Here is a 94,859-nt window from a genome sequence, read left to right as displayed (position 1 = left end):
CCGGATACAAAAAATGGTTTTGTTGGAAAAGTAAAAGCGCCGGCGTTGAATTCCGGAAAAATAAAAGTGGGGCAAACTGTAAATATCAGATTAGCAAATTTTCCTGATCGGGAGTTTGGTGTCCTGAAAGGAAAGATTCGAAATATTTCGTTAGTTCCGGATAAAGACGGAAATTTATTATTGGATGTAGCTCTTCCAAGCGGATTGCTGACTTCATATAAAAAGCAAATCGTTTTTCAGCAGGAAATGAAAGGAAGCGCTGAAATTGTAACCGAAGATTTACGATTGATAGAAAGGATTCTATATCAGTTCAAAAGTATTTTTGAGCAGGTTTAGAATTTTAAATAAAACTCTTTAGTCAATTCAATATATTCCGGAGTATAAACGTGCCTGTCTATTTCGATCGTTAACTCATCGATTTCGATTTCTGGATTCTCATTTCGGCTAAAAGCCAATAAACTGCGTTTTATTGGTGAAGTTGGAGTTCCTTTTACGCGGGTGATTTTTATTGGATATAATTCTGATTCTTTGGCTAAAGAAATAAAGCTCTCTTCTTCTTTGAATGGGAGAATAACGGCAAATATTCCATTTTCAGAAAGTAATAAATCAGCTGCTTCGACTAATTCTTCAAAAGGCATTGCATCTTGAAAACGGGCTAAATCGCGTTGTTCATTTTCGGTTTTATAATCTTCAGCATAAAAAGGAGGATTGGAAACAATTAAATCGTATTCATCTTCCGGCTCTTCAATAAATTCATCTAAACCGGCATGAAAACAAAATAAACGGTCGCCCCAAGGAGAGTTTTCGAAATTATCAACTGCTTGTTCATAAGCATCTTCATCAATTTCAAGTGCGTCAATTTGTTCAGCATGAGTTCGCTGAGCCAGTATCAAAGCAATGATTCCGGTTCCTGCGCCAATATCTAAAATACTAAACGGATTGTGATTTACAGGAGCCCATGCGCCTAATAAAACGCCATCTGTTCCTACTTTCATAGCGCATCGATCCTGTGCAACTGAAAATTGTTTGAATGAAAACATAGATAGTAAATTCCAATTTTTTTAAATTCCAAATTCCAAACTTAAAAAAGAAATTTCCAAGTCCAAGTGTAAAGCGGAATAAAATATTTTATTTAAGGTGTAAAAATAAGATTAAAATCCTAATTAATTATTTTGATGTTTTGGTAATAATTGCGGATAGTATTTTTCTTAATTCTTCTATTTCGAATAATAAAGATTCTGAAAAAATTATTTGTTCTGGATTTAAGTCGTGCAGTAATCTCAACCAAAATTTAGATTCTTTCGCTTCTTTTCTTGATATTTTAAGTTTAAAAATTAAATCTTTATCTCCCAGTTTTTCGTTTGCTTCAATGTAATTTGCTCCAACAGAACCAGAGGATCTTACTAACTGTTTGCCATCTTCAATATTTGATGTTGTTTTTGCTAAAGTTCTAATATAAATTCGACACTCTTTTGCAAATAAGAAAGTTCTTTCTTCTAAATCGTAGGGCTTAGGCATATAAAATCCAATTTTTAAATTCCAATATATAATGGAATTTAAAAGTAGTAAAATAGATTTAAATGAGGGTTTTTTCTTTCAAATATATTTAAGAAAACATCTTTTCTACTGAAATTTGGAATTTAAAAAAAAATGAAATTTACTTTTCAGATTGGAATTTGGAATTTTAAAACTTAAAGATACATCTCTACCAATCCTTCCGGAAGGTTCATGATCACTTTTTTATTCTCGCGGTCAATTTTTACAAGGAAATGATCAATCATAGGGATTAACATTTCGACTTCACCATTTAAAACTTCAAAAAGTGGTTGTGCCGTTGTATCATTTACAGCAGCAATTTTTCCAAAAACGCCTAAACGCTGGTCTTCGATTTCGAAACCGATAACCTCATGGAAATAAAATTTGTTGCCGGAAAGTTTTGGCAACATATTCAAAGGAAGATAAATGGCATTACCCATAATGGCATCTGCATCTTCTTCGGTATTCATGTCTTCAAAACGAATTCTAAGAAAATCGTTTTTGTGCAAAGAACTTTTTTCGATAAAAAAAGGAACCAAGTGTTTGTTGCATTCAACAAACACTGATTCCAGATTTTCGTATAACTCAGGTTCGTCCGTGTCTAAATAGGCAAGAACTTCACCTTTGAAACTAAATTTTTTAGCGATTTTACCTAAATAAAAACAATCTTCTTTACGCATTCCCGCTAAATATAATTATGCTTCAGTTGTTTCGTTATTTTCTTCAGCAGCAGGAGCTTCTTCAGTTGATTCTTCAACTTCAGCAACTTCTTCTTCAACTGCAGGAGTTGCAGCAGCGATAGCATCAGCTTCAGCTTGAGCTGCAGCAGCTAAACGTTTAGCATTAACTTCTTGTTCTGCTTTAAAAGCTTTAGATTTAGCATCAGCTTGCGCTTTTGTTAAACCGTCTTTTTTAGCATCAACTTTTCCAGCTTTAGCATCTAACCAAGCAGATAATTTAGCATCAGCTTGCTCTTGAGTCAAAGCACCTTTACGAATACCTCCATCAAGGTGGTGTTTCAATAAAGCTCCTTTGTAAGAAAGAATAGCTCTAGCTGTATCAGTTGGTTGTGCACCATTGTGTAACCATTTTACAGCACTATCAATGTTTAATTCGATAGTTGCAGGGTTTGTGTTTGGATTATAAGTACCGATTTTCTCTAAGTATTTACCATCTCTTTTTGAGCGTGCATCTGCAGCTACAACCCAGTAAAAAGGTTTTTGTTTTTTACCGTGTCTTTGTAATCTAATTTTTACTGACATAATCTTATGATTAAATTTTGAGGTACTCGACCTCTGTTAATTAAGGGCGCAAAGATATAGTTTTTTTATGAATTATGTGTTCCAAACTTTATTAAAAATATTTTAATCAGCTTTTTGTGATTTTTAGGCTGTTTTAGAGCTTAAATTTTCATTGTTTAAGTCAAATAAGGTATTTTTGCCACAAATTCATTGCTTTATGAAAAAATACATTTACCTGTTAATTACGATTTTGATGTTTGCATCTTGTACTGAAGATGTAAAATTTAATACTCCTGCCTTTCAGGGATTGAAAAATAATGTTTTTTGGAGAGCTCAAAGTTATAAAGCATATAAGGGAGTCAATACCAGTATGATTATTGAGGGTAATTTGGGCTATGAAAAAGTGATTCTACAAACGGCATCACCGGTAAAAGGAACTTATATTCTGGGTATTAATAAGGATTCAAAAGCATCTTATTCAAATACGCTTCCGTCTCAATCTGCTGTTTTTTCTACAGGTGCAGGAGTTGGGAGTGGTCAAATTGTTATTACAGAATACGATATAGAAAGTAATACTATTTCAGGGACATTTAAATTTAATGCAATAAATCAAAACACAAGTGATACTGAAAACCCAAAAATAACTTTTACAGAAGGTGTGTTTTATAAAGTACCGGCTACACTAGGCAATATTATACTTTATTAGTAAAATAATTTCTGACAGATTGGTTTTTGTTAGTTTTTTATTTTTTTAAATCAAAATAAAAACATAAATAAACTAATATATAGTAGATTACAGAAAAATAAGAGTACATTTGCTATATTATTATAAATAAGTACATATGAACATTTTTGTTGGAAGCCTTCCATTCAGTATTGAGGAAGCAGATTTAAGAGAGTCTTTCGAGGCTTACGGAGCAGTAGATTCAGTTAAAATCATTACTGATAAATTTACAGGAAGAAGCAAAGGTTTTGGTTTCGTAGAGATGCCAAACGATGCTGAAGCTCAAAAAGCAATTGATGAATTGAACGGAGCTACTGTTCAAGGTCGTGCAATTGTGGTTAATAAATCTGAACCGAAACCAGAAGGCGAAAGAAGAAGCTTCAACAATAACAGTCGTGGTGGAGATTCACGCGGTGGTTATGGTGGAGGAAACAGCCGTGGTGGAAATGACCGTGGTGGTAACAGAGGAGGATATTAATATTTTTTTCTAAATATATAAAAGGGATCAACGAAAGTTGATCCCTTTTTTTATGCGGTAAATTTTGTTTCTTCGTAGAGATGCACAGCAGTGCATCTAACACAAAGGAAAGACGCACTGCTGTGCGCCTCTACGTGAAACCTGAAACAAAATAAACTTTAAACTTTTTTATAGATTCGCTACAAGCCAGTCTCCAACTTCGCTGGTTTTGTATGCTTTAGTTCCTTTTGCAGCTAAATCTTCAGTAACAATTCCTTCTTCTAGTGATTTGTTTACAACTGCTCTAATTGCTTCGGCTTCATCTTTAAGACCAAATGCATCTTCAAACATCATGGCTGCAGATAAAATAGTAGCCAAAGGATTAGCAATATTCAATCCTGTTGCTTGCGGATAAGATCCGTGAATTGGTTCGTATAAAGAAGTATGTTCTCCAACAGAAGCAGAAGGCATTAATCCCATTGAACCTGAAATTACAGAAGCCTCGTCAGTTAAGATATCTCCAAATAGATTTTCAGTAATTAATACATCATAAGAATTTGGCCATTGTACTAAACGCATTGCAACAGCATCAACAAATTCATAAGAAACAGTAACTTCAGGATAATCTTTTTCCATTGCCTGAACAGTTTCTCTCCATAAACGTGAAGTTTCTAATACGTTTGCTTTATCAACGCAACATAATTTTTTGCTACGAGTCATCGCTAATTCGAAACCTTTTTTAGCTAAACGCTGAACTTCGGCTCTTGTGTAAACACAATTGTCAAATGCAGTTTCTCCGCCGTCTCTTCTTCCTTTTTCTCCAAAGTAAATACCTCCTGTTAATTCTCTTAAGAAAACTAAATCCGTTCCTTCGATTCTTTCTCTTTTTAAAGGAGAATTGTCGATTAAAGAAGGAAATGTAAAAGTAGGTCTCACGTTAGCAAACAAACCTAGTTTTTTACGCATCAATAATAATCCTTGCTCAGGGCGAACTGGTGCGCTTGGATCGTTATCGTATTTTGGGTGTCCAATAGCGCCAAACAAAACAGCATCGGCTGCCATGCAAATTTCGTGAGTTTCATCAGGATAAGGAACTCCAACGGCATCAATTGCGCAAGCTCCCGTAAGAGCTGGTGTCCATGTTATTTCGTGATTGAATTTTTTTGCAATTGCATCAGATACTTTTACTGCTTCATTAATTACCTCAGGACCAATTCCGTCTCCTGCTAAAAGGGCTATGTTAAAATTCATTTTTTTGAGTTTCTAAGATTCTGAGTTACTAAGTTTTTTTCTTAGCTGGTCAGAATTTTAATTTATAATTGTTTTTTATGTTTTCATAGTTTTGAGTTGCTGAGATCCTAATTTTTTTATCAGAACCTTAGAGTCTTAGCAACTTAGAACCTTACGGAATTACATTCAGCATCTTTTGAGTTGCTATAATTGCGGCAACTGTTTGATCTGAATCTAAACCACGGGTTTTAAATTCTTTTCCGTTGTTTACCCAGGTAATGATTGTTTCGCATAATGCGTCAGAGCTACTTCCTGGCGGGATTCGAACCGCATAATCGATCAGTTTTGGAAGTGTTAGTTTCTTGCTTTTATAGATTTTTGACAAAGCATTCATAAAAGCGTCAAACTGACCATCTCCTTGTGCGTTTTCCTCAATGATTTCATCATCAATTTTTAGGAGCAAAGTCGTTGAGGGACGCATTCCTTTTGAGTGCATTAATACATACGATTCTATTGTGATTTTATCTTCATAAGTATGACTGTCCAAAACATCTGAAATAATGTATGGAAGATCTTCCTTAGTAACAGTTTCCTTTTTATCTCCTAATTCAATGATTCTTTGTGTGACCAATTTTAAATCTTCGTTGTTTAGTTTTAAACCTAATTCCTGAAGATTCTTTTCGATATTGGCTTTTCCTGAAGTTTTGCCTAAGGCATATTTACGTTTTCTTCCAAAACGTTCCGGAAGCAAATCATTAAAATATAAATTGTTTTTGTTATCTCCATCCGCATGGATTCCGGCAGTTTGTGTAAAAACATTATCGCCAACAATTGGTTTATTGGCAGGAATTCTATATCCTGTAAAAGTCTCAACTAATTTACTGACCGTGTATAAAGATGTCTCTTTAATATTGATGCTAACTTCTGGCAGATAATCGTTTATAACGGCAACAGTGCTTTCAAGCGGTGCATTTCCGGCTCTTTCTCCCATTCCGTTTACAGTAACGTGAAGTCCGTTTATGCCTGCTTTTACAGCCTCCATAACATTGGCAATGCTTAAATCGTAATCATTATGTGCGTGAAAATCAAAATGAATTTGCGGATATTTTGTTCTGATTTTTGTGATGAATTCAAAAGTCAAAGACGGAATTAATACACCTAGAGTATCAGGAAGCAGAATTCTTTTGATGGGTTGAGTAGATAAAAAATCAAGAAACTGAAAAACATATTCAGGTGAATTTCTCATTCCGTTACTCCAGTCCTCAAGATAAACATTTGTTTCAATATTGTTTTCTTTTGCTAAAGCTATGATTTGAGCAATTTCTAAAAAATGCTGTTCGGGTGTTTTTTTTAATTGATGTGTCAGGTGATTCATTGAACCTTTGGTCAATAAATTCTGCACTTTGGCACCCGCTTTTTTCATCCATTCGATCGAAACGCCACCGTCTACAAACGAGAGTACTTCAATACGATTAATATATCCTTTTTCGGCTGCCCAGGATGTAATGCCTTTTACGGCCTGAAATTCGCCCTCGCTTACACGCGCCGAAGCAATTTCGATTCTATCAATATTTAATTCCTCCAACAACAATTGCGCAATGGTTAGTTTTTCTGCAGCAGAAAATGATACTCCAGATGTTTGTTCACCATCGCGGAGCGTCGTATCCATTATTTCAATTTTTCTTCTTTCCATATTGATATTCTAATTTCTAATGGCTGGATATTATTGATCCATATTTTAATTTCGACGCCGATTTTACTGATTCTCTTTACGAAGACTCGGATTACCACTGATTTTTACTTTAGCTAAAAATAAAATCTGTTTTTTTTAGCGTTTTTGCGATAGCAAATCAGTTGTATCCGCGTTCTGTGTTTTCTCATTTAATTTAGAAAAACCCGACAGGTTTTGAAAACCTGTCGGGTCTAAATAGATTGAACAAGATTTTTCTTAGTAAGGAAGTTTATCTGCGAAAGTCACGATATCTTCTTTAATATTTTGCAAATAATCAATGTCATCAAAGCCATTAACCATATTGTTCTTTTTGTAGCCGTTAATAGCAAAAGATTCTTGTTGACCAGTTGCTAACAAAGTAATCGTTTGGTTTGGTAAGTTGATTTCTAATTGTGTATTAGGATCAGCTTCAATTGCTTTAAAAATAATATCTGCAAATTCCGGGCTCACCTGAACAGGCAATACGCCAATGTTTAAACAGTTTCCTTTAAAGATATCTGCAAAGAAACTTGAAACTACAGCACGAAATCCGTAATCATAAACAGCCCAGGCTGCATGTTCTCTTGAAGATCCTGAACCGAAGTTTTTTCCTCCCACAAGGATTTTTCCGCTGTAAGTTGAATTGTTCAAAACGAAATCAGCTTTTGGGGAGTCGTCTCCGTTATATCTCCAGTCTCTAAAAAGATTGTCTCCAAAACCTTCACGTTTTGTAGCTTTCAGGAAACGAGCCGGAATGATTTGATCTGTATCTACGTTCTCAATAGGCAACGGCACTGCGCTGCTGGTAAGTATATTAAATTTATCGTATGCCATTTTTATTTTTAATTTTTGATTAACGATTTTTGATTTTTCTTCTCAGAAAAGAAAAATTGTAATCGTTAATATTTTGTAAAATGTAAATTGAAATTTTTTAAAGATTTTTTTAAAAGGATTAACGAAGAAATCTGAAATCAAAAATCGTTAATCTACATTCATAAATCTTTTAAAATAACTCCCTCGGATCCGTTAGTTTTCCTGTTACAGCAGCAGCGGCGGCCATAATTGGGCTTGCTAATAATGTTCTTGAACCAGGACCCTGACGACCTTCAAAGTTTCTGTTTGATGTACTTACTGCATATTTTCCTGCAGGAACTTTGTCATCGTTCATTGCTAAACAAGCCGAACAACCAGGCTGACGCAATACAAAACCAGCTTCGGTTAAAATATCCAATAAACCTTCTTCTTTAATTTGAGCTTCAACAACGTGAGAACCCGGAACTAACCAAGCGGTAACATTATCTGCTTTTTTTCTTCCTTTTACAATTTCAGTAAAAGCTCTAAAATCTTCAATACGTCCGTTTGTACAACTTCCTAAGAAAACATAATCAATTGGTTTTCCAATCATCACATCGTCTTCTTCAAAGCCCATATAGGCAAGAGATTTTTTGTAAGTTTCCGCACCGCCTTCAACTTGATTGGCGTTCGGAATATGTTTTGAGATACCAATTCCCATTCCCGGGTTAGTACCATAAGTAATCATTGGTTCAATATCTGAAGCTTTGATGTTTAATTCAGCATCAAAAACAGCATCATCATCGGTTTTAAGTGTTTTCCAATAAGCAACCGCTTTGTCCCAGGCTTCGCCTTTTGGAGCATATAATCTGCCTTCAAGGAAATCAAAAGTTTTTTGGTCAGGCGCAATCATTCCGCCACGAGCACCCATTTCGATACTTAGGTTACAAACCGTCATACGACCTTCCATTGTCATGTTTTCGAAAACATCACCGGCGTATTCAACAAAATAACCAGTACCTCCGGAAGTAGTCAATTGAGCAATAATATAAAGAGCAACGTCTTTTGGACCAACACCTTTGCTTAATTCACCATTTACGTTGATGCGCATTTTCTTTGGTTTTGGCTGCATGATACATTGAGTAGAAAGTACCATTTCGACCTCAGAAGTTCCAATACCAAAAGCAATCGCTCCAAAAGCACCGTGAGTAGATGTGTGAGAATCTCCACATACAATAGTAGCACCTGGCAAAGTAATTCCGTTTTCAGGACCAACTACGTGTACAATTCCATTTTTAATGTGACCTAAACCCCAGTGCGAAATTCCGTATTCGGCAGCATTATCTTCAAGCGCTTTAAGCTGATTGGCAGATAAAGCATCTTCAACTGGTAAATGTTGGTTTATGGTTGGTGTATTGTGATCTGCAGTTGCAAAAGTACGTTCAGGGTATAAAACCTTAACGCCTCTGGCTTTTAATCCTAAAAAAGCAACAGGACTCGTAACCTCATGAATGAAATGACGGTCAATAAAAAACACATCCGGTCCATCTTCAATTTTACGCACTACATGTGAATCCCATACTTTGTCAAATAATGTCTTACTCATTTTTTATTTTTTTTAATTGTAATTTCTAACCACAGCAATTTCCTGCTCATTATAATGGAAAAACAAAATTAGAAAAAGATATAAGGTCGTCAATTTCAATATTTCATTATATACGATACCCAAACCAAAATACAAATTGCGATTGGCTTTTTTGTAATCAGATTTGGTTGTAGAATGGATATAAATTGGTTTTACTTTTCTTTTTTACTTCAATTTTGATGGAATTGCTTTAATTTTAATAGTTGGCAAATTTATCTCAAAATCAATACAAAATATAGCTTTCTATTATAAAAAATGTAACAATATAAATAAAAATAGTAATAATTGTTAGTTTTGGATTCTTTTTAGAACATTGGAAATAAGAAATTAGTTCACTTTTGTCAGGTATTTAAAATCAGATTTTACATCATTTTTCTAATTAAAATAATACGACATCCAAGAATTGCATTTTTTTGTTTTTTAGAATGAAATTAAACGAATATTAAAAAATTTTGATTCTTAAAATTAATCGATTATGACAAGTAGCTGACATTTAATTCCTAAAAGAACGATTAATATTGATAATTCTAATTTAAAAAAAAAAGATATTATGAATTTAAATGAATTTGCATACAAGCTTGGTGTTTTAGGAACCGTAATTATTTTAATCTGGGTAGGGCTTTTTAAATTCACAGCTGTGGAAGCCGGCGCTATAAAAGATTTAGTTGAAAATCATTTTGCAATGAGTTGGATGTATAAAGTGATGTCTGTTCAGCAGGTTTCTAATTGTATTGGGATTTTTGAAGTTGTTACCGGAATTGGACTTTTGCTTTCTTTGTTTTTTAAGAAAATTGGTTTTTATGCAGGTTGTGCTTCTGCAATTATATTTGTCACAACGTTAAGTTTTTTAATTACAACTCCCGGAGTTTTTAAAAGTGTAGAGGGATTCCCGGTAACTGATTTTTTTATTTTAAAAGACATTCCTTATTTGGCAATTTCGTTAATGGTCTGTGTAAAAGGCAGGGAATAAAATAAGTACAATTCTTAACAAAAATCAGTAGTTAATTTGTCTAAAAAAAGACTAAATTTGAACTTCCTCCATTTTTATTTCGTAGATTTCTATTGATCATTAAATCAGTGATTTATGATGTGAAAATTTTGGGATTTGGAATTTTTTAATTTGCCTTTTTACAAAACCTATGTATTTAATATTCGATACTGAAACTACTGGATTACCAAAACGTTGGGACGCTCCAATAACTGATTCTGATAACTGGCCTCGCTGTATTCAGATCGCGTGGCAGCTTCACGACGAAATGGGAATTCTTATTGAACATCAGGATTATTTGGTAAAACCTGATGGATTCAACATTCCGTATGACGCAGAACGTATTCACGGAATTTCGACTGAATTGGCTGAAGCCGATGGAATTACTTTAGCAGAAGTTTTGGAGAAATTCAATATTGCATTAAGTAAAACCAAATTTATTGTCGGTCAGAATTTAGGTTTTGACGTTAATATTATGGGGGCTGAATTTCATAGAGCTGGAGTTGATTCTCCTATGGCTTCAATGCCGGTTTTGGATACTTGTACAGAGGTTACCGCTTCATTATTAAAACTTCCGGGAGGTCGTGGAGGAAGGTTTAAATTACCAACCTTAACAGAATTGCACAGTTATCTTTTTGATAAACCTTTTGCAGAAGCGCACAACGCAACTGCCGATGTTGAGGCAACCACGCGTTGTTTTCTTGAATTAATAAGAAGAGAGGTTTTTACCAAAGAAGAACTGGATGTTCCCAAGGATTACTTTAAGGAATTTCAAAATAGAAACCCTCAGGAATTTCCTTTAATAGGACTAAAACACATCAACTTAAAAGCGGCTTCTGATAAAATCAGAGAGCAATTAAGAGCTTTAGAATCTAATGACAAACAAACTACGGTTTCCGGTTCTGACAGAGAAGATTTTAAAGCAGCAAAATATGCGCATTTACACAATCATACACAGTTTTCGGTTTTACAATCCACAATAGGAATTGCAAATATTGTTGCGGCTACAGCCAAAAACGGAATGCCGGCTGTTGCAATGACAGATACCGGAAATATGATGGGGGCTTTTCACTTTGTGAGCGCTGTTATGAATCATAATAAAGCGGCATCCGGAAAAAATAAAGCCTTAGTTGAAGCTGGCGAAGAACCAACAGAAACTGAAATAAAACCAATCGTAGGCTGCGAATTTAATGTTTGCGACAATCACCTTGATAAAAGCAAAAAAGACAATGGAAATCAGATTGTTTTATTAGCCAAGAATAAAAAAGGATATCACAATCTGGCGAAAATGTCGTCGATTGCCTTTACGGAAGGATTTTATTATGTTCCAAGAATTGATCGAAAAATTGTCGAACAATACAAAGAAGATATCATGGTTTTGTCCGGGAATTTATACGGAGAAATCCAGAGTAAAATTCTGAATGTTGGTGAAAACCAAGCCGAAGAAGCTTTGATTTGGTGGAAACAACAATTTGGCGATGACTTTTATCTTGAAGTAATGCGCCACAATCAGGAAGACGAAAATCGTGTTAACAAAACCCTGATTGAGTTTTCTCAAAAACACAATGTCAAATTAATTGCGACAAACAATACCTATTATTTAAATAAAGAAGACGCCAATGCGCACGATATTTTATTGTGTGTAAAAGATGGTGAAAAACAGGCTACACCAATTGGTCGTGGACGAGGATATCGCTACGGATTACCTAATCAGGAATACTATTATAAGTCATCTGAAGAGATGAAAAAACTCTTCTCTGATTTACCTGATGCGATTATCAACATTCAGGAAATTGTTGATAAGGTCGAGATCTACTCACTTTATCGTGATGTATTGCTTCCTAAATTTGATATTCCGCAGGAGTTTGTAGTTATTGAAGATGAAGCGGATGGTGGAGTTAGGGGTGAGAATAAATATTTGCGTCACCTTACAATGGTGGGCGCAGAAAAGCGATATGGAGTAATTACCGAATCTATTCAGGAACGTTTGGATTTTGAATTATTAACGATTTCGAATTCCGGATATCCGGGTTACTTCCTGATTGTCCAGGATTTTATCGCCGAAGCCAGAAATATGGACGTTTCTGTTGGTCCCGGTCGTGGATCTGCAGCGGGTTCTGCCGTTGCTTATTGTTTAGGGATTACAAATATTGACCCTATTAAGTACGATTTGCTTTTTGAGCGTTTCCTGAATCCGGATCGTGTATCGATGCCCGATATTGATATTGACTTTGATGATGAGGGTCGTGGTCGTGTAATGGAGTATGTAATCAATAAATACGGTAAAAATCAGGTTGCGCAAATTATTACCTATGGTAAAATGGCAACCAAATCAGCGATTCGTGATACGGCGCGTGTATTGGATTTACCATTATTTGAAGCCGACAGAATTGCAAAACTGATTCCGGCGATGATGCCGTCAAAATGGAATTTGGCGCGTTTTATTTCTGAGAATGAAGATGAGGTTAAAAAAGCACTTCGTTCTGATGAGTTTGATAACGTAAAAGAATTAATCGCCATTGCCAATGAAAACGATTTGGCCGGAGAAACAATTCAGCAGGCAAAAATCCTTGAAGGATCAATGCGAAATACCGGAATTCATGCATGTGGGGTAATCATTACGCCATCGGATATTACGAATTTCGTTCCTGTTACAACTGCCAAAGATTCTGATTTATATGTAACCCAGTTTGATAACTCGGTTGCAGAAAGTGCAGGATTGCTGAAGATGGACTTCTTGGGTCTGAAGACCCTTACCTTAATAAAAGATACCGTTAAACTGGTAAAATATAGAAACAACATTGATCTTGATCCGGATACATTCCCAATTGATGATGTTGAAACATATGCACTTTTCCAGAGAGGAGAAACGGTTGGAATCTTTCAATACGAGTCACCCGGAATGCAGAAATATATGAAAGATCTGAAGCCAACGGTTTTTGGAGATTTAATTGCCATGAATGCCTTGTATCGTCCGGGACCTTTGGAATATATTCCGTCTTTCGTTCGAAGAAAAAATGGCGAAGAGGAAATCAAATACGATTTAGATGCTTGTGAGGAATATTTAGGAGAAACTTACGGAATTACCGTTTACCAGGAGCAGGTAATGCTTTTGTCGCAATCGCTGGCTGACTTTACAAAAGGTGAGGCCGACGTTTTGCGTAAGGCGATGGGTAAGAAACAAAAAGAAGTACTGGATAAAATGAAGCCTAAGTTTGTAGAACAAGCAGCAAAAAAAGGTCACGATGCAAAAGTTTTAGAGAAAATCTGGAAAGACTGGGAAGCATTTGCGAGTTACGCCTTCAACAAATCGCACTCGACTTGTTACGCCTGGATTGCATATCAAACAGCGTACTTAAAAGCACATTATCCTGCAGAATATATGGCAGCGGTTCTTTCGAATAACATGAATGATATTAAACAAGTATCATTTTTTATGGAAGAATGTAAGCGAATGGGATTGCAGGTTTTAGGACCGGATGTAAATGAGTCATTTTATAAATTTACTGTAAATGATGAGTATGCAGTACGTTTTGGGATGGGCGCCATTAAAGGAGTGGGTTCCGGAGCTGTGGCAACAATTGTAGAAAGTAGAAAAGATGGCAGGTACAAATCGATTTTTGATTTGGCTAAAAGAATAGATTTGCGTGCAGCTAACAAAAAAGCAATCGAAAACCTTGCTTTGGCAGGTGGTTTTGATTCGTTTGAAGGAACTACAAGAGCACAATATTTTCATGATGATGGCGACGGAATTACATTTTATGAAAAAGCGATTCGTTACGGTTCTAAATTTCAGGAAAACGAAAATTCATCGCAGGTAAGTTTGTTTGGGGAATCAAGTGAGGTTCAGATTGATGAGCCTATTGTGCCTCCGTGTGAAGACTGGAGCACGATGGAAAAATTAGCCAAAGAAAAGGAAGTAGTTGGAATTTATATTTCAGGACATCCTCTTGATGATTTTAGATTTGAGATGAAATACTTCTGCAATGCCAGATTAGAGGCTCTGAAAAGTATGAATGAATATGTAGGTAAAAATTTGAATTTTGCCGGAATCATTAATAATGTGCAGCACCGTGTAGCAAAAAACGGAAAAGGCTGGGCAGTATTTAATTTAGAAGGATATGATGAAAGTTATGAATTCAAGATTTTTGGCGAAGAATACCTAAAATTCCGTCACTTCCTGATTCAGAATAATTTTGCCTTCCTGAAAATTTTAATAAAAGATGGTTGGGTAAATCACGATACAGGTAAAAAATCTGATCCAAGATTGCAATTTGTTGAGATTAGGCAATTGCAGGATATTCTGGAAGCCTTTGCTAAAAAATTGATTTTATTACTGAATATTACAGACCTGCAAGCTGAATTTATTCATAATTTGAGTCAATTGTTCAATGAGAATAAAGGCGATAATTCTGTGACTTTTGAAATTATGGAGTTAGAAAAAATTAAACGTTTAGTTGAGGTAGAAACTCCAGCTGATTTTGAAGAAACAACTGATGCTGTTTTTGTAGATGAGAATGAAGATACAGATTCTGCCATTGAAGAAACTAAAATTCAGGAAGTAAATGAAGTTGAAGAAATAAAGGTAGTAACTAAGTTAACGATGCCAAGTCGCAGGGTAAAAGTTAAGATTTCTACCGAGCTATTGATAGAATTAGAGAAAATGCAGGTAAATTTTAAGCTAAACTAAAATTTAACAGTTAAAATTTGATATAATGCATTTTTTTTTAGTTAAAAATATGCATGCATAGTAGTTTTTTAGTACTTTAGATTAAAATTACAACGATTTCGTTCCAAGTCTAACATTACAAACTGTAAGAATATGTTAAAATAATCTATGTTTGTAAAAAATAATTAAAAAACAGAATTATGAAAAAGAACCTATTTTTACTCGGATTATTAGTTTGCTCTATGGCGACAATGGCGCAAACAGAAAAAGCAGATAAACCAGAATCATGGTATTTTAAATTAGGAGGATCTTATTTTATTCAGACTGCTGCTACTGAATTTCCAACTGTGGGAGGAAATCTTCCTTTAGACAGAACTTTTGTAGGAGGGAAATTAGTTTCTGAAGAAAGTGTTACAGGTTCTTTTGGTGAAGGTTTCAGAACTGGATTAACAGCCGGATATAGATTTAATGCCCGTTTAGGGGTTGAGTTAGGTGTTAATTATTATACTAGTAAAGATAAGACAATGGCACAAACCAGATCAGATGTGCCTATTACTCCAGCTGGTGTATATGCTTTTAAATCAGTAGGTCAGATTACTGCTTTTGATCTTGCCCCTGCATTGGTTTTGTTTTTAGGAGAACACAAAGGTTTTGAACCCTATACTAAGGTTGGTATTTTAGTTCCTATTCATGGAGATTTAGAAATCACTTCAGATGCTTACGCTCCAATTGCTTTTTCAAATACAGGAGTTCCAACTGCTTTTGGAAATGTTCATAGTGTTGATAAAGTAAAACCAAATCCAACAGTTGGATTTGTTGCTGCTTTAGGAACATCTTATAAATTAGGAAAAAATATTTCAGTTTTTGGTGAATTGGAATACCGTAACTTTACTGTACACGGAAAAACTAAAGAAACTACAGAATTTAATGTTAATGGTAATGATGCTTTGGCAACTAGATCTGCTTCTCAAATACATACAAATTACAGAGACAGATTAGACGTTAATTCTAATAATGCTTTAACAAATCCGAATGGTGTTGATAAAACAAAACCAATGGATGAATTAAGCTCGTATGTTGGGATCTCAGGTTTAGGTTTGACTTTAGGTCTTAAATACAGCTTGTAATTCTTAGAAAATTATACTTAATAAAAAAGAGGATATTCGTTTGAATATCCTCTTTTTTTTGTGCAATCTTGTCATTTCGAAGAATGAGAAATCACACCAGAAGCTCCGCAAAGAATATTACTAATCTTTGTCGATTAACAAGAGGGTAAAATGATGACAAGATTGTGCTGTTTTGCGTTTCAAGGGATTTTTAGCTGTCTTCGCAGTTTGCAATCAGCAATTGTGTCATTTCGACCAAAGGGAGAAATCACATCTAATATTAGACAAAGATTGACGACTTTCTATACAGAGTTTCTCATGTGATTTCTCATTGTTCGAAATGACAACATTGTGCTGAATTATTGTTGTTATTATTTTGAATTCCTAAACTCCTTCAAAACTTCATCAATCACCCAGGTTGTTCTTGCGGCTGATGTTCCTTTTGATGGATTTACGCCTTCGTTGCCCAAAATTTCTGCGACAACAGTTTCGATAAGTGGTTGCTGAATATGAAGCGGGTTTTCGATTGTGACGCTTTCTTTTTCGCCATTTGTATATTGAATGTGTATAGGATCATTGCCGAAAGTAGAGAAAGAGATTTTCCCTTTATCGCCTACAATGTCAGTATTGTCATAACGCTCAAAACTGGCGAAGTTCCAAAGACCTGTTCCGTGAATTCCGTTTTCAAATAAAAAGGACATTGAAACCGAATCTTCGGCAGGATATGCTTTAAGCTGAGAACTGGCATGTCCGCGAACTGATTGAATTGGTCCTAATACAAAATCAAGGAAATCTAACGTATGGCACGCTAAATCGACAAAGATTCCACCACCTGAAATGTGTGGTAAAACAGTCCATGGCAAATTGATTTCGTCGTTGTACCTTTCTTCAAACGGATGATATAAAACACAATTTACATGTTTTACCGTTCCTATTTTATTTTGATCGATTAATTCTTTTATTTTTAAAAATCTTGGCAAACTTCTTCTGTAATAGGCTACAAATAATGGAACATTATGTTCTTTGCAAACGCTGATCATTTCGTTGCATTCTTCAAAAGTTAACGCCATTGGTTTTTCTACATAAACCGGTTTTCCGGCTTTGGCACATAAAATAGTATATTCTTTATGAGACGATGGAGGAGTAGCAATATAAACAGCATCGACTTCCGGATCATTGATTAAATCAATAGCATTCGAATACCATTTAGATACGTTATGGCGTTTAGCATAATCTTCGGCGAGAGCAGCATCTCTTCGCATCACGGCAACTAAGGCTGAGTTGGGAGTTTTCTGAAAAGCCGGTCCGCTTTTTACTTCGGTTACATTTCCACAGCCTATAATTCCCCATTTTACAATTTTCATTTTCTGGTTTTTTTAGTTATTTCAAATTTAAGTTTTATTTAAAAAAAGCTTGCCACGAATTGCATGAATTTTCACGAATTATTTATATTGAAACTGTGTAAAAAAGTTCGCCACAAATTCACGAAGATTTAAAAGGATTTAAGCAGATGCACACAGATTTTATTTTACCGCAAAGCACGCAAAATTTTTGTATCAGACTGGTTCTGTAAAACACAAGTTCGCAAAGCTGGTTCAATACAAAGCTTTGCGAACTTTGCATTTTCTGAAGAATATTTTTATATGAAATCTTTGCGTGCTTTGTGGTAAAATTCTCAACACAAAACAAGCAAATTAAATTCGTGCTAATTAGTGAAATTCGTGGCAAAAAAAAGCCACGAACTCACAAAAATAATTCGTGAATTCGTGGCTAATAAAATTAAGAATAAGTTTTACTTTTTAGGCAAAGCTTTAAAACCCATATTATAAAGCGTGAAAGCTTGAATGTCTACGTTTTCCTGAATCGTTGCCGCAACAGATTTTCCTGCTCCGTGACCTGCTTTTACATCAATACGAATTAAAACAGGATTGTTCCCTGTTTGTTTTTCTTGTAATTCAGCCGCAAATTTAAAACTATGTGCAGGAACAACACGGTCATCGTGATCTCCTGTTGTAACCATAGTTGCAGGATATTGAACACCTTTTTTTACGTTTTGTACAGGAGAATAACCTTTTAGGTATTCAAACATTTCTTTATTATCCTGAGATGTTCCGTAATCGTAAGCCCAACCTGCACCAGCGGTAAAAGTATGGTAACGTAACATATCCATTACACCAACTGCTGGCAAAGCTACCTTCATTAAATCAGGACGCTGTGTCATTGTTGCACCAACTAATAAACCTCCGTTAGAACCTCCGCGAATCGCTAAGAAATCTGATGAAGTATATTTTTGAGCGATTAAGTATTCACCTGCAGCAATAAAATCGTCAAATACATTTTGTTTTTGCAATTTAGTTCCCGCATCATGCCATTTTTTACCATATTCACCACCACCTCTTAAATTGGCAACAGCATAAACTCCGCCGTTTTCCATCCAAACTGCATTTGCAATGCTGAAACTTGGAGTTAAACTAATGTTGAATCCACCGTAACCATAAAGAATTGTTGGATTTTTACCATCTAATTTTAATCCTTTTTTATACGTGATAATCATCGGGATTTTTGTCCCGTCTTTTGAAGTATAGAATACTTGTTTAGATTCGTAATCTTCACTTTTAAAATCAACTTTAGGTTTTTGATATACTTCAGATTTACCTGATTTTGGTTCTAATGAATATATCGTTCCCGGAGTTGTGTAATTTGTAAAGCTGTAATACAATGTTTTTTCGTGTTTCTTTCCTCCAAATCCACCTGCAGTTCCTACAGCAGGAAGTTTGATTTCACGCACTAATTTTCCTTTATAATCGTATTGTTGTACAAACGAAACAGCATCTTTTGTGTAATTAGCAAAAAAGTATCCGCCACCAGTTGATGGTGATAAAATATTTTGAGTTTCTTTGATAAAATCCTTCCAGTTTTCTGGTTTAGGATTATTTAAGTCAACAGTAACAACACGAGTATTTGGTGCGTTCAAGTCAGTTTCGATAAACAATTTAGTACCTTCATTCTCGATAATCTGATTGTTGCTGTTAAAATTATCTACAATCGTTACAATCGGGCTGTTCGCTTTCGTTAAATCTTTAATATACAATTCATTCCCGTAAGTAGAATTGGCAGCTGAGATTACCAGGTACTTGTCATCTTCAGTAACATAACCACCTATGTATCTGCGTTTTTGATCTGCGCCAAAAATAACTTTATCTTCTTTTTGAGAAGTTCCAAGTTTGTGAAAATATAATTTATGCTGATCTGTTTTAGCAGACAATTCACTTCCTTTAGGTTTCTCATAACTAGAGTAATAAAAACCTTCATTCCCGTGCCATGCAATTCCGCTAAATTTTACATCAACCAATGTGTCTTCTATTACTTTTTTAGACAAAGCATCAATAATGATTACTTTTCTCCAGTCGCTTCCACCTTCAGAAATGGCATAAGCAGCTTTGCTTCCGTCTTTAGAAAAATCTAAACCACCAAGAGAAGTTGTTCCGTCTTTCGAGAAAGTATTTGGATCTAAGAAAACTTCCTCTTTACCGTCTTGCCCTTTTCTATAATATACGGATTGATTCTGAAGTCCGTTGTTTTTTGAATAATAAGTGAATTTTCCTTCTACAAATGGAGCACTGATTTTCTCGTAGTTCCATAATTTCTCCATGCGTTTTTTAAGTTCGTCACGAAAAGGGATTTTATCTAAATAACCATAAGTAACCTCGTTTTGAGCTTTTACCCAAGCACCGGTTTCAGCTGATTTGTCGTCTTCAAGCCAACGATATGGATCGTTTACTTTTGTATCAAAATAGACGTCAACTGTTTCGCCTTTCTGGGTTTGTGGATATTGAATTTTATTTTGTGCAAATGAAATTCCTGCAGTTGTAATTGCCATTAATAGAAATGTTTTTTTCATTGTTTAAGTTTAACAGTTGTCACAAAAATAGCGTTTTTTGTTAGATCAGTACCTATTTAACCGCAAAGTCCGCAAAGATTTTATTTAATAATGCTTTTAAAAAATACAAAGTTCGCAAAGCTAAATTTACACAAAGCTTTGCGAACTTTTTGTTTTTATAAAACCAAGCATTTTTAAAAACTTTGCATTTTACCCACCAGCTTTAAAAAAAAGCGTTGTGTTATTTGCGGTAAAATCAGGTTGTATTAGTAAGAATCAACACAAAGCTTTGCGAACTTTGTGTTTTATCAAACAGCTTTACAAAAAAGACTTTGCGTGCTTTGCGGTAAAATTTTTCAGCAAAGTAATACAAAGCTAAACCACGTAAGAAATACAAGTTCAACCAAAAACAAAAATAAACTGATATTATACTTACATAGTTTAATTAAAAAGCTTATAAGTTGAAGTTGACTCCCAGAACAATATTTCGTCCAATGTTAGGGATTCCGTCTGTTTTTAATCTTGATAAGTGAGCAATATATTTTTTGTCGAATAAGTTGTTTCCGTTCAGGTTCACATCAAAAGCATGTTTCCCTAATTTTACCGTTCCGCCAAAGCCAAGATTCACCAAAGTATATCCGTTTGAAGCCGTTTCAAAACCACTAACATTATTTTGATTGAAAGTCGAAGAAACGTTTAAAGAAGCATATCCTTCTTCGAACCAGTTTTTAATTTTAAATTCAGTTCTAAGTGTATTGTTCCAGTTGTTTGCCGGAATTAATGGCAAATAATCACCATTTTGTTTTTTACCGGTTACGGTTTCAAAACTGGTTTCAAAATGTAACCAATCAAGTGGATGCGGATGAAAGTGGAAACCAACTTCACCACCGTACAATTTTGCATTATTCTGAGTATAAGCAAAAACATCATTGTCCTCGCGAGTTTCTCCAGTTGGCGAAGTGTAGATATAATTGTTGATATGATTATAGAATCCGTTAATAAAGAACTCAAAATGCGTGTTTTTATATTCCAGATTTAAATCAGTCTGAACATTTTGCTCTGTTTTCAAATCAGCATTTCCAATTTCATATCTATTGGTTCCTTCGTGAACCCCATTTGAAGTCAGTTCAGCTAAATTTGGAGCTCTAAACCCAGATGCTACATTCAGTCGAAGTGTTAATGGTTCTGCCAGTTTTGTTTTATATCCTAAAGAAGCATTAAAACTGTCAAATGACCTGTCTAAAGGTAAAAAGTAACCTTCTTCGCCTTCTGTTCCGTGTGCGATAGATGTAATATTTCGGTTATCAAAACGCAATCCGGCCTGAACAACACTATTGTTCCATTCGTAATTTGCCGTTCCAAAAACACCAAAATCATTTGTGGTAGCATCCGGAATCAAATATTCTTCGCCAGAATTTTTGTTTGTTTGATGCATTCCCTGAACACCCAAAATAGTTTCAATTTTTCCCAATTTCGGAAAATGGTACTTCGCATTATAATTAAAAGTATTCAGTTTCATATGAAGCGAAGCATCGTTACTATCTTCAAACTCACTTCTGTCATTGGCAATATATCCTAAATCAACATCTAATTTCGAGTTTTGAAAAAATATAACATTGTTTAAACTCAATAAATGATTGAAGATTCCTTGTCTCGGGAACTCTGTATTTTTGCTGGTAGATTGTTCTCCAATTCCGTTATCCGGCATTCCAAGATCCAGTTTGTTGTAGTTGTATCTTAAAACACTTGAGAAACTAGAGTTGCTGTATCCAATTCCGGTTTTAAAATCAGTTTCGTTATAACGGGTATTAGTTACACGTTCCCCATCAGCAATTTTATAATCAGAATGGGAGTTGAAACTTCCGCGAACTAAGAATTTCCAGTTATCAGTAGAGGTTTTTAAACCAAGCGAAGAATTGCTTCCTTGAGTATTAGTAAAGTATTTTTGGCTAAAATTTGCTTTGAAAGTATTTGCATCAGCAAATTTCTCTGGATTAAAATATAAAACTCCTCCCAGAGCATCAGAACCGTATAATAAAGAAGCTGGGCCTTTGATCACTTCAACACTTTCGATTCCGGCATCATTTAAACCTAAACCATGTTCGTCTCCAAACTGTTGATTTTCGATACGAACACCTTGAGAATATACTAGAACTCGATTTCCGCTTAATCCGCGAATAACCGGCTTACCAATAGAAGTTCCCGTAGAAATCTGAGAAACCCCCGGAATCGTTGCTAAACCTTCGATTAAAGTAGAAGTTCCTTTTTGCTGTAATGTTTTGATACTTTCGTGTTCAACCTTCATCACGTTTTGCGATTGTAGTTTGTTGAAAGGTGTTGAAACGACAACTTCGTCCATTTCAAAAACAGATTCAGTAAGTGTTATGTTTATTGTGTTTTCTTTTAAGAGTTTTGTAATTGATTTACTCTGAGTTGTAAATCCAACAAAAGTGAAAGAAAGTCGGAAACTTCCGTTTGGGAGATTCTTAAAATCATATTTTCCGTTCGCATCAGTCGTTGTTCCTTTGTGTAATTCAGGAGCATAAACAGACACGTTTGCCAATGGTTGGTTCTCAAGATTTGTTACTGTTCCTGAAACCGAATTTTGAGCAGAAAGAATGCTCGAAAACCCTAAAATAAGGGCTAATATTAGTTTTTTCATTTGAAAATGATGCTATAATTAATTTGATTTTTATCCTTTAAAGCACAATAACTAAAAATAATAGTAAGATTCGCCGATCCTGAAAGTTTCAGAATGGGGAAATCGACTAATTTTTTTGAAATTAGATTTAAAAGATCTTTGATTTTATTTCGAAAGTTTCGAAATTAAGAAACTATAGCTTCGGGAGGGCCACGTAATAAATACGGACTTTCTGAAAGTGAAAAAACTTTTTCAGGAAGAGAGAAAAAATAAGGGATTTCAGAATTGAAAGTATGAAATTGAAAAGCAAATTGTTCAGGTACTATATAACTTCCAAAAACAAAATGACAAACAAAACATACGTCATAATCATGATGTTGATGTGTTATTTCGCCATTAGGATCATTGTAATTATGATGGCATTGTTTCTCTGAAAGTTGTTTTACAATATGCTCATAACTGTGTATGGACTGAAACAATATTGAGAACAATACCGTTAGAGCCAAAGAAACACTTAATATGAGTTGTTTTCTTTTCATTCCCGACAAAGGTATAAAAGATCAAAGTAAAAAAGATTTATTTTTTAGATTCTGTTGCCTATTTCTTGAAAAAAGTGCAGGAAATGATTTTATTCTCGATCAAAAAGCGAATAATTACGATCTAATTGTATCCTGAACTAGCATTATATTATATTTGTAAGTAAAATAAATTTACACTAAAAAACGTTTACTTGAAAAACTCTTTAAAACCAAAATACGATATGCGATTACTTTTCAGTTGTTTGTTTTTAGTATCGTTTTTCAATTCTTTTGCTCAGGAAGTTAAACCGGAGATAAAGCCTATTGTAAAAATTGACTCATTATATCGTGAGGATCAGTTTTACTTTTCGGTTACCTACAATCTTTTGCTTAACGGACCTACGGGTTTAAAACAAAATAAATTTTCGGCTGGTGTTTCTGCCGGTTTCTTGCGGGATATGCCTATCAATAAAGACAGAACTATTGCAATTGCAGCAGGTTTTGGTTTGAGTTACCAAAATTTCTATCAAAATTTTACAGTTTCGAAAAGTGCAGACGGAACAAATGTTTACAATGTAAGTAGTTATAGCGACATTGGTTCGAATAGATATAAGCAATATTCTGTAGATGTGCCAATTGAGTTTAGATGGAGAAACTCAACTTACGAAAGTTATAAATTTTGGAGGATTTATAGCGGTGTAAAAATGAGTTATATATTCTCAGATAAATCAATTTTAAAAGACGGGGATGCCAGTTATAAAGTATCTAATAACAAAGATATCAATCAATTTCAGTACGGAGTTTATGTTTCGGCAGGTTATAATACCTGGAATGTATATTGCTATTATGGTTTGAATGGTTTATTTGATAAATCAGTTAAAACCGTTTCCGGCGAAAATGTCCAAATGAGCGCCATGAACATTGGTTTGATTTTTTACATTTTATAACCACAAATACAAAAACAGCAATTGCGGAAATATTCCGATAAATGTTCCAATTAATAATTCATTTGGCGAATGTGCTTCCATTTCTAATCGTGAAGAAGCTACAATACCAGTCATTAAAATCAAAAAAGCGGCCCAATAAGGATTTTGCATTTGAAGATGTATATTCAAACCAATTGCAAAAATTGTAAATCCGCTGATTGCCATCATATGCAAGCTTGCTTTTATCTTAAACAAAGAGCATACTAAAGCTAAAATAGTACTAAATAAGGCACCAAGAAAAAAGAAATGTAATTCAGGATATCGAGCAATGACAATACTTCTTTTTACCAATAAAATATACAAAAAACACTGTAAAATAAGAGGGATTCTGCGTTGAGATGTTTCATGAATCATCACCGATTTGACATGTCCGGTCGAACGAAGCAATAAGAAAAACAATACCGGTACCAAAATCGTAATAATCAGAATCTGAAATAAAACATAATACTTTTCCTGATTGGTAAAAGCATCATTTTTGCAAAAAAGATAAAATAAAGTAGCATACATCGAGATAAAAATCGGATGTAATATATAGGAAAATATAGGGAGTATTTTTTTCAAAACGTTGTGTTTAGTGGTGTTAGCAAATATAAACAAATAATGTTTTTTGCAATGAATTTCACTAATTTTTAAGGATTTTAATTTGCCGTAATTTTTTGCCACAGATTAAAAAGATTAAAAATGATTTGTTATGGGTGTAGTTTTTTTGCCACGAATTCACGAATTAGAATTGGTGTAGATTGGTGTAATTCGTGGCAAATTTTTTTCTAATCCGTGATAATCTGTTAATCTGTGGCAAAACGAATAATTAGTGAAAATTTGTGAAATTAGTGGCAAACCTTTTTTTAAATTTGACAAAAAGATTTTCTAAATGAGCATAAATTTAAAAAGCCTAATCCCGGTTCTTAATGCCGAATGGATGGGCTCAAACACTGATATTTTTATTGATCACATTTCAATCGATAGCCGTTCGTTACAAAACGGATCTGAAACGTTGTTTATTGCCTTATCTGGTGTTAATAATGACGCTCATTTGTATATTGCAGAATTGATCGAAAAAGGTGTTCAAAATTTTGTTGTTCAATATATTCCTGAAAACGCTTTAGGAAAAGCCAATTTTTTAGTAGTAAAAAACACGCTTAATGCACTGCATGAATTTGCCGCATATTATCGTAATCTTTTTCATTTTCCCATTATCGGATTGACCGGAAGCAATGGTAAAACGATAGTAAAAGAATGGCTTAATTTCTTGTTGAGCCCCGATTTTAATATAATTCGAAGTCCAAAAAGCTATAACTCGCAAGTTGGAGTTCCGTTATCCCTAATTGCTATTAATGAAAAACACAATTTAGGAATTTTTGAAGCCGGAATTTCGACGGTTAATGAAATGGTCAATCTCGAAAAAATCATTAAGCCTACCATTGGTGTTTTAACCAACATTGGTTCTGCGCATGATGAAGGTTTTGAAAACCAGCAGCAAAAAATCAATGAGAAATTGTTATTATTCAAAGAGTCAGCAGTAATAATTTATCAAAAGAATCTACTTGTAGATCAATGTCTGACTTTGTTTTGTACTAAATATCCATTACAAGAAAGGGATCTTTTTTCATGGAGTTTTACAGATGTTTCTGCGGACGTTTTTATTCTGAAAAGAGAGAATAAAAGCGATTCAACCAATATTAAATACCAATATAAAGGAGAAAACTTCGATTTAGAAATTCCGTTTAGTGACTCAGCTTCTATAGAAAATGCTGTTTCCTGTTTAGTCGTTTTGCTTTATTTTAAATATGATTCTGAAACTATTCAAAATAGGGTTCAGAATCTGTATCCGGTACAAATGCGCCTGGAAGTAAAAAACGGAATCAATAATTGCAGTATTATTGATGATAGTTACAGCTCTGATTTTGAATCGCTGAAAATTGCCCTCGATTTTTTAGAAAGCCAACAAAAAAAGAATGCTTCAAAAACTATTATTTTGTCAGATATTGTTCAAAGCGGATTCTCTAATAAAGAGCTGTATTCTAAAGTTGCGCAATTAATTACTGATAATAATATAAACAGAGTAATCGCTATTGGAGCAACCATCTCATCTTTTGCAGATCAATTTTCTAATTGTATTACCTTTCAAAATACAGCTGAATTTATTGCTCATATTGAAAGCCTGAATTTCGAAAATGAAACCATATTGATAAAAGGAGCAAGATCATTTCAGTTCGAAGAGATTGTTTCTTTATTAGAAGAAAAAACACATGAAACAATTCTCGAGATTAATCTGAATTCAATAAGTCATAACCTGAATTATTATAAATCAAAATTAGCCAATAACGTCAAATTGATGGTTATGGTAAAAGCATTTGGTTACGGAAACGGAGGATTGGAAATTGCTAAATTGCTTGAACATCATAAGGTAGATTATTTAGGTGTGGCTTTTGCCGATGAAGGAATCTCACTGAAAAATGGCGGAATAAAATTGCCAATTATGGTTTTGAATCCGGAATCGACCAGTTTTCCTTCGATTATTCAATACAACTTAGAACCTGAAATTTATAGCGTAAAAGGCTTGAAAGCTTTTCTTAAAATTGCCAAAGAAAAGAACTTAAAAGATTTTCCGATTCATATAAAATTAGACACAGGAATGCATCGTTTGGGTTTTGAGGAAAATACATTGGACGAATTGATTCAGACTTTAAAAGGAAATTCAACGGTGAAAGTAAAAAGTGTTTTATCTCATTTGGCAACAAGTGATGAAGTACGACATTTTGATTTTGTTCATTCGCAAATTAATTTATTCGAAAAATTATCGTCCCGATTAATTTCAGTATTAAATATTAATCCAATTCGCCATATTTTGAATACGTCCGGAATCAGCAATTTCCCGGATGCACAATATAATATGGTGCGATTAGGAATTGGTTTGTACGGAGTTTCAAACGATCCGGCAGAACAAAAATACCTGGAAAATGTAGGGACATTAAAATCCATTATTTCTCAGGTTCGAACGATTCCTGGCGGCGACAGCGTTGGTTATGGCCGACGTTTCATGGCTGAGAAAGAAACTAAAATTGCAACAATCCCAATAGGCTATGCTGACGGTATTTCTCGCTTATGGGGAAATTTGGTTGGATATGTTGTTATTAAAAATCAAAAAGCCCAAATTGTTGGCAATGTTTGTATGGATATGCTCATGGTAGATGTGACTCATATTGATTGTAAAGAAGGCGATCCTGTAATTATTTTTGGAGAAAATCCAACGGTCGTGGAGATGGCAGTAGCTTTAAAAACAATTCCTTATGAGATCATGACCAGTATTTCGCAACGCGTAAAAAGGGTATTTTTTAGATAGAATTATGAAATTATGCAGAAAATTACGTATTTTCGATATCAATTAATTATAAACTAAAATAAACAATTATGGGGATGTTTTCAGAATTTAAGGAATTTGCAATGAAAGGCAACGTAGTCGATCTGGCTGTGGGTGTGATCATTGGAGCTGCTTTTGGTAAAATTGTAAGCTCATTAATTGAAAATGTAATTACACCTTTAATACTAAAACCGGCATTAGATGCGGCTCATTTATCGACTATCGAGGAGCTGACCGCTTTTGGAGGCGTTAAGTACGGTTTGTTTCTTTCGGCAGTAATTAACTTTTTAATTGTTGCTTTTGTTTTGTTCTTAATCATTAAAGGAATAAACCATGCAAAAAAGAAAGATGTTGCTCCGCCACCGCCGGCAGGACCAACTCAGGAAGAATTACTTATTCAGATTAGAGATCTGTTAAAAAATAAATAATATACCGCTACACTAAGTCTAATTTAACCGTTCCTTAATTGGGACGGTTTTTTTGTTTTTGTTTGATTTGTAACATTTTGTTATTTTTTGTGAAGCACCTTGTTTTGTTTTTTATTATAGCTACTTTTGCAGAGTAAATTAGATTAATTCATACTAAAAATATAAAAATGAGAATAGCCGTTGTAGGTGCCACTGGTATGGTTGGCGAAATAATGCTTAAAGTTTTAGCAGAAAGAAATTTTCCAGTTACTGAGTTAATTCCTGTTGCTTCTGAAAAATCAGTAGGAAAAGAAATAGAATATAAAGGTCAAAAATATAAAGTTGTTGGGTTGCAAACAGCAGTTGATTTAAAAGCGGATATCGCTCTTTTCTCAGCTGGAGGTGATACTTCATTAGAGTGGGCACCAAAATTTGCAGCAGCAGGAACTACAGTTATTGATAATTCTTCGGCCTGGAGAATGGATCCGACAAAAAAGCTAATTGTTCCGGAAATCAATGCTGATACTTTAACAAAAGAAGATAAAATTATTGCAAACCCAAACTGCTCCACTATTCAGATGGTTTTGACTTTGGCACCATTGCATAGAAAATACAATATAAAAAGAATCATTGTTTCTACCTACCAATCCATTACCGGAACAGGTGTAAAAGCAGTGAGACAATTAGAGAACGAATACGCAGGAGTTCAGGGAGAAATGGCTTATAAATATCCAATTCATAGAAATGCAATTCCACATTGCGATAGTTTCGAAGAAAACGGATACACGAAAGAAGAAATGAAATTAGTTCGTGAAACTCAAAAAATCCTTGGGGATAACACGATTAGAGTTACGGCAACTGCTGTTCGTGTACCAGTTGTAGGTGGACATAGCGAAGCTGTAAATGTTGAGTTTACAAATGATTTTGATGTAAACGAAGTTCGTGAAATTTTGCATAACACGGATGGAATAGTGGTGCAGGATAATTTAGATACTTTTACCTACCCAATGCCACTATATGCCGAAGGTAAAAATGATGTTTTTGTTGGAAGAATCCGACGTGACGAAAGCCAGGAAAATACATTAAACATGTGGATTGTTGCTGATAACTTAAGAAAAGGTGCTGCAACAAACACAATTCAAATCGCTGAATATTTAATTGCAGCTGGTTTGGTATAATCAGAGATTAAAGAAAATTGTTATAAAGGAAAAGCCGTAATTGCAGTAATGTGATTGCGGTTTTTTTGTTGGAGTGTTTAAAAGTTTTTGAGTAAGAAATAATACTTTTGTTTTAATCATAAAAGAGTAAAGGCATGAGAACAGAAACTAGCCATTTTTGGTTTGGTAAATTTAGATCAGAAGCGGAATGTTTTAATTTTTTAGGTGAAAATGAAACGTATTATGAAGAAGATGATATAAAGGAAGAAGATAAATATATCTCTGAATTTGCAAGATCTCAAAGTGAGAATTTTTTAGATCATGACTTTATGGAAAGCGGTTTTGAAAATGAAAATGTTTCATTTGAAGAAAAATTCTCAAAATATTCTTATGCTGACCAATGGATTGTTGAAGCAAAAAGTTGATCAAAGAATCAAAATCTGGAGAGTATAAATACGATCGTGTTCATTTCGAAAGATCAGATAGAAAAACCAGTTTCAATAATTAATTCAAAATTTGAGTTACTTTATATTGGAGAAATTGAATATGAAATTTGATTAAAAAGTTTTAAAGAAATAATCTAAATCCTATCTTAGCTTATAAATACAAAAAAACTGATGAACTTCGATAACTATAAAATAATCCCCAACTATAAAACCAATAAAACAGATTTATTCCTTGCTGAGAAAGAAGAAATCCTGGCCTGCGAAAAAACCTTAAATATTGTTTTTGACGATGATTACAAACAATATGTTTTAACATACGGAAGCGGAATTCTCGGCGGAACCTATGTTAGAATTTATCTTCCGGAAAACATAATATTAACAGATACTGAATGGAAAGATCGTATAAGTGAATATTGGTTTTGGGATGAAGGAAAAGAAATATTGACAAAAGAAGAAGTATTAAACTCTGTTAGAATTGGTGATACTTTTGATGGAGATGAAATTATTCTTTACAAAGGAGAATATTTTATCTTGCCGCGAAATAGCGAAATGATCTACAAAACAGGAAAAACACTTGAAGAAACCATTACATGGTTGTGTTCATCCGGAATCCTGACCGAAGCATTTCCTGAAAGAGAATTTGAACCTTTTGATCCAGGTGAACTTATATAAATCCCAAAAAAAAATTCCAAATTCCAATTGCTATAATTGGAATTTGGAATTTTAAAAATATTGTAATTTATAGCTTAATATTCAGGTGCTAATTCTAATTCTAATCCTTCTAACTCGGTAGTAATTGGAATCTGACAACCTAAACGGCTATTTGATTTAACATAAAATGCTTCCGATAACATAGCTTCTTCTTCATCTCCCATTTCTGGTAATGCAACATCATTAAGAACATAACACTGGCAAGAAGCACACATGGCCATTCCGCCACAGGTTCCTTCAACAGGAAGTTCGTATGCTTTGCATAACTCCATTATATTCATTGCCATATCAGTTGGAGCTTGTAATTCGTGTATAACTCCTTCTCGATCTTTAATCTTTATTAATACATCCATTTTAATTATTTGGAATTTTACTGGTTAGGATTTTATAACGTGAAAAAATCCCTAATTACATTAACTATTTTTTATACTAAATGCGTATTCTTTTTTATTACCTTCTTTAAGACGCATTTTTACACCAAGGGTATTTCCGTTTTTTTCTAGTATCGTTACAAAAGCAATTACAGAATAATAATCTTTGTCTGCCTGAAAGATTAAAGTTCCTTCGTAAGTCGAATTCATTACACCTTGCTTGTCTGTTGTTACAGATACTTTTCTTGGATGACTAAATTCTGCAGTGCTATAAGTAGCTTTGTTTGCAAATTTGGCTTTTCCGTTGCAGAAATCGAATAAGAAGTCATAATTACCAATTCTCAGGGAGCCTTCTTCATCACTTGCATTAGTCGAAAATACTATTTGACCTGCGTATTTAAAATCTGACCATTCTTCTGCTTCATTTAGCCAGGCTTTGTCAACAATTAATGTTTGTGTGGTTTGCTGGGCATAACTTACAGAAACAAAAAACAACAATAAAAATAGAGCGTAATAGTTCTTCATAAATTTAAGGTTTTGGGGTTATGTGACAAATTTAAGTTAAATATGTAACAATTCCTTAACGGAAACTCTTAAATCTTTATGTTGTTTTTTATTAAATTCGTAATAAGTAACTTTAATTTTATTTTATTTTTGAATATTTAGAAATCAAACCCTTCAAAGAGCTATTATTCCTGTTAAATATTCAAATCTAAAAAATAGAAAAAATACTGTTTTTTATTACATTATATTAACCACAGTTTCAATTTGTGGTGCATATTTTTTTATTGTAGTTTCAACCCCTGCTTTCAAAGTCATTTGATTAACACTGCAGCTAATGCATGCTCCTTCAAGTCGAACTTTAACGTGTTTGTCGTCGTCTATAGAAATTAGAGTAATGTCTCCACCGTCAGAATTTAAAAAAGGTCTGATTTCTTCTAGAGCTAATAATACGTTGTTTGTTAATTCTTCTGTTGTCATAATTTTATCAATTAGGTAATTAGTCAAATTAGATAATTAGAAAATTCACTTTGAAGTAAAATTGTCTAATTATCTAATTTTCAAATCATCTCATTAGTTGTATCTCAATTATCTAATTATTTCTTAACTGCTGAGCAACCTGCCATAGTTGTAATTTTGATGGCTTCTGTTGCAGGTAAATTGTCATTTCTGTTTACTACTTCCTGAACAACATTTCTGGTTATTTCTTCAAAAACAGTTTCGATTGCTGATGCCGTTTGCATTGCTGCAGGGCGACCAAAATCTCCCGCTTCGCGAATAGATTGTACAATTGGTACTTCTCCTAAAAATGGAACATCAAGATCTTCGGCAAGGTTTTTTGCACCTTCCTGACCAAAGATATAGTATTTATTGTCAGGTAATTCTTCTGGTGTAAAGTACGCCATATTTTCGATAATTCCCAAAACAGGAACATTAATGTTGTCCTGCATAAACATAGCAACACCTTTTTTAGCATCGGCAAGAGCCACAGCCTGAGGTGTACTTACTACAACAGCACCGGTAATTGGTAATGATTGCATGATCGAAAGATGAATATCTCCCGTTCCTGGAGGTAAATCGATTAACATGAAATCTAATTCTCCCCAATCAGCATCAAAAATCATTTGGTTCAAAGCTTTTGCAGCCATTGGACCTCTCCAGATAACCGCCTGACTTGGAGCAGTGAAAAAACCAATAGAAAGTATTTTTATACCATAACTTTCAACAGGTTTCATTTTTGATTTTCCGTCAACAGTAATCGAAATTGGTTTTTCGTTTTCAACATCAAACATAATAGGCATCGAAGGCCCGTAGATATCTGCATCAAGAACACCAACATTAAAACCCATTTTAGCAAGTGTTACAGCAAGATTCGCAGTAACAGTCGATTTTCCAACTCCACCTTTACCAGAAGCAACGGCAATAATATTTTTGATTCCCGGAATAGCTTTTCCTTTTATTTCGTTAGGATTTTCTTTTGCCTCAACTTTAATGTTTACTTTGATTTTTGCCTCAGGAGATACCAATTCAAGAATTGTTTTTTTGATATCGTCTTCAGCTCTTTTTTTAATGTGCATTGCTGGCGTATGCAGAACTAAATCTACTACAACTTCATCACCAAAAGTTATTACATTGGCAACAGCACCACTTTCAACCATATTTTTTCCTTCGCCAGCTATAGTGATTGTCTCTAGAGCTTTAAGAATTTCTTTTCTATCTAATTTCATTTTAATCTACTGTTTTCTATTGAAAGAAATCGATTTAAGCATTGTGTTTATTTAAACTGATTTCAGACTACAAAGATAACAGATTATGTTCGGATTCAAACCCTTTTAAATTGTATTTATTGATATTGAGATTAGTCAAAATGATTCTTATTGTTTGTATTTACTTTCTTATATCAAAAAAATGTTGGCACCATTTCACCTGCTCCTCTATACAAAGAATTCTTTTTGAGCTAAAACATATGAATTTTACGATAAATTTTCAGAATAGGTTGACTAAAATTCCAATAATCTTCGCTATATTTGAGTACCCTAAATTTATAATTTCTACTGTTTTTTAAAAATATCTGAAAACTTGTTAATAGGTAAATTATGGTTTTTCGTTATTTTTTAATAAAATTTATTTGCTAAAATCTAAATCTAAAAAGTATGCGAAATTTTACTTCTTTACCTGTTATTGCGGCCGTTATATTTTTGATGTTTTCCTTTGAATCTTCAGGAAAGGAAATCGAAATAAAAAGTAAAATGACGGGGTCTGAAAATACTTTTTTAATCAAAAAGTACGTATCAAAAGTTACTGTTAATGCGGAATCGATTACTGAGTTTTACAAGAAATATCCCAAATTAAAAAAGTACCAAAGTGACGTTTTAGATCTGTATAAAAAGAAAGAATACAGTGCAATCTGGCATGATGATAAAAGAGTCAGCGAATTTGGTTCGTTACTCTATCATAAAGTACGTTTATTGGGTGACCAGGGTATCAAGGCTACTATGCCTTATATGGATTTGGTCGATGATGTTTTTAATGAAAACGTGTCCAATAAACTTCCTCAGATAGATACAGAACTTTTATTATCTAATATGTATGTCTTTTATGCCAGTAATGTATATTCTGGTGTTGATCCTGCAACCTTAAAGAAAATTGGTTGGTTTTTGCCGGCAAAAAGTATTTCGTATGCCAAGATATTAGATTCATTGATAGTTGATCCCGCAAGATTAAATAAAGATGAAAATCTTTTGTTTGGGCAATATTATAAGCTTAAAGCAATGTTGAAAAAATATCGAACTATTGAGCAAAATAAGCAATGGACAAAAATAGATATAGACAGCTTAAATTATAAGGATTTAAAGCCTTTTGATAGTGGAGTGGCTGTAAAACAAATAAGAGCACGATTGTTTGTAGTTGGAGATTTAGCACAAGATTCTAAAAGAGATGTCTACGATGAGGAGATGATGGCAGGTGTTTTAAAATATAAAAAGAGATACGGTCTTAAGTTAAATTATGCACTTACCAGAGATCATATCAACCAAATGAATGAGCCAGTTGGAAATCGTATTAAGACGATTATGCTTAATATGGAACGCTGCAGATGGATACCAACTAACTTGGCACAAGCTAGTGAATACATTATGATTAACATACCATCATTTAGATTGGTGTATGTGAAAAATGGTAAATATGAATTGGTTTCGGATGTTTTTGTTGGAACCAGGATGACTGAAACAGTGATTTTTAGCGGAATGATGGACAGAATCGTATTTAGTCCTTATTGGTATGTGCCGCAGAGTATTATTAAAAATGAATTAAAACTCAAAATGGCCGAAGATAAAAATTATCTGGCAGATCATAATATGGAATGGAATGGCGGAAATGTTCGTCAAAAACCCGGACCTAAAAATTCTCTGGGATTGGTTAAATTTATGTTCCCAAACCCAAATGATATTTATTTGCACGATACACCGGCTAAGAGTTTATTTGATTTTGAAAAACGTATTTTTAGTCATGGATGTATTAATGTTAAAGAAGCAAAAAATTTGGCTCTTGCTATTTTAAAAGACGATCCGGATTGGCCTGTTGATAAAATAGATCAGGCAATGAGTGGGGAGAAAGAGACAACTTGTAAGCTTAAAACTAAAATCCCAATCTATATTGGTTACTTTACAGCGTGGGTTAATGATGAAGGAGAAATTGGTTTTTATCCGGATGTGTATGACAGAGACGCGCAATTAGATAAATTGCTTTACTCAGATTCTGTTGCTATAAAATAAGTGCAAGCAAGATTCTGTTGTTTTAAGAATAAAAAAGAAACCCGCCAGATTAATGGATCTGGCGGGTTTTTTTAAAAAAAATGGTCTACAAGCTTATTCGTATTTTAAATATTTCAAGATGTCTATTTTAGTTACCTGATAGGCTTTTGTTAAAACAATTATTAAGGTCAGAGCCAACAAAGAAATCAGCGCAATACTAAACGGAATAACCGAAACATTGATTCTAAAAGCAAAATCCTCCAGCCACTTTTGCAATAAAATGTAAGCAGGTATGATGCCAATTACAAAACCTATTAGGCAAAAAACAACATATTGTTTTGAAAGATCTTTTAGCAGAGCATCAGTTTCGGCGCCCAATGTTTTTCTAATCGCAATTTCTTTCAATCGTCGCTCCATCGAAAAAGAAGCTAAAGCGAATAGTCCAAAAATGGCAATTATGATTACTACAAGATTCAGAATAAAAAATAAATCTTTCTGTTTTACCTGTTCCTGATAGGTTTTGGCAAATCCCTTATTTACAAATTCATATTGAAAAGGATAATCCTGATTGATGTTTTTCTCCCAGTATGTTTTTAGTTTATCTAAAGTTCCGGTTAAATTATTTGGAGAAACCTTTACATAAATATTGTCAAAATTATTCCATTTTAAGGTTTTTATGCTGATAAAGACCATAGGCGGAACTTTATTTTGAAATCCTGTAATGTGAAAGTCTTTAACAACTCCTACAATTTTAAATTTCAAGTTTCCTTTTTCATTTCCCCAACCGGAACTTATTATCGTGTTTATGGGGTTTTTAAGTCCCAGTGTTTTAGCGAGTGTCTCATTTATGAGCCAATTGCTAATTGTGTCCGAAGCATATTTTGGAGATAAATCGCGTCCTTTTACAATCTTAATTTTCATCATGTCCAGAAAACCAAAATCCATATCAACGTTTCTAGGCTGTACAAAAACACCATTGTATGTAAATCCGGAACTTGAATTGGTACTATTACCAAAAGAACCTGCAAAAGTAGATACGTCCTGAACACCGGATAGTTTAAGGAGTTCTTGTTTTATAGTCAGATATTGTTGTATTTTTTTATTGCGATCTGGAGATTTTAAAGGAATTTTGATTACCTGATCCCCGGTAAAACCAAGATCTTTATTCATCATATAATTTACCTGCGAGTTGACAATCAAGGCGCCAATGATAAAAAAGGCAGCAATACCAAATTGAAAAATCAACATTGAATTTCGAATCCAGATACCGCTTTTGCTTCTGGAGAAGTTGCCTTTTAAAACCTTTAAAGTTTCAAAATTTGAAATATAAACCGCCGGGAATATGCCTGCAAGAACAATTACTAATCCAAAGATAAAAATAAGCTGCAGGTAAAATTCGCTGCCATTCATGGTCAAAGATTTCCTTAGGAAGTTATTGTAGTATGGTAAAGAAAGTTCTACTATTGCCAGAGCAAAAAGAATAGCTAAAACAACAATAATAGCCGTTTCGAATATAAATTGGGCTATGATTTGCGTTTTGCTTGCCCCTACAATTTTACGGACACCTACTTCTTTAGCACGTTTAACAGCAGAAGCGGTTGCCAGATTAATATAGTTTACAAGTGATAAAATTAAAATCAATATAGATAAACCTACCATGATGTAGAGCAATTGCAGATTGCCTTTTCCTTCTGGAAAATTGACTCCTGCAGTAGATTTTGTACCATACAAGCGTGCCTTGTCTAAGGGATCGAGAATAACCTTAACCTCGCCATTTTCCTTCACATATTCTTCAGGTGTCTGACCATTTGCTTTAGCGTCTTTCATGGTTCTGTTAACAAAATTTACATTTTGCATCTTCTTCAAAAGTGATTCCTCACTAGTGCCTTTCCTCACTTTAATCATCAGGGTGTAATTAAAATTTCCCCAGTTGTTAGCGTCACCATCTTCTAATAAGCCTCCAAAAACATAATTTGGTTCAATAGAAGAAGGGCTCATAACTTTATAAACAGATTTTATAACATAAGATTTGTTATCATTTATAACGATTTTGCCAATAGGATCTTCATTTTTAAATATTTTTTTAGCCTCGTCTTCTGAAATGGCTACACTATTTTTTTCTTTAAGGATGTCTTTTTTTGCCCCTTTTACAATAGGAAAAGGAAAAGCATCAAAAAAGTCATAATCAGCGACTATAATTTTTTTACCCATCCATTTTTGATTCTGATATTTTATTATCTCCTCATAATACCAGCTATCAAAAAAGCAAATAGATTCGATTTCGGGAATTGTTGCTTTACAGGTAACTCCAAAAGGAATTGTACTTGATGGCCAGATATCTCCAGTTGCCCCAATTTTATTCAGTACCTGATACACGTTTTCTGTCTCAGGATTCCATTGGTCGTATGTATTTTCGTTATTCCAGTATAAAATGGCGAAAATCACTCCGGCGATTCCAATGCTTAGCCCTAGAACATTTAAAAATGAAAACAATTTGTTTTGTTTTAAATGATATATGAATATTTTAAACCAGTTAAAAATCATGTTGTATTTTTTATATTATTATAGTTGCTTTAAAAACCTGTTGGTTTTATATCGTTGCCAGTACTTTGCAAACAAATCCCACTAGAAATAAGATTGCGGTTACAATAAATTTTATCATTTTGTGATTATTTAGCGTCCATAAAAACATCAACATTTCTCTGATTTAATCGCTCAGAGAATATAACACCATCTTTCATATGAATCGTTCTTTGCGAAAACGAAGCATCATAATCAGAGTGCGTAACCATCAAAATTGTGGCACCTTTTGCATGCAAATCTGTCAAAAGTTCCATTACTTCATTACCATTTTTACTATCCAAATTTCCTGTAGGCTCATCGGCAAGAATGATTTTAGGATCGTTTACCAAAGCTCTTGCAACTGCAACCCTTTGTTGTTGTCCTCCTGAAAGTTGTTGTGGAAAGTGTTTTAATCGATGTGAGATATTAAGCTTCTCGGCAATCGCTTCAATTTTTTGTTTTCGATCCGATGCTTTTACATTGTTGTAAAGCAAAGGCAGCTCGATATTATCATAAACAGAAAGTTCATCGATTAAGTTGAAGTTTTGAAATATAAAACCAATATTTTCTTTACGAACAACAGCTCTTCCTTTCTCTTTCAAACCCACCATTTCCTGGTCTAATAGTTTGTAACTTCCACCAGTAGCACTGTCCAGAAGTCCGATGATGTTTAATAAAGTCGATTTCCCGCAACCCGAAGGTCCCATAATAGTAAGGAAATCTCCTTTTTTAATTTCTAAAGTAATCCCGCTTAAAGCTGCCGTTTCTACTTCTTCTGTTCTAAAAACTTTGGTTAAATTTTGAATTGTTATCATAGTTTTAAAATTTTAGTTGTTATTGATTGTATTTTTTGATTGATGATTGAAACTTTATTAATTGTGAATTATTAATTGTGAATTAAACCGCGACCGCGACCGCGACTGAAAACTGCGACTGAAAACTATTACTGAGAACTAATCGACAACTCCTCGATATCTTTGTAATCCGTATAAGATGAGGTAATCACAGATTCTCCTTCTTTCAAACCTTCCAGAACTTCGTAATACGAAGGATTTTCACGTCCTAGCTTTATATTTCTTCTTATAGCTTTGTTTCCTTTTACTACAAATATCCATTTTCCTGCTGTTTCCTGATTAAAACTTCCTTTTTGCACAACAAGAGTTTTATTTTTCTCTGATAAAATTAGTTTTACGCCAAAACTTAATCCGTCTTGTAATGCAATATCTTCTTTAGACGTAAAAGCCAATTCTACTATAAAATGTCCGCCTTTAACCTCTGGGATTACTTTGGTTACCAGAACTTCAAGATTTTTACCTTTAAATTCTACTTGACCTTTTAAGCCTTCGCGTATTTTTTCCAGATAAAATTCATCTACATCTGCTGTTAGCTTATAGCCCTGTTTAGAATCTATTCTTCCGATGCTCTCGCCAGCCTGAAATGTCTTTCCTAAAACCGGTTGAAACGATGTTAATCTACCGGATTCCGGCGCTATAATCAGGAAATTCTTTTTATTGTTTCTCAAAATATCTAAACTTTTTTCCATGGTTTGGATTGAATTATTGATTTGAGAAATCTGAACCTGATTCGTTTGTTTCTCTTTTTGAATACTTTGCTGAATCGTTCTTTTGCGTTCCTCCTGAAAACGTAAGCTTTCTTTGAAATTATTCCAGTCATTTCTCGAGATCACTTCTTTTTCATATAATCGTGCATTCATGTCGTACAACCTTTTAGCATCATTATAATCATGTTCGATCAAAACTAAATCTTTTGTCAAATTTAATTCCTGATTTCTAATGTTTAGTTTTCCGGTGTTCAAATTATTGATTTGCTCAATAATTGCTGTTTCCTGAGTTAGGTAATTCAATTCAGTATTTGGGTTGTATAAACGGGCCAATGATTGACCTTTGGTAACCATCGCACCATTTTCTACAAAAATCTCTTTTACAGATCCACCTTCAGTAACATTTACAAGCATTACATTCAAAGGTTCTACTTTGGCCTGAAAAACAACGAAATCTTCAAAAAAAGCTTTTTCAACTTTCTGAATACTTAGTTCTTCGGCTTTTACATTTAAACTTCTTTTGGTGTTAAACGAAAAAAAGATGATTGTTGCCAAAACTAAAAAAACTCCAATTGCTATTGTGAGATACCTAAATTTTCTATTTTTACGAGGAATTACTTTGTCCATTTCTTTAATAATTTACTGATAGTCAATAGGTAAATACTGTGCCATAAAATTTATTATTTGTAAAGTATTGATTTTAAAGAAGCTTTAGAAACCATTCAAAAAAAGGACTGTTCGATAATGAACAGTTGACCGTTCATTATCGAACAAAAAAAGATATCATGCGAAGAAAACTAGCCCAAATATTAATCGTTGACGATCAGGAAGAAATTCTTTTTTCGGCAAAAATGATTCTCAAAAAACATTTCGAGACGATTTTTACAGCAAATAATCCCAAAAAAATCATTTCTATTTTGAATGAAAATGAAATAAACGTGGTTTTATTAGACATGAATTATCGAATTGGTTTTGAAGATGGGCGAGAAGGCATTCATTGGCTCAAAGAAATTAAAACGCTTTCGCCACAAACAGTAGTGATTTTAATGACCGCTTTTGGTAAAATTGATACTGCCGTTGAAGGCATAAAAATTGGTGCTTTTGATTATGTTTTGAAGCCCTGGAATAACGAAAAGTTGCTCGAAATAATAGACAAGGCTGTCGCCGAAAGCAGAAAAAACAGCAAAAAGGTTGTAATAGAAAAAGTAGAGAAAAATTATTTCGTTGGCAGTTCTCTAAAAATAAAACAATCTTATTCGATTGCTGAAAAAGTTGCAAAAACAGATGCGAATGTCTTGATTTTAGGCGAAAACGGAACGGGAAAATATGTTTTTGCCGAATTTATTCACCAGAATTCAGAACGAAAAACACAGCCTTTTGTTCATGTTGATTTAGGCTCTTTGAGTGACAATTTATTCGAAAGTGAACTTTTTGGTTATGCCAAAGGAGCTTTTACAGATGCGAAATCAGATACGCCAGGAAGATTCGAAACCGCTTCAGGAGGAACTATTTTTTTGGATGAAATAGGTAATATTCCGCTTCATCTGCAATCCAAATTATTGCATGTTTTGCAAACCAAAACCGTTACGCGTTTGGGCGAAAGTAAAGCAAGACCTTTAAACGTTCGTATTATTGCAGCAACAAACAGTGATTTAAAAGCTGAGGTTAAAAACAAAACCTTTCGCGAAGATTTATTGTACCGAATAAATACGATGGAAATTTATTTGCCTTCGTTACGCGAACGAAAAGATGATATTGTACCAATGGCACACTTTATTCTGGATAAAATTGCAGAAAAATACAATCAGGAAAACTGGCATTTTGAAGAAAATGTTGGATCTTATTTAGAGAAATATCCTTGGAAAGGAAACATTCGTGAACTTGAAAATAAAATCGAACGCGCCTTAATCTTAGCAGATAATAATACAATTGCCGTAACCGATTTAGATATTCTTGATTTTGAGGAAATTCAGGAAAATGATGAAAACCCGTTATCTGAAATGGAAAAAAATGCGATCGAAAAAATACTTTTCAAACACAACGGAAATATCAGTAAAACAGCTGAAGAGCTTGGTTTGTCAAGAGCAGCTTTGTACAGAAGAATCGAGAAATACGATTTAAAGAATATTTAAACACAGTGTGATTTAACCGCAGAGCACGCAAAGTATTTTTTTTGCTGTGTTTGCAGTTGGCTTTATTAAGTTCGCAAAGCTGTTGTTGCGAACCTTGCGTAAATCCTTTGCGACCTTTGCGGTTAAATTTTTCAGCATTATTAAGTATAAAAAAATGAAACAATGAAAAACTGGAAATTCTATAATGCTTTGTTTGTAAGGGTTCTGTTTGTTATGATACCCTTTTTCTTTTGTGTTTTTTTGATTTACAAAGGATTGTATTACAATGCTGTTTTAGTTGGTTTCTTTGTTTTGCTAATGCTTTCTGAAATGTATTTTTATATCAAAAAGCAATCCTCGTTTTATGATAAAATTTTGCTTTCGATTTTGCAAAATGATTTTTCAACTAATTTTCCGGAACAACAAAAAAAGGAAAATTTTCAGAATTTATCTCTTTTATACAATAAGTTAAAATTTCAGCAACAAGAGCAAACTTCAAAACAGCTTATTTATCAATCGATTTTAAATAATATTGATACGGCAGCTTTAATTCTAGAGAAAGAAGATGACGATTGGAGTATTTTTTTAATGAATGATTGTTTTTCGAGTTTGTTTAAAGTTCCAAAAGTAAGTCATTGGAATTATCTTAAAAACTATTTGCCATCACTTTGCGATGAAATTGAAAATGTTGGTTTTACAGAGTTAAAATCAGCAATTTCGATTAAAATTGAAGATCAGGATTTGCAGACTTTTATGTTGCAGACTTCCTATACAAAAACATACGAAAAAGAATATTTTATCATTTTATTGGATAGTATTCAGCGTGTGATTGAGAAAAAGGAAAAAGAAGCCTGGATCAATTTAATGAAAATTATTTCGCATGAGCTAATGAATTCGTTGACGCCAATTCGTGCACTTTCGCAGAATCTTCTTCAAATTGTCGATCAGGAACAATTAGAAGAAGATGATTTTGATGACATAAAAAGCAGTATTTCGACCATTATAAATCGAAGTGATCACTTGCAGGTATTTGTAGAAAATTACCGAAAACTCGCCATGTTGCCAACGCCAACGAAACAAATGACGCCAATAAATGTACTTTTTGAAGATTGTATGCGAATCATGAGTCCAATTTTGAAAGCGGAAAATATCGAATTAGTAAATGATATTAATAGTTCAAGATCTATTTTGATTGACAAAAACCAAATGGAACAAGTGATTATTAATTTAATCACAAACAGTATATATGCCTTAAAAGAAAAGGCCGAAAAGAAAATGTTCTTATCAAGTTACACAGAAAATAATCGCTTTTTTATCACCATTTCAGACAACGGAAAAGGAATTGATCAGGAAATTCGAGACAAAGTATTCTTGCCCTTTTTTACCACCAGAAAAGATGGCGCCGGAATTGGTTTAACACTTTCTAAAAACATTATAGAAGCACACGGCGGTTACTTAAGCTACCAAACCGATGAAGATAAAACGAGCTTTGTGATTTGTTTGATTTAGGTTTTTGAACCATATAAGTGATATAGGTTCATATTAAGCATTGTACATAAATCTCTTGCAAAGTCGTGAAGTTATTTTATTAATCGCGCAAAGTCGCAGAGTCGCAAAGAAAAACTTAAAAAGAATAAAAAACTTTGCGGCTTCGCGACTTTGCGCGATTAAAAAGACAAAGTAAATCAAGCCATACTTTAAATGAACTTATATCACTTATATGGTGAAACTAACCCCATTAAAATTCAATTTCTGGCGCCCAAAAATGTTTTTCTAAATCTATAATCTGATTGTCTTTTATAACAATACCTTCACTTTCGAGAAGTTGCTGCATTAAATTAGTTCCGTCAAAATGGTGTTTTCCAGTCAAAAGCCCTTTTCTGTTTACGACCCTGTGAGCCGGAACATCGTCCATATTATGACAGGCATTCATTGCCCAACCCACCATTCGGGCAGAACGAGCCGTTCCTAAAGCTTTCGCAATAGCGCCATAAGAAGTTACTTTTCCGTACGGAATTTGTCTGGCGATCGTATAAACTCTTTCAAAAAAATTATCTTCAGCCATATGTTTAGATTATTTTACCATTAAGATATTAAGGTTCATTAAGGCAAAGTGTAACTTTTTATTGAAAAAACAATTAAGAAAGTGAAGTTTTATAAAGTCGGGCTTAATTTCTCTTAATCTCTTAATGGTTCAATATTATAAAATCTAAATTTTAATCTTTAGAAAATATTTTTACCCAAAGTAGTAACTCAAGATATTAAAAAGCGTTGCAATAGCAATTAATCCCGTGATGCTTCCTATTATAGTATTCATGTTTCGCATGAGGTAATCAGTTTTCTTTTCGATTCTTCCAAAGAAACCAATATAGCTGTACAAAGCAGCAAACGAACCCAAAACAGATCCGAATACAAAAGTGAAAATAATGTTGTTTTCGAATGCAAAAAGATGATAAGAAGCCAGCGTAACACTCACCACAACATAATAGGGAATCGGGAAAAAGTTCAGGCCTGAAAGTAACATTCCTAAAAAGAAACGGCTTTTTTTGCTGCTCTTTTTGATCTTCGATTTTTTAGCTTTAGGTTCCTTAGCGATAAACAAAAAGTAAATCGTTAGAATCGAAAAAATTGCAAACCCAACTTCGCGTAAAAGCGTTACCACATCCGGGCGATTGTCAATTACCTGAGCAAATAGAACCGCTAGGGAAACCTGAAAAAAGATGACTAAAATCGCACCGGCAACAAACCATAAAGCGTTCTTTTTTCCTTCTTTCATGTTCACTTTAGCTGCTGTCATGTTGATTAAACCTGGCGGAATAATCCCAATGAAAGCGGCAATAAAACCTGAAAGTAATGGGGTAAGTAATGCCATTCAGTTATTTAATGGGTTGGAAAAAACGTTCTTAAAATTAAATTAGTCTTTAATTTTAAAGCGAATATACGTAATTGCCTTGTTAATTTCTAAATATTGTTTCTCGTAAAAAGTCTGAAAAGCAGTAACTTCCTCAGGACTTCCTTCGTTTGTATACACGTTATGATTCGCGTATAAAACCTCATGTCCTTCACCGTGAAGCAATCCAAGAGTATAACCGTGCATGAATTCGCTGTCGGTTTTTAGGTTAACAACACCGTCTTTTTTAAGGATTTTTTTATACAATTTCAAAAACTCTGAGTTTGTCATTCTGTGTTTTGTTCTTTTGTATTTGATTTGTGGATCCGGAAAAGTAATCCAGATTTCATCCACTTCATTTTCATTAAAAATATGGTTGATCAATTCGATTTGAGTACGAATAAAAGCAACATTATGAAGTTCGTTTTCTACAGCAGTTTTAGCACCTCTCCAGAAACGCGCCCCTTTTATATCTATACCAATAAAATTTTTGTCAGGGTATCTTTCTGCTAATCCAACAGAATATTCACCTTTTCCACATCCTAATTCTAAAACTAATGGATTATCATTTTTAAAGAAATCAGAGTTCCATTTTCCTTTCAAAGGCATTAAATCGCCTACAACTTCTTCTCTGGTTGGTTGAAAAACGTTTTGAAATGTTTCGTTTTCTCTGAATCTTTTTAGTTTATTTTTACTTCCCACTTTTACAAAAATTTTCAGCAAAATTAAGGAATATAAACGAATGAAAATAGCGCAATTGGGTTTTAAAGTTTTTTGCCACGAATTTTAATGATGGATGTTCTTTTTTGCCACGAATTACACTAATTTTCGCGAATTCATTTTTGTATGTATTGTGGACAAAATATCGAAATTCCTGGCTGTTTTTTTTTGCCACAGATTTCACAGATTAAAATGATTTTTTAATTATAATTGTCTAATTAGTGTAGCCCCTACGGGACAAACTTACGGTCGTTTTTTTACCAATATTTAATCTCTACGAGATATACTCCGTTAGGAGTTAAATATTGGTAGAAAATAATAGTTACCACGCTAGACATGTCCCGTAGGGACTACACATTCATATTTACGATTAATCAAAAAAATCATTTTAATCTGTGAAATCTGTGGCAAACTTTTTTACCCGTAATGCGCCTCAGTAATAGGTTTTAATTTAGGATCAAGCGTTTCATCGTGTTGCGATAAATCAAGACCGATATGTTCATTTTCTTCAGAGACACGCAACGGAATAATAAAGTTGGTTACTTTAAACAAGAAATAAGCCCCGAAGAAAGTAAAGATAGAAACCAAAACCAATGCCATCATATGGTGTGCAAAAACATTCCAGCCTCCGTGCAATAAACTTGCATCTTCGCCATGAGCAAAGATTGCGGTTAGGATCATTCCCATAATTCCACCAACTCCGTGACAGGCAAAAACGTCGAGCGTATCATCAAATCTTTTAGAGAAACGACAATTTACAACCGAGTTAGAAACCAAAGCCGTAACAAACCCAAAAAACATACTTTCAGGAACTGATACAAATCCTGCAGCTGGCGTTATGGCAACCAAACCTACAACAGCCCCAATACAAGCACCAAGAGCAGAAACTTTTCTTCCGTTCATTCTGTCAAAGAAAACCCAGGTTAACATCGCAGCGGCAGATGAAGTTGTTGTCGTTGCAAAAGCCATTGCGGCAGTTCCGTTGGCAGCAAGAGCAGATCCAGCGTTGAACCCGAACCATCCAAACCATAACATTCCGGTTCCTAATAATACAAACGGAATATTGGTTGGGATATGAGCGCTATTTTTTCTTTTTCCTAAAACAATAACTCCCGCCAAAGCAGCAAATCCGGAACTCATATGTACTACAGTTCCTCCGGCAAAATCTTTCACGCCAAAATAACTTCCTAAAATTCCTGTAGGATACCAAACCGAATGGCACAAAGGAGCATAAATAAAAATGGTAAACAAACTGATGAAAAGTAAATACGATATAAATCGAACACGTTCTGCAAACGAACCCGTAATAATTGCCGGAGCAATAATCGCAAATTTCATTTGAAACAAAGCAAATAACATAAACGGAATTGTACTGGCTAATTTTTTATGAGGCAAAACGCCCACATAATCCATAAAAGCAAATGTTGTTGGATTTCCGAAAAAGCTGTAAAAGTGTTCGCCTGAACCAAATCCTACAGGATCTCCAAAAGCCAAACTAAAACCCACTACAACCCATAAAAGCGTTACAACGCCCAAACAAATAAAACTTTGCAACATGGTTGAGATCACATTTTTTCTGCCCACCATTCCGCCATAGAAAAAAGATAATCCCGGAGTCATGATCAAAACCAGACAACAGGAGGTTAACATCCAGGCAACATCGGCAGGAACAATATGATCTGTTGTTCCAAATTCAGATAATACGTAACTGTTTTGAGTAACAGTTGGCCAAAATGCACCGGTAATACAAACAATACTTATAATAATAAAGGAAATGACCCAGCGTTTTTCTATTTTCATTTTTCAGATACTTTATTGAACCCTATTTTTTTTGGGGTCAAAGTTAAAAAAAAATAAAGATTTTGATTTTCAGGGCTAATAAAATAGAGGTTGATCTTTTATTTTAGTCAATTTTGTAATATTCGATCCATTTTTTTGAGACTATCTTATTTTGAACTTCTAATTTACGGATAAAATTGCCAATTGTATTATAATTAATTTGATATCAGATGTTCTAAACCACTAGAAAAGTTAGGATTATAAAAACAAAACCCAAAATTGTTTATTTTTTCTGAAGCTTCGCAATCAAAACATCTTCGATAGGCGCTTTTATCTTAGTAACAGTGTCTGCTTCTGGATTAGGGATCGTCATCGATAAAACATAATGCTGAATTTTCCATTCTTTCCCCACTTTAACCAAGACACCAGAACCACGGCAAATTTTCATCTGAGTATTTAGCAATTCATCAAACCACGCAATTTTTCCTGATTTGTCAAAAAAGATATGACGTTCCAAAGCTGTAAAATTCCAGGTAGTTCCTTTGTCGAAAAAGGGTTTTGCCCAAACTTTAAAATCTTTTTTAGTCCAGTTTTCTGTAGCGTCAGTTCCTATGAAAATTCCGTCTTCGGCAATTAAATCAAAGTAAGCGTCGAATTTTACATCAGCAGCCGCTTTGTGCCAGGTATCAAGGGTTTGATTGACTTTGTCTTTTTCAGAAGTTTGTGCATTTGCAAAAGTCGCAACGAATAATAGGAGGAGAATTGATTTTTTCATGAGAGGTTTTATTTGGATTTAAAGTTAGCAAAAAATCTTTTGAAAGGAGCAAAGGGACGTAGGTTCAAAGATGCAGAGTTTTTTATTGGGATTCGTTTTAATCGCGCAAAGTCGCAGAGTCGCAAAGTTTTTTCCCTTGCCGATTTTAAAACTTAGCGCCTTTTCGCGAAATTCTAAAAGCAAAAATTTAAAAAACTTAAAATTTAAGTTAAGCCAAGTCTCAAAGAAAATAAAACTTTGCGACTCTGCGCCTTTGCGAGATTATATTACAAAGCAAAGCAAAACTTAAATTATCTTATATCACTTATATGGTGGAAAACTTTACAAAAACCAGTATATTTGAGAGCTTTAAAAATTTACATCATGAATCCAAAAATACTTATCACCTCAATATTTGTTACTTCCTTAGTTTTTACCTCTTGCAAGAAAGAACTGGAACCACAGGAAAATACACCAACATCTGAATTAGTCAAACTAGGATTAGCAAAAGACACCACAAAAATACAGCAACCGGTAGTTCAAAATCCTGCCACGAATCCCAATACCGTAATGGGAGCAACGCAAGGAATAAATCCTGCACACGGACAACCCGGACATCGTTGTGATATTGCCGTTGGTGCGCCATTAAATTCGGCTCCAACGCAAGGGCAAACGACTACGACTCAAACTGCGCAACCTGTACAAGTAAACGCAGGGCAACAAGTAACCACAACAACCGTAACGCCAGCCAAAGTTGCCAAAGGAATGAATCCTGCGCACGGACAACCCGGTCACAGATGCGATATTCCGGTTGGAGCACCTTTAAACTCTCCTGCAGCAAAACAACCTGTTGCTAATACGGCCCAAAGCGGAAGCACTTCGCAAAACTTTACCGTGACGCCACCTGCAAACAATGCGGTTCCGGCCTTATTAAGTACCGAAGAAGTAGCCACAGCAGACGGAATGAATCCTGCTCACGGAAAACCCGGACATCGTTGCGATATCGCCGTTGGAGCTCCGTTGCCAAAATCATAATATTACGTCAATAATAATCTGGGCGTGCCACCAATAAAAAAAGGGGCCAACTATGCAAATCGCTTAGTCGGCCCCTTTTTTTATTGCTGTCGGGCTATCCGCGCTACTTCGGTAGCCAGCTTCTATCCCTCACGCAAAAAACATCGATTGTGTTATAACAAATATACGTGTAGTCCCTTACGGGACATTAATACTTACTATATGTTTTTTTCTACCAATATTTAACTCCTAACGGAGTTATTATTTAAAATATCAATATTTTCAATTATTACCCACAATTTCAGGCGTGGGATAAGGATAGTGAAAAATATATTGTGTTCGAGCGATTGAAAACGTTGGCAATGTTTATAAAATGTGAAGTCTCTTCTATATAATATAGTCACTAAAAAAATATCTCGTAGAGATTACATGTTGGTAGAAAAACAATTTGCGAATCACAATTTTGTCCCGTAGGGACAACACAAAAACGTTCCCAAATTTATTCCCATTTGTAAACCAATAAACCCTTATTCAATTTCAAAAATCGCCTGAATTTCTAAAGCCGAATTGATTGGTAACGCAGTCGCACCAATAGTGGCGCTCTTGCATGTTTTATCCCTATGGGGAATGTCAGAGAGTTAAGCTTTTAAAAAATAAAATCATTGCAAATAAAATCCGTTTTTATCCGCGTTTTTACGAAGTAAATCTGTTTGATCTGCGTCAAAAATTAGACGCTGATTTTACTGATTCGCTAACGCGAAAACGCTGATAAAAACGGATTTTTTCTAATTACTTTGCGATCTCAAAGCAAAGCGTAATTCATAAAGCTTTGTGACCTTTGCGTAATCCTTTGCTCCCGATAGCTATCGGGATTGCGGTAAAATTTTCTTTTATTCAATCTCAAAAATCGCCTGAATTTCTACAGCCGAATTGATCGGCAACGAAGCTGCGCCAATCGTTGCTCTCGCATGTTTTCCTTTTTCTCCAAAAACCAAAGCCGTCAAATTCGAAGCCGAATTCATAAGTCCTGCATGTTGCGTATATTCAGGAGTGGTATTAAAATATCCTGTTAGTTGCACACATTGTTTTACTTTGTTCAAGTCGCCTCCGCAAGCTTCTTTTAGAACAGCAAATACATTCAGCATCGTTTGGTATGTTGCTTCCTTTGCCTGATCTTCTGTAACTGTTGCGCCAACTTTACCCGGATTTAGGATCTTTCCGTCTTTCAAAGCCACCTGATTAATATATACCTTATGATCCGAAATCGTAAACGGAACATAATTCCCTACTGGTTTTGGTGCTTCAGGAATAACAATATTATTGTCTTTTAATGTTTTGTTGATATCGCTTTTACTTTCAACCGAAGTTGTTTTTACGGATTTTATATTCTCTGTATTTCTCAATCCAGAAGCTACTCTTGCCAAAGCTTTTCCTTGTTCTTTAGCCAGATTCAATTCGCTTTGCGACGGGCGAATTCCTGTAGATCCGGCCAATGAAGTCGCTCCAAAAGGCGTATTTCCCTGAGGAACCGTTTTGTCTAAAGTAGCCGTTCCCATTATTCCGGTTGGTACGATCACCATTCCGTGGGAGGCAAGAATATTCCAGAAAGACAAAATCGCAGCTTCTTTTCCTGCCCCAGATCCTGCCGACATAAATACAGTTGCCGGTTTTCCTTCTAAAGTTCTCGAAGTCCAAAGCGGAATACTCTGGCTGAAAAAGTAATTCATATCAGCGCTAATATTCGCAAAATGCACCGGACTTCCAAAAGCGATTCCGTCATAATTGGCCAATTCTTCGATCGTTGCAACAGGTAATTTCTCTACATCAGCATTTAGTTTCTCTTTTGGATTTATAGATGGAACACGTTTTAAAGTCGCTTTTGTATTTGGATATTCCTGAACTCCATCGGCAATTGCTTTTGCCATTTTGTAAGTTCCGCCGTTTTGAGAATAAATCAAAACCAGCACATTTGTTTCCGATGATTTTGTTTGCGCATTGGAACCAAAACCTATAAATATTGCGATTAATAATACGAGTAGTTGCTTTTTCATAAGTGTAATTTTAAATAATTTGTAATGAATAATCTCAATTAAGAAGCTTGGTTTATCTCAAAAACCAAGTTGCTTTTTTGGGACTGCAAAATTACTTCTTACAATCCCGAAAAGCGTTATTATTATGTTAATCGTACTTTTATTTAAAAACAACAAGAGCATAGATTAGAAATTAAATCTTTTCAATATGCGGGAGAAATATTTAAACACATAGAGACATAGGATTTAGGAATGAACAAAAGAGAATTAAATACAAATCAAGATTTGACACATAGCTATGTGTGTTTAAGCAAATGAAATGTCTTTTCCTAAACTGCTAGAATCTATGTTTCTATGTGTTTAAAAAAAATAGACAATATAGATTAAAAATTAAAATCTGCTCAATCTGCGAGAGGAAAAAAAATAAACACATAGAGACATAGGATTTAGGAATGAACAAAAGAGAATTAAATACAAATCAAGATTTGACACATAGCTATGTGACTTTAAAATAAATGAAATGCCTTTTTTTAAGTTTACAAATCCTATGTTTCTATGTGTTTAAACAACTCAATCCAAAAAGTTAAGTTTTAATTTTCTAACTTCGAGGAAACAAATCGCCTTATTATGAAAAAAGCAATTGTATACGGAGCAAGCGGACTGGTAGGATCGTATATTCTCGAAACGTTGTTGAATAATGCCAATTACGAACAAGTAACAATCGTGGTCAGGGCAGCAATTAACATTCAGCATCCAAAACTAAAAACTCTGATAGGTGATTTTAATTCATTGCCCGAAGTTGTAAAAGGCATTCAAGTTGATGAAGTTTTTATAGCACTTGGAACCACGCAAAAGAAAACACCCGATAAAAAACTATATTATCAAATCGATCATGATTATCCGGTTTTGGCGGCGAAATTGGCCAAAGAAAACGGTGCCAAAGCAGTTTTTCTAGTTTCGGCAATTGGAGCAAACGCAAAGTCGTCGATATTTTACACCAAGATGAAAGGCGAAACCGAACAGGATATTATCAACTTGAATCTTGATCATACGCATATTTTTCGACCATCGATGATTTTAGGAGACAGAAAAGAAAGCAGACCTCTGGAAAAAGTATTTATTGGGATATTCAAATTCATCAATCCTTTGTTTGTGGGTGGAATGAAGAAATACAAAGGAATAGAGGCGAGCGATATCGCCAAAGCAATGGTCAATAGTGCGAACCAACTTAGCGAAAAAGTCAAAATATTGCATTGGGAAGAAATGAACGCTTTATTAAAATAAAAAATGGCATTATCTTAATTAGAGATAATGCCATTTGCATTTGTTTGTATATTGATTAAAACGCTTTCTGTTTTTCGAAAGTCGTCGTAAGAGATTTTTTTGCTTTGGCAAGAGCGCCGCTAAAAGCTTTTTCAAGCGTATCGGCGTGGTCTGTTACGGTTAAAGGTTGCAAATTGGCTACACGAACTTCAATCACGCATTTTTTATCGTTTAAGCTGAATTTTTCTCCGTTTTCATCGCCAAAATGTACTTCAATACGGGTTATTTTTTCCTCAAAACGAGCTAAACCTTTTTCTAATTCTTCAGAAAAATAAGTTGCTAATCTTTCGTGTCCTTCGATGTTCTTGTCGGTGTTGATTTGAATTTTCATAATCGGTTTATATTTAATGATTGTTTCTCAAAGCTATCTTTTTTAGAATGAAAAGCCAAGTGAGTTAATAAAACATTATGAAAAAATGTTGGAAAATTTTAAGCCTTTTTTTGTGAGACCTGGCGATTGTGAAATGTTATTATCGAACGCGGATTTAACGGATTCACTTCGTGAAAACGCGGATAAAAACAGATTTTTTTATTGTATTTTTTGTCATGCTGAGCAAAGTCGATATTTCATGCTGAGCTTAGTCGAAGCCCCGAAGCAACAAGCAAACTAAATTTAATCTTTTATATTCAGATAGAAAAACCATACAAATCCCAAGAGTTTTTTTGGTATCTTCGCAGTCCTAAATGCAAGAACTTATGATCTCAGAAAAACTTTGTGCCCGTGTGGTATGGTGGCGGTATTGGAAACAACTGCAACGCTCTTGCAGCGTAGGACACCTAACCTGCGCGGGTTTTATATTTCCTAAAATGCAAGATTATGAGTGTAAACACCCTTTCAAAAGAAACAGAATTGCGGTTAACCGAATTTTTCAACCAAGCGATTGATCCTGAAAATTTCGCAAAAGCAATTCGAAGAGTAAATTATCTTCTCGCCATGTCTTTAATGCGAGAATGCGAAACTCTGCAAATCGATACAAAATCAGTCGAAGACGGTTTTTATTGGTTGAATGAATTAGCAGAAATTCTAAATCCTTATTTGGATGTTGAATAAGTAAGAATGAGAAAAGCCACTGAAAAGTGGCTTTTTTTATTTTGTGGTTTACTTTGCTTTTTCCGCCTGTTTTGTCATTCCGAAGAATGAGGAATCTCCGCAAGTAACTCCGTTGCAATTGTAAAGTAATCTACATTTTTAGATTTTCTTAATTCTAAATTTGGTAATGTGTTCGCATCCATCACATTTAAGAAAGCTATTATCATCTACAAACATGTCTATCTCAATTTCGTAATCACAAACAGGACAATTGTAAATAATATCTATAAGTTTAATAGGCGGATTAATTACAGTTGGAGTTTCTAGGATTGAATGTTTTATCATGTTTTTACATTAACCTACCGACATTTTCGCAGACTCTTTCCATAGATAATTTGGCATTGGCTCATTTAACTCCCATTTAATGTTCATTGGTTTTTGGTCTTCATATTCTTTGAAATTGCCTTCTCCAATAAAAACATATCCCATTGTATTTCCCTTTTCATCATTTGCTTTTTCTCTGATGAAAAGTAAAATTTTCTTATCATTTTCTTGTTGTTTAATATAGGATAAACCTCTACCAATATCGGGTCTTGAAGAATTTTGACTTTGCCAATGAAATAAAGTTTCACTTATTGCATAATCGTCATACATTGTAGTCGGAGAAAAGTTTTCTTCTGATTTAATTAAGTTAATAAAAAGTAGTTCAGTGTTTAAATTAACATTCTCTGCCACACCTTCTCGACTGGAAGATTTTTTTTCAAAATTACTTAGTCCAAATGCAACTAAAATTTGATCTCTTGTGTATCTCGCATGTAATCTTAGTGGTTGATCATATGGTAATTTAATTTCTATTTCCTTGAAATCAATTCTATCAATTAATATTTCTAATACTTCAATAATTTCATCAACTAAAATTTTATTTTTCCCAATTGCTTTAATGCTCAATTCTAATGATTTAAATAAATCATGATTTTGCCATACATCATAATGCAACATAAGTAACATTGTTTTTTCGTTAGCACTAAAATCATCAAGATGAATATTAAATCCTTGCTTTGCTATTTTAAGAATAAAGTTGAAATAATTCGTTGAACTTGTAGAAAGCCATTTATTACTTATTGCAGAATAAATTTGTTTTTCATTTATGTTTTCAAAATCATCAGTTATTCCTGCTCGTTGACATAATCTTGACCAGCTATCTTTTTTATAAATCGTTTCAATAGGAATATGATATAATTCAATAAAATTATTTAAAGTTAATGGTAAATTAGTTTGATGTTGAAAATTTATAATTTTAGTAATTAATTGATTTACATTTAATGAAGTAGCTTTTTTAATGTTTTCAAGAATTGTTTCTTTTGTTTTTTTCTCCAAAACAATGGAGCAGCCTAAAGGTAAATGAGGAAAATCATCTTCAATTTCTTTTTGAACGGAAGTTGTTGTTTTGCCAATTAATGCTCTGAATTTACTTTCGAAATCATATTCTGGTCTCGAGTTTCCAACAAAATCTAAAACAGTTAAACAATCCTTTCCTTCTGCTAAACGCAAACCACGACCTAATTGTTGAAGGAAAACGGTTAAACTTTCTGTTGGTCTTAAAAACAAAACAGTATCAATTTCAGGAATATCTACACCTTCATTGAAAATGTCAACTACAAATAAATAATTGAATTCTTTTTTCTTGAATTCTTCTCTAATTCTGTCTCTTTCACTGGCATTTTTAGCGGTTAAATAATTTGCTTTTAATCCTGCCAAATTAAATTTTTCAGTCATAAAAATAGCGTGTTCAATGGTCACACAAAAACCGATCGCACGAATATCATTTATGTCATTTAGATATTTATTAAGATTTGTAATTATTTCCCCAACACGAATATTGTTTTTAGTATATAATGCTGTTAATTCGCTTGCTACATATCTACCTTTTTCCCATTTTACATTTGTCAAATCAATACTATCCGTAATTCCAAAATATTGAAAAGGACTTAACAGTTTTTTGTTTAATGCTTCAGGAAGTCTTATTTCTGCTGCAATACGATTACAGAAATCATCTAGGATATTTTCATTATCCATTCTTTCTGGAGTTGCAGTTAATCCTAATAAAACTTTAGGTTTAAAATAATTTAGAAAAGGTCTATAACTTGAAGCCGATCCGTGGTGCGCTTCATCAAGAATGATGAAGTCGTAATAATCTGGAGAAAGGTTTAGATCTTTTAATCTATTATTTAAAGTTTGTACTGAGACAAAAAGATATTCATTAGAATTCGGCTCAATTCCATCAACCCATAAATCACCAAAGTTATTATCTTTTAAAACTCCTTGAAAAGTTGCTTTTGCTTGTTGTAAAATTTCTTTTCTATGTGCTACGAAAAGCAATTTAGAGGATTTATTATTGTTCCTGAAATTCTTGTAATCAAATGCAGATATTACAGTTTTCCCTGTTCCCGTAGCAGCTACTAAAAGGTTTCTATATCTATTATGAACATTCCTTTCAACTTCTAGTTTTTCAAGAATTTCCTTTTGATAAGGAAAAGGTTTAATATCAAAATAAGCCGTGGTAAAAGTATATTCTTTTGAAAATCGACCTTGTTTGAGAGCATCAACTAATTTTTCAGAATGAATGCTTTCATCGTATAATTCAAAGTCTGCATTTTGCCAATACGCCTCAAATGTTTTTTTAAATTTATCAATGATATGACCAACTTCTTTAGTCGTAACTTTTAGATTCCATTCTAGTCCATCGGTTAAAGCTGAACGAGAAAAATTCGAGGAACCAATATAACCAGTATGAAATCCTGTATTTCTTTGAAATAAATAAGCTTTTGCATGTAAACGCTCATTTCCTGTATTATATGAAACTTTAACTTCTGTATTTTCTAATGATGCCAAGAATTCGACAGCTTTCGAATCTGTTGCACCAATATATGTAGTTGTAATTACTCTTAGTTTTCCTCCTCTTTCTGTAAATTCTCTTAATTCACGTTCAAGAATTCTAATACCTTTCCATTTAATAAATGAAACTAATAAATCAATTTTATCCGATGATAATATTTCTTTTCGTAATTCGCTTTCTAAAGTTGTTCCTGCATTTCCTCCAGTAAAAAGCTCGCTATGAATTAGCCTAGTGTAAGGTGTAATTTCTTTTAAATGTAGATCTAAGTCTTTAAAATGAGCATCGACTTTTGTAAAAACAGCGTTTAATATTTTTCCTTCTGTTTCAATTAAATCACCTTCAAATTCTGCTTTATCTAATTCATCTCTTAAAAATTGAATTATTTTATTCGAAATTTTTATTTGATTATCTATTAAGTCAATTTCTTTTTGTCTAGGTAGATTTTCTAATGCATATTTGATGACTTTGCCAATATGTTGTGATAATAATTGAGAGGCTTCGGCTTTGTCTATTGAAGTTTTTTTTATTTGAAATGTATCTTTATCTAATTCGTTTATTTTGTAGTTTATCAGTTTGGTAACTAATTCTTCATATAATCCTTGGTTCATATTTCAAGTTTTAAAAATTCTTCAACGATTGGTAAATCTGCTTCTGCCCAATCAAGTTTTAATAATTGTGATCTTTCTAGTAATCTGTAATCTTTATGTTCTGCTAATTTTATTTCACCAGAAATATACTGAACTAAGAATGGAATTAAATTGATTTTAAAAGTACCATAATCATGAATATTATTTGTCAATTTTTGTAATACTTCGATGTTGATATTTATTTCTTCTTTTATCTCTCTTTTTATACAGTCTATTTCACTCTCATTAATTTCTAATTTGCCGCCAGGAAATTCCCATTTTAAAGGTAATTTCATTTTTTCATTTCTTTGCGCAACGAGAATTTTTTCATCCTTTAAAATAATTGCACAAGTAACATTTATGATTTTAGACATTTTTTAATAATGCGATAAATGATTTATAAATTCTAATTTGGTAATGAAGCTTAATATTAGTGAAATATAATCACATTAACTATTCTTATTAATTTTTAAGAATTAAGATTTTCAGGATAAGCAATATTGAAATAGTTTTTTAAAGCCTTACAAAGTAATTCTTTATCTACTTCAAATAATTCGTTTCTAACATCCCAATCTTTAATATATTCTTCATCGCTTTCGCTAATTTCTTCTCCATAAAATTTTCGAGTTAAAATGTCACTTAACAAAACGCTGTTGCAATGAGAATACTTTGGATAATATTTCTCAATGAATGCCCAATAATCAAATTTATCATCATCTTCTTTTTCTTCTTTACCATCTTTCTCTTCGAATTCCTTGATTACTTCAAATTCAAGCCAGCCCATTGCTTCGCCAATTCCTTTATAAAATGCATTTCTTTCTACCCAAGTTTCGAAAGTATACTTTTTTAAGTTGATGATTTTTTCAAAATCATCTAAAGGTTCATTATTATGAAATTTCCTAACTTGATCTTTTCCGAAAATTATTTCTGCTAAATATTTCATTTCTTGATAATGGATTTTGTTACTAAAAAATATTTTAAAACATGCTTGATTCAAATGTAGTTTTTAGTCGAAAATTGAGCCGCTTACAATTGTCCTCATTAATAATAATTTAAAATCAATATTATTTTAGTTTTGACTTTCTTCCATAAAAAAAACACCAATTATTTCTGACTGGCGTTAATTAATATTTCTAAACTTCTTATGAAAACAAAAGCCCTAGCCCTGATGGGAACGGCATCCTTTTGTGGCGGGGTTCGCCACAAAAGATATAGTGGACAGCAGGAAATTGCTCCTGAAAATTGAAATTCCAATATTTAAAATTACAAATTCCAAAAAAGCAAATCTTTGGCGAGTTGCTTACGGAGATTCCTCGTTCCTCGGAATGACAAGATTGTGGAGAATTAGTGGTTGTTATCTTAGTTCGTGATAGACAAGATTGGTTGAGTTTTTAGTGTGATTCCTCGTTCCTCGGAATTGACAAAATTGAGTGAATTGACGATTGTTTGCTTGTTTATTTATAATGACAAGATTGTCGGGAAAGTGTTGCAAATAATATTACTTATCCTTCTTTCCCCATTTAATTTTCATTTTTCCATCATCACCATCAAGTGCAATTAAATGCAGAACAATTCCTCGGTCGCGAACGGCGTCGCGTTCGGCTTTGGTGGCGAGTTTGATGTCGTTTTTGGAGTTTCGGAGTGGGATGGTGAGGGCGAGATTGGTGCCTCGGCCAAAGGAATAAATACCTTCGGCATCGAGGTTTAAGACGCTGGAACTAATGGTGAAATTATTGACATCGATTTGTTCTCCGCGCAATTTAAGATTGCCGGATAAATCGCTAAACGTAATATTCTCGACATCGCGGAACGGAAAAGCAAACTTGCCAATTTTTACGATAGGTTCAAAGTTTAACAAAGCGCCCTGATTGACGTTGAACGTTAGATTGCCGTGCATAGAATTGGTGATGAGTTCGCCATTGCTATTGATGAATCCGGTTACATTGGCCTGACTGCTGAGTTTTCCTTTGATGTTTTTAGGGTTAAAAGACGTAACGCCAAAGTTGTTGAACGACTTTAAAAAACTCGCAATATCTACACGATTTACCTGCGCGTTGGAGCTAAAGGCAAAGTTTTTTCCGCTTGGTTTTACTTCGCTGTTAAACGTGATGCTTCCGCCGGAAGTTTGCAGCGAACCGTTTTTTATGACCAATCTCGAATCGATCATTTGCACGGTTGCGGTGGTATTGGTCGCGGTTAGTTTATTATAATTGATGTTATCGGCTTTGATGTCGATTATTACAGAACATTTGTCGATTACGGTTCTTAAATGGTTCGAAATCGTTGGTCTTTTGGCGGTTTTGGCAGTGACTTTTGTGGTTTGAGAAGTCGCCAAAACGCCCAGAAATTGTTTTAAGTCGATATTTGGGCAATAGATTTTCCAGTTTACGATCATTCTTTCGGGTGCATCATAATAGAGGTTCAGGAAATTGTCGATTTTTCCTTCGATGAAAATCGTGTTTTTATTGTGTTTATAAGTAATTTGTTTGATGAGCAAAGCTTTCTCTGTAAAATCAAGATGTATGTTGGTTTTTACGGCATGAACATTTTTTGGTATATAATGAAATGAGGCATCATCGACATCGATTTTACCAATAAAACGGGGTTTTGTAATGTACAAATCGACTATATCAAACTGAAATTTCAGGTTGGCTTTTGCATGACCGGCCGTAAACTGAATCCATTTGTCGTTGCTGATTTGGTTGAGTCTTTCGATATCGAACTCTGAACTTACGTTTCCGGTTGCCAATGGTTTTTCGAGATTGTTAATCGCTAATTGGGGAATCGTAAGCGGAATATTCTCGTATTCGCCCGCAAATCTCGTCAGGATAATAGCCGAATTGGCGTCGTTGTAACCGTCTTTTGGTTTAAAATTATTGGTAAAAATTCCTTTAAAATTACATTTTTTGATTAATCCGTCCGGAATACTCAATTCGTTGTCTTTTATGATCGCCTGAACGACAATTCTGGGATCTCCTTCGGCATTAAAATCGCCTTTTATATCGCAATTTACGTCGATAGGTTTACTTAAATTAAAGCGATTTAGCTTCGAGCTGATATTGGCAGACAGTACATTCGACGCATTTTGCCATAAAATAGAAGTCCCAATATTGATTCCGAAAAGGGCATTTCCTTTGGCAAGATTAAAAAATGCGATAATGTCAAACGAGTCTGTTCCTATTTTTAGATTTCGGGTTACGACATCAATTTTTTCTTTTTTGGAGGAATACGAAACATTAAAAGTTCCTTTGAGTTCTTTTTCTTTGGCAAAACTGCCGTGTACGGTATTAAACGCTAAACTCTTTATTTGCGTATCCAGAAAAACATCGGTTTGCCAATCGCTTCCGTCATAATTTACTTTTGTATTTAAACTCGCAACATCAAAATCAAACAATTTATGCCCAAGCCGATTGTCAAGAATAAAATGAACATCGTTGAGGTCGATTTCATCAATTGTCGTTTCTCGATCAGATTTATTTTCGGGCGTTTTTTTCTTTTTAGGTTTAAAGATATCGGCGTTCGAATAACCGTTTTCGGCTTTATAAACATAAATATCAGCGTCGTTGATGAGGATTTTATGTATGTTGATTTCGTTGTGCAATAAACTCCAAATGTTCAAACGCGCTTCGACTTCGTTAGCTTTCAGTAAAGTATGTTTGTGCGTTGCCCATTGATTGTCTTTGAGCTCGACATCTTTTAAGGCTAAAGTAAAGTTTGGGAAACCGGTTAGAAACTTATAATGAAAATCGCCAATGTGGAATTTTCCGTTGATGTTTTCGTTGATTTTTGTGTTGATCTTGGCGATGATTTCGGTTTTATTTCGGTTGAAATAAATGGATAATCCGCCACACGCAATTAATAGTAATGCAATAAGTCCTAATATAAAAAAGCCAAAACGCTTTGCATATTTTTTAAAGTGGACTGATTGAAAGAAGTTTTTTATATGAAGTAAAGTTGATGCCATCTCGAAGAAATTTTCTGGATCATTAAAGATAAGTTAAAAAACCGACGTTATTTTAAAAATATGGCCTTGGATATGTTGTAAGGTATAACTTATTTTTAAAAAATATGGGAATCGTATAATAAATGACAATACATTTATAATTAAAACTAATTTAATAATGGTGTTTCATTAGTATTTAATTTTTAAATTTGTACTCTAGTTTGAAAACGAAAACAATTCAGACAATAATTTTAAAAGATAAGAAATTATGGCATTAGCAATAACAGATGCTACTTTTGATGAAGTAGTTTTGAAATCAGATAAACCAGTAATGGTAGATTTTTGGGCAGCATGGTGCGGTCCTTGTAGAATGGTTGGTCCAATCATTGACCAAATCAGCGAAGAATACGCAGGTAAAGTAGTTGTTGGTAAAGTCGATGTAGATGCTAACCAGGAATTCGCTGCAAAATATGGTGTGCGTAACATACCTACCGTTTTGGTTTTTCATAACGGTGAAGTAGTAGGAAAACAAGTAGGAGTTGCTCCGAAACAAACCTACGCAGATAGTTTAGACGCTTTGTTGTAATCGTAAGATTATGATTTATATAAAAAAGGTTTGGCGAAAGTCAAGCCTTTTTTATTGGAATAAAATTGAATTGAGCATATTTTAAACACATAAGAACATAGCTTTTCTAATGTAATAAAAAGGCATTTCATTTGTGTGAACACACATAGCTATCTGAAAGAAAGGTGTTTCTTTGTGTATTCTTTTTTTCGGAATGTAAAGCTATGTCCCTATGTGTTTAAATAAATTGGCGTAAACAATAAACAAGAGAAAGTCAAGCCTTTTTTATTTTAAAGGTTTTTTTTTGCCACGAATTTCACGAATTAGCGCGAATTGCTTTGAGCTTAACATTCAATTTTACGAATTAAAATGTGGTATTTTTTTACCACAAATTTCACAAATTTTCGCAAATTATTTATTTGATACTGATGAAATTTTCACGCAGATTTGGCAGATTAAAGCAGATTTATTTTTGATATTAGTTATTAATAAATCTGTTTCCATCTGCTTAAATCTTTTAAAATGGGTGTAAAAAAAAATAATTCGTGAAAATTAGTGTAATTCGTGGCAAACTTTTATCGTAAATGTAGTTCCTGAATCTTGCTGAGAATTTACTTCTATTTTACAATTTATGGCGGTGGCGAGATCGCGAATAAGATGCAATCCCAGACCGGATTTGATACCTATAACTTCTGAGTCGTCGTATAAAGCTTTGAATTGTTCCTGAGTTCCTCCTTTGCCATTATCTGTGATTGAAAGATAAGTTTGGTTGTTTTCTTGCCAGGCTATCCAGATTATTTTTCCGTTTGGGGTTTTATCGAGTGCTTTTATGGCGTTTCCGGTTAGGTTTCTAATGATGGTTTTTAGGTAATTTTCATCGGTATTTAAGATGATGTTTTGAGGATCTTCAAATGAAATATGGATATTTTCTATTCCTGAGAAATGTTTCTGGGTTTCTTCGAATAAAATAGAAATTTGAACTTCTTTAAAATGAGGCTTGAAATTTTCCATTTGGCCTTTGCTCCATAATAAAATATCTTCCATTGAGGTTAATAGATTTTCGGCGCCGGTAATGACTTTGGTTTGCATTCGTAAAGCTGTGGCTTCGTCGATCAATTCCGGACTTTCTTTTTGAAGGTGTAAAAAGTGAATTAAATTTGAAACGGGGCTTCTTAAATCATGATTTAAGATACTAAAGAACCTTGCTTTTATTTTATTGGCTTCGTCAAGTTCCTGATTTAAAAGCTGTAATTTCTGATTGGTTTTTTTACGGTTTTGGTTTTGTCTGAACAATAATAATCCAATAATGCCAACGAGAATTAATCCTGAAATTAAGTAGAAACGCTGCTTTTTGGCTTGCTGAATCTGAATGTTTTTGATGGTATTTTGAGTCGAAAGGTTTTTGATTTTTTGTTGTTTGCTTTTGTTTTGATAATGTGCTTCGGCATTGGCAATACTTTGTTTTGCTGATTCCTGCATCATTTCGTCATTAGATTTGCTGTAGATTTCGTTATAATGAAAAGCCTCTTTCCAAAGCCCTAATGCGGCATAACTTTGAGATAGTTTTTTATTAATATTTACAAAGGATTCCTTATCGTAGGTCAGGGCATTTGTTGAAGCTTTTTTTAAGGTTTCGATAGCTTTTTTGTATTCTCCTTTTTCATACAAAACTGTTCCTAATACGGCATTGGCTTCCATCAAAATTTCTTCATCGTTTGATTTTTGTCCAAGCAAAACCGCTTTTTTAGCATAATTGTAGGCTGTGTTTGTTTTTCTTTCGTTTATGTAATGGTCAGACATACTTCGATTGGCAAAACTCAAATTAAGAAAAAGCGAATCTTTAGCGGTTGGATAAGTGTAAATTAAGTTGTAGTATTTTTGGATACTATCTGGTTTTTTTAATGCGACAAAACTCTGCAAGTAATAATTGCATAAAAAAGCATTTACATAAGGAGAATTTTTAACATAAGGTTTTGCTTCGTTTAAATATTCAATTGCCTTGCTGTACTGCTTCATTCTTGTATAGGAGCTCCCAATTTGCAAATAGGAAATTCCAATATTCTCTAAATTTATTTTGTCTTTTTTAAGGAGTTTTTTATAAGTTATGGCCTTTAATTGATATCCAATAAAAGTTTCATACTTAGAATTATTTTGGTAATATTCGGCTAAACTTCCATTTAACACAGCTTTTGAATAATTACTTTTGGTTGTGTCAAGAATTTGCTTAATGTAATTGATTAAGGCTTTTCCTTTTACAGTATCTCGAATGGAATAATAAATGTAATTAAGGCGCATTAAAGCCGATGTCTCATTTTTTAAATGATGGGATTTTTGAGCATATTTCCACGATTTTTCATAATTGATCAGTGCTTTTTCATATTGGTTATTACTGAATTCATAAGCTGTTCCAGTGTAAAGATAAAACCGACTAAGATAAGCAGGATTGTTTTTAGAAAGTGAAACTCCCTTTTGAGCAGCAGATATAAGTTTCGCATAATCTTCTTTTTCTAAAAGAGTGTCGGTATATTTTAACCATACTTTTAGTTTTTGATCGACAGTTTTATATCGTGCCAAATTAGGTTCTTCCTGCGCAAAAACAGTCAGGCTGATGAGGGACAAAAACAAGAACCCCATTTTTTTCATGAGAACAGGTTTAGGTTTTCCTTATAACTTCTTCCAACCGGAATGGCGACATTGTTGTTTAAAATAATTTCGGTTGAATTGATCTTCTGAATAAATTGTCTCTGAACGGCAAAACTTCTGTGAATTCTAATGAAGGATTGAAAATGGTCTTCTTTCAAAAGATTGCCAATACTCGATAAAACGCAATGTCTTTTTTTATCGGTGATAATCAAGGTATAATCTTTTAAGGCTTCGAGATACAAGATTTCATGCAATTTGACTTTCGTTTGTTCGTGTCCTTCTTTAATATAAATCGTATCACCGCCAATACTGGCTTCAAAAAGAGATGCTTTGAGTTTGATCTCCATAAACTCTTCAATCCTGCTTATGGTTTGTGCAAATCGATCGAGTTTTAATGGTTTTACGATAAAGTCTAATGTTTCGATTTCAAAACTTTCAACAGCGTGTTCAGGATGTGCAGTTATAAAAATACAAACCGGAATTTCGAGCGTTTTTTTTCTGAACTCAATTCCGCTTAAACCAGGCATATCAATATCCAGAAACAAGATGTCGACTTTTTGTTCTTCAATAAATGGAAGCGCATCTTCTGCCGATTCAAAAACACCCAGAATATCCAGAATAGGAAACTTTTTGGCAAACGATAACACCGTAAGTCTGTCTATTTCGTCATCGTCGATAATAATACAAGTGTATTTTTTGGTCATTTGGTTCGGGTTTTATGTCGTCTGTCTATTTAAAATGTTGTTGGTCTATTAGTGGTTTTTCGGTTGATTTTAATCCTGCAAATTTGTCTCGTAATTCAGTCATCATATAAAAAGAAGCTTCTTTAACTATCATTTGACTTTTACAAAAATAACGCTATTGAATTAAATAAGAACCATTTAATGAATTATTAAAACCAAAATTATTATGAAATTTTCAAAAACCATTTTCACACTTTTATTAGTCGCAATTTCTACAATCTCATGCAGCAGCGATGACGGAACAAACGGAATCGACGGAGTTGACGGACTAGCAGGAGCAGCAGGAGCAGCTGGGGCAACAGGAACAGCAAATGTTATTTATAGCGCATGGATAACTGCTCCGGTAGCAATTGCAGAAACTATAGACGGCGCGCCGGGAATGTCTACTTTTATTAATGCGCCACAATTATCAGAAGATATTCTTGCAAAAGGAACCATACTGGTGTATATGTCTTTTGGATCAGGAACTTTTACCTTGCCGTATACATCAAATGCCGGCGGAACTACCAATACTATTACGGCTATTTCTACTGCCAAGAAAATTAAATTGTTCAGATTTACACATAGTGGAGTAGGAACAGTGAATTTGCCAACAAGCCTTAGCTGGCGTTATATCCTAATTCCGGGAGGCGTTGCTGCTGCAACTGCAAAAACGGCAAAACTTGATTATTCTAAAATGAGTTATGAAGAAGTTTGTGCACATTTTAATATTCAACAATAATCTTCGAAACAAGATAAGTAATTCAATCTATTGAACTACAATAAAAACCAACCAAACCAGATTATTATGAAAACGTTAAAAATAATTTTCACACTTTTGACATTTGCAGTTTTAAGCATTTCCTGTAGTAGTGATGATGACAAAGCAGCACCAATTGTATATAATGCCGAAAATCCTCTTGATTTATATTTGTCAGGATCAGGATTTAGCCAAAAAGCAACAGATGTGAAAAACTCAGGAATCTACGAATATGGTTTCAGTTTTAAGCCAACGGTAACGGGTAAAATAACGTCATTTTTTGCAAAAATCCCAGACGCAAACATCAACTTAAGAATTACGTTATGGGATGTGGCGACCAAAACAGTTATAAAATCTGAAACTATGAATGTCTCGATAGCAAATATGCCTTTCGAAAAAACGATCGTTCCCATTCAGTTAGTTAAGGACAAAGAATATTTCTTAACAGTAAATAGTGATGACTGGATTAAAAGAACAAAAACGGACGGATCTGCAACAACTTACCCAATTGTGGCAGGAAATATTACAATAACGGGTTATGCTTATATCTCAAGTACAGCAACAGAAAGTCTTTTTCCTACGAATGCGAGTAATAATTATTATGCTGGAGACACGAGCTTTTCATTTCAACAAACTGAATAATTTTATTTTTGGATAGTTAGAATTAGTATGTTTGGAAAAAGTCTGGCGATGGTCAGACTTTTTTTATGCTTTTTTGCCACTAATTACGCGAATTATTTACTTTGATATTGTTTAAAAAGTTTGCCATAGATTAAATGATTTTCACAGATTTAAAAAAAATCATTTTAATCTGTGTAATCTGTGATAAAAAGAATTTTAATTCGTGCTAATTCGTGAAATTCGTGGCTAACTTTTTTTATTTTTACAAATCTAACATTCCTTTAAAAATGAAAATTTTCTACAGCCTTCTTTGTATTCTTATATTTACCACAATTGGTTTTTCTCAATCGAAACAAAAAGAAAATCTTGTTTTAGAGAACGGCGTTTCAGAACAATTGGCTATTTTCCGAAAACATCAAATCTCTAATGTAATTTATGGACTTTCGTTTGAAATTCCGCAGCAAAAACAGCAGGAAATCAAGTCAGATTTGACTTTGAATCTTACATTGTCTGATTTAAATGAACCTTTATATTTAGATTTTAAAGAAAAAACTTCAAATATAAAATCAATTCAGGGTAATGGCAAAAATATCGCTATTGTTCATGAGAAAGGACATATTGTTATTCCTGCTAAAGACTTGATTTTAGGAAAAAATACAGTTGTAATTTCTTTTATAGCGGGAAACTTATCTCTAAACCGAAATGATGATTTCTTGTACACATTATTAGTTCCGGATCGTGCGAGCACATTATTTCCATGTTTTGATCAGCCCGATATTAAAGCGACTTATAAACTGAGTTTAACGGTTCCTAAAGACTGGACGGTTTTGGCTGGTGCCGATGTGAAAAAGAAAGTTGAAAAAGGAGATTTTATAAGTTATACTTTTGGAGAATCAGATAAAATGAGCACATATTTGTTTTCGTTTGTTGCCGGAAAATTCAAAAGCGTAACTCAGAAACCTGGAAATCGTGAAATGACGATGTTGTATCGCGAAAACAATGCAGATAAATTTCGAGTAAGTGTGGATACTATTTTTAATTTACACCAACAATCAGTAGACTTTTTAGAAAAATATACCAATTATAAATTTCCTTTTCAAAAGTTAGATTTTGCTTCGATTCCGGTTTTTCAATATGGCGGAATGGAACATGTTGGTGCGATTCAGTACAGAGAATCTACCTTGTTTTTGGATAACAGCTCTACAGACAGCGAGAAACTGGATCGTGCAAAACTCATTGCGCATGAAACCTCGCACATGTGGTTTGGTGATTTAGTTACTATGAAATGGTTCGACGATGTCTGGATGAAAGAGGTCTTTGCCAATTTTATGGCAGACAAAATCATGAACCCGATTTTCCCGAAAGTCAATCATAATCTACAATTTTTAACAGCGCATTATCCCAACGCTTACGCGGAAGATCGTTCGTTAGGCACGCATCCTATAAAACAACATTTGGCGAATCTCAAAGATGCCGGATCACTTTATGGAGCTATTATTTATAATAAGGCTCCTATAATGATGCGTCAGTTAGAAGCTTCGATGGGAAAGGAAGCTTTTCAGAAAGGAATCGAAAAATACATTAAAAAATACGCCAACGATAATGCCGACTGGAATAATCTGGTTGAAATTCTGGATGCCGAAACGCCGCTTGATATGCAAAAATGGAGCGAAGTTTGGGTAAATAAATCAGGAAGAGCCATTTTTACCAATAAAATAGAATACGATGCTAAAAACAGAATTTCGAGCTTTGAGATAAATCAACAAGCCGAAGATAAATCAGCAAATGTGTGGCCTCAGATTTTTGATATTGGTTTAGTTTATAAAGATCAGGTAAAAGTGATCAATGTCAATATAAAAGATAAAAACCTGTTGCTAAAAGACGCTCTTGGACTTGAAAAACCGTTGAGTATCATTTATAATTATAATGGTTATGGTTATGGTGTTTTTCCGCTTGACGGAAATATAGAATCTGTTTTGAGTTTGAAAGATGAGGTAGCAAGAGCTTCAACATACATTAATATTTATGAAAATACCTTAACGGGAAATGTTGAGCCAAGTAAAGCTTTTGATTGTTTCTTAAAAGGAATTCAGCAGGAAGAAAACGAATTGGTTCTGAAAATAATTACCAGTCAAACGAGCAATGTCTTTTGGAAATTCCTGACCGAGAAGCAACAAAACAAAACACAAAAACAATTGGAAGACCTTTTATACGAACGTTTGCAGGCTAATTTGCCAAGTAATATCAAAAAGACGTTGTTTAATTTGTTTAGTTCGATTGCGTATTCAGATGCTGGTAAAGCCAAATTGTATGCGATCTGGAATAAAGAAAACGTGATTCAAAGTTTAAAGTTAAACGAAGACGATTACACCAATATGGCAATGAATTTGGCTATATTTAAACATGAAAAAGCAACAGAAATACTGAATAAAGCGAAAACTACAATCACAAATCCTGACAAACAAAAGCGATTTGAATTTTTACTCCCTTCTTTATTCAAAGATGAATTGGTTCGTGATGCTTTTGTGAAGTCATTAAAAGACGACGAAAATAGAGAGAAAGAATCTTGGGTTGCTGTAGGTTTGGCGAATATCAATCATCCTTTACGTCAGGAAAGTGCTCAAAAATATATCCGGTTTTCATTAGATTTGGTCGAAGAAATTCAGAGAACGGGAGATATTTTCTTCCCGAAAGATTGGTTGAATAATACTATTGGGAAATATTCGTCGAAATATGCTTTTGATGAAGTACAGCGATTCTTAAAAGAAAACCCTAATTTTAGTCCGATATTAAAACGAAAGCTGTTGCAGGCGACAGACGGTTTGTACCGCGCACAAAATATTAAAAAAGAAACCGAATGAAAATCGAATCGGAAATAGAGAAAGTATCCAGTTTTCAGCATCTCGAAATGCTGGCAAATCAGGTTGTAGAAGGTTTTATATCCGGAATGCACAAAAGTCCGTTTCATGGATTTTCGGCTGAATTTGCAGAGCATAAAGTCTATAATGCAGGAGAAAGTACCAAACATATCGATTGGAAATTATTTGCAAAAACCGATCGTTTGTACACCAAACGCTACGAAGAGGAAACGAATATGCGTTGTCATCTTATTGTCGATAATTCGTCATCAATGCATTATCCTGAACTAAAATCCGGTCAGCCTTTTTATGAAAAGAAGATTGGTTTTGCAGTTTTAGCGTCGGCAGTTTTAATGAATATCTTAAAGAAACAACGCGATGCCGTTGGTTTGAGTGTTTTCTCAGACAGTTACGAATATTATGCACCGGAAAAAGGAAGCGATCGCCATCATAGAATGCTGCTCAATAAACTGGAGCAATTATTAGAACAGCCAAAAGTCAAAAAAACTACCGATACGATTACGTATCTGCATCAGATTGCAGAGAAAATGCATCGCCGTTCGATGATCATTATATTTACAGATATGTTTCAGGCCGAAGATGATGAAAAGCTCTTTAATGCTTTGCAGCATCTTAAACACAACAAACACAAAGTAGTTTTATTTCATGTTGTAGATAATGAAACAGAGCTGAAATTTGACTTTGATAACACACCAAGAAAGTTCATCGACTTAGAATCTGGCGAAGAAGTATCGATTTTTGCCGATAATGTAAAAGCAGAATATGGAAAAAGGGCAGAGGAGTACTTTAAAAAACTGGCTTTGACTTGTGCAAAGAACCAAATTAAGTACGTTCCGGTCAATGTGGGCGATAATTTTGAAAAAATATTGACTACATATTTAGTTGAAAAACAAAACTTTGGCTAAAGATTTAAAAATATATTTAATTTTTTTTATCAAAACACTTGCAGAAATGAAATTCTGTACTATCTTTGCAACCGCAATAACGCAGAGGTTTGGTAGTTCAGTTGGTTAGAATACATGCCTGTCACGCATGGGGTCGCGGGTTCGAGTCCCGTCCAGACCGCAATATTGGGAAAAGCCTTTCTTAACAGAAAGGCTTTTTTGCCCAAATACGGTATCTAAGATTAGTTGTGTTGTTTTGCTACGACTTTGTAACTCGTAGCTGGTTTAGTAGTTAGACCAATGAAAAGCTTTCCACTTTTGTGGATGGCTTTTTTGATTTAAGACGTTTTTGTTTTTGAGGTTTAACCGCAAAGAGTGCTAAGATTTACGCAAAGTCCGCAAAGTTTTTTTAAAGCTTTGCGGACTTTTTGGTTTTGTGCTTTTGGTATTTTAGTCATTGCCCGAGTTTAACCGCAAAGAGCGCTAAGATTTACGCAAAGTCCGCAAAGTTTTTTAAAGCTTTGCGGATTTTTTGGTTTTGTGCTTTTTGGTATTTTAACAATTGCCCGAGTTTAACCGCAAGAGAGCGCTAAGATTTACGCAAAGTCCACAAAGTTTTTTTTAAGCTTTGCTTATTTTTTGGTTTTGTGCTTTTGGTATTTTAGTAATTGCCCGAGTTTAACCGCAAAGAGCGCTAAGATTTACGCAAAGTCCGCAAAGTTTTTTTTTAAGCTTTGCGGATTTTTTGGTTTTGTGCTTATTGGTATTTTAGCAATTGCCCAGGTTTAGCCGCAAAGAGCGCTAAGATTTACGCAAAGGCCGCAAAGTTTTTTTTTAAGCTTTGCGGATTTTTTGGTTTTGTGCTTTTGGTGTTTTAGTCATTGCCCGAGGTTTCAATTTGAATTTCTTCACAGTATTTCAAACATAGCCCAAGGTTTTAACCTTGGGAAACGAATTATTGAGATGGTAAATAATGTATCAAGTTTCAATTGTCGAAACCATTAGTAATGTTTAAAAAGAATATGGATAAATTGTGCGAAAAAACTTTACTAAAAATTCTAGGCTTTCCCAAATTCGTAGATATTCAATTGAAATTTGAAATTTATTAGATTGGAATTTATTTAAAATCAGTTCATTAAAAATATTTTAATTTTAATTCATAAAAACCCTTGTATAATCCAACTTCTGTTGTATTTTTGCACTCACAATAACGCAGTTGGTTTGGTAGTTCAGTTGGTTAGAATACATGCCTGTCACGCATGGGGTCGCGGGTTCGAGTCCCGTCCAGACCGCAATATTGGAAGAAGCCTTTCTTAACGGAAAGGCTTTTTTGTTTTTATAGCTTAACCGCAAAGTTCGCTAAGATTTAATTTTAGTTTACGTATAGAAAACACAAAGTTCGCAAAGCTAGATCAACACAAAGCTTTGCGAACTTTGTATTTTCTAAAAAGCATACTTTAAAAAACTTAGCGTTTTTTGCGGTTGAATCTCATCCAGCTTTGGAATTTTAAAATATTGGGATTTAATTTTTTTAATTTCCCTACATTTATATATCGCAAGAAAGATATTCAATTACTTCAATGGAACATTCCGGTCAGAAACTAGATAAGTATTACATCAAAAAAGTAGATGCCGATAAAAAAAGCATTTACTGCCATCATGATTTGATGGGAGAATTGCTTGTTCCCACACATAAACACGATAAAGCGCAAATGCTATATGCCGAAGGTGATGTCGTATTTGTAACTACAGAAACCAAAACCTATTTTTTGCCGGCAAGACATTTTATCTGGATTCCGGCGGGAGTTGAACATAGTATTCATCCCAAGTCAGAAAGTGTAACAATGCGTAACTTGTATTTTCCCGTTGAAAAAGACGAGGACGTATTTTATAAAAGTGAAGGTATTTATCCTGTGAATAATTTACTATTGCAAATGATGCTTTTTACAAATCGTTGGAATGGTGATCTTAAAAAAGGAACTCCAAACTTTGCCATTGCCAAAGCGATCAAGGCAATATTGCCTCAAATTTGCCTGACCAATTTACCTTTAGAATTACCACAGCCCAAAGATCCGCGTTTGAGTAAAATTTTAAGGCATATAGAGAATAATTTGGGAGAAACAATTTTGTTTGCTGAGGTTGCACATCAATTTGGATATAGCGAACGCTCTTTGTATCGCTTATTCCAGAAAGACCTTAATATGTCATTCATTCAATATTATACTATTCGAAGAATTCTAAAAGCGATCGAACTTTTACTTGACAGAAAACTTTCGGTTAAAGAAGTCGCTCAGGAAGTAGGTTATAGTAGCGTACCGACATTCAGTAATACTTTTTTTAAATTCCTCGGACAAAGACCTTCTGATTACTTTAACGGTGAGAATATTTTAAAAGACAAATAAAATTATTCTCTTGCAGATTTTTTTAATGTATTTTATCTGTTTGATCTGCTAAATCTGCGAGCTAAAAAAAATATTTCACGCAGATTTTGCTGATTTAAGCAGATTTACGCCGATTTACGCCGATTTATTTTTATAATTATCTGCTAGACTCTGCTTAAATCTTTTTTAAATCTGCGTAAAACCTTTAAATCATGCGATATTTTTAATGCGCTGCATTCCAGTGTTTTAATATAACGTTTTCGGAAATTAAAATTTTAACATTTGTCCGAAATGAATATGTTATTGACTTTTTAGAATTATCAGTCACCGAAAAAATGAAGGAACTTTGCAGTATTAAAATCTTAAAATATTCATGTTCCTTAAAACAACAAATTCCACAAAAGATTGTTTTCTCAAAATCGTGTTGATATTTCTAATTGTATTGACATTTAATGGTTTGCAAGCGCAGGAAATTCATTCGGTTTCGTTAAGTGAAGCGGTGAAACTGGCTAAAGAAAACAATAAAAAAATCCTTAGATCTCAATTAGAGACTACGCTTTCAGAGCAAAACATCAAAGAAAGAAAAGAACTTCGTTTACCGGATATCGAATTAAACGGCGAGTACTCCAGAATTACCAATATTACAGAATTCAAAGGAAGCGGTTTCCTGAATGGTAAAGAAGTAACGAAGGCAATTCCTGAAATTTATCAGGTCAATTCTACTTTCAAAATGCCAATTTATGCCGGTAATAAGATCAACAACGCGATTAAAATTGCCAATCAGGAAAACGAAATTGCCAAAATAAAAACCGAAAAGACTCAAAATGACATCGAGCTAGAAGTGGTAGCAAATTATCTGGCGATTTACAAAATGATGGAGCTTCAGAAGATTTTTGAAGAAAACATCAAAGAAGAAAAAAGCCGATTGAAAGAAGTTCAGTCCCTGCAAAAACACGGAACAGTAACTAAAAACGAAGTTATCAGAGCTGAATTACAACTTTCGGACCGTGAATTGAACTCGCTTACAAATTCTAAAAATATAAAGATCGCATTGCACGATTTAAAAACTTTGATTCAGATTCCTGAAAATGAAGAAGTGGCAATCGATACTACGGCTTCTATGGATAAAATGAATGGTATGGATCCGTATGATTTTTATTTAGAAAAAGCTTTTCAGAACGAAGAAATGCGAATCGCAAGTCAGGAATTAAATATCAAAAAAACGGAGCTGAAGTTGGTTAAAGGAAATTATCTGCCAACGGTAAATTTTTTCGGGAATTATGGTTTTTATTATCCTAACTACAAATTTTTTCCGCCAAATCCGTATTTGTACACTTTAGGACAAATTGGTATCGAGGCGCATTTTGATATTTCGGCTTTGTATAAAAACAAAACCAAAGTAGAACAGGCGACTACACAAATTGAATGGCAGAAAATGCAGACTGAAATTACAAAAGATGAAATTCAGGATAAGCTGTTTAAAGAACATACCCAATACCAGGAAATCCTCGAAAAATTTGTGGTGGTAGATAAAGCTTTGGATCTGGCAAATGAAAATTACCGAATCGTAAAACTAAAATACCTCAATCAACTGGTTTTAATAACTGAAATGGTTGATGCTGATAATGCTTTACTACAGGCAAAATACAACAAGATTTCGACCAGATTGGATGCTATTCTTAAACATTACGAATTGCTTCATACTGCGGGAATAATGCCGAATGAGATTTAGAGGTTTTAGAAGAAAGAGAATAGAAGCAAGAGAATAGAGTAAAAGAATAAAGAAAATAGATATTTAAAGTATATGGTTAAGATAAAAAATGAAACTAAGAGAAACAGAACGTTTCATATATTAATAACAATTATCGCCTGCATATTAGTTGCAAGTGGGATTATTTTAGGAATTTGGTTTTATGTATTCAACAGAAATCACGAAGAAACCAATGATGCTCAGGTCGAGCAATATGTAACGCCTATTATGTCCAGAATTACGGGGTATGTTCAGGAAGTTCGTTTTGATGAAAATCAGTTTGTGCATAAAGGAGATACTTTGGTAATCATCGACAACAGAGAATACAAATCAAAACTGAATGTGGCGCTGGCCGATGTTCAAAGCGCGAAACAAAGTAGTGTTGTGGCCGAAAAAAACGTAGCAACAACAGCAAGTTCAACCGCAATTGGAGAATCGCAATTGGCTGCAGCCAAAACCAATCTTTGGAAAACAAAATTAGAATATGAACGTTACCAGGCTTTGGTAAAAGACGAAGCAGCGACCTCGCAACAATTAGAGAAAGTCAAAGCAGATTATGAATCGGCGCAAGCCCATTTTCAGGAAATGCGAGACAGGATTCAGTCTTCTAATTTAAGCACTTCTCAGGCGCAGGCCAATGTTCCTACGATGCAAACCAATATTGCTTCGAAACAAGCTGTGGCAGATAATGCAGCATTGTTTCTTTCTTATACGATAATTACCGCGCCTTATGACGGTTGGGTTGGTAAGAGAACTTTACAGCCCGGACAAATGGTAAAAGAAGGTCAATCGTTGCTTTCGATAGTAAGCAAAGAAAAATGGATTACGGCCAATTTTAAAGAAACACAATTGCAATATTTAACTGTGGGTCAGGAAGTAAGAATTAAGGCCGATGCCTTAAATGATAAAGAATTTACAGGAATCATCACCTCGTTATCGCCTGCAAGTGGAGCGAGATTTTCGTTATTGCCTCCGGATAATGCAACAGGAAACTTCGTAAAAATCGAACAAAGAATTCCGGTTCGTATTCAATTGAAAGAGACTGATAAACACGCTGATTTTTTAAGAGCCGGAATGAATATTACCGTTATTGCTGAGCACAACTAAAATGGAAGATAAAAGTATTTTTAAATCCTGGGTTCCCAGATGGGCAATCATTATTATTTTGTTTGTCTGTTTGCTGCATTCCATGATTTTATTAGGAGTTTATACTTCAAACGTAACCTACGCAGCAAGTTTTCTTGACATTGAGCCTGAGGATTTGCAGTTTGCGATGTGCGTTACGTACGGAACTTTGCTGGCTACGATTTTGATCGAAAGTAGATTTTCGAGTTTTTTCCCTGCAAAAAATTACCTGATGGCGGTATATTCTGTCATTGGGATTACGATTGTTTCATCGGCCTATATTACCAATTTTTATGTATTTTTATTGCTCAGAGTTGCCGAGGGAATCCTTATGGCACTTCCGGTAATTACGATCAGACAGTTGCTAATCGAGCAGTTTCATTCTAAAAATGCCATTATAATAGGTTTCTCCTTTTATTACGGTTCGCTGTTATTGTCAACGCCCTTTATTATGAATATTGCCGTTTGGTTTCTGGATCATTACGACTGGAAATACATGTTGTATGTTTCAGGCGGACTTCAGGTTTTGAATGTCTTTTTGATCCTGGTGACTTTTCGCGGACACAGAATCACAAAGAAAATTCCGTTGTATCAAATCGACTGGATCAGTTATATTTTGGTTCTAACGGCGATTCTCTGTGGCGCTTACTTTTTTGTATATGCCGAAAAAAAATATTGGTTTGAGTCTTCACACATGGTTCTAATGCTCATGATTGCCTTGATAACAGGAGGATTATTTATTTTTAAAGAGCTTTTGGTAAAAAGACCCACTTTTGATTTTGAAGTCTTTAAATATGCCAATCTCCGAATTGGGTTTTTATTGTTCTTCCTCTTTTATATTAGTAGGGCAACGTTGAGTCTTTGTCATTCGGCAATGTTCTCGATCTGGAACTGGGATCCGTCCCGAGTTGCCGGCGTACAATACATCAACGGATTAGGAAATGTAATAGGGCTTATTCTGGCCGCTTATTTCCTAATGAAATCCGTTTCGACCAAGCTTATTTTTATAATGGGTTTTTCGCTTATTGCCATATTTCATTTTTGGTTTACATTTCTTTTTGTGCCAGATGTCGCGCTATCAGATATTATCATTCCGTATATTTTGCAAGGTATTGGGGTTGGTTTTTTGTTTGTACCGTTGATCTTGTTTACCACGTCATCTGTTCCTGCAAAAATGGCGGTTTCTTCGGGAATTGTCGGAGTTTCAGGACGTTTTTGGGGAAGCACGATTGGGTTTTGTGTCATGCAGAATGCCATGGTGTTTTTAAACAAAAAACACTTTCTCAAACTAAGCCAATTCGTAACAGGCGATAATCCGCAAGCTCAGGAAACAATCACCAAAACAGCGCAGACTTTCGCTGCAAAAGGATATTCGCTTGACGAGTCGAATGCCCTTGCCTTAAAAAAAGTCTTCGGAACCATCACCAAACAATCGACTTTACTAGCCGATATGGAAATTTATACCATCGTAGGTTACGGCCTTGTAGTTTTGATTATCCTTATAGCGTGCAATCAACATCTAAGACAAACAATGACATTGGTGAAAAGTAAGGTTTGGATAGGCTGATAAATTAATCGCGCAAATTTTTTTGTTTCACGCAGATTTAAAAAGATTTAAGCAGATATGCGCAGATAATTATTATAATTAATCAAATAATAAATCTGCTTCAATCTGCAGAATCTGCGTGAAAAATCCTTTTAATCTTTTAAATCTGTGGCTATAAATAAAACTTTGCGCCTCTGCGACTTTGCGCGATTTAAAAAAAACTCAGCGAATCTCTGCAAGAAACCTCCGCGAATCTCTGTGAAATAACCCTTTATTGCCCTATCTTGCAACCGTTAAAAAAATAAAATATACAATGAAGCAGCAATGTGTAATTTTTGATATGGATGGCGTGATTTGTCACACCAATCCGCATCATGCAAAAGCTTTCGAGGCATTTTTCGATAAATATCAAATTCCGCACTCAGAACAAGAGTTCGAAGAACATATGTACGGAAAACACAATAGTTATATCCTGTCGCACTTCTTTAAACGTCCTATTGCCGGAGAAGAACTTACAAAGCTTGAGGATGAAAAAGAAGGAATGTTTCGTGAGATTTATAAACACAAAGTCGAAACGATCCCGCATTATTTGGATTTTTTAGGCGAACTGAAATCTCGTGGTTTTAAAACCGCTGTTGCAACATCGGCACCGCGCGCCAATCTTGATTTGATTATGGGAGCACTGAAATTCGAAGGCAAAATGGATTCTATAATGTCAAGCGAAGACGTAAAGTTTCATAAACCAAATCCCGAAGTATATTTGCAATCTGCAAAACGTGTTGGAGTTGCACCGTCTGACTGTCTTGTTTTCGAAGATTCTTTTTCGGGCGTTACAGCGGGACTAAATGCAGGAATGAAAGTCGTTGGCGTTTTGAGTACACATACAAAAGAACAACTTCCGCCATGTAATTTTTATATTAATGATTATAGCGAAGTGAATGTTGATAAGGTAATTCAATTACTAACCGAAGAATAAAATTTCAACTTTTTTTCAGGAGCTAATCCCGCTATCCGTTACAATCTTTTGTGGCGAACCCCGCCACAAAAGGATTTCCACTTCTATCGGGGCTAGGCCAATCATTTCATAATAATATTTTCGTCTAATTTGTCATTTCAACAAAGGAGAGCCTAGCGATAGCGAACAGGCGAAGCAAATCTCCGCAAGTAATCTGCAACGAGAATCTAATCTTTGCCGAGCTTCTTGTCAAGATTTCTCATTCCTCTAAATGACAACATTGTGGTTACTTTACGCTCCAAGGGATTAAAATCCCTCGCTACAAAATAAATCATTCTTGCGGAATTTTATAAAGAGTTCCGGAGGAACGAAACATATTGTAGGGATGGATTTTAATCCATCTTTGCGGTTAGAAATGATAAATTAAATGAATAGCCTCCTGCTTTAGCTGGAGTTTTTTTTATGTTTTGTAGGGAAAGGCTTTAGCCGAAGATTAATCCTTGTCTAAAAATTGCAATTATTAAGGCAATTGCGACGTATAGAAAAACTGATAAGCTTAATAAAAACCATAAAAATTTTGGTAATAGCTTTATTTTTAAATCCCTAAGAACTAAAATAGAATTCGCAAAAGAAAAAAACACAAGAAAAATACATAAAATTAAAGTGCCAAAATTGCCATATTCATATACCCACCGAAATTCGGTAGAAAATCTAAATCGCTCAATATAACGTTTTGTTAAACAGCTTAAGATGAACAAAACAGGAATTGCTATGGCTAATTTTTGTGTTAGATCAAGATTTTTAAGTTTTTCTATTGTGAAGGTTCGTAACATTTCTTTACGGCTAATAAATTATGATGAATTTACGATTTTTGCCTATACAAAAATAATAATTAAAGTTGAAGGCATATATGAGTTCAAATGCAAATAAGTTTTGAAGAATTTTGCTTTTCAAACTTTAAAATTATGAACAAAAATCATCTGTCCAAAGAAGTTGAAACAAGACTAAAAGATTTTTTTATTGATGTTATGGATCCTCAAGATATGGCAAAAAAAATACGAGAAGTAAATTATGCTCTTTCGTTATGCGTAATGCGAGGATGCGAAACGATGGAATCTGAAATAAATAATATCGAAGATAATTTTTATTGGCTCAATAAATTAGCCGAAGCTTTAGATCCTTATTTAGATGTTGAGTGAAATCAGGTTTGTAAAGGCAAATATTAAATTATTATTGAAGAAATTTCTGCATTTAAAAGAATTTCAAAAATCTATGGAGTTAAAAATTAATACATTTGTAAATAATTACTTAAATAAATAATATAAAATTTATGAATAATAGTACTTTTAATACAAAAACTGATTTAGCTCCTTCAGAATATAAGAATTTATTTGGGGATCCTTTTTGGAATGAACAAGGGAGCTCAAAGGCGAGAAATTTCTATCTTGAACAGAATGATAGAGATAAAGCTTTGATGTTAAAAAAGAATTATCTTGAAATGATTGAAAAATCCAGACAAAGAAATTTTAACATGGCGGCAGATTGTTTGCAATGGTGGTTAGATGGTACGGGATTTACAAAAAATATTGATTTTAATTGGCTTAGAGGCAACAATGAAGTTATTGTTGCTGAGAATATAAATATTGAACGTTTTGAGGAAAGACTTGGACTTGAAAATTTTGATAAAAAATTAACAAAAGAAGGAGATTATGTAAAGTACACTAATGAATTGCAGCGTCAATTTACTGGAGGTATTTTTCGTGAATTGTATTATGTTTGTGGTACAAGTACAATAACCTCAAAAGGTAATTTTATAGTTACCAGAAAGAAAGATAATTTTGTATTATCAGGAACAATCATTCATTATTGGTGGGATAGGTACGACTGGCACAAAGGAGCAAATGCTTATATCAATGGTTTTGGATATGTTAACGATTCAGATGCTTTGTTGGTAGAAAAATATTGCGGGGCAAGACCTTATGAAATGAGAAGTCAATGGAAACAAAGTTTTAATAAAACTTTTCAATCTGGATTTTTTGGAGGGTTAAGTATAAAATTGAAATAGAAAAATGAAAAAAAAAATATACATAGGATTAGTAACTATAATTATTTTATGCTCAGCTTATTATTATTGGGAAAACAGGTATGTGGAACTTCGTCCGGTACTTGTAAATGACGATTTGCATGGGCCAGTACTGTTTTCAGAAACATTTCATAATCAATTATTTAAAATTGCAAAGCCAAATGAAATTCCACCAAATTTTTATAAAAATATAAAGTGGGTTTTAGAAAGACAACATCAAGAATATATTGTAAAAAACGGAGTGATTTATATTAGATATAAATACATGAATGATTACGAAATGATCTGGAACCATACCACTAAAACTAACGACCTCGAATGGTTTAAATCACAAAGAGAAATGGATATTTTTAATGGGAAACGCGAAAATAAAGAAGAATTAGATAATATTATTAAGGAGCTTCAACAGTAATTATTTTTTTATTAATAATATTGGCTCAATAAATTAGCCGAAGCTTTAGATTCTTAATTTAGATGTTGATTAGTAACACAGTTTGTCATTTCGAGGAACGAGAAATCACCGCAAGAAACTCGACAACAGTGCGTGCTCAGCGTGTGAAGATTCCTCATTCTTCAGAATGACAAATATTGGGGTTGCTTTGCGTTTCAAGGGATTGATCCCGACGCTTCGGGACCTCGCTACAAAATAAATCATTTATCCGGAATTTTTATAAAGAGTTCAAAGTGTTGGGTTTAATTGCGATCAGTTGCTAAATACAAAAAAGGAAAAGGAAGTTATTCTTCTTTAAAATTATCTTTCAAAAACAGAAACACAAAAATAGAAATATGATATTGTTGTAATCTGTTTATCAACAACTTTAGCAATAAAAAGATAAAAAGTATGTAAAACAAAAAAGCTTCTGATTTCTCAGAAGCTTTTTTTCAGTGCGGATAATAGGACTCGAACCTACACGCCTTGCGGCACCAGATCCTAAGTCTGGCATGTCTACCAATTTCACCATATCCGCTCAATTGTGGGTGCAAAGATAAACATAAGTTCTATATTTCAAAGCATTTTTGAAAAAAAATATTAATTCTCTTTTTTGTATTTTTGAAATTCTATAAAAATAATTGAAATGGAAAATATAAAGTCTTACGTTCAACAACATAAAGATCGGTTTATCAACGAATTGATCGAATTATTAAAAATTCCGTCGGTAAGTGCTGACACCGCTTACTCGCAAGATGTTATCGATACTGCCGAGGCAGTAAAGGAAAGTTTATCAAAAGCAGGTTGCGATTTAGTCGAAATTTGCGATACTCCTGGGTATCCAATTATATATGGAGAGAAAATAATCGACCCAAATCTACCTACAGTTCTAGTTTACGGACATTATGATGTTCAACCACCGGATCCTATCGAATTATGGACATCGCCACCATTCGAACCCGTAATCAAAAAAACCGAAATTCATCCGGAAGGCGCAATCTTTGCTCGTGGAGCTTGCGATGACAAAGGACAAATGTACATGCACGTAAAAGCCTTAGAGCTTATGGTGCAAACCAATACTTTGCCATGTAACGTAAAATTCATGATCGAAGGCGAAGAAGAAGTTGGTTCAGCAAGTTTGGCCTGGTTTGTAGAACGCAATCAGGAAAAACTAAAAAACGACGTAATTCTTATTTCAGATACCGGAATGATCTCGAACCAGCAACCGTCGATCACGACAGGTTTGCGTGGTTTAAGTTATGTAGAGGTTGAAGTTACAGGTCCTAACCGTGATTTACATTCAGGATTATACGGTGGAGCAGTGGCAAACCCAATCAATGTTTTGGCAAAAATGATCGCTTCTTTGCACGACGAAGACAATCATATTACAATTCCTGGTTTCTACGATAACGTACAGGAATTATCACTTGAAGAAAGAGCCGAAATGGCAAAAGCACCTTTCAGCCTGGAAAAATATAAAAAAGCCTTAGACCTAAACGATGTTTACGGCGAAAAAGGATATGTAACCAACGAACGCAACTCAATCCGTCCAACATTAGACGTAAACGGAATTTGGGGCGGATACCAAGGCGAAGGAGCAAAAACGGTGATTGCAAGCAAAGCTTTTGCTAAAATCTCCATGCGTTTGGTTCCAAATCAGGATTGGCATGAAATCACAGAATTGTTTACTAAACATTTCACGAGCATTGCGCCGGCCGGAGTTACCGTAAAAGTAACACCACATCACGGAGGGCAAGGTTATGTTACGCCAATTGACAGTATTGGATATCAAGCAGCAAACAAAGCGTATACAGAAACTTTTGGAGTTCCCGCAATTCCGGTTCGCTCCGGAGGAAGTATTCCTATCGTGGCGTTGTTTGAGAAAGAACTAAAAAGCAAAACCATTCTTATGGGCTTCGGTTTAGATTCTGATGCGATTCACTCGCCAAACGAGCACTTCGGGATCTTCAATTTCTTAAAAGGAATCGAAACTATTCCGTTGTTTTACAAATATTTCGTAGAGCTTTCTAAATAGTTTGCCACGAAGGCACTAAGACACAAAGTTTATTTTCCTAACAGGTTTTAGAAACCTGTTAGGTATCAAAATATAAATCCGTTTATTCTTTATGAGTAAGCGGATTTTTTTATGGGCGTTTCCCTCCGGGCCGGGCTATCCGCTATATCTTTTTGTTTTTAAAGAAAAAACAAAAAGGATATCGCTCCTATCCCTAACGCTTAGAGAGGTTCAAAGGTTTAAAAAAAAAAGGTACAAAGGTACAAAGGTTTTTTGTAGAGGCGCACAGCAGTGCGTCTAAAGTTGCAAAGGTTTTAGCATCGTAATTGAATAGGCTCCAAATTTAGCTGGAGTTTTTGTTTTATAAAGGAATTGGCTTTAGCCAAAATATTTTTAATATGTTAGAATTTATTCGGCTAAAGCCATTTTTCTCTATATTCATTCTAAACCCCAGCTAAATCTGGGGTCTATTCAATGTTCATCAAACTTGTAGGGAGATTGAAAGCTCAATTGGCAAGTAGCTTGAAACCTGAAACTTGAAACAAAAAAACTTTTTTTTGCGCATTAAAAATTAATCTCTACATTTGTAGAGCAATATACACATTTGTAGAGTTAATTGTAAAAACATGAAAAACCTTCTTTTATTATTTTTTTGCGGAATTATTCTTTACGGTTGCAAAAGCAAACCAGTAAATCAAAAAATTGACAAGAAAAAAGAAGGCACCTGGATTGATATTTATGAGCAGGATAGTATTACGTACAAATCATTCGAGTATTACAAACACGATGAACCAGTAAAAAAGTGGAAATCCTACATCAACGGGAAAATCTACAAGACAGAGAAATACAAAAACGGAATCTGTAAAGTAAAATATTACTATGAAAACGGAAAACTACAATCAAAAGGAAAAACAAAAATAGAAGTTAATGCCGTCGAAACACATTGGTTCTATTTTGGAGATTGGAAGTTTTATTCAGATAAAGGAAAACTAACCGAAATTAGAAACTATAATAACGGCAATTTGATTTCAGAACAAGAAATACAATAGCCCGCGGGTTTTGCGGATTAAGCGGATTGGCGCGGATTTTTTTTAAGAATAAAGAATATAGAATATAGAATATAGATTTGATCTTAATCATACAGGAAAAATTATTTTAATTATTCTAATCAGTGGCAAAAAAACTTAGCAACTTAGTAACTCAGAACCTTAGTGCCTTAAAAATAAAAAACATGCAATTATCAAACTCAGAAGAACAATTAATGGAGCATCTCTGGAAGCTTGAAAAAGCTTTTATGAAAGATTTGCTCGAAGCATATACCGAACCAAAGCCTGCAACAACAACCGTTGCAACGCTTTTGAAACGAATGATCGATAAGAAATTCGTAGCCTATAACGAATTCGGAAATTCGAGAGAATATTATCCTTTGGTCGAAAAGACCGTTTATTTCTCAAAGCATGTCAACGGATTAATCAGCAGTTTCTTTAATAATTCGGCATCGCAGTTTGCTTCTTTTTTTACGAAAGAAACCAATTTGTCGACTTCGGAATTAGAAGAACTTAGAAAAATAATCGATTCAGAAATTCAAAAAAAGAAAAAATGACAGACTTTTTTATAAAATCGACGATTGCTTTAAGCGTTTTCCTGATTTTTTATCATTTGATATTGGAGCGGGAAAAAATGCATCAATTTAATAGGTTCTTTTTACTTTTTTCGATTGTAGTTTCGTTCGTGGTTCCTTTTGTTTCATTCGAAATTATCAAAGAAGTTCCAATGAATTTATCAAGTCAAATCAGTATAGATGAAGCTGGGATTACTAAAATTCAAAGTGAAGAGAAGATTGATTATACAATGATTTTTTTATGGGGTTTGTATGGATTAGTCACATTTTTAATGACAATTAGATTTAGCAGTAATATTTGGAATATTTTGTCAAAATCGAACAGAAATCCAGTTGTAGATTTTAAGAATTCGAAATTGGTTTTGATTGATGAAAAAATCCTGCCGCATACTTTTTTAAATTACATTTTTGTCAATTCTGATGATTATAAAAACCGAAATATTGAAGAAGAATTGTACACACATGAATTGGTTCATGTAACTCAAAAACATACGCTGGATATTTTGTTTGTTGAGTTTTTAAAGATTATTTTTTGGTTTAACCCACTCTTTATCTTTTATAAAAAAGCAATCCAGCTTAATCACGAATTTCTTGCCGATCAGGAAATAGTGAAAGAATATAAGAATGTTTCATTTTATCAAAAACTACTTTTAGAAAAAGGAAATGGAAATCTAACTATTTATCTGGCAAGTAATTTAAATTATCTGGTAACTAAAAAAAGATTAATTATGATGACAAAAAGCACCTCAAAAAACAAGGCGTTCTTCAAAAAAATTGCTATTATTCCTGTATTTACAACTTTAATAGTTCTCTTATGTGTTAAAACTGTGGCACAGGAAGCTAAAACAGAAGTGAAAGCAGTCAGTTCTAATACTGAAACGAATCGTGCTAAAACTGCTGTTTTAAATGATGAAAAAAATGCGATTCCGCTAAATAAAAATCAGGGATCTATGGCGGGGCAAAATGAAAAAGTTTCTCCAAGATCTTCAGTTGATTCCATCAAAACATCGGACGATATAATAAGTGTGGATCCAATCCTGAAAAATCCTGAGTTTCCAGGAGGAATTTCGGAGTTTTATAAATTCATCGGAAAAAATTTTAAAATACCAGAAGAAGCCTCAAAGAATAAAATTGAGGGAAAAATAGTTATAGAATTTATGGTAGAAAAAGACGGTACCCTGTCTGAATTTAAAATTCTAAAAGATTTAGGCTACGGGATAGGAGACGAAGCGATAAAAATTCTAAAACTTTCTCCGGCATGGAATCCCGGCTCTGAAATGGGTAAGCCAGTTCGCGTTCTGTACACTTTGCCTATAACAATTCAAGATAACGAAACACCAAAAAAGTATAAGGTCGTAAAGGGAAGATATCAGAAAATGGATTTCCCGCCAACCATTTTTGGAAATTAAAAACCATCTAAATTGTCTTTTAAATAAAAAAATCCGCTTCTATGCGAGTAGAAGCGGATAAAATTAAAAACTAAAAAATTCTAAAAAAAAAAACAACAAAACCAGAGCTTAAAATAAGTCTGGATTATATCCAAAATAGGGCATATCCTGTTCATTAAAGATCACCCCATATTCTTCTAACTCTTTTAAAATTGGCTGATAAACTTCTTTTCGTATCGGAAGCTGTACGCCCGGAGTTGTAATCTTTCCATTCAAAATCAATAATGTTGCCATGGCTACCGGCAATCCAACGGTTTTTGCCATTGCAGTATAAGTTTGATCGTCGCCAATACAAACCATTTTTGAATCTATTTGCTTTTTTTTGCCGTTTAATATGTATCCAAATTTGTGATACATGACAATCATATCTTTGTCATTAGGTTCCAAAGTCCAACTGTCTGAAAGTATTTTCTCTAATATTTGGGCAGGAGTTGCATTGGGTAAATTCACTTTTTTGTCCGGATTGAACAAATCCAGTTCTAGAAGTTTATCCCACATAATATCGTCCTGATCAATTTTTAAGATCAAGCGCGTTTTAATTTCTACGGAATCTGTTGGGTGATACGGCAAAAATGAATTTACAAACTGGCGGTAACTCATGTTTTCAGAATCTTCCATGATATAACTGTCATCCGTCATCCCTAATTGCACAAACATATTCCATGCTTTCGAATATCCCACTCTTCTAATTGTTCCGCGATACAAAGTCAGGATATCGTCTAAGCCATAAATCGATCTGTATTTGAGGGAATCCCGATTCGAATAGGCTTCAAATTTTCCGTAACCTTCAACCTCGAGAAATTCAGTTCTGCGAAAAACAGTTCCGTATGGAATATATTTATAAGTACCTTCCTGAATAAATTTTGCTGCACCGCCTTGTCCGGCCAAAACTACATTTCTGGGTGCCCAGGTAAATTTATAATTCCAAAGATTGTTATCACATTCCGGAGCGACTAATCCTCCGCAAAAGGATTCAAAAAGCAGCATATTACCACCTTTAGATCTTATTTCATCAATAACCTTCATGGCGCTCATGTGATCGATTCCGGGATCAAGACCAATTTCGTTCATGAAAATAAGATTGCTTTTCTTTGCTTCTTCATCTAGTGCTTGCATGGCATCACTTATATAAGAAGCGGTTACAAGGTGTTTTTTAAACTCAAGACAATCTCTTGCGATTTCGATATGCAAATGAGCAGGCAACATTGATATAACTATTGATGCTTTTTCTATCGCTGATTTTCTTTCTTCGGTATCAAAAATATTCAAAGCAAGTGGAGTCGCATTGGGATGATGCTGTGTCTTTTTTTCGGCTAAGGCCAAAGACATATCCGCTACAACAATATGCAGGTTTTCGCTCTCTGATTTTGATAGTAAATAACGTATCAGCGAAGAGGCAGATCTACCGGCTCCAATAATTAAAATGCTTCTCATATTTTAAATTTATCACACAAATATATTAAATTGTTAAATATATAACAATTTTAATTTTACATAAATGTTGTATATTTTATTTTAAAGCCAAAATGTAATGAATTTCTTTTTCCTGAAAAGATTTTTGCTAACAAAAATGCTTTTTAAAATGTATTGAGGTATTTTTGTTAGAGAATAAAAAGTATAGAAATTATGAAAAGAAAAATTGTTTTAGCAGCAGCTTTCATGGGAATGTTATCAATCATTTTGGGCGCTTTTGGCGCGCATTTACTGAAAAAATATTTATCTATAGAAGAGTTAAATACTTTTGAAGTTGGAGTTCGCTACCAAATGTACCATGCTCTGTTTTTACTTTTTCTTTCTACAAGAAAAGATATTGCCGAAAAAACCTTAAAAACGATCTATAATTTAGTGGTTGCAGGAGTACTTCTTTTTAGTGGTTCTATCTATTTATTGGCAACAAAAAGTCTTACAGTCTTCGATTTTAAAATTATCGTATTTGCAACTCCTTTAGGAGGTTTTTTATTAATTATTGCTTGGGCGGTATTATTTATTGCGATTTTGAAGAGAAAATCATAAAATCCCGAATAAAAAATTCTATCTGAAAATTAATCTTTAATTTTGTCTCATAAATAACATATAATCTTATTTATGTGAATTTGTCTTGTTTTTTACTTTAATTCGTAAATAATATAACAAATTCATTTAATGGATTATAAGAAAACAAATTAGAGGCGGTTATTTTTTTGTTTAATTGATTTTAAAGATAAAATTTTGCTTTATTGATATAAATAAAAGTGAATTTTAAATATTTTTAGAGGATTGATAATAAATCTGTAATTTTGCTTCTTATAAATTATCACACACAACTAAAAATTTATGGACAGTCACACAGTTTTCTCGCAATCGATTTCGCTAAATGAGTTAGGGATTGAAAATGCAAAAGTTCGTTACCAATTATCTGCTGATGAATTGCATGCGATCACTTTGCAATCAGGTCAAGGTGTTGAGAATTCTACAGGCGCATTGGCAATTAATACAGGTGAATTTACAGGGCGTTCTCCTCAGGATCGCTATATTGTAAGAGATGGTATTACAGAGGATCAAGTTTGGTGGGGAAATGTAAATATTCCTTTTGAACCAGCTGCTTTTGAAAAATTATATAATAAGGTAACACAGTTTTTATCTAACAAAGAAGTCTTTGTTCGCGATTCTTATGTTTGTGCCGATCCTAATTATAGATTAAATGTTCGTGTTGTTACAGAAACGGCCTGGTCGAATTTGTTTTGTTACAATATGTTCTTAAGACCAGAAGATTCAGAGTTGGCTAATTTTACTCCGGAATGGACAGTAATTTGTGCTCCAAGTTTTATGGCAGATCCTGTTGTAGACGGAACACGTCAATCTAATTTTGCCATTTTAGATTTTACTAAAAAAGTAGCTCTTATTGGTGGAACAGGTTATACAGGAGAAATGAAAAAGGGAATTTTCTCTGCTTTAAATTTCATCTTGCCGGTTTTCAAAGATACTTTACCAATGCATTGTAGTGCCAATGTTGGAGAAGCTGGTGACACTGCAATTTTCTTTGGATTATCAGGAACCGGAAAAACAACTTTATCAGCAGATCCTGCACGTAAGTTAATTGGAGACGATGAGCACGGATGGACTGCAGAAAATACGGTTTTTAACTTTGAAGGTGGTTGTTATGCAAAAGTAATCAATCTGACAGAAGAGCATGAACCGGACATTTTTAGAGCGATCAAAAAAGGAGCACTTTTAGAAAATGTAGTTTTCAAACCGGGAACCAATGAAGTTGATTATGATGATGTTTCAATCACTCAGAATACACGTGTAAGTTACCCAATAACACATATCGATAATATTCAGCCTGGTTCTATCGGGCACAATCCTAAAAATATATTTTTCTTAACGGCTGATTCTTTTGGAATCTTGCCTCCAATCTCAAAACTGACTCCTGGACAAGCGGCTTACTATTTTATCTCAGGATATACGGCTAAAGTTGCCGGAACAGAGGCAGGAGTTACAGAACCACAGCCTAATTTTTCGGCTTGTTTTGGAGCGCCGTTTATGCCTTTGCATCCAACACGTTACGCAGAAATGCTAACCAAGAAAATGGAAGATGCTGATGTAAAAGTTTGGTTAATCAATACAGGATGGACAGGTGGTCCTTACGGAACAGGAAGCCGTATGAAACTAAAATATACCCGCGCCATGATTACTGCTGCATTAAACGGAGAACTGGATAATGTAGAATTTAAAAATCATAAAGTATTTGGAATTGCACAACCGGAAAGTTGTCCTAATGTTCCAAGTGAAATTTTAGATCCAAGAAATACTTGGGAAGATCCTGAGCTATACGATAAAAAAGCACTTGAATTGGCCCAGAAATTCAAAGCTAATTTCGCCAAATTTGAAGAGTTTGCCAACGCTGAAATTTTAGCTGGCGCACCGATTACAGAATAAGGAAGATTACTAATTCAAACTAAAAAAAGCTGTTCAGTGATGAACAGCTTTTTTGTTGGTTTCAAGTTTCAAGTTTCAAGTTTCAAGTTTCAAGTTTTAGGTTGAACCTGAAACTTGAAACCTGAAACAAAAAAAACTATTTCTTAGCGTCGTCGATACGTTTCTGGATCAAATCCCATGCGTAATAGTGAAACGTCATTCCGTTGCTCATGGCTACGAAAAGACCATTTTTAAAACTTCCGCCTAAATTGATATTTGTTACATCGGCACCATCGCATTCAATAGTCGATGTTGGAATTTCTGCTAATAAAGGATAATCGTTCGGATTGCCTTTTGCACCTTCTCTTGGATACACCATAAAAGTATTCGCCTGCTGATTTGATACTAAAATATATCCTGTAGAATCTGTTTTTTTGTAAATCGCAATACCTTCGTTATCTGCTTTGAATCCTGTTTTTCCAAAAAGTGCCAATTCTTTGTTGTCGTTTAAGGCGGGATCTGCTTTGTATTTTCTGATTCCGAATTGTTCGTCGCAATACAAAACAGTTCCTAATTCGTTATCAACGGCAATGGCTTCGATTTCTTTCTTTCCGCTGTAAGCGCCAAACTTACGAACCACTTTTGCCGTAGCAAATTTACCGTTTCCAGAAAGTTCATATTGCCATAAGTAACTTCCGGATGGTCCTGATTTTCTGCCTACAATAGCAAATATTTTGTGATCACTTGAACGTGTGTACAAAGCAATTCCCATTGGGTCGCGTAGTTCTTCGCCTTCAAAAACGGAAATTCCGCCATTGTCTATTGCTTTTAAATCAGGTAAACTGAAAACTCTTATTTTGTTTGATTCGCGTTCTGTAGTTACGGCAACGTCTGTTTTTTTTCCGTCGATTATTAAGCCGTAAGCGATATCAACATTGTTGGGACGCTTTAAAACTTCTGATTTTGCAATGATTTTTCCCTTTAAATCAAAAGCATACAAAGCACCATCTGTATCTTTATCAGTTCCAACAATAATACTTTTAGAAGCATCTGTTGGATGAATCCAAATTGCAGGATCATCAGTATCATGCGGCAAAGCTTCAGTAACAACAGTTGGTTTTACAGCATTTGCAGCAGCGGGAGCAAGTTTGTCGTCTTTGCAAGCGATGAATAAGGTACTTAAAAGTAAAAAGGAAAGAATTGATTTATTTTTCATTATGATTTTAGTTGAATGAAATTAGACAGAACCGTTAAGTTCTGCCTAATTTAAGAAATTTATAAATTGATTGTTACAAGTCGAGTTTCAAGCCAAAATTATATCTGGCCTGGTAATATTCTGCTTGTTTAGTGTGGTCTTTAACTCCTTGATAGTAGCGCAAAGGCTGATTGGTTAAATTGTTTGCTTCGGCAAAAAGTCTAAGTTTGCGAGTAATTTTGAAAGAAGCATTTGCATCCAGAAAAAATTGCTTATCGTAGTAACTGTCTTTATAAGATTCAGAACCTAATTCATCTAAATAATCTGAAGTAAAGTTGGTTGAAATTCTGGCAGAAAAACGTTTGTTTTCCCAGGACAATGATGCGTTGAACATGTGGGGAGTTGTTCCCGGAAGACTGATGTTATTTCTTTCGTTTCCGTCTTCATCCGCAATACCTTTTGCTTTCGATTTTGTGTACGTGTAATTCAAATAGATACCAAATCCTTTAAGAAATTTCCCCGGAAGGAAATCTAACTGACGCTGAAAAGCAAATTCAAAGCCATATACGTCAACAGTATCTCCGTTTCTTGATTGCAAGAATGACCAGTTTTCGCCAGCCGGAATTGGGTTGGACTGATTTGGGAAATCAGCAGCAAATTTTGCAGCATCATATTGATTGTCACTATAATTATATATGAAATTGTCTAATTTTTTGTAGAAAACACCTCCTGAAATTAAACCAACAGATTTGAAATAATTCTCGGCCATGAAGTCGTAATTGTATGAATATGTTGCATCAAGATCTGGATTTCCGGCTGTAATTGCTTTATCAGCAGCAATATTGTTTACATACGGAGCCAATGCATAATAATCAGGTCTTGCCAATGCCGTTGTAACAGCAGCTCTTAAGACTAAATCTTTAGTAGCATTATATTGCAAAGAGATACTAGGCAATAAATTAGTATACGAATTTTTAGTATTGATCTCGCTCTCTAATTCTTCTTCGTCTAATACCCGATTTCCGGTATAATCAATATGAGTGTTCTCTACTCTGAAACCTAAAACCATAGACAGTTTATCATTAAAATCCTGATCCCATCTTACATAAGCAGCATAAATACTTTCTTTTGCATTATAGTTTACGGCTAAAAATTCTGAAGGATCTGATGATTTTTTGAATAATGCTGCGTTGTTTAAATCAAGACTTCCTAAGAAACTTGCAGAAGCAAAACTTCCCGGAACATATTTGCTTCCCGGATTAAAGTTTGTACCATCGTAATAACTGGTTGGAACTTGTGATAATAATGCCATGTCACTATTGACTGGCTCGTAAGCATAAAAGTTATTTTCTCTTTCTTTTTCTTTCAATCGAAGTCTAAGTCCGGTTCTCAATCTTCCTTTTTCAGAAGGAATAATTGTAAAAGGAAAACGGATATTTAATTTTGCTCCAAATTCGCTTTCGCTGGTTTCATTTGTGTTTTCTGTAGCCGTTTGAAATTTGAACTTATCCAGAGATTCTCCAGTTGTTGTAATTAAAGGAAATCTGATATCTGATAAATCCTGAGTCATTTCTAATCCTTTTTGACGGTATTCGATATAACGTTCTCCAGGGCGATATTCCCTTGCTTTTGCATAATTGGCAGACCAGTCTAGATCAAGTTTAGAATTGATTAAATGTTCTCCGCGAATCGAGTAATTCTGAACGCGTTGATCTTCTAATCTTCTGTTTTTATCACGATCATTATCAATTCCTCCTTTTGTCTGACGTTTTACACGACCTTTAAATCCTGTAATTTCTTCACCATTATAAATAGGGGCAATATCATCATATGTAGTTCTGAAACGATTTTCTCTGTCGTCTCTCCAGTTGTAAATGGCATTAGCGAAAATAGTATTGTTTTCATCAAATTTATAGTCTAAAGCTACAGAACCGCTGCGGCGAATACGTTGTACATCATATTTTCTAATTTCTGAAGCTTGCAGATATTCATTACCAAATTTATCTTTTACCCATTCGTTTTCGATATTGTCAGATCCGTAATTTACGTTATTGTATGATCCGCTAAAAACAGCACCTAATTTATTGTCAAAAAAGCGATTTCCGTAAACTAAACCTGCTGTATAAGTCGCATGTTCGCGAATTGGCATATAACCTCCTGCAAGAGTTGCAGAGATTCTTTCGCCATTAGGAGTTGCTCTTGTTACGAGATTTACAGAACCACCAATTGCATCTGCATCCATGTCAGGAGTCAACGTTTTGTTGACTTCAATAGTCGAAATCATATCAGACGGAATTAAGTCCATTTGTACGTTTCTGTTATCGCCTTCTGCAGAAGGAATTCGGTCGCCATTTAAAGTTACTGAGTTCAGAGATGGAGCTAAACCTCTAATAATAATATTACGAGCTTCACCCTGATCATTTTGCATTGTGATACCCGGAACACGTTTTAAAGCATCTCCAACGTTGGCATCAGGAAAACGCCCCATTTGATCAGATGAAATGATATTTCCGATATTTTTACTGTTCTTTTGTTGGTTTAATGCTTTTGCCTGACCTTTTAAAATGTCTCCAACAACTACTTCGTTCAACTCTGTTCCTGAAGTTTTAAGCGCAAAATCAATCACATTATTTTTACCTTGTTCTACAATGATTTCGTGAGTTGTGGCATTATAACCAATGTATTTTACTTCTACTTTATATGTTCCAACATTAATGTTTAATAATTCGAAACGACCATTGTAATCTGAAACCGTGTATTTGTTTTCACCAACAATCTGGATCATTGCTCCCGGCAGAGGAAGTTTATCGTCAATATCTAATACTTTTCCTGAGATTATCGCTTTTTGAGCATAACCTGAAAAGGCCAATAGCATAAATATTACTACTAAATAAATTTTCTTCATTGTGTTTTAGTTTGTTTTTTGCGAAACTAGAACCTTAATGTTATTAAAGACGTTGAAAAAAATTAACATAATGTTATGGTTTTCTCTAACATTAGAAATAAATTAATGTTAAAATAACATTTAATAAAAAAGGATTTTTTATAGAGTCAAATAAAAAGAAATCAACTATTTAGCTCATTTTTAATTTTTTGGCTCTAAATTTGCCCTATCAATCACAATCAAAAATCATCAATCATGTTGAAACAATTTTTCATCCTATGTTCTGGGGCTGATCGAGACGTACTCGAAAGTTGCTCAGAAGGCGAACAAACCAAATATGTTGGTATTGGCGCCACCGTATTCTTTACAGCAGTTATGGCTTTCTTAGCCAGTGCCTACGCACTTTTTACGGTTTTTGACTCTGTTTATCCAGCTGTAGCTTTTGGGTTTGTATGGAGTTTGTTAATCTTTAATCTAGACCGATTTATCGTTTCGACTATCAAAAAAAGAGATCGCTTTTTTGATGAATTTCTACAAGCGACACCTCGAATTATGTTGGCTGTCATTATTGCCATTGTAATTTCTAAACCTTTGGAAATTAAAATTTTCGAAAAAGAAATCAATACCGTTTTATTAAAAGAGAAAAATGAAATGGAATTGGCGAACAAAAAGCAAGTAGGTAATTACTTCAAATCAGATTTAGATAAAAATAAAGGCGAGATTGCAGCTTTGAAAGGAGATATTCTGAATAAAGAAAAAGAAGTAAATGCACTTTATTCTACTTATATCACAGAAGCCGAAGGAACTACCGGAACTAAAAAACTGGGTAAAGGTCCGGTTTATAAAGAAAAGCGTGAGAAACACGATGCTGCATTAAAAGAATTTGCAACTCTAAAAACGGCTAATGAAGCTAAAATTGCTGAGAAAGAGAAAACAGGTACACAATTACAAGCCGATTTAGATAAAAAAGTATCTCAAACACAACCTATTATTGAAGGTTTTGATGGTTTAATGGCACGTATAAACGCTTTGGATAAATTACCATGGTTGCCGTCATTCTTTATCATGTTATTGTTTTTAGCAATCGAAACTTCTCCCATTATAGCAAAATTACTAGCGCCAAAAGGGGAATTCGATTTTAAACAGGAAGAAGCCGAAACTGCAATGAAAGCGACTTTGGCACAAAATAAATACCAACGTGAATTATTGGTAAAAACTAGTGCAGCGATGCACGATAAAGTATACGCTGATATCGCCGAAGATAAAAATCTGTACGATCTGCAACGAAAAAATGCAACAGAGTTATTAGAATTGCAATCGAATAGTTTTGTAGAAAAGCAGAAAGCAACTTTGTAGAGAGTTTAACCGCAAAGAACGCTAAGTTTTACGCAAAGCACGTGAAGAAAAGCATAAAAAAACCATCAGTACAACTGATGGTTTTTTTCTTTTATAATTTTGCGAACCTTGCGTAAAACTTTGCGTTCTTTGCGGTTAGAAAAATTTACATATAACTCAATATTTCTTTTTTGTAAACATCATATTCTCCTTGCATGATCAATCCATTATCAAGCAATTTTTTGTAATTCTGTAATTTATCAAAAAGTTCTTCTTTAGATAAATCACTTAATTTACGATCGCCTGTGGTAGGTTGAGCAGGTTGAATTGGCTCATATGTTTCCGTATACGATGGAGTAGTAGCTGGCATAATTTCAGCAAAATTTGTTACTTCCTCCGTGTCAACTTCTTCAACTTCCTCTTCAACTTCTTCAATATCATCTTCTTCTTCAATAACTTGTGCAGTTTCTACAACTGGTGTTTCGGCAACAATTGGATTTTTTATTAAATCTAACTGCTCTTTCGCGTAAGTATATATTTTTCTGGCCTGAATTTTCGGAATGTAATCAATCGAAATTGATAAATCAGTATTGGTATTAAATGAGAATTCTGAACCTAAAATGTTTTCTTTTACAAAAGCACCGGCAACATTGTCCCAGGTGTAATCTGTAAAATCCATTGAAAGACCTAAATTTTTAGGCTGGCAAATAATGATTCGTTTGTTTGTTAATACAATACTATCAGGAAAAACAGTAATTGCCGGTTTTTTTTGAACGGCGATATATCCAATTTCTTCACCTTTCATCAATAAATCATGGAGTTTCGAAGTGATTTTTTCAATCGCTTTTGGATCTTGTTCTTCGTTCAGAAATTTTTTAAATTGTTCTTTCATGTTCTATAAGTTGCTAAGTTGCAAATTAATTGAGTTGTTAAGTTTTTTATCTTACGATGCAAATGTAATGCCTAATTTTCTAATTCAATAATTTCATTCTGAATTTTCTTTGTCAAACTTTTGAAAACCAATTCATACGAATGATCGATCAATTCTTTGA

Annotated in this window: 75 protein-coding genes, 3 tRNA genes and 1 pseudogene (1 of these 79 only partly in view); 40 read left to right on the top strand and 39 right to left on the bottom strand. The window is 34.0% G+C overall.

Annotated features, from left to right (window positions below; all coding sequences use genetic code 11):
* Positions 1 to 336 (top strand): annotated as a pseudogene (locus ACQKCJ_RS12190) (HlyD family secretion protein); the annotation flags it as partial.
* Here ACQKCJ_RS12190 and ACQKCJ_RS12185 read toward each other — a convergent pair.
* The 4 genes from ACQKCJ_RS12185 to ACQKCJ_RS12170 form a co-directional block, all read right to left on the bottom strand.
* The gene (locus ACQKCJ_RS12185) at positions 333 to 1,040 is read right to left on the bottom strand and encodes a tRNA1(Val) (adenine(37)-N6)-methyltransferase (protein WP_271337449.1); all 708 of its coding nucleotides are present in this window, start codon (positions 1,038 to 1,040) and stop codon (positions 333 to 335) included. The pseudogene ACQKCJ_RS12190 and the gene ACQKCJ_RS12185 sit on opposite strands and share 4 nt — an antisense overlap.
* A gap of 127 nt (positions 1,041 to 1,167) precedes the next feature.
* Positions 1,168 to 1,518, bottom strand: a complete 351-nt coding sequence (locus ACQKCJ_RS12180) for a four helix bundle protein (RefSeq protein ID WP_427402093.1) — start codon at positions 1,516 to 1,518, stop codon at positions 1,168 to 1,170.
* A 173-nt stretch (positions 1,519 to 1,691) separates the two neighbouring features.
* Entirely contained in the window at positions 1,692 to 2,216 is a 525-nt protein-coding gene (rimM, locus tag ACQKCJ_RS12175) for a ribosome maturation factor RimM (RefSeq protein WP_089477692.1), read from the bottom strand.
* Positions 2,217 to 2,231: 15 nt separating this feature from the next.
* Entirely contained in the window at positions 2,232 to 2,798 is a 567-nt protein-coding gene (locus ACQKCJ_RS12170; protein ID WP_427402092.1) for a 30S ribosomal protein S16, read from the bottom strand.
* Positions 2,799 to 2,994: 196 nt separating this feature from the next.
* Between ACQKCJ_RS12170 and ACQKCJ_RS12165 the strand changes: the two genes are divergently transcribed.
* Both ACQKCJ_RS12165 and ACQKCJ_RS12160 read left to right on the top strand, forming a co-directional pair.
* Positions 2,995 to 3,483, top strand: a complete 489-nt coding sequence (locus tag ACQKCJ_RS12165) for a DUF6252 family protein (protein WP_271337452.1) — start codon at positions 2,995 to 2,997, stop codon at positions 3,481 to 3,483.
* Positions 3,484 to 3,619: 136 nt separating this feature from the next.
* A complete protein-coding gene (locus tag ACQKCJ_RS12160) occupies positions 3,620 to 3,979 on the top strand; it encodes an RNA recognition motif domain-containing protein (protein ID WP_026982652.1) in 360 nt (119 codons plus the stop codon).
* Between the two features lie 168 nt (positions 3,980 to 4,147).
* Here ACQKCJ_RS12160 and leuB read toward each other — a convergent pair whose 3' ends face one another.
* The 4 genes from leuB to leuC all read right to left on the bottom strand — a co-directional run bounded on the left by leuB (position 4,148) and on the right by leuC (position 9,297).
* A complete protein-coding gene (gene leuB / locus ACQKCJ_RS12155; RefSeq protein WP_271337453.1) occupies positions 4,148 to 5,209 on the bottom strand; it encodes a 3-isopropylmalate dehydrogenase in 1,062 nt (353 codons plus the stop codon).
* Positions 5,210 to 5,360: 151 nt separating this feature from the next.
* Positions 5,361 to 6,881: an alpha-isopropylmalate synthase regulatory domain-containing protein gene (locus ACQKCJ_RS12150; RefSeq protein WP_271337454.1), complete on the bottom strand. Its 1,521-nt coding sequence runs from the start codon at positions 6,879 to 6,881 to the stop codon at positions 5,361 to 5,363.
* A 255-nt stretch (positions 6,882 to 7,136) separates the two neighbouring features.
* Entirely contained in the window at positions 7,137 to 7,733 is a 597-nt protein-coding gene (gene leuD / locus ACQKCJ_RS12145; RefSeq protein ID WP_271337455.1) for a 3-isopropylmalate dehydratase small subunit, read from the bottom strand.
* A 169-nt stretch (positions 7,734 to 7,902) separates the two neighbouring features.
* Positions 7,903 to 9,297 carry a 3-isopropylmalate dehydratase large subunit gene (gene leuC, locus ACQKCJ_RS12140; RefSeq protein WP_271337456.1) on the bottom strand — a complete coding sequence of 465 codons (1,395 nt, stop codon included), beginning with the start codon at positions 9,295 to 9,297 and terminating at the stop codon, positions 7,903 to 7,905.
* Between the two features lie 589 nt (positions 9,298 to 9,886).
* On the opposite strand from leuC, the gene ACQKCJ_RS12135 reads away from it, so the two are divergent.
* The 3 genes from ACQKCJ_RS12135 (at position 9,887) to ACQKCJ_RS12125 (ending at position 16,120) form a co-directional block, all read left to right on the top strand.
* Entirely contained in the window at positions 9,887 to 10,306 is a 420-nt protein-coding gene (locus ACQKCJ_RS12135) for a DUF417 family protein (protein ID WP_271337457.1), read from the top strand.
* 169 nt (positions 10,307 to 10,475) lie between these two features.
* Positions 10,476 to 15,014 (top strand): DNA polymerase III subunit alpha, encoded by a 4,539-nt coding sequence (gene dnaE, locus ACQKCJ_RS12130; protein ID WP_271337458.1) that lies wholly within the window; start codon positions 10,476 to 10,478, stop codon positions 15,012 to 15,014.
* A gap of 179 nt (positions 15,015 to 15,193) precedes the next feature.
* Entirely contained in the window at positions 15,194 to 16,120 is a 927-nt protein-coding gene (locus ACQKCJ_RS12125) for an outer membrane beta-barrel protein (protein ID WP_271337459.1), read from the top strand.
* Between the two features lie 350 nt (positions 16,121 to 16,470).
* On the opposite strand, the gene ACQKCJ_RS12120 is transcribed toward ACQKCJ_RS12125, so the two are convergent.
* The 4 genes from ACQKCJ_RS12120 to ACQKCJ_RS12105 form a co-directional block, all read right to left on the bottom strand.
* Positions 16,471 to 17,463 carry a Gfo/Idh/MocA family protein gene (locus ACQKCJ_RS12120; protein WP_271337460.1) on the bottom strand — a complete coding sequence of 331 codons (993 nt, stop codon included), beginning with the start codon at positions 17,461 to 17,463 and terminating at the stop codon, positions 16,471 to 16,473.
* A gap of 428 nt (positions 17,464 to 17,891) precedes the next feature.
* Positions 17,892 to 20,000 (bottom strand): prolyl oligopeptidase family serine peptidase, encoded by a 2,109-nt coding sequence (locus tag ACQKCJ_RS12115; protein ID WP_427402091.1) that lies wholly within the window; start codon positions 19,998 to 20,000, stop codon positions 17,892 to 17,894.
* Between the two features lie 433 nt (positions 20,001 to 20,433).
* Entirely contained in the window at positions 20,434 to 22,641 is a 2,208-nt protein-coding gene (locus ACQKCJ_RS12110; RefSeq protein ID WP_271337462.1) for a TonB-dependent receptor, read from the bottom strand.
* Between the two features lie 164 nt (positions 22,642 to 22,805).
* Positions 22,806 to 23,159 carry a hypothetical protein gene (locus ACQKCJ_RS12105; protein WP_271337463.1) on the bottom strand — a complete coding sequence of 118 codons (354 nt, stop codon included), beginning with the start codon at positions 23,157 to 23,159 and terminating at the stop codon, positions 22,806 to 22,808.
* A gap of 191 nt (positions 23,160 to 23,350) precedes the next feature.
* On the opposite strand from ACQKCJ_RS12105, the gene ACQKCJ_RS12100 reads away from it, so the two are divergent.
* The gene (locus tag ACQKCJ_RS12100) at positions 23,351 to 24,085 is read left to right on the top strand and encodes a porin family protein (RefSeq protein WP_338083393.1); all 735 of its coding nucleotides are present in this window, start codon (positions 23,351 to 23,353) and stop codon (positions 24,083 to 24,085) included.
* On the opposite strand, the gene ACQKCJ_RS12095 is transcribed toward ACQKCJ_RS12100, so the two are convergent.
* Positions 24,080 to 24,685, bottom strand: a complete 606-nt coding sequence (locus ACQKCJ_RS12095; RefSeq protein WP_271337464.1) for a hypothetical protein — start codon at positions 24,683 to 24,685, stop codon at positions 24,080 to 24,082. The genes ACQKCJ_RS12100 and ACQKCJ_RS12095 overlap by 6 nt on opposite strands.
* Positions 24,686 to 24,995: 310 nt before the next feature.
* Between ACQKCJ_RS12095 and ACQKCJ_RS12090 the strand changes: the two genes are divergently transcribed.
* The 5 genes from ACQKCJ_RS12090 to ACQKCJ_RS12070 all read left to right on the top strand — a co-directional run bounded on the left by ACQKCJ_RS12090 (position 24,996) and on the right by ACQKCJ_RS12070 (position 30,167).
* On the top strand, positions 24,996 to 27,467 hold the full coding sequence (locus tag ACQKCJ_RS12090) for a bifunctional UDP-N-acetylmuramoyl-tripeptide:D-alanyl-D-alanine ligase/alanine racemase (RefSeq protein ID WP_271337465.1): 2,472 nt from the start codon (positions 24,996 to 24,998) through the stop codon (positions 27,465 to 27,467).
* Between the two features lie 68 nt (positions 27,468 to 27,535).
* Entirely contained in the window at positions 27,536 to 27,913 is a 378-nt protein-coding gene (gene mscL / locus ACQKCJ_RS12085) for a large conductance mechanosensitive channel protein MscL (protein ID WP_271337466.1), read from the top strand.
* A 167-nt stretch (positions 27,914 to 28,080) separates the two neighbouring features.
* Entirely contained in the window at positions 28,081 to 29,070 is a 990-nt protein-coding gene (locus ACQKCJ_RS12080) for an aspartate-semialdehyde dehydrogenase (RefSeq protein ID WP_271337467.1), read from the top strand.
* Between the two features lie 134 nt (positions 29,071 to 29,204).
* Positions 29,205 to 29,474 carry a hypothetical protein gene (locus tag ACQKCJ_RS12075; protein ID WP_427402090.1) on the top strand — a complete coding sequence of 90 codons (270 nt, stop codon included), beginning with the start codon at positions 29,205 to 29,207 and terminating at the stop codon, positions 29,472 to 29,474.
* Positions 29,475 to 29,666: 192 nt separating this feature from the next.
* Positions 29,667 to 30,167, top strand: a complete 501-nt coding sequence (locus ACQKCJ_RS12070) for an SMI1/KNR4 family protein (protein WP_271337469.1) — start codon at positions 29,667 to 29,669, stop codon at positions 30,165 to 30,167.
* Positions 30,168 to 30,241: 74 nt separating this feature from the next.
* Here the strand turns inward: ACQKCJ_RS12070 and ACQKCJ_RS12065 are convergent, their stop codons facing one another.
* From ACQKCJ_RS12065 to ACQKCJ_RS12050, 4 genes are all read right to left on the bottom strand, one after another.
* Positions 30,242 to 30,559, bottom strand: a complete 318-nt coding sequence (locus ACQKCJ_RS12065; RefSeq protein ID WP_026982672.1) for a 2Fe-2S iron-sulfur cluster-binding protein — start codon at positions 30,557 to 30,559, stop codon at positions 30,242 to 30,244.
* Between the two features lie 60 nt (positions 30,560 to 30,619).
* Positions 30,620 to 31,102, bottom strand: coding sequence for a hypothetical protein (locus ACQKCJ_RS12060; RefSeq protein ID WP_271337470.1), 483 nt, complete (start codon positions 31,100 to 31,102; stop codon positions 30,620 to 30,622).
* 216 nt (positions 31,103 to 31,318) lie between these two features.
* Positions 31,319 to 31,558: a NifU family protein gene (locus tag ACQKCJ_RS12055; RefSeq protein WP_213306350.1), complete on the bottom strand. Its 240-nt coding sequence runs from the start codon at positions 31,556 to 31,558 to the stop codon at positions 31,319 to 31,321.
* Between the two features lie 116 nt (positions 31,559 to 31,674).
* On the bottom strand, positions 31,675 to 32,805 hold the full coding sequence (locus ACQKCJ_RS12050; RefSeq protein ID WP_271337471.1) for an Mrp/NBP35 family ATP-binding protein: 1,131 nt from the start codon (positions 32,803 to 32,805) through the stop codon (positions 31,675 to 31,677).
* Between the two features lie 426 nt (positions 32,806 to 33,231).
* On the opposite strand from ACQKCJ_RS12050, the gene ACQKCJ_RS12045 reads away from it, so the two are divergent.
* Positions 33,232 to 34,851 (top strand): L,D-transpeptidase family protein, encoded by a 1,620-nt coding sequence (locus tag ACQKCJ_RS12045; protein WP_271337472.1) that lies wholly within the window; start codon positions 33,232 to 33,234, stop codon positions 34,849 to 34,851.
* A 93-nt stretch (positions 34,852 to 34,944) separates the two neighbouring features.
* Here the strand turns inward: ACQKCJ_RS12045 and ACQKCJ_RS12040 are convergent, their stop codons facing one another.
* The 3 genes from ACQKCJ_RS12040 to ACQKCJ_RS12030 form a co-directional block, all read right to left on the bottom strand.
* Positions 34,945 to 37,374 (bottom strand): ABC transporter permease, encoded by a 2,430-nt coding sequence (locus ACQKCJ_RS12040; RefSeq protein ID WP_427402089.1) that lies wholly within the window; start codon positions 37,372 to 37,374, stop codon positions 34,945 to 34,947.
* Positions 37,375 to 37,499: 125 nt separating this feature from the next.
* Positions 37,500 to 38,207, bottom strand: coding sequence for an ABC transporter ATP-binding protein (locus ACQKCJ_RS12035; RefSeq protein WP_271337474.1), 708 nt, complete (start codon positions 38,205 to 38,207; stop codon positions 37,500 to 37,502).
* A gap of 128 nt (positions 38,208 to 38,335) precedes the next feature.
* Positions 38,336 to 39,580 carry an efflux RND transporter periplasmic adaptor subunit gene (locus ACQKCJ_RS12030; protein WP_271337475.1) on the bottom strand — a complete coding sequence of 415 codons (1,245 nt, stop codon included), beginning with the start codon at positions 39,578 to 39,580 and terminating at the stop codon, positions 38,336 to 38,338.
* A 158-nt stretch (positions 39,581 to 39,738) separates the two neighbouring features.
* Between ACQKCJ_RS12030 and ACQKCJ_RS12025 the strand changes: the two genes are divergently transcribed.
* Together ACQKCJ_RS12025 and ACQKCJ_RS12020 are read left to right on the top strand one after the other, a co-directional pair.
* Positions 39,739 to 41,085, top strand: coding sequence for a sigma-54-dependent transcriptional regulator (locus ACQKCJ_RS12025; protein WP_271337476.1), 1,347 nt, complete (start codon positions 39,739 to 39,741; stop codon positions 41,083 to 41,085).
* 162 nt (positions 41,086 to 41,247) lie between these two features.
* On the top strand, positions 41,248 to 42,573 hold the full coding sequence (locus ACQKCJ_RS12020) for a sensor histidine kinase (protein WP_271337477.1): 1,326 nt from the start codon (positions 41,248 to 41,250) through the stop codon (positions 42,571 to 42,573).
* Positions 42,574 to 42,802: 229 nt separating this feature from the next.
* Here ACQKCJ_RS12020 and ACQKCJ_RS12015 read toward each other — a convergent pair whose 3' ends face one another.
* The 5 genes from ACQKCJ_RS12015 to ACQKCJ_RS11995 all read right to left on the bottom strand — a co-directional run bounded on the left by ACQKCJ_RS12015 (position 42,803) and on the right by ACQKCJ_RS11995 (position 47,228).
* Positions 42,803 to 43,129 (bottom strand): MGMT family protein, encoded by a 327-nt coding sequence (locus ACQKCJ_RS12015; protein ID WP_271337478.1) that lies wholly within the window; start codon positions 43,127 to 43,129, stop codon positions 42,803 to 42,805.
* A gap of 171 nt (positions 43,130 to 43,300) precedes the next feature.
* Positions 43,301 to 43,936 (bottom strand): LysE family transporter, encoded by a 636-nt coding sequence (locus tag ACQKCJ_RS12010; protein WP_271337479.1) that lies wholly within the window; start codon positions 43,934 to 43,936, stop codon positions 43,301 to 43,303.
* A gap of 42 nt (positions 43,937 to 43,978) precedes the next feature.
* Positions 43,979 to 44,656 (bottom strand): tRNA (guanosine(46)-N7)-methyltransferase TrmB, encoded by a 678-nt coding sequence (trmB, locus tag ACQKCJ_RS12005; protein ID WP_271337480.1) that lies wholly within the window; start codon positions 44,654 to 44,656, stop codon positions 43,979 to 43,981.
* A gap of 435 nt (positions 44,657 to 45,091) precedes the next feature.
* Entirely contained in the window at positions 45,092 to 46,474 is a 1,383-nt protein-coding gene (locus ACQKCJ_RS12000; RefSeq protein ID WP_271337481.1) for an ammonium transporter, read from the bottom strand.
* A gap of 262 nt (positions 46,475 to 46,736) precedes the next feature.
* On the bottom strand, positions 46,737 to 47,228 hold the full coding sequence (locus tag ACQKCJ_RS11995; protein WP_271337482.1) for a nuclear transport factor 2 family protein: 492 nt from the start codon (positions 47,226 to 47,228) through the stop codon (positions 46,737 to 46,739).
* Between the two features lie 363 nt (positions 47,229 to 47,591).
* On the opposite strand from ACQKCJ_RS11995, the gene ACQKCJ_RS11990 reads away from it, so the two are divergent.
* A complete protein-coding gene (locus tag ACQKCJ_RS11990) occupies positions 47,592 to 48,242 on the top strand; it encodes a hypothetical protein (protein WP_271337483.1) in 651 nt (216 codons plus the stop codon).
* A gap of 869 nt (positions 48,243 to 49,111) precedes the next feature.
* On the opposite strand, the gene wrbA is transcribed toward ACQKCJ_RS11990, so the two are convergent.
* On the bottom strand, positions 49,112 to 50,272 hold the full coding sequence (gene wrbA / locus ACQKCJ_RS11985; RefSeq protein WP_271337484.1) for an NAD(P)H:quinone oxidoreductase: 1,161 nt from the start codon (positions 50,270 to 50,272) through the stop codon (positions 49,112 to 49,114).
* 606 nt (positions 50,273 to 50,878) lie between these two features.
* On the opposite strand from wrbA, the gene ACQKCJ_RS11980 reads away from it, so the two are divergent.
* Positions 50,879 to 51,535, top strand: coding sequence for an oxidoreductase (locus ACQKCJ_RS11980; RefSeq protein ID WP_271337485.1), 657 nt, complete (start codon positions 50,879 to 50,881; stop codon positions 51,533 to 51,535).
* Positions 51,536 to 51,590: 55 nt separating this feature from the next.
* Here the strand turns inward: ACQKCJ_RS11980 and ACQKCJ_RS11975 are convergent, their stop codons facing one another.
* Positions 51,591 to 51,905 carry an HPF/RaiA family ribosome-associated protein gene (locus tag ACQKCJ_RS11975; RefSeq protein ID WP_271337486.1) on the bottom strand — a complete coding sequence of 105 codons (315 nt, stop codon included), beginning with the start codon at positions 51,903 to 51,905 and terminating at the stop codon, positions 51,591 to 51,593.
* Between the two features lie 486 nt (positions 51,906 to 52,391).
* Here ACQKCJ_RS11975 and ACQKCJ_RS11970 point away from each other — a divergent pair, with 486 nt between their 5' ends.
* Positions 52,392 to 52,625 (top strand): hypothetical protein, encoded by a 234-nt coding sequence (locus ACQKCJ_RS11970; protein WP_427402088.1) that lies wholly within the window; start codon positions 52,392 to 52,394, stop codon positions 52,623 to 52,625.
* Positions 52,626 to 52,958: 333 nt separating this feature from the next.
* Here the strand turns inward: ACQKCJ_RS11970 and ACQKCJ_RS11965 are convergent, their stop codons facing one another.
* The 4 genes from ACQKCJ_RS11965 to ACQKCJ_RS11950 form a co-directional block, all read right to left on the bottom strand.
* Entirely contained in the window at positions 52,959 to 56,108 is a 3,150-nt protein-coding gene (locus tag ACQKCJ_RS11965; protein WP_271336284.1) for a DEAD/DEAH box helicase, read from the bottom strand.
* Positions 56,105 to 56,500 (bottom strand): (deoxy)nucleoside triphosphate pyrophosphohydrolase, encoded by a 396-nt coding sequence (locus ACQKCJ_RS11960; protein WP_276598308.1) that lies wholly within the window; start codon positions 56,498 to 56,500, stop codon positions 56,105 to 56,107. The genes ACQKCJ_RS11965 and ACQKCJ_RS11960 overlap by 4 nt, the downstream gene beginning before the upstream one ends.
* 95 nt (positions 56,501 to 56,595) lie before the next feature.
* Positions 56,596 to 57,069 (bottom strand): hypothetical protein, encoded by a 474-nt coding sequence (locus ACQKCJ_RS11955; RefSeq protein WP_427402087.1) that lies wholly within the window; start codon positions 57,067 to 57,069, stop codon positions 56,596 to 56,598.
* A 555-nt stretch (positions 57,070 to 57,624) separates the two neighbouring features.
* Positions 57,625 to 60,090 (bottom strand): AsmA family protein, encoded by a 2,466-nt coding sequence (locus tag ACQKCJ_RS11950; RefSeq protein ID WP_271336287.1) that lies wholly within the window; start codon positions 60,088 to 60,090, stop codon positions 57,625 to 57,627.
* A 247-nt stretch (positions 60,091 to 60,337) separates the two neighbouring features.
* Between ACQKCJ_RS11950 and trxA the strand changes: the two genes are divergently transcribed.
* On the top strand, positions 60,338 to 60,655 hold the full coding sequence (trxA, locus tag ACQKCJ_RS11945) for a thioredoxin (protein ID WP_041516662.1): 318 nt from the start codon (positions 60,338 to 60,340) through the stop codon (positions 60,653 to 60,655).
* A 531-nt stretch (positions 60,656 to 61,186) separates the two neighbouring features.
* On the opposite strand, the gene ACQKCJ_RS11940 is transcribed toward trxA, so the two are convergent.
* On the bottom strand, positions 61,187 to 63,277 hold the full coding sequence (locus ACQKCJ_RS11940) for an ATP-binding protein (RefSeq protein WP_427402086.1): 2,091 nt from the start codon (positions 63,275 to 63,277) through the stop codon (positions 61,187 to 61,189).
* Positions 63,274 to 63,981 (bottom strand): LytR/AlgR family response regulator transcription factor, encoded by a 708-nt coding sequence (locus ACQKCJ_RS11935; protein ID WP_271336290.1) that lies wholly within the window; start codon positions 63,979 to 63,981, stop codon positions 63,274 to 63,276. Before ACQKCJ_RS11935 ends, ACQKCJ_RS11940 begins: the two co-directional genes overlap by 4 nt.
* 205 nt (positions 63,982 to 64,186) lie before the next feature.
* Between ACQKCJ_RS11935 and ACQKCJ_RS11930 the strand changes: the two genes are divergently transcribed.
* The 14 genes from ACQKCJ_RS11930 to ACQKCJ_RS11865 all read left to right on the top strand — a co-directional run bounded on the left by ACQKCJ_RS11930 (position 64,187) and on the right by ACQKCJ_RS11865 (position 79,395).
* Positions 64,187 to 64,741, top strand: a complete 555-nt coding sequence (locus ACQKCJ_RS11930) for a hypothetical protein (RefSeq protein WP_271336291.1) — start codon at positions 64,187 to 64,189, stop codon at positions 64,739 to 64,741.
* A gap of 66 nt (positions 64,742 to 64,807) precedes the next feature.
* Positions 64,808 to 65,401, top strand: coding sequence for a hypothetical protein (locus tag ACQKCJ_RS11925; RefSeq protein WP_271336292.1), 594 nt, complete (start codon positions 64,808 to 64,810; stop codon positions 65,399 to 65,401).
* 266 nt (positions 65,402 to 65,667) lie between these two features.
* Complete coding sequence (locus tag ACQKCJ_RS11920) at positions 65,668 to 68,241, top strand: M1 family metallopeptidase (protein WP_271336293.1); 2,574 nt, start codon at positions 65,668 to 65,670, stop codon at positions 68,239 to 68,241.
* Positions 68,238 to 69,164, top strand: coding sequence for a DUF58 domain-containing protein (locus ACQKCJ_RS11915; RefSeq protein WP_271336294.1), 927 nt, complete (start codon positions 68,238 to 68,240; stop codon positions 69,162 to 69,164). The genes ACQKCJ_RS11920 and ACQKCJ_RS11915 overlap by 4 nt, the downstream gene beginning before the upstream one ends.
* 86 nt (positions 69,165 to 69,250) lie before the next feature.
* Positions 69,251 to 69,324 (top strand) — tRNA-Asp (locus ACQKCJ_RS11910).
* Positions 69,325 to 70,361: 1,037 nt separating this feature from the next.
* Positions 70,362 to 70,435: transfer RNA gene (locus tag ACQKCJ_RS11905), tRNA-Asp, on the top strand.
* Between the two features lie 288 nt (positions 70,436 to 70,723).
* A complete protein-coding gene (locus ACQKCJ_RS11900; protein ID WP_271336295.1) occupies positions 70,724 to 71,545 on the top strand; it encodes an AraC family transcriptional regulator in 822 nt (273 codons plus the stop codon).
* A gap of 400 nt (positions 71,546 to 71,945) precedes the next feature.
* A complete protein-coding gene (locus ACQKCJ_RS11895) occupies positions 71,946 to 73,256 on the top strand; it encodes a TolC family protein (RefSeq protein WP_271336296.1) in 1,311 nt (436 codons plus the stop codon).
* A gap of 72 nt (positions 73,257 to 73,328) precedes the next feature.
* Positions 73,329 to 74,381, top strand: a complete 1,053-nt coding sequence (locus ACQKCJ_RS11890) for an HlyD family secretion protein (protein ID WP_271336297.1) — start codon at positions 73,329 to 73,331, stop codon at positions 74,379 to 74,381.
* 1 nt (position 74,382) lies between these two features.
* Positions 74,383 to 75,966 carry an MFS transporter gene (locus ACQKCJ_RS11885; protein ID WP_271336298.1) on the top strand — a complete coding sequence of 528 codons (1,584 nt, stop codon included), beginning with the start codon at positions 74,383 to 74,385 and terminating at the stop codon, positions 75,964 to 75,966.
* Positions 75,967 to 76,258: 292 nt separating this feature from the next.
* On the top strand, positions 76,259 to 76,921 hold the full coding sequence (locus ACQKCJ_RS11880; protein ID WP_271336300.1) for an HAD family hydrolase: 663 nt from the start codon (positions 76,259 to 76,261) through the stop codon (positions 76,919 to 76,921).
* A 944-nt stretch (positions 76,922 to 77,865) separates the two neighbouring features.
* A complete protein-coding gene (locus ACQKCJ_RS11875; RefSeq protein ID WP_271336301.1) occupies positions 77,866 to 78,099 on the top strand; it encodes a hypothetical protein in 234 nt (77 codons plus the stop codon).
* Positions 78,100 to 78,230: 131 nt separating this feature from the next.
* On the top strand, positions 78,231 to 78,965 hold the full coding sequence (locus ACQKCJ_RS11870) for a hypothetical protein (RefSeq protein ID WP_271336302.1): 735 nt from the start codon (positions 78,231 to 78,233) through the stop codon (positions 78,963 to 78,965).
* Between the two features lie 4 nt (positions 78,966 to 78,969).
* A complete protein-coding gene (locus tag ACQKCJ_RS11865; protein WP_271336303.1) occupies positions 78,970 to 79,395 on the top strand; it encodes a hypothetical protein in 426 nt (141 codons plus the stop codon).
* Positions 79,396 to 79,869: 474 nt separating this feature from the next.
* Here the strand turns inward: ACQKCJ_RS11865 and ACQKCJ_RS11860 are convergent.
* Positions 79,870 to 79,951, bottom strand: a tRNA-Leu gene (locus ACQKCJ_RS11860).
* A gap of 108 nt (positions 79,952 to 80,059) precedes the next feature.
* On the opposite strand from ACQKCJ_RS11860, the gene ACQKCJ_RS11855 reads away from it, so the two are divergent.
* From ACQKCJ_RS11855 to ACQKCJ_RS11840, 4 genes are all read left to right on the top strand, one after another.
* On the top strand, positions 80,060 to 81,448 hold the full coding sequence (locus ACQKCJ_RS11855) for a dipeptidase (RefSeq protein ID WP_271336304.1): 1,389 nt from the start codon (positions 80,060 to 80,062) through the stop codon (positions 81,446 to 81,448).
* A 605-nt stretch (positions 81,449 to 82,053) separates the two neighbouring features.
* Positions 82,054 to 82,476, top strand: coding sequence for a hypothetical protein (locus tag ACQKCJ_RS11850; protein WP_271336305.1), 423 nt, complete (start codon positions 82,054 to 82,056; stop codon positions 82,474 to 82,476).
* Between the two features lie 182 nt (positions 82,477 to 82,658).
* Complete coding sequence (locus ACQKCJ_RS11845; RefSeq protein WP_271336306.1) at positions 82,659 to 83,030, top strand: BlaI/MecI/CopY family transcriptional regulator; 372 nt, start codon at positions 82,659 to 82,661, stop codon at positions 83,028 to 83,030.
* Complete coding sequence (locus ACQKCJ_RS11840; protein WP_427402085.1) at positions 83,027 to 84,457, top strand: energy transducer TonB; 1,431 nt, start codon at positions 83,027 to 83,029, stop codon at positions 84,455 to 84,457. The genes ACQKCJ_RS11845 and ACQKCJ_RS11840 overlap by 4 nt, the downstream gene beginning before the upstream one ends.
* Before the next feature lie 108 nt (positions 84,458 to 84,565).
* On the opposite strand, the gene ACQKCJ_RS11835 is transcribed toward ACQKCJ_RS11840, so the two are convergent.
* Positions 84,566 to 85,930 (bottom strand): saccharopine dehydrogenase family protein, encoded by a 1,365-nt coding sequence (locus tag ACQKCJ_RS11835; RefSeq protein WP_427402084.1) that lies wholly within the window; start codon positions 85,928 to 85,930, stop codon positions 84,566 to 84,568.
* A gap of 192 nt (positions 85,931 to 86,122) precedes the next feature.
* On the opposite strand from ACQKCJ_RS11835, the gene ACQKCJ_RS11830 reads away from it, so the two are divergent.
* Positions 86,123 to 86,509, top strand: coding sequence for a DUF423 domain-containing protein (locus ACQKCJ_RS11830; RefSeq protein ID WP_271336309.1), 387 nt, complete (start codon positions 86,123 to 86,125; stop codon positions 86,507 to 86,509).
* A 300-nt stretch (positions 86,510 to 86,809) separates the two neighbouring features.
* Positions 86,810 to 88,414, top strand: a complete 1,605-nt coding sequence (pckA, locus tag ACQKCJ_RS11825; protein ID WP_271336310.1) for a phosphoenolpyruvate carboxykinase (ATP) — start codon at positions 86,810 to 86,812, stop codon at positions 88,412 to 88,414.
* A 136-nt stretch (positions 88,415 to 88,550) separates the two neighbouring features.
* Here pckA and ACQKCJ_RS11820 read toward each other — a convergent pair whose 3' ends face one another.
* Positions 88,551 to 89,609 (bottom strand): phytase, encoded by a 1,059-nt coding sequence (locus ACQKCJ_RS11820; protein WP_271336311.1) that lies wholly within the window; start codon positions 89,607 to 89,609, stop codon positions 88,551 to 88,553.
* Positions 89,610 to 89,682: 73 nt separating this feature from the next.
* Positions 89,683 to 92,493, bottom strand: a complete 2,811-nt coding sequence (locus ACQKCJ_RS11815; protein WP_271336312.1) for a TonB-dependent receptor — start codon at positions 92,491 to 92,493, stop codon at positions 89,683 to 89,685.
* 234 nt (positions 92,494 to 92,727) lie between these two features.
* Between ACQKCJ_RS11815 and ACQKCJ_RS11810 the strand changes: the two genes are divergently transcribed.
* Complete coding sequence (locus ACQKCJ_RS11810) at positions 92,728 to 93,828, top strand: DUF4407 domain-containing protein (RefSeq protein WP_271336313.1); 1,101 nt, start codon at positions 92,728 to 92,730, stop codon at positions 93,826 to 93,828.
* Positions 93,829 to 93,973: 145 nt separating this feature from the next.
* Here the strand turns inward: ACQKCJ_RS11810 and ACQKCJ_RS11805 are convergent, their stop codons facing one another.
* Together ACQKCJ_RS11805 and ACQKCJ_RS11800 are read right to left on the bottom strand one after the other, a co-directional pair.
* Positions 93,974 to 94,699, bottom strand: a complete 726-nt coding sequence (locus tag ACQKCJ_RS11805; protein WP_271336314.1) for a PH domain-containing protein — start codon at positions 94,697 to 94,699, stop codon at positions 93,974 to 93,976.
* 71 nt (positions 94,700 to 94,770) lie between these two features.
* Positions 94,771 to 94,859: the 3' portion of an MmcQ/YjbR family DNA-binding protein gene (locus tag ACQKCJ_RS11800; RefSeq protein ID WP_271336315.1), read on the bottom strand. 283 nt of this gene lie beyond the right edge of the window; 89 of the gene's 372 nt are visible here — the last part of the coding sequence; the start codon falls outside the window, past its right edge — the gene reads right to left on this strand; its stop codon occupies positions 94,771 to 94,773.

It is taken from the genome of Flavobacterium sp. NPDC079362 (genome assembly GCF_050267765.1).
Classification (GTDB): Bacteria; Bacteroidota; Bacteroidia; order Flavobacteriales; family Flavobacteriaceae; genus Flavobacterium; species Flavobacterium azizsancarii.
This window is presented reverse-complemented; position numbering and strand designations above follow the sequence as displayed.

Bases quoted from the DNA above. Each gene is read 5' to 3' on its own strand.
- ACQKCJ_RS12185 (WP_271337449.1), bottom strand. From the start codon at position 1,040: ATGTTTTCATTCAAACAATTTTCAGTTGCACAGGATCGATGCGCTATG.
- ACQKCJ_RS12180 (WP_427402093.1), bottom strand. From the start codon at position 1,518: ATGCCTAAGCCCTACGATTTAGAAGAAAGAACTTTCTTATTTGCAAAA.
- rimM (WP_089477692.1), bottom strand. From the start codon at position 2,216: ATGCGTAAAGAAGATTGTTTTTATTTAGGTAAAATCGCTAAAAAATTT.
- ACQKCJ_RS12170 (WP_427402092.1), bottom strand. From the start codon at position 2,798: ATGTCAGTAAAAATTAGATTACAAAGACACGGTAAAAAACAAAAACCT.
- ACQKCJ_RS12165 (WP_271337452.1), top strand. From the start codon at position 2,995: ATGAAAAAATACATTTACCTGTTAATTACGATTTTGATGTTTGCATCT.
- ACQKCJ_RS12160 (WP_026982652.1), top strand. From the start codon at position 3,620: ATGAACATTTTTGTTGGAAGCCTTCCATTCAGTATTGAGGAAGCAGAT.
- leuB (WP_271337453.1), bottom strand. From the start codon at position 5,209: ATGAATTTTAACATAGCCCTTTTAGCAGGAGACGGAATTGGTCCTGAG.
- ACQKCJ_RS12150 (WP_271337454.1), bottom strand. From the start codon at position 6,881: ATGGAAAGAAGAAAAATTGAAATAATGGATACGACGCTCCGCGATGGT.
- leuD (WP_271337455.1), bottom strand. From the start codon at position 7,733: ATGGCATACGATAAATTTAATATACTTACCAGCAGCGCAGTGCCGTTG.
- leuC (WP_271337456.1), bottom strand. From the start codon at position 9,297: ATGAGTAAGACATTATTTGACAAAGTATGGGATTCACATGTAGTGCGT.
- ACQKCJ_RS12135 (WP_271337457.1), top strand. From the start codon at position 9,887: ATGAATTTAAATGAATTTGCATACAAGCTTGGTGTTTTAGGAACCGTA.
- dnaE (WP_271337458.1), top strand. From the start codon at position 10,476: ATGTATTTAATATTCGATACTGAAACTACTGGATTACCAAAACGTTGG.
- ACQKCJ_RS12125 (WP_271337459.1), top strand. From the start codon at position 15,194: ATGAAAAAGAACCTATTTTTACTCGGATTATTAGTTTGCTCTATGGCG.
- ACQKCJ_RS12120 (WP_271337460.1), bottom strand. From the start codon at position 17,463: ATGAAAATTGTAAAATGGGGAATTATAGGCTGTGGAAATGTAACCGAA.
- ACQKCJ_RS12115 (WP_427402091.1), bottom strand. From the start codon at position 20,000: ATGAAAAAAACATTTCTATTAATGGCAATTACAACTGCAGGAATTTCA.
- ACQKCJ_RS12110 (WP_271337462.1), bottom strand. From the start codon at position 22,641: ATGAAAAAACTAATATTAGCCCTTATTTTAGGGTTTTCGAGCATTCTT.
- ACQKCJ_RS12105 (WP_271337463.1), bottom strand. From the start codon at position 23,159: ATGAAAAGAAAACAACTCATATTAAGTGTTTCTTTGGCTCTAACGGTA.
- ACQKCJ_RS12090 (WP_271337465.1), top strand. From the start codon at position 24,996: ATGAGCATAAATTTAAAAAGCCTAATCCCGGTTCTTAATGCCGAATGG.
- mscL (WP_271337466.1), top strand. From the start codon at position 27,536: ATGGGGATGTTTTCAGAATTTAAGGAATTTGCAATGAAAGGCAACGTA.
- ACQKCJ_RS12080 (WP_271337467.1), top strand. From the start codon at position 28,081: ATGAGAATAGCCGTTGTAGGTGCCACTGGTATGGTTGGCGAAATAATG.
- ACQKCJ_RS12075 (WP_427402090.1), top strand. From the start codon at position 29,205: ATGAGAACAGAAACTAGCCATTTTTGGTTTGGTAAATTTAGATCAGAA.
- ACQKCJ_RS12070 (WP_271337469.1), top strand. From the start codon at position 29,667: ATGAACTTCGATAACTATAAAATAATCCCCAACTATAAAACCAATAAA.
- ACQKCJ_RS12065 (WP_026982672.1), bottom strand. From the start codon at position 30,559: ATGGATGTATTAATAAAGATTAAAGATCGAGAAGGAGTTATACACGAA.
- ACQKCJ_RS12060 (WP_271337470.1), bottom strand. From the start codon at position 31,102: ATGAAGAACTATTACGCTCTATTTTTATTGTTGTTTTTTGTTTCTGTA.
- ACQKCJ_RS12055 (WP_213306350.1), bottom strand. From the start codon at position 31,558: ATGACAACAGAAGAATTAACAAACAACGTATTATTAGCTCTAGAAGAA.
- ACQKCJ_RS12050 (WP_271337471.1), bottom strand. From the start codon at position 32,805: ATGAAATTAGATAGAAAAGAAATTCTTAAAGCTCTAGAGACAATCACT.
- ACQKCJ_RS12045 (WP_271337472.1), top strand. From the start codon at position 33,232: ATGCGAAATTTTACTTCTTTACCTGTTATTGCGGCCGTTATATTTTTG.
- ACQKCJ_RS12040 (WP_427402089.1), bottom strand. From the start codon at position 37,374: ATGATTTTTAACTGGTTTAAAATATTCATATATCATTTAAAACAAAAC.
- ACQKCJ_RS12035 (WP_271337474.1), bottom strand. From the start codon at position 38,207: ATGATAACAATTCAAAATTTAACCAAAGTTTTTAGAACAGAAGAAGTA.
- ACQKCJ_RS12030 (WP_271337475.1), bottom strand. From the start codon at position 39,580: ATGGACAAAGTAATTCCTCGTAAAAATAGAAAATTTAGGTATCTCACA.
- ACQKCJ_RS12025 (WP_271337476.1), top strand. From the start codon at position 39,739: ATGCGAAGAAAACTAGCCCAAATATTAATCGTTGACGATCAGGAAGAA.
- ACQKCJ_RS12020 (WP_271337477.1), top strand. From the start codon at position 41,248: ATGAAAAACTGGAAATTCTATAATGCTTTGTTTGTAAGGGTTCTGTTT.
- ACQKCJ_RS12015 (WP_271337478.1), bottom strand. From the start codon at position 43,129: ATGGCTGAAGATAATTTTTTTGAAAGAGTTTATACGATCGCCAGACAA.
- ACQKCJ_RS12010 (WP_271337479.1), bottom strand. From the start codon at position 43,936: ATGGCATTACTTACCCCATTACTTTCAGGTTTTATTGCCGCTTTCATT.
- ACQKCJ_RS12000 (WP_271337481.1), bottom strand. From the start codon at position 46,474: ATGAAAATAGAAAAACGCTGGGTCATTTCCTTTATTATTATAAGTATT.
- ACQKCJ_RS11995 (WP_271337482.1), bottom strand. From the start codon at position 47,228: ATGAAAAAATCAATTCTCCTCCTATTATTCGTTGCGACTTTTGCAAAT.
- ACQKCJ_RS11990 (WP_271337483.1), top strand. From the start codon at position 47,592: ATGAATCCAAAAATACTTATCACCTCAATATTTGTTACTTCCTTAGTT.
- wrbA (WP_271337484.1), bottom strand. From the start codon at position 50,272: ATGAAAAAGCAACTACTCGTATTATTAATCGCAATATTTATAGGTTTT.
- ACQKCJ_RS11980 (WP_271337485.1), top strand. From the start codon at position 50,879: ATGAAAAAAGCAATTGTATACGGAGCAAGCGGACTGGTAGGATCGTAT.
- ACQKCJ_RS11975 (WP_271337486.1), bottom strand. From the start codon at position 51,905: ATGAAAATTCAAATCAACACCGACAAGAACATCGAAGGACACGAAAGA.
- ACQKCJ_RS11970 (WP_427402088.1), top strand. From the start codon at position 52,392: ATGAGTGTAAACACCCTTTCAAAAGAAACAGAATTGCGGTTAACCGAA.
- ACQKCJ_RS11965 (WP_271336284.1), bottom strand. From the start codon at position 56,108: ATGAACCAAGGATTATATGAAGAATTAGTTACCAAACTGATAAACTAC.
- ACQKCJ_RS11960 (WP_276598308.1), bottom strand. From the start codon at position 56,500: ATGTCTAAAATCATAAATGTTACTTGTGCAATTATTTTAAAGGATGAA.
- ACQKCJ_RS11955 (WP_427402087.1), bottom strand. From the start codon at position 57,069: ATGAAATATTTAGCAGAAATAATTTTCGGAAAAGATCAAGTTAGGAAA.
- ACQKCJ_RS11950 (WP_271336287.1), bottom strand. From the start codon at position 60,090: ATGGCATCAACTTTACTTCATATAAAAAACTTCTTTCAATCAGTCCAC.
- trxA (WP_041516662.1), top strand. From the start codon at position 60,338: ATGGCATTAGCAATAACAGATGCTACTTTTGATGAAGTAGTTTTGAAA.
- ACQKCJ_RS11940 (WP_427402086.1), bottom strand. From the start codon at position 63,277: ATGAAAAAAATGGGGTTCTTGTTTTTGTCCCTCATCAGCCTGACTGTT.
- ACQKCJ_RS11935 (WP_271336290.1), bottom strand. From the start codon at position 63,981: ATGACCAAAAAATACACTTGTATTATTATCGACGATGACGAAATAGAC.
- ACQKCJ_RS11930 (WP_271336291.1), top strand. From the start codon at position 64,187: ATGAAATTTTCAAAAACCATTTTCACACTTTTATTAGTCGCAATTTCT.
- ACQKCJ_RS11925 (WP_271336292.1), top strand. From the start codon at position 64,808: ATGAAAACGTTAAAAATAATTTTCACACTTTTGACATTTGCAGTTTTA.
- ACQKCJ_RS11920 (WP_271336293.1), top strand. From the start codon at position 65,668: ATGAAAATTTTCTACAGCCTTCTTTGTATTCTTATATTTACCACAATT.
- ACQKCJ_RS11915 (WP_271336294.1), top strand. From the start codon at position 68,238: ATGAAAATCGAATCGGAAATAGAGAAAGTATCCAGTTTTCAGCATCTC.
- ACQKCJ_RS11900 (WP_271336295.1), top strand. From the start codon at position 70,724: ATGGAACATTCCGGTCAGAAACTAGATAAGTATTACATCAAAAAAGTA.
- ACQKCJ_RS11890 (WP_271336297.1), top strand. From the start codon at position 73,329: ATGGTTAAGATAAAAAATGAAACTAAGAGAAACAGAACGTTTCATATA.
- ACQKCJ_RS11885 (WP_271336298.1), top strand. From the start codon at position 74,383: ATGGAAGATAAAAGTATTTTTAAATCCTGGGTTCCCAGATGGGCAATC.
- ACQKCJ_RS11880 (WP_271336300.1), top strand. From the start codon at position 76,259: ATGAAGCAGCAATGTGTAATTTTTGATATGGATGGCGTGATTTGTCAC.
- ACQKCJ_RS11875 (WP_271336301.1), top strand. From the start codon at position 77,866: ATGAACAAAAATCATCTGTCCAAAGAAGTTGAAACAAGACTAAAAGAT.
- ACQKCJ_RS11870 (WP_271336302.1), top strand. From the start codon at position 78,231: ATGAATAATAGTACTTTTAATACAAAAACTGATTTAGCTCCTTCAGAA.
- ACQKCJ_RS11865 (WP_271336303.1), top strand. From the start codon at position 78,970: ATGAAAAAAAAAATATACATAGGATTAGTAACTATAATTATTTTATGC.
- ACQKCJ_RS11855 (WP_271336304.1), top strand. From the start codon at position 80,060: ATGGAAAATATAAAGTCTTACGTTCAACAACATAAAGATCGGTTTATC.
- ACQKCJ_RS11850 (WP_271336305.1), top strand. From the start codon at position 82,054: ATGAAAAACCTTCTTTTATTATTTTTTTGCGGAATTATTCTTTACGGT.
- ACQKCJ_RS11845 (WP_271336306.1), top strand. From the start codon at position 82,659: ATGCAATTATCAAACTCAGAAGAACAATTAATGGAGCATCTCTGGAAG.
- ACQKCJ_RS11840 (WP_427402085.1), top strand. From the start codon at position 83,027: ATGACAGACTTTTTTATAAAATCGACGATTGCTTTAAGCGTTTTCCTG.
- ACQKCJ_RS11835 (WP_427402084.1), bottom strand. From the start codon at position 85,930: ATGAGAAGCATTTTAATTATTGGAGCCGGTAGATCTGCCTCTTCGCTG.
- ACQKCJ_RS11830 (WP_271336309.1), top strand. From the start codon at position 86,123: ATGAAAAGAAAAATTGTTTTAGCAGCAGCTTTCATGGGAATGTTATCA.
- pckA (WP_271336310.1), top strand. From the start codon at position 86,810: ATGGACAGTCACACAGTTTTCTCGCAATCGATTTCGCTAAATGAGTTA.
- ACQKCJ_RS11820 (WP_271336311.1), bottom strand. From the start codon at position 89,609: ATGAAAAATAAATCAATTCTTTCCTTTTTACTTTTAAGTACCTTATTC.
- ACQKCJ_RS11815 (WP_271336312.1), bottom strand. From the start codon at position 92,493: ATGAAGAAAATTTATTTAGTAGTAATATTTATGCTATTGGCCTTTTCA.
- ACQKCJ_RS11810 (WP_271336313.1), top strand. From the start codon at position 92,728: ATGTTGAAACAATTTTTCATCCTATGTTCTGGGGCTGATCGAGACGTA.
- ACQKCJ_RS11805 (WP_271336314.1), bottom strand. From the start codon at position 94,699: ATGAAAGAACAATTTAAAAAATTTCTGAACGAAGAACAAGATCCAAAA.